Below are 110,332 nucleotides of genomic sequence, written 5' to 3'. Positions count from 1 at the left end.
TGCCGAAATAATACGCGCCGTCGGCGGTGTAGCCATTGAACCAGGTCCGGTCATACACGTTGCGGTCGCTGGTCGCGGGAACCGCGATCGGCTCCGGCGTCTGGTGGATGGGGAAGTCGTCCAGTTTATTGAGCACGCCGATCCCTTTCGATGATCCTCATTCCTGCCAGTATGAAAAACTGCCCTGGTCCAGCGCTTGCGCGCAGGCGCCGCGGGTCATTTTCAGGAACAGTGCATCGCCGCGCTCGGAGCGCTGCACGCTGAGCGCAGAGACGACGCCCATCATGATGCCATGCAGGGTGTAGCGCCGGTAATCCCGCCAGCACTGGTCCCAGCCATAGTCCCGCACGCCGCGGCGGATCAGCTCGGAATGATAGAACCGGACCAGATCGGCTTCATGAAGCCGCCGCTCGATTGGGTCGATTCCGGCCGACAGGAAATAAGCGACGTCGACGAGGCCAGGCCCCACCGTCAGCGTCTGCCAGTCCAGCGTCGCCATCGGGCGGCTGTTGCCGCGCACCTCGAACAGCACGTTGTCGAGCCGGAAGTCTGCATGCTGCAGGGTTCGCGGCACGGATCGATCAGACTGGTAGCGCGGGATCGCGTCCGGAAGCCGGTCGATCAGATCGAGGAATTCCGGCTCGATCACGCCGTGATAGCGCTCCTTGTAGTGATCGATGATGCCGGGCAGCACCGCGCGAAGGTCCTTGCGTCGGCTTGCGGCAACCGTGAAGCAATGCACGGTGTCGAGCGTCGGATCGTTCCATCGCGGTGCATGCAGCGCGGCGGCCTCGCGCATCGCGGTCAGGCAGTCGGTGATCGCGCATCCGGCGAGCTGATCACCCGGGCGTGCGGGTGCCAGATCCTCCAGGATCAGCGTGAAGTCGTCGGTCGCCGGATCGATCTCGGCGAGGATCGGCCGCGGGGTATGAATGGCGACCGTGGCCGCCAGCTCGCGATAGAACGCGACCTCGCGGACATAGAGCGTGTGCGCGGAACCGGAGCGGCGGCTGTCGGGATCCGCTGCGGGGAATTTGCCGACGACGCTCGCGGGTGCGTTCGGTTCATCGCCGTCATAGGTCAGGTGAAATCGATAGCTGTCGCCGACAAGGCCATTGCCGATCGGCTTGCAGACGAGATCGACGACCCTGGCCTGGTCGATCACACCGGCTGCGCGCAGTGCCCGCGTCATCCACTCCGGATCGATCCGCGACGGATCGGCCGTGAGTAAACTCATCGGTTTCCTCCCATCCCCGTGGGCGTCACCACCGTTCCGGCCGCGCGTCTCGCGCGGCCGAATTGAAGACGAGGTGATCGTTGCGCAAATCATACAGGCGATGCCGTGGCTTTGGCAAAGCCATGCATCGGCCAGTGGGGATATCTCGAGAGGTGCGTAGGAAGGTTTAGCTGCTTCTTACCCCGTTGCTGCCGTTTCTTCACAGTTCCTGTGGCGGTAAGCGAATCCAGCCGTCATTGCGAGCGAAGCGAAGCAATCCATCTGCCCGCAAACGCGGTTGGATGGATTGCTTCGTCGCTATCGCTCCTCGCAATGACGACGGAGACAGAACCGTGACGCATTAGGCCCAGTCCCCGCCGCAGTGGAGTTACCAGCCTTCCAGCACGATCTTGCCGCGCGACTTGCCGCTTTCGAGCAGCGCGTGCGCGCGTTTGAGGTTGGCGGCGTTGATGGTGCCGAAGGTCTGGTCGAGCGTGGTGCGCAGCACGCCCTTGTCGATCAGGTCGGCAACGTCATTGAGCAGGTGATGCTGCGCGATCATGTCGGGCGTCTGGAACGAGGAGCGCGTGAACATCGATTCCCAATGCACCGAGACCGCCTTGCCCTTGAACACGGCGACGTTGAATTCGGCGGGATCGTCGATCAGGCCGAACTTGCCCTGCGGCGCGATGAAGTCGGCGATCGACTTGTAGTGCTGGTCGGTAAAGGTGAGGCTGGCGACGAGGCCCACCGGCGGCAGCTTCAATTTCTCGATCTGCTCCTTCATCGGCTGCGAGTGATCGATCACCGCATGCGCGCCGAGATCGCGGCACCACTTCTGGGACTCCGGCCGCGTCGCGGTCGCAACCACCGTCAGCCCGGTGAGGCGGCGCGCCAGCTGGATCAGGATCGAGCCGACGCCGCCGGCGCCGCCGGTGATCAGCAGCGTGCGCGGATCGAGGCTCTTGCCGGGCACCGCGCCGAGCCGATCGAACAGCAGCTCCCAGGCGGTGATCGAGGTCAGGGGCAGGGCGGCGGCCTGCGCAAATGACAGCGAGGTAGGCTTGTTGCCGACGATGCGCTCGTCGACCAGGTGAAATTCCGAATTGGTGCCCTGGCGCTGGATCGAGCCCGCGTAGAACACCTCGTCGCCGGGCTTGAACAGCGAGACGTCGGGCCCGACCGCGTCGACCACGCCGGCCGCGTCGAAGCCGAGGATCTTGTAGCCGCCGTCGGTCGGCGCCGCGCGCTTGCGCACCTTGTAGTCCACCGGGTTGGCCGAGATGGCCTTCACCGCGACTCTGACGTCGCGTCCCTTCGGTTCGGGCTTGGCGATCTCGAAATCGACGAGCGAATCCGCCGCCTCGATCGGCAGCGATTTTTGGTATCCGACGGCCTTCATGCCTGGTCTCCGTGGTGGGCGGTTGCCTGCGGTCTTACCTGTCGCGCTGGCGTCCATTTGGCAAGTACTGTAAAAACAGGGAACTAGTCCCTGTTTGTATACTATTGGGAAAATACCGGATGAAACGGAAGAATTTCGCGCGCCGGCCGGGCTGCGCGGTCGAGGCGGCACTCGACCTGATCGACGGCAAATGGAAGGGCGTGATCCTGTATCACCTGCAAGCCGGCACCCAGCGCTTCGGCGAGCTCAGGCGGCGGATGCCCGGCATCACTCAGCGCATGCTGACCAAGCAACTGCGGGCGCTGGAGGACGACGGCCTCGTGATCCGCAAGGTCTATGCCGAGGTGCCGCCGCGGGTCGAATACACGCTGTCCGAACTCGGCGAGAGCCTGCGTCCGGTGATCGATATTCTGAAAGCCTGGGGCGAGGGCCATCAGGAGCGGCTATCCTGCGCGCCGGCGCCGGACGTCGTGGCGAAGAAGAAGCGCGCGGCCTGATGGGCGTTCGCGCTTCACCTCTCCCGGAGGGAGAGGTCGGATCGCATCGCAAGATGCGATCCGGGTGAGGGATTACGCTCTACCGAGCAAGCGGCACCCCTCACCCGAATTGCTTCGCAATTCGACCTCTCCCCGTTGGGGAGAGGTACATCGCCTCAGAACGCGACCTGCGTGCGCAGCGCGACGGCGTCGAACTTCGAACCGGCATCCACGGGCGAGGTTGCCGAGGCCTGCTTGGCGACGTCGCCGTGCAGGTAGTTCAGCATGAAGCGGACGTTGTTGTTGACGTACCAGTTCAGCGCGGCGGTGTAGACGGTCTGCCGTCCGCCGGCGACGCCGACGGCCTGGCCGACCTGGTCGTTGAGGTTCATCTGGCTGACGCGGCCCGCAATCTCCCACGCGCCCCAGCCGCCGCCGGCGAGCGAGAACGGATCGTGCGGCTTGATACCGCCATAGGAGGCCGTGGCCGGATTGTAGGCGTGGTTCTCGCCGGTCAGCACGTAGCCGACCTGCGCGTATCCGCCGTCGAATTTCAGGCTCGACGCGCCGAACGGCGGCAGCCCGGTATTCGCGGTGCGGTCGACATTGAACCAGTAGTATTCGCCCTGCGCGATGAACGGACCGTAGGTCGCCGCCGCCTCGACGCCGTAGACCTGGGCGCCGGAGACGTTGGCGATCGCACCGGTCGAGATCAGCGTCGTCGGATCGATGCGCAGCTCGGGCCGGTCGCTCAGCGTGAGCGTCTGCGCCTGCGTCAGCTGGTTGCGCGGCGGCTGCACCAGCCATTCGGCATCGGCGCCGATATGCACCGAATAGTCCTTGCCGCTGATCGGATTGCCGGCGACGCGGACCACCGCGCCGTACTGCTCGGATGATCCGGCCGGGGTGACGCTGGAGGCCGAATGAATCTGGCCGGTGGTCGGTCCTGTAGCATAGCCGCCGAGCCAGAGCTGGTCGTTCCACCAGCGGGTGCCGATCGCGGAACGGAAGTCGCCGGCCGCGACGTTCTGCGCGATGATGCCGGCCGAGGCGCGCTCCATGAACAGGATGTCGTTGGAGCTGGTCGATTCGTCCATGGTCCAGAGCAGGTCCATGATGCCGCCTTCGATCGCCATCTTGCCGCCGAACGGCTTCAAGCCGGTGTAGCTCAGATACGCGTTCTCGACGCCCGAGGTGCCGCCGCCCGGAAGCGATCCCGGTGCCGTACCGCCGAAGCCGTCGGACGAGCCGCCGAAGTCATAGATCAGCGCGTAATTCCAGTCGCCGAAGAATTTGCCGACGATGCCGATGCGCGCGCGGCGGAGGTTCTCGCCGCTGTCGAGTTTCTGCGGCGAGGTGGCTGCGGTGTTCGGACGATAGTCGTAGCCGCCGACATCCCAGTGCACGCGGCTCGTGATCGCGACGCAGTTCTGTTCGTCCGCGGTGCAGATCGTCGGCCGGTTGTTCGGCATCGTCACCACGACGCCGGACGGCGCGATCGGTCCCTTGACCGGAATGGCTGCGTTGGCGCTTGCGACGCGGGCGGCCTTGGCGTCCGCCGCCTTCGCGTTCGCATTTGCGCTGGCCGCGGTCGCGGTATTGGCGTTGGTCTGCTTCTGCAGCTTGTCGAGCTTCTGCTCGAGCATCTTCAGCTGCTGCTTCAGCAGCGCGATCTCCGCGTCGCTGCCGCCGCCGGCCGATTGCGAATAGGCCGGCGAGGCGGCGAGTGCCCCCGCAAGCCCGATGGCGATTGCACCAACTCTTGTCGCACCCATTGTCCACCCCGTTGTGTTTGAATTCCCCACTCACTCACTGAAACGTCCTAGGAGCTGATCGTGACTGACGCACGACAGCGCTTCGAGGCATCGCAGTTCCGCTTGTTGTCCGCAGGCAACAGGCGGAGCGGCGCAGTGAGATGACAGTCATCATAGGAGCTCGGCGACGCGGTTCAACGCGGCTGCGGCCGGTTTTGCACCGGTCCGGCGGGGGCCAGTTATCCGCCCCGGCGCCCTTCAATTGCCCGGCGAACACGCCTATATTCCGGCGTTTCCACGAGAGGTGAGAATGCTCCGACCCGTCCGCTGCGCTGCCATATCCGCTCTGTGCACATTGGCTTTCATAGGGAATCTGTCCCCGGCCGCGGCCCAGGACCGCCGCGTGCCGTCCTCGCAGGCCGAGTTGCAGCTGTCCTATGCGCCGATCGTGCAGCGGGTGCAGCCGGCGGTGGTCAATGTCTACGCCGCCAAGGTGGTGCAGAACCGCAATCCGTTCCTGGACGATCCGATCTTCCGCCGCTTCTTCGGCGTCCCGGGACAGCAGCCCGAGCAGATGCAGCGCTCGCTCGGCTCCGGCGTGATGGTCGATGCGTCCGGCCTCGTGGTCACAAACAATCACGTGATCGAGGGCGCCGACCAGGTCAAGGTCTCGCTCGCCGACAAGCGCGAATACGAGGCCGAGATCGTGCTGAAGGACAGTCGCACCGACCTCGCGGTGCTGCGGCTGAAGGGGACCAACAGGGAGAAGTTCGCGACCCTCGACTTCGCCAATTCGGATCAGCTGCAGGTCGGTGACGTCGTGCTCGCGATCGGCAATCCCTTCGGCGTCGGTCAGACCGTGACGCACGGCATCATCTCGGCGCTGGCGCGCACCCAAGTCGGGATCACGGATTATCAATTCTTCATTCAGACCGACGCGGCGATCAATCCGGGCAATTCGGGCGGCGCGCTGGTCGACATGACCGGACGGCTCGCCGGGATCAACACCGCGATCTTCTCGCGCTCCGGCGGCTCGCAAGGCATCGGCTTCGCGATCCCCGCCAACATGGTGCGCGTGGTGGTGGCCTCCGCCAAGAGCGGCGGCAAGGCTGTGAAGCGGCCATGGCTCGGCGCGCGGCTGCAAGCGGTGACGCCGGAGATCGCCGAGACGCTGGGGCTGAAACTGCCGACCGGCGCGCTGGTCGCCAATGTCGCGCCGAACAGCCCGGCGGCGAAGGCCGGGCTCAAATTGTCCGACCTGATCGTCGGGATCGATGGCACGCCGATCGACGATCCCAACGCGTTCGACTACCGCTTCGCGACCCGACCGCTCGGCGGCAACGCCGAGATCGAGGTGCAGCGCGCCGGCAAGCCGGTGAAGCTCACGGTGCCGCTGGAGACCGCGCCCGACACCAACCGCGACGAGATCGTGCTGACCGCGCGTTCGCCGTTCCAGGGTGCCAAGGTCGCCAACATCTCGCCAGCGCTGGCCGATGAGCTGCATCTCGACGCCGGCGCGGAGGGCGTCGTCGTCACCGATCTCGCCGATGACGGCACCGCCGCCAATGTCGGCTTCCAGAAGGGTGACATCATTCTCGCCGTCAACAATGAGAAGATCGTGCGCACGAGCGACCTCGACAAGATATCGAAGGCGGGGTTGCGGGTCTGGCGCATCACGCTGGTGCGCGGCGGCCAGCAGATCAACGTGACACTCGGCGGATGAGTCCCAAGCGACCGCGCGAGGCCAGCAACCTGTTCGCAGCGGCGGGGATGGAGCAGGACGCGCCACACCCGCTGCCGGACCGGCTGCGCCCGCGCACGCTGGCCGATGTCGTCGGCCAGGATCACATCCTCGGCCCCGACGGCGCGCTGACCCGCATGCTGGAGACGCGCACGCTGGGCTCGCTGGTGTTCTGGGGACCGCCCGGCACCGGCAAGACCACGGTGGCGCGGCTGCTCGCCGACGCCACCGAGCTGCATTTCGAGCAGATCTCCGCGGTGTTCTCCGGCGTCGCCGATCTGAAGAAGGCGTTCGATGCCGCGCGGGCCCGGCGCGAGACCGGCAAGGGCACGCTGCTGTTCGTCGACGAGGTGCACAGGTTCAACCGCGCGCAGCAGGATTCCTTCCTGCCCGTGATGGAGGACGGCACGGTGGTGCTGGTCGGCGCCACCACCGAGAACCCGTCGTTCGAGCTCAACGCGGCGCTGCTGTCGCGCGCCCGCGTGCTGGTGTTTCACTCGCTCGATACGGCTGCGATCGAACGGCTGTTTGCCAATGCCGAGAAGATCGAGGGCAGGGCCCTGCCGCTCGATGCCGAGGCGCGCGCCGTGCTGGTGCGGATGGCCGACGGTGACGGCCGCGCCTCGCTGACATTGGCCGAAGAGGTCTGGCGCGCCGCGCGCAAGGGCGAGGTGTTCAACGCCGAGCAGTTGCAGGCCATCCTGCAACGCCGCGCGCCGATCTACGACAAATCGGCCGACGGCCACTACAACCTGATCTCGGCGCTGCATAAATCGGTGCGCGGCTCAGATCCCGATGCTGCGCTGTATTATCTCGCGCGGATGCTCGATGCCGGCGAGGATCCGCTGTTCCTGGCGCGGCGCGTGGTGCGGATGGCGGTCGAGGACATTGGTCTCGCCGATCCGCAGGCACTGGCGGTCTGCAACGCCGCCAAGGATGCCTATGATTTCCTGGGCTCGCCGGAGGGCGAGCTCGCGATCGCGCAAGCCGTGGTCTATCTCGCCACCGCACCGAAATCGAACGCGGTGTACACTGCGTTCGGCGCCGCGATGCAGACCGCAAAGCAGGGCGGCTCGCTGCTGCCGCCGAAGCACATCCTGAATTCGCCGACCAAGCTGATGAAGTCGGAAGGCTATGGCTCCGGCTATCAATACGATCACGACGCGCCCGACGCGTTCTCCGGCCAGGACTATTTCCCGGAAGCGCTGGGACGGCAGACCTTCTACGACCCGCCCGACCGCGGCTTCGAGCGCGAGATCCGCAAGCGGCTGGATTACTGGAACAGGCTGCGCAAGGAGCGCGGCGGGAGCTAGCGCAAGACGAGATCAGCCGTGGCCACAAATAACGCGCGTTGGCGTTCCCGCCTGCGGCGAGGGAAGTTGCAGAAGCCCGCAAATGCCATATGCGATTTGCGTGACTTCGGAATATTAGAAATGTATCCCTGAGTTGCCCGACGTGTCAAGTCGCTTGGTCGAACGCCGACGGCCTCCGGCTACTTTGCATGGGGTTGTTTTCGATATTTTGGCAGCGCCCGCTTGCCGCTTGCGGCCGAACATGGCCGATGTTGCGCCGGATTCGTACCGATTTCGCCGTGACGATTCGCGGCATTTGCGCTACCCACGGGCTTAACTTCGGAGTTGCAACCCCATGAGCCGCCGCGTCAAGAGACCCCTCCGCCCAGCGGGCGACCGCGCCAAAGGCGCGCGTCCCCATCGCGGCCCGGCCGCCGAGCGGGGGCCGGCGCATCGTGCGGGCGGCAAGTCGGCGGCGGTGCGCCTTGGCGACAAGCAGCGGGCGCCCAAGCCATTCGTGCCCGAGCCGGAGGAGCGCGTCGCCGAGCCGCCGGCGCTGCCGACCAAGGTGCAGACCGTGGTGGTGACGGCGGACGAGGACAACATGCGCGTCGACCGCTTCCTCGAGGCGCGTTTCCCCGGCCTGTCGTTTTCCCACATCCAGCGCATCGTTCGGAAGGGCGAGTTGCGCGTCAACGGCAAGCGTGCGGACAGCAAGGACCGGCTCGAAGAAGGGCAGAGCGTCCGCATTCCGCCGCTGCGGCTCGATACGCCGAAGGCGGCCGCGAGCCTCTCCGAAGCCGCCAGGAAGACCCTCCAGGACCTCAAGGACATGACCCTGTTCGAGGACGCCGACGTGATGGTGCTGAACAAGCCCGCAGGCCTGGCGGTTCAGGGCGGCTCCGGCATCACGCGCAATGTCGACGACATGCTGGAGGTGATGCGCGACGCCAAGGGCCAGAAGCCGCGGCTGGTGCACCGGCTCGACCGCGAGACCTCGGGCTGCCTGCTGATCGCCAAGACGCGTTTCGCCGCGACCGCCCTGACCGGCTCGTTCCGGCATCGCTCCGCGCGCAAGATCTATTGGGCGCTGGTCGCCGGCGTGCCGAAGCCGAAGCAGGGCCGGATCTCGACCTATCTCGCCAAGGAGGAGAGCGAAGAGGACAGCATCATGCGGATCGCGGCGCATGGCGACGAGGGCGCCAGCCATGCCGTGACCTACTATGCCGTGGTCGAGGCCTCGGCGACGAAGCTCGCCTGGGTCTCGCTCAAGCCGGTGACCGGCCGCACCCATCAATTGCGCGCCCACATGGCGCATATCGATCACGCCATCGTCGGTGATCCCAAATACTTCAACAAGGAGAACTGGCAGCTGCCGGGCGGCCTGCAGAACCGGCTGCATCTGCTGGCCCGCCGCATCGTGATCCCGCACCCGCGCGGCGGCGTGATCGATGCCACCGCGCCGCTGCCGCCGCACATGCTGCAATCCTGGAATCTGCTCGGGCTCGAGGCCGACCGGTTCGACCCGATCGAGAACGCACCCGAGGAGTGACGGCGGACGCCGCCTCCGAGATCCGTTGCGGACAGCAAGAACGATCAAAGCAGCTCACTCTGCTGCGGCTATGTTGCCGCGCGCCGGGCACCGCCGGCATGCAACCATCAAAGAGGCTGTCCATGACCGGAACCTGGCTACGCGTCGTGCTTTTCCTGATTGGCTCGGCCGTCGCCTCGGCGACCGCACGCGCCGACACCGTGGTGCTGTGGGGCGGCACGCTTTACGCATCGGCTGATGCAGACGCGCTGCCGGATGCGACGATCGTGATCACGGACGGCGTCATCAGCGCAGTCGGCAAGTCCGGCGATGTCACGGTGCCTCCGGATGCGCGCCTGATCGATTGCAGCGGCAAGACCGTCGTTGCCGGGTTCTGGAACAGCCACGTGCATTTCACTGACCATGTCTGGCACCTCGCCGGCGAGGCGCCCGCCGCGCCGCTGACTCAGCACATGCAGGAGATGCTGACCCGCTGGGGCTTCACCACGGTCTGGGATCTCGGCTCCGATCCACGCAACACGCTGCCGCTGCGCAAGCGCATCGCCGCAGGCGAGGTCGCCGGTCCCACCATCCTCCTCGCCGGCAATGTGTTTCCCAAGGGCGGGCATCCCGTCTACCTGCCGCCCGAGATTCAGCTTCCCGAAGCCGCGACCCCGGAGGAGGCGGCGAAGTGGGCGCGCGACTGGCTCGCGATGGGCGAGGACGGCATCAAGCTGTTCACCGGCGCGTTCATGGGCGACAAGCCGGTCATCAACATGGACCCGGCGATTGCCAAGGCAGCCGTCGATGTCGCTCATGCGCAGGGCAGGCCGGTGTTCGCGCATCCGCAGAACAAGATCGGCGTCGAGACGGTGATCGCAGCCGACGTCGACGTGCTCGCGCACACGACGCCCAGCGAGGGCAGCTACACGGATGACCAGCTGGCGCGGTTCAAGGCGCAGGGGACCGCGCTGATCCCGACGCTGTCGTTGTTTACGACGGTGGTTCTCGACCCCAACGTCACCAACCGTCTGGTGGCCGCGACTGTCAACCAGCTCAAGCAGTTCTCCGACAATGGCGGCACCGTGCTGTTCGGCACCGATGTCGGCTTCACCACGCTGTACGACACCACGCAGGAATTCCAGTTGATGCACCGCGCGCTGTCGGAACGCCAGGTGCTGGCCTCGCTGACGACCAATCCGGCGCGGTTCTTCAAGGCCGCGAAGAAGGGCAGGGTGGAGCAGGGCTTCGACGCCGATCTCGTGGTGCTCGACGGCGATCCGCTACGCGACGTCGCGAATCTTGCGAAGGTGAGCACCACGATCCGTGCGGGTCAGGTGATCTATCAGAAGCCGTGAGGGCGTTGACGCATTGGCCCGTCGCTCATGCGGCAACCCCGTGTGGCGATTCCGTCAAAGCATCAGCTTGTAACCGATATGGCTGCCGACGAATCCCAGCCGCTCATAGAAGCGGTGCGCGTCGGGGCGCGCCTTGTCAGTCGTGAGCTGCACGATATCGCAGCCTCTCGCTTTGCATTGCGCGATCGCCCATTCGAACATCTGTTGCCCGACGCCTGAGCTGCGGTGCGTCTCGGCAATCCGGACTGCCTCGATCTGGCCGCGCCAGGCGCCCAGGCGTGCCATTCCGGGAATGAAGCTGAGTTGAAGGGTCCCGATCACCGCCTCGTCCAGGGTTGCCACGGCCAGGAGTTGGTTGCGATCGGCGAGGATGGCATCGAATGCGTCGACATATCGCGGGTTCGGCGGCGAGCTCGGATCCTCGCGCTGCCGCCCCAGGAGGTCGTTGGCAAGCAGGGCGATGATGGCCCGGAGGTCGGCGGGCTGGGCCTGGCGGAAAGTGATCGATGTCATTGAGCGAGATTCCATGGCGGCGAAGTCGACGTCGCCAGACACGTTACAGGTTCGCGCGGGCTATGGACATCCGGGCCGGGTACAGATGAATCCGCCGGCCTTTCGGGCCGGCGGATTGTTGTCTTACAGGGCGCGGTCGTCAGTGGTCCCAGCCACCGTCATGATCCCAGCCGCCGCCATGATGATGGCCGCCGTCGTCGAAGTCGAAGAAATCGAACAGATCGCTGAGCGCCGGGCTGTTGACCGGAACATAGGGATTGCCGGGCGCCGCAACCGGGTTCGGGAAGTTGTCGCGGCTGCGGTTCGTGATCGGCTCCAGGCGCCAGTTCCGCTCGATGAATTTGATGATCGAGACGTGATCGGCATATTCATGCGAGATGTGACCGTGACGCGCGAACGGCGACACCACGATCAGCGGAATGCGGGTGCCGTCGCCGAAATAGTCGAGCGGCTGCACATAGCCGGAGTCGTAGTAGCCGCCGCCTTCGTCGAAGGTGATGAAGATCGCGGTGTCCTTGGCATAGTCCGAGGCCTGGACCTGGTCGACGATCTTCTTGGTGAAGCCTTCGAACAGATTGAGCTTGGAGGATGACGGGTGACCGTCGGTGAAGCCGCTCGGCTTGACGATGGAGACCGCCGGCAGCGTGTGCTTGGAGAGGTCGGCGTAGAGATCAACCGAGTCCTTGATGTGGGCTGCGACCTGGTCCGGGTGCGACATGATCGAGGTGTCGTACTGGAACGGATTGCAGATGTTGCAGTACTCGTCCGCGTTCGGACCGGCCACGCCCCAGTTGAGCTGGTAGGGATCGTTGACGTAGTTGTTCCACTGGTCGCCGTAATACTTCCAGGAGATGTTCCGCTCGTTCAAGCTGTCGCCGATGCTCTTGCGGGTCGACGGCGGGATCGTGAACGGCGTGTTGGACGGATTGGTGTCAGTGTAGGCGTTCTTGCCGTTGCCGAAATAGCCGGGATTGTAGTTGTTCAAGAGATAATAGTGCCCCGGCTCGCAGTTCGGGTTGATGTGGATCCCCTTCAGATAGTCCAGGATCGGCTTGACGCCCGGTTGACCCGGATCCGAGCAGTCGCTGTAGGAGCCGCCGCCGGACACCGGGCTAGTCTGGAAGGGCGGCGGGAAGCCGCCATTGCCGCCGGCGCCGTAGCCGTCCTCGGTGTACCAGTTGTTGGTGCCTGAAGCCGGATTCGGATTCTCGATTTCATGGACGATGCCGGCGTCGGGCGTGCCGCCGAACACCTGCGTGCCGTTCGGCGGCACCGCGGCGTTGCCGTAGGTGTCGCTGAAGTAGAGCATGTCGGCATGACCGAACATGATGTGATTGGCGCCGGTGCCGCCGTTGACGGACTGGTGGAAGTTGTCGCTCATCGCATATTTTTGCGCGAGCGAGGTGAAGTAGGGCACATCACCCTTCTGCACGTTGTAGAAGCCGAGCGCCGTCGAACCTTCGCCCGTGGTCGTCGCCGTCGGCGAGTACTCCGTGGAGAAGTTCGAAGGCTGCGCCGCACCGTTGGCGCCGGCGCCGACGGTGACTTCGACCCAGGCGAACAGATTGCCGCCGCAGCCCGACGGATTGTCGCGGCTGGCCGCCGAATGGTTGCAGTTCAGCTGCTGCCACATCTGGTAGAAGCGATGCACCGGACTTGCCGAATAGGAGTCGTAGGGCATCGCATCGTTGTTGGTGAGCTGGAACGGACCGGCCGGCAGCGCGCTGACATTGCTGATGCGCTGGTCGGGGGTCTGCGAGGTCTGACCGGTGCCGCCGGACAGCAGGAACTGGTAGTACTCGGACGGCAGGCCGGATTCCGACTGCTGCGCCAGCACGAGCGACGCCTCGCAGGTGGTGATCGGCGAGCTGCCGCATTTGTTCGGGATGTAGGAGACCTTGGGGCCGCCGACCAGCGGAGCCGGCAGTTGATCCTTGGGGAAGTTCTGCTTCGGCGGGCTCAGCAGGAACGCATCGTTCAGGCCGGTATCGGTCGCTGCCTGCTGATGCGCCTTCTCGAAATTCGGCCCGGGGACCGCGTTCTTGTTGTGATCGAGCTTGACGATGCCTTGCGAAAGCAGGTTGAACACGCTCTGGTCGCGCCGTTCAGGCACGTAGGTCGCGAACACGTGGTCGAAGCTGCGGTTCTCGCCGATGATGACGATCACGTGCTTGATCGGCGATCGCGTCTCGTGTCCGCCGTGGTGATCCCAGTCCTGTGCAAGCACCGGGCCGGCGGTGAACTGACCCAGCGCAAGCGCGCTGAGGGTGAGGCGGCAACCTTGCAGCCAACGTGACTTGTGCCTGTGGCGCATTAGAGCTCTCCTTTTTGCTGGTTGAGCGGCTTGGTAGAACTTGCGGTGTCGCGCGGCACGACCCTGATGCGTCCCATCATGCCGCCGTCCTCATGCTCGAGGACGTGGCAGTGGTAGACGAAGGTGCCGACGATGTTGGGATCGCGAAAATCCATGCGCAGGCGCACGCTCGGATATTTCAGCATCCGGGTGTTGTAGTAGGGGATGTTGACGGTATCGCGCAGGAACGGCTCGTTGACTGCGACGCCGGACCAGTCGCGGAGCTGGAAGTGAAGCTGATGGATGTGGAAATCATGCAGCTCCATCGAGCGGTTCTCGATGATCCAGTCCTCGACGTCGCCCTGCCTCACGGTGATGTCGGGAATGTCCGATTGCGGGTCGAACGGTTTTGGCGTCTCGCCGTCGAGGGTCATGAAGAACTTGGTCGGGCTGTTCGGATCGTTCGGGTTCTTCGGCTGCTCGGAGAAGAACAGCTTTCTGACGCGCACCGGCGCGACGTTCCCGAGCCACGGCCGCTCCGGTTTCGGAAGCGGTTCGGCGCGAGCGGGCAGCACGGCCTGCGGCTCGCCGGCATCGGCTGAGGCGGTGATGGCGACCAGCACGCGGTTGGGGTCGTTCTCGCCGGCCGGCCCGGTATCGACTGCGCGCGTCACCAGCAAGGCCGAGCTGCCGGCCGGCGGTCCTTCGACAATGAATTCGGCGCGTGAGCCCGGCGGCAGGCCGATATGGTTGACCCATTGCACCGACGGCGATGGGCTGCCCTGGAATTGCAGGGGCACGCCATCGAGCCCGACGATCCCGATCTGCTGTGGCGCACGGCCGACCAGCAGCGCGAGGTTGAGATAGGTGATCGCGGACGCATTCAGCACCCGCCAGAGCTGCCGCTCGCCGGGCTTCATCTTGAGCTGGGCCGGCGGATAGTTGGGATAGGGCACCGGCACGAAGTTGACGGAGAGATCCTTCGACGGCTTGCCGAAGCCGGTGCCGGAGTTGGCGACGTCGCCATCATTGTCGAGCTGGCTCTTGGTCATGACCGGCTCGGATTTCGACGGCGGTGCGTCGGGATTGACGAGGTCCTGGTCGCGGATCACGAGCACGCGCTCGGAGAGGCCGGCGAGCTGTGGATCGGCGCGCTCGATGCCTTCGATGATGATGGCGCCGGACGCGCCGCCGAGCACCTGCGTCTTGCTGAAGCCGTGCAGATGCGGGTGATACCAATAGAGGCCGGGCGGTGCGTCGTCCGGAATGCGCAGGCGGTATTCGAACGGCGCGTCGTCGGGCTGGATCGAGGTCTTCAGCACGTCATCCTGATGGCAGACCGGCGGCACCGTCAGCCCGTGGAAGTGCAGGTTGGTCGAGATCGGCGTCATCGCGCCGCTCGCGCAAACATCGGCCTGCTTTCGCGTCGTGCAGATCGGCGCGCCGGCGAGCGGGCGGTCGATCGCAGGCGTTGCGGTATCGAGGTCGACGAGGTCGTTCTTGAAATGAATGACCAGCTGATCGCCCGGCTTCAGCCGCAAGGTCGGCGACGGCTTGCCGTCCGATGTCCGATAGCAATAACGACTCGTGCCGTCCGGCAGCTTCTGATCGTGGATGCTGAGGTCGGTTTCGAGCACGCCATCGCGGCTGCGCAATTCAGCAGCTTCCTCGATCGCGCTTCCGGGCTCGGGACGCGCACAAACGTCCTGTTGCGCGCGCGGCGCATCCTGCAAGCCGGTTGCGCCGAGCCATGCCGTCATGCCGCTCACGGCAAGCCCGAGGCAGGCCGCGGCAATGACACAACAAACGGTCGACAGTCGTCGTGCCACGCCGCCCCGCTTATGCGCCGCCACGCGCGCGCAAGCGCGCTACCGACGTCACGCGTGACGTCGGTCCACGTCTTGCGACCGCGATGGTCGACAAATGCTTCTGTTTGGTATCGGGACGCTAGCCGCGCGTTGTTGCCGAAATCTGGCAGGTTTTTAACACGTAGATGACGGTGTCTTGCGGCACTTCGACGCGGTGCGCGAGAGAGTTGTTCAAACTTGCTGAACGATCAATCGGATGGAGCATTCCCCGATTGAATTGCGGAGAAAGAAGGACACGCAGGCATCCGTCAGAAATTTTTTGCCGTCGTCACCTTCGGACGATCCGAGATCAGCGCCGGAACTGCGCCAGAAACATCCGCAACGAATCGTGCGGGCTCTCGACGTCCGAGATCACCCAGCCGTCGGGACCGTTGACGACGATGAAGGTGAGCGTGACTGCGCGGCCCTCATTGTCGAATGTCACGGTCACGTCGGTCCGGTCAAACTGCCGCCGCGGAATGGCGATCGAGATCGGGCCGAGCCGCCAGGTCGGGCTCTGCACCAGGAAATCGTAGGGTGCGTCGTGCAGGGCGGTCCAGGCGCCGCGCAGCGGGGAATCAAAGAATTGGCGGGCGGTTGCGTCGTCGCGCGGCAGACCGTTGGAAAACGCCGGGCTGCCTCTTCCGTAGTGGGCGTAGACGTTGCGGATCAGCGATTGCGGCGAGCGGAACCCGGCGTCGGCGCGGGCGGCAGCCAAGACGGCCGCAACAAGCAGAAAACCCGCGAGGATTTGGGCGCGTTCCATCAGCTTTATTTGCCGTTGTCCTTGACATATCTTGCAGGAAATCCTCCCGAACGAAAGCCGGCCGGCGCGATGCGCGAACTCTTTGACGACGTCCCAGACCAATCCCCGCTCGATCCGCAGGAGGCGGTCCGGCGTCACATCCGCACGCCGCAGCGCAAGCGCTTCTACACCAGCGCCGGCGTCGCCGAGGCCGATGGCGGATTTTCGATCTCGCTCGACGGCAAGCAGGTCCGCTCGCCGTCCGGCAAGCCGGTCGTGGTGCCGACCCGCGCCATTGCGGATGCGATCGCGGCGGAATGGAATGCACAGGGCGAGACCATCGATCCCATGACCATGCCGCTGACGCGGCTCGCCAATAGCGTGATCGAAGGGGTGATCGATCGGGTCGACGAGGTGGCCGACGATGCGGCCAAATTCCTCGGCAGCGACCTGCTGTTCTATCGCGCCGGCCACCCCGAGACGCTGGTGGCGCGCGAGGCCCAGCAATGGGACCCGATCCTGTTCTGGGCCGCCGATGCGCTCGGTGCCCATTTCGTGATGGCCGAGGGGGTCATGCATGTCGGCCAGCCTGAGCCGGCGATCAGGGCGGCGCGTGCTGCGTTCCCGACTGACCCGTGGTCGGTCGCGGCGCTCCATGTGGTGACGACCCTGACCGGCTCGGCGCTGCTGGCGCTGGCGCTGGCGCACGGCGTCCGCGACGAGGACCAGGTCTGGGCCGCCGCCCATGTCGACGAGGACTGGAACATCGAGAAATGGGGCGTCGACGAGGAGGTCGCCGCGCGCCGCGCCGCCCGGCAGGCCGATTTCAAGGCCGCCGCCGGCGTTCTCAGGGCGTTCAGGCCGGCGGCCGGTTAACGAGACCTTTACGGCGCCCGGCTAGCCTGCGGCTTGATTCTGCCGTCTGGCCGAGACCTCCGACATGGCTATCGCCGTCAATCCCGTGCTGCCGGTGCTCGCCTCGAAGGAGGCGGACAGCGTTGCACCTGATCTCACGCTGGAGGCCGGCAGTGTCGTCAACGCGCAGGTCTTGAAGGTGCTGTCGGCCGATCTGGTGCGGATCGCGATTGCGAGCCTGTCGATCGACGTCCAGACCGAGGTGCCGCTGCAGCAGGGACAGAACCTGCAGCTCGCGGTCTCGCAGACCAATGACGGCATCCGCTTGAAGCTGGTCGGGCCGGGGGCTGACGCGGGCGATGCCGTGCAATTGTCGCCAGCGGCGGCCAACGTCACCGCTGCTCCCCAACCCGTCGCCGCGGCGCCGAAGGCAGCGCTGTCGCCACTCGAGCGCATCACCATCACCGCAACGGCGCAGCATGCGGCGGCGGTGCAGGGCAGCCAAGCGCCGCTGTTTGCCAATCTCGCCGCGGTCGCTACCGCCAATTTGCCGCCGAAGCTGCAGGCCGCGATCGCGCAGGTGCTGGCGCAGCAGACCGGCCTCGACGAAAATCTGGGCGGCGACGCGGTCAAGGCCGGCTTCCAGAAATCAGGCCTGCTGCTCGAGGCGACGCTCGCAGCGGGCGTTGCGCCGCCGAGCGGCAGCGCGCCCGATCTGAAGGCCGCGCTGATCGTGCTGCGCCAGGCGCTGACCTCGCTCGGCGCCGGCGATGCCGCAAAGCCCGCATCCACGCCGCTGCAGCAGTCTGCGCCGGCGAGTGCAGGCACGGCGCCGAGCCTCGTGCCATCAGGCACACAAGGCCTCGACGTTCAGGAGATCCTGCTGCCGCAGGCCCGCGTGCCGCTCGCCGAAGATATCGCTCGCGGCGGCGCGACCGGGCTCGCCGGCGCACTCGCGGATGCACTCGATGCCGGTCCGTCATCTGGCGGCGCGCTCAATCTCATTCAGGAAGCGCTGCATGAACTCGGCAACCCGGCGCGGCAGGGCGCTGTGCCGCGGGAGATGCTGCCCGGCGATCTGTCCGCGCGCGGCGGCACGCCGCCACCGCCGTTTCACGGCGCGCTGCCGTCGGCGCAGGCCATCGCCGAGCCGTCGATTGCATCAGGCACGCCGCTTCCGACCGCCGCGCATCGCCTGCTGGAAAACACCGACGCGGCACTTTCGCGGCAGACGCTGCTGCAAATCGCTTCGCTGCCGGATCGCGGCGACGGCTCGCGTCCGCAGCTCGACGCCATGGTGCCGCGCTGGAATTTCGAGATTCCGTTCCTGACCCAGCAGGGCACGGCGATGGCGCAGTTCGAGATTTCCCGCGACGGCGGCGGCACCGAGGTCGAGGCCGCCAAGCGGGTGTGGCGGGCGCGCTTCACGCTCGACGTCGAGCCGGCCGGGCCGGTGCATGCGCTGGTCTCACTGAATGGCGAGCGCACCTCGGTGCGGATGTGGGCCGAGCGTCCCTCGACCGCCGCGCAGCTGCGTGCCGGCGCTTCCGAACTGAGCCAGGCGCTGACCCGGGCGGAGCTCGTGCCCGGCGACATCGAGATCCGCGACGGGAGTCCGCCGCAGCCCGCGCCCGCGCGCGCCGGCCATTTTCTGGACCGCGCATCATGAGCGAGCCGCAGAACCAGCTCGCGGTCGCACTGCATTACGACCACGCCGGCGCGCCGCGCGTGGTGGCGAAAGGCAAGGGCGCGATCGGCGCCAAGATCATCGAGGTCGCCAAGGCCAACGACATTCCGATCGAGGAGAACGAGGTGCTGGCCGGCGCGCTCTCCAATGTCGAGCTCGGCGACGAGATTCCGGCCGAGCTCTACAAGGCCGTCGCCGAGGTGCTGGTGTTCGTGCTGCGGATGTCGGGCCGGGCGCGCTAACTCCTGTTGCCATCCTTTCACCACGATGGCATCAACCATCGTGGTCAACCCGAAACAGTTCAGGCCTTTCGTGAGTCACGTCGTGATCCATCGCCGCCATGCGCTCGGTCTGCTTGCTGCCGCCGCCATTGTGCCTTCGCGCAGCTTCGCCAACGTGTCCTACCAGCGCAGCGAGTTTCGCGAGGACCTGCAAAAACGGTTCTTCGATCTCGGCACCGAGGGCACCTTCGTCGGCTACAAGATCGAGGACTACCTGATCATCGCCAGCGACAAGGTTCGCTCCGGCGAGGGTAAATTGCCGGCTTCGACCTTCAAGGTCCCGAACGCGCTGATCGCGCTCGAGACCGGCGTGGTGCAGGACCCCGACAAGGATGTGTTCAAGTGGGACGGCATCACGCGCAGCATCGAGGCCTGGAACAAGGATCACACGCTACGCTCGGCGCTCGCGGTGTCGGCCTTCCCGGTGTTCCAGGAGATCGCCCGCCGGATCGGCGCGGAGCGGATGCAGAAGTATCTCGACATCATCGACTACGGCAATCGCGACATCGGCGGCGGCACCGACCAGTTCTGGGTGACGGGCAATCTGCGGATCGATCCGGTGCAGCAGATCGATTTCCTCGACCGGCTGCGCCGCGGCGTGCTGCCGGTCGGCAAGCGCAGCCAGGAGCTGGTGTGCGATATCCTGCCGGTGACGAAGGTCGGCGACGCCGTCATTCGCGCCAAGACCGGCCTCACCGACAAGGAACACGGCTCGCTCGGCTGGCTGGTCGGCTGGGCCGAGAAGGGCAGCGACGTCACGGTGTTCGCGATGAACATGGATTGCAAGACGCAGGCGCAGATCGACGCGCGGATGAGCGTCACGCAGCAATGCCTCACCGATATCGTCGCGCTGTGACGACCTGACCTGCGTCCGCCACGGCTGGTGAGTGCCGCGCGGCTCGACTAGCATCCTCCGACAAAAGCAGAATCGGAGGAAACCATGCAATCGGCATCCGTCTGGCTGTCGTCGCTCACGCTGGCCGCGGCCGGCGGCTGGGTCGCGGCCACGATGTTCTCGGCGCCGGCCACCAGCAAGGACCCGCGCTTCCCGCAGCTCACGATGGATCAGCTGAGCGACCAGCAGCGGCCGCTCGGCGAGGCGATCATGAAGGTGTCGAGCGTCGGCATCGGCGGGCCGTACAATCCGATGATTCGCAGCCCGGTGCTCGGCCAGCGGCTCTATGATCTGTTCTATTATCTGCGCTGGCAGACCTCGGTGCCAACGAAGCTGAACGAGTTCGCGATCCTGATCATCGGCCGGCAATGGCGCTCGCAGGTCGAATGGTTCGCGCACGCGCCCCTCGCGGCCAAGGCCGGTCTGTCGGCCGACGTCATCGCTGAGCTGAAGGCCGGCAACCGTCCGTCGAAAATGGCCGACGATGAGGCCGTGGTGTACGATTTCGTCACCGAGCTGACCACGACCAAGAAGGTCTCCGACGAGACCTATGCGCGGGCCAAGAAGATCTTCAACGACCAGCAGATCGTCGATCTCACCGCGGTCGCCGGCAATTACGTGATGGTCGCGATGCTGCTGGCGATGGCGGAAGAGACGGTGCCGCCGGGCAAGGAAGAGCCGTTCAAAGTGGGTGAGAAGTAGGGCGCTCTAGCGCCCGATCGCGCGCTGCAGGGCCGGCATCAGTTTCGGGTCGCGGCATTGCGCGACGTTGAAGCGCATGAAGCCGGTCGCTGATTGCGTGGTCGAGAACACGTTGCCCGGCGCCAGCACGATGTTGTCGGCGAGGGCCGCGCGCGCGACTTCGGCGGAGTCGCAGCCGTCGGGCAGGCGGCACCAGAGCTGGAAGCCGCCGCGCGGCATCAGCCACGGCTCGATGCCGATGCGCTGCAGCTTCTCGCCGACGTCGCGGCGGGCGCGTGCCAGCCGCCGGCGCAGTTCCTCGACATGCTTGCGGTAGAAGCCGGTCGCCAGGACGCTCGCGATGATCTCGGTCGCGACCGCGCAGGGGCCGCCGAACCCGGTCGCGACCTGCAGGTCGACCAACTGCTCGATCCAGTCGGCGCGGCCAGCGATGAAGCCGCAGCGCAGCGATGCCGACAGCGTCTTGGAGAAGCTGCCGATCCGGATCACGCGGGTGAGCCCGTCGAGCGCTGCGAGCCGCGCCGACGGCTCGGGCTCGAAATCGGCGAAGATGTCGTCCTCGACGATGGTGAGGTCGAAGGCTGCGGCCGCGTTCAGCACGCGGTGCGCGGTCTGCGGCGACATCGTCGCTCCGGTCGGATTGTGCAGCCCGGAGACCGTGATGTAGAGCCGCGGCCGCTCGGCCTCGAGCACGGCCTCGAAGCTTGCGACATCGGGCCCCGACGGGGTGTAGGGCACGCTGACAAGCTTGACCTGATGGGCGCGCAGCAGCGCGCGGAAATTGAAGTAGCAGGGATCGTCGACCAGCACGGTGTCGCCGGGCCGCAGCAGGAAGCGGCAGATCAGGTCGATCGCCTGGGTGCCGGACATCGTCAGCAGCACCTGCTCGGGCGACACTTCGAGACCCTCGCCGGCGAACCGCGCCATCAGCATGCGGCGCAGCGCCAGCGAGCCGCGCGTCGCACCGTAGTCGGCTAGGACGGCATCGTCGGCCCGCGCCAGGCCGCGGAACGCGCGCCGCAGCGCCTCGGTCGGCATCCAGTCGGCCGGCAGCCAGCCGCAGCCCGGCTTCAGCGCGCCGCTCACCGCGTCGAGGGATTGCCGCGACACCCAGAACGGATCGACGGCGCGGTCGCGCTGCGGCTGGTCCTTGGCCAGCGCGAGCGGCGGCAGCGCCGCGGACGAGACATAGAAGCCCGAGCCCGGCCGCGCCCGGATCAGGCCCTCGGCGGCGAGCCGGTCATAGGCCTCGACCACGGTCGAGGGCGAGACGCCCATGGTCGCAGCGAAACTGCGGATCGAGGGCAGGCGGTCGTCGGCGCCGAGCGCGCGGCTCGCCACCTTGGCGCGGATCGCGTTCATCACGTCGGCGGTGCGGGTCGCCTTCGGCGCATTCGATGGCTGTCGCAAGTGTATGACTACCTTCACCCATACAGTACGGCTATATTGTACTGATCCGTAGCTGCCTTGACCAGCCTGCCGTCGCTATCGTCGCCCGCGAAAGACGAGGTGCGCGATGAGCGATTCGAAGACGTTGTCGGGCAAGTCGTGGTCGGGCGAGGGCAGCAGCGGCAGTGCTTCGCTGGAGGGCTGGGGTAGCGGGCTGCTCGGCGTGATCATCTTCAGCGGCTCGCTGCCGGCGACCCGCGTCGCGGTCGGCGGGTTCACGCCACTGTTCCTGACCTCGGCCCGTGCCGCCATCGCGGCGCTGCTCGGTGCCGCACTGCTTGCGGTGCTGCGGCAGCCCTGGCCGCAGCGCAAGGACCTGGTGTCGCTGACCATCGTCGCGCTCGGCGTCGTGATCGGCTTTCCGCTGCTGACCGCGCTGGCGCTGCAGCACATCACCTCGGCGCATTCGATCGTGTTCATCGGGCTGCTGCCGCTGTCGACAGCGGTGTTCGGCGTGCTGCGCGGCGGCGAGCGGCCGAAGCCGCTGTTCTGGCTGTTCTCCTGCGTCGGCAGCGCGACGGTCGCAGCCTTCGCTCTGTCGGGCGACGGATCGGCGTCGCTGACCGGCGATCTGCTGATGGTCGCCGCCATCATCGTCTGCGGCCTCGGCTATGCCGAGGGTGCGGCGCTGTCGCGGCGGCTCGGCGGCTGGCAGGTGATCTGCTGGGCGCTGGTGCTCTCAGTGCCAGTGGTGCTCGTGATGACCATCATGACATTGCCGCCGAGCTGGCAGGGCATCGGCGCGCCGGCCTGGCTCGGGCTCGCTTACGTCTCTGTTTTCAGCATGCTGGTCGGCTTCGTGTTCTGGTATCGCGGGCTTGCGCTCGGCGGCATCGCCAGCGTCGGCCAGTTGCAGCTGCTGCAGCCGTTCTTCGGCCTCGCGCTGGCCGGGCTGCTGCTGCATGAGCCGGTCGCCTGGTCGATGATCGCCGCGACCATGCTGGTCGTCGCCTGCGTGGTGTTCGCGCGAAGGTTCGCGTAATCTCAATCAGCCCAGCTTGCACAACGTCTGCAGGAAATCGCTGACCGCCTTGCGGGCCTGGCGCGCAGTGGCCGGGTTGCCGCCGACAAGGCGCGCGATATAGGCCTTGCTACTCGCAACCGGGTTATAAATGGCCGAACTGTAAAGCGCGCGCTAACCATGCCAAGTGGTAATTCATCCAGCCGGCCGCGAAGTCCCGCACTGTTACGGATCGGGTTTCAGCGATCATTAAGCAGAGCTGCCCACCTTGCGCGCTGACGCGACGTGAGAGGGGCTGATGACCTTCAGGTTCATGGCGCCTGACACGATCAGGTCGGCAAGCCAGCGCGCATTGTTGGAACAGTGGGATCAGCTGGCCGCCGGCCGGCCCTTTCCCGCATTCGCCGAATTGAAGCCGGATCCGGCGATCCATGATCCGCGGCAACTCGTGGCATGGGCGGTCGAAGGCGAGGGCCGGCTGCGCAAGTTCCGCGCGATGTATCAGGGCGAGAATGTTGCCGAGGCGTTCAATTCCGCCTGGGCCGGCAAGACGATGGAGCAGGTGGTTTCGATGTCGCTCCGGCGCATCACGCTCGGACCGGCCAAGGAATGCGCCGCGAGCGGCTGCGCGGTGTACATGGTGTTCTCCACCATCGATGCCAACGATCAGCAGGTCGATTGCGAGCGGCTGCTGCTGCCGTTCGGCGGCGGCAACAAGGTCGAGCATCTGCTGGCGTCGCTGCAATTGACCGTGGTCGGAAGCAGGCCCCGCATCGTCAAGCATTTCGACATGCAGGCGGACGTGCGATTGCAGGGCAAGATCAGGTCCGGCTTCTCGACCGGCGCGACCAGCGAGGCCGGCGGCGACCAGCGCAGGGCCGCCAGGCGCACTGTCGCGCGGGCCGCGCGGATCAGCTTCGCCCGGCGCAGCATGACCTGCATCGTGCGCAACCTCTCCGCGACCGGCGCCGCGGTCGAGACGACCGATCCTGCCGCGATCCCCGACAGCTTCCGCCTCGTGCTGGAGATGGAGGCGACCGAACGGTGCTGCCGTGTGGTGTGGCGCAGGAAAGGCCGGATCGGCGTCCGGTTCAGCTGAGCTTTCCGATCCGCCCGAGATGGGTGAAGCCAAAGCCGGCCGAATATTTCAGCCCATAGCCGAGTGCGCGGTCGATCCCGATATGGGCAAGCCAGATCATCGCGATCGAGAGCACCAGCGGTCCTTCGCTGGCAAAGCCCAGCGTCATCAGCGCCACCGGCGCCAGATAAGTGTGGGCGGCGTTGTAGGCGATGGCGCCGGCCCGCGGGCTGATCAGGTAAGCGGCAAAGCTGATGTCCGGCACCAGGAACAGCAGGACGTAAACCAGCCAGGAACCCTCCCACTTGTAGTAGAGCACGGTCATCCCGACGAACAGCACCAGTCCCTCCAGCCGGAGCAGGGAGCGCGCCCCGCCGGTGGCGGCGCCGGTCTCGGCCGTGATCGAATCAGTCATCGCTGTCTCCCCAGACGTCGGAAAATCCTACCGTTTTTGCGCCCAAAGCCGGTCACAAGCGCCTTTCCGGTTCCGAAATGGCCGTGCTAAAGCCATTCCGAACGAAGCGGGCTTCAGCCCGCGCCGGGACGCGGACTGTAGCTAACACGGGCGGAAACAAATGAAAGACATCCTCGACACCCTCGAAGAGCGGCGCGCCGGAGCCAAGCTGGGCGGCGGCGAAAAGCGTATCGAGGCGCAGCACGCCCGCGGCAAGCTGACCGCCCGCGAGCGGATCGAGCTCCTGCTGGACAAGGGCTCGTTCGAGGAATTCGACATGTTCGTCGAGCACCGCTCGATCGAGTTCGGCATGGAGAAGACCAGGATCCCCGGCGACGGCGTCGTCACTGGCTGGGGCACGGTCAACGGTCGCAAGACCTTTGTCTTCGCCAAGGACTTCACCGTGTTCGGCGGCTCGCTCTCTGAAACCCATGCGCTGAAGATCACGAAGCTTCAGGACATGGCGATGAAGGCGAGGGCGCCGATCATCGGCCTTTATGACGCCGGCGGCGCGCGCATCCAGGAGGGCGTCGCGGCGCTCGCGGGTTACTCCTACGTGTTCCGCCGCAACGTCATTGCCTCCGGCGTGATCCCGCAGATCTCGGTCATCATGGGCCCCTGCGCCGGCGGCGACGTCTATTCGCCGGCGATGACGGACTTCATCTTCATGGTGAAGAACACCTCTTACATGTTCGTCACCGGCCCCGACGTGGTGAAGACCGTCACCAACGAGGTGGTGACCGCGGAAGAGCTCGGCGGCGCGTCAGTGCACGCCACGCGCTCCTCGATCGCCGACGGCGCGTTCGAGAACGACGTCGACGCACTGTTGCAGATGCGCCGGCTGATCGACTTCCTTCCCAGCAACAACACCGACGGCGTGCCGGAATGGCCGAGCTTCGACGATATCGGCCGGGTCGACATGTCCCTGGACACGCTGATCCCCGACAATCCGAACAAGCCCTACGACATGAAGGAACTGATCCTGAAGGTCGTCGACGAGGGCGACTTCTTCGAGATCTCGGAGACTTTTGCCAAGAACATCGTCACGGGCTTCGGCCGCATCGCCGGCCGCACCGTCGGCTTCGTCGCCAACCAGCCGATGGTGCTGGCTGGTGTGCTCGACAGCGATGCCTCCCGCAAGGCCGCGCGCTTCGTGCGGTTCTGCGATGCCTTCAACATCCCGATCGTCACCTTCGTCGATGTGCCGGGCTTTCTGCCGGGCACCGCGCAGGAATATGGCGGCCTGATCAAGCACGGCGCCAAACTCCTGTTCGCCTATTCGCAGTGCACGGTGCCGCTCGTCACCATCATCACCCGCAAGGCCTATGGCGGTGCGTTCGACGTGATGGCCTCGAAGGAAATCGGCGCCGATATGAACTACGCCTGGCCGACCGCGCAGATCGCCGTGATGGGCGCCAAGGGCGCGGTCGAGATCATCTTCCGCAGTGACATCGGCGATCCCGACAAGATCGCCGCCCGCACCAAGGAATACGAAGACCGCTTCCTGTCACCCTTCATCGCCGCCGAGCGCGGCTACATCGACGACGTCATCATGCCGCATTCGACGCGGCGGCGAATCGCGCGGGCGCTGGCGATGCTCAAGGACAAGAAAGTCGAGATCCCCGCGAAAAAGCACGACAATCTGCCGTTATGATGGAGCGTGGAGTGGGTTGGCCGAAGGCGTAACCCACCGTCTTCGTACCGCGCGGTCCATGGCGGGTTACGGCTACGCCTAACCCGCCTTACAGGTTTCAGTCTGATGACCGAAGACGAGCCGACCGACGAGATTGCCGAGATCGAGGCGCAGATCGAGGAGCTTGCCGAAAGCGCCGAGCGATCCCGGCGGATCATTCTCGGGTCGAAGATCGCGATCGCAGGCGGGTTCGTCTTGCTGGTCGCTGCGCTGCTCGGCCTGCTCAGCTCTGGTGAGACCGCGGCGCTCGGATCGATTGCGCTCGTGCTCGGCGGCATCGTGTCGCTCGGATCGAATGTCAGCACGTTGCGGCAGACCGAGGCCGCCATCAGCACCGCCGAGGCGCGCCGCGCGCGGTTGATCGGCGGCATCGATCTGCGCCTGGTGCACGATGCGCCGCTGAAGCTGATGTGATCGACGTCACGCGTCGTTCGATGCGTATCACTGATGTGAGTGACGTCACTCTCGTTGCGCGCTGTTCATTGCCGCCAACGCACAGGCCTGCAATGTGAACAATGGAGCATTGCAACCGCGGGGTTTGTCCCCATGGAACCACACTTTACGGATTGAAAATCCGGACAACTCCGGTAACTGGGACATTCTGCTTTTTGGAAACGGAGTTGTCCCGTGCTGTCTCGTTTTGCTATTGCCGTGATGTCCGTCACGCTGCTTGCAACATCGCTTCCGGCGAATGCCGCGCCTTTGCTTCCCAGCGATCTGCAGGCTCAGGCACCGTCTGCCACGCACAAGGTCTGGTGCCATCATGGCTATTGCGACGGCGGTGGGGGCGGCGGTGCTGCGGTCGGCGGATTGATCGGCGGCCTGATCGGCGGCGCCATCGTTGCCGGTGCGGCAAACGCTGCTGCCCAGCAGGAGGCTGCTGCTGCCGCTCAGCAGCATGATGCTTACTGCGCGCAGCGCTACAGGTCCTACGATCCCGGTACCGGCACGTTCCAGGGCAAGGACGGCCGCCGCTATCCCTGCCGGTAAGTCGGCAATCGCGAGGGCTTCGCGCCCTCGCATCGCCGCGCTTCGGCAGGTGATGGAATGAGATACTCTGCGCGACATCAGTCGCGCAGCCACTGATTGGGCCGCAGGCAAATCAAATTCGAGCGCGCCGGCTGCGGCATAGTAACCCGACGGGCAACACAGCAAAAACTTGTCAACCGCGGCTCGCGAAAATATTTCGCTTTATCCGAAGTGCGACACAGTGTATGGTCCGCCCGTCTCGCCCGATCGAGGGGCGCTTCGCGGTCGTCACGAACGCGGGTCGAGATGCGGTGGACGCGGATTGCGCGACTGACGAGTGCGCACGAAGCGGACGGTGAAGTCGTGTGGTCCTGACGCCCTGGTGGCAGGTGTCTTTTCCGATTGCGCAGGTTGCGCGTTGCGAAGACGGTGACAAGCAAGCCCAGTCTCGCCGGGGAGAGCACGAAGTAAGCCGTAGCCCATCGCGCAGGGAAAGCCGGGTTGTTTCCGGTTACACCTGTGGTCCTACCCCCCGTGCTTTCTACCTATTGCACGGGGCCCATGGGTGCGATCGGCACCCGGCTTTCCCTGCGCCCTCTGTTCGATGGGAGGGTGACACGAAACGCAAAGCTCGGACGATTCATGTCGCGAGAATGCGAAGCTACATCCCCACCACAACTGTCATCCTCCGGCTGGACCGGGCGATCCAGTACGCCGCGGCCTCTCGGCTCAAGCATCGGCGTCTCTGGAATACTGGATCACCTGCATGCGCGGTGATGACACCGTACAGGCTGTTTGAGACGTGAATCGGTATTGGCACCGCCATCGCGGGGTGCGAGCGGAACGAGCCTCCAAGGATGCACGGCCACCAGCCGGGCCGTCGATCCTTCGAGACGCCGCTTCGCGGCTCCTCCAGCGACAAAGGCCGAGCTCTTGCGCGGGGATGACGGGATTGACAGCAGCGCGCTGCTATCGCGTCGCCGCCAGCGGCACGTAATCATATTCCCCGACGCCCTGCAGAACCAGGAACGTCAGCGACGTCGTGCCGGCGTTGGTGACGAGGTGGGGGCGGGTCGGCCGCACGGCATAGACCTCGCCGGGCTTGAGGTTCACTTCCTCCTTCGGCTCCTGCAGGAACAGCCGCATCTGGCCCTCGAGCACATAGAACGTGTCGGAGATGTTGCTGTGGATGTGCCACGGCACCTTCTGGGTCGGCGACAGCTGCAGCTCCATGATGCGGAAGCCGGGGCGGGCGGCGTGCTGGGCGCGGCGCTCGACTTCGTAGAGATGGCTGGCATCCTTGATCGGTTGTACTGACTTCATGGCGGCCTCCCGGAGATGTTCTTGTGATGCGCGATGCTAGTTCCGTTCGGCCGCGCGCGGAACGGTCGGAACGAGCATGACCGGTGCGCGTGAACGAGGCCGTCGCGTCGTGATGGTTGCGTGACGTCGCAACGTTGCGGACGCAGGGCGTCGAGTTCCATGACAACATGAATGCGAGGTTCAGCGAGCGTTCAGGTCGCGGGGAAAAAACTTGCTGACGCTGTTGATCCCGTTCAGCAACAAAGGGAAACGCTCATGGAACGCCGGAATCTTCTAAAGATGGCCTTTGCCGTCGCTACCTGTGCGGCCGCCTTCACAGCAACCGTGCAGGCAGCGCCGCTCGCACCGCTTCCTCTCAGCCGCGAGGCACAGTCGCCCGTCGATCGCGATGCGCAACCCGCTCTCACCACGGGCGACGAGGCTGGTCGCCTGAAGCCGGAACAGGTGCACTGGCATCACCGCCACTGGGGCTGGCATCATCGGCACTGGCACCACCGCCATTGGGGTTGGCACCACCGGCATTGGCACCACAGGCATTGGGGCTGGCGCCATCATCATTGGCATCATCATCACTGGCGCCGTTGGTAATGTCGACGTCACGACGAAAAAGAAAAACCCCGCGCGAAGCGGGGTTTTGTTTGTTCGGAATGCGCCGCGATCAGATCGGGCGGCAACGGCCGTAGCGCCACATGAATCCGTACGGGCAGGCGCGGACGCGCGGCGCCACCACGACGGGGCGCTCGACCACGACCGGCGGGCGAACGACAACGGCGCCCGGAGCGACGACGACGGGGCCGCGGTTCCTGACGCAGCCGCCGTAGGGGCCGCGGTGCCAGCCGGGGCCGCAGCCACCGGCAGCATCAGCGGCGCTGATGCCGGCGAAAGCGGTCGTCACCAAAACTGCTGCTGCAAAAAGATACTTCATGACTTCTCCTTCTTAATGGGCCGCGCGCGGCGGCACCGCAACAAACTTGAGATTACCGATTCGCCCGGCCGGATCATTGCAGAAGCCTTGCCCGATGTCGCCGACCAATGTTGCGGGCTGAATGCGACATGAATGCTGCGCATCACGCCTGCGTCAGTGCGTCGCAAGCACGCTCAGCATCGTTTCAAAATATTTCGCAAGGCGCGCGTCGGATGAAGCGCACAGCGGCGAGCGCACCAAATGTATCGGAGAGCAAGACAAGCGGGACCGGAGCTTCGCGAATGACCGCGACTTGAACGCGCGATCCTACTCGCCCGCGCCGAACAGCGCGGCGAACCGCTTCTCGCCGTTCCGCGAGAAATTGACGACGCGGCTGCCCGGCGCAGCATCGCGCGCCGCCCATTTCAATTCGGTGAAGCGATCCATCATGGCAGCGCCCAGCGTGCCGGCGAGATGATGGCGCCGCTCGCTCCAATCGAGGCAGGCCTTGCACACCGGCCGACGCGGATGCGTCAGCGCATCGGCGTCGATCTGCAACTCCTCGGCCATGAAGCGCTTGCCTTCGCCGGTCAGCTCGATCGCCTGCTTGCTCTGGCGCACCAGCTTCTGCCGCCGCATGCTGTCGAGCATCTGCACGCCGAGATCGCCGGCGAGATGGTCGTAGCAGATGCGGGCGCGGCGCAGCGCCGGATCCTTCGGTCCGGTGCGCACGCGCATATGGCCGGCGCGGGCGGCGATGCCCTGCAGGCCCTCGAGCACGTCTGCGACGTCGGGGTCGGAGAGGCGGTAGTAGCGGTGGCGGCCTTGCTTCTCGGGCTCGATCAGGCCGCCGGCCTCGAGCTTGGCAAGATGCGAGCTCGCCGTCTGCGGCGTGATCCCGGCCTCCTGCGCCAGCTCGCTGGCGGTCAGCGCGCGGCCGGTCATCAGTGCGGTCAGCATGTTGCAGCGTGCGGGATCGCCGACCAGGGCGGCGATCCGGGAGATGTCGGGTCCTGCTTTCATAGTTCGATGATAGCCGAAGCATCGAGGTCGAGCAAGGCGGTAGTGTGCATCGTGCCGTCGCCCGCAATGACGAAACACCAGGAGGCCCCAATGACCGTCACCGTCTTCATCCGCTACCAGCTCGATCCGTTCAAGCGGGCGATGTTCGAGGAGTATTCGCGGAACTGGCTCTCGATCATCCCGCGCTGCGGCGGCGATCTGCTCGGCTACTGGATGCCGCATGAGGGCACCAACAACATCGCTTTTGCGCTGATCTCGTTCGAGAGCCTTGCCGCCTATGAGGGCTATCGCGCGCGGCTGCGCCAGGACGGCGAGGGCGTGGCGAACTTCAACTTTGCGGAACAAAACCGCTTCATCCTCGCCGAGGAGCGGACATTTCTGCGCAAGGTCGAGCTATAGTGCCTCGATAACAACATCGAGCGGAGGCGCCCATGATCGCCGTGATCTTCGAAGTCTGGCCGAAGCCGGAGCATCGGCAGCAATATTTCGATCTCGCCGCCGAGCTGAAGCCGATCCTGCAGGAGATCGACGGCTTCATCTCGGTCGAGCGGTTCGAGAGCATCACCGAGAAGGGCAAGTTCGTGTCGCTGTCCTTCTTCCGCGACGAGGCCGCGGTAGAAGCCTGGCGCAACACGATCGAGCACCGCCGCACCCAGGCCAAGGGCCGCGCGCGGATCTTCGAGAATTATCGGCTGCGAGTCGCAAACGTGATGCGCGACTACGGCCTGAACGAACGCGATCAGGCGCCGAAGGATAGCCGTGCGGTGCACGAGCCGCACTAGCACCACAGAGCGCGCGTGCCTATTTTTGCGCGGCCAACGACCTCAGGGAGCGACCAATGCCACTGCCAACTGCTGACAAAAGAGCCGCCTTCAAGAAGCTGCACGAGAGCGGATGCTTCATCATTCCGAACCCGTTCGATGTCGGCAGCGCGCGCGCCTTGCAACATCTCGGCTTCAAGGCGCTGGCCTCGACCAGCGCGGGCTTTGCCTGGACCATCGCCAAGGCCGACAACCGCGTCACCGTCGACGACGTCTGCGATCATCTGACTGCGATCTGCGCGGCGGTCGATATCCCGGTCAATGCGGACTTCGAAGGCGGCTTTGCCGTCGAACCGGACAAGGTCGCGGGCAATGTCGCGCGCGGCGTCAAGACCGGCGTCGCCGGGCTGTCGATCGAGGACTCGACCGGTGACACCGCCAACGTGTTGTACGAGCACAAGCTTGCGGTGGAGCGCATCCGGGCGGCGCGCAAGGCGATCGACGCCGATAACAGCGGTGTGCTGCTCACCGGCCGCTGCGAGGCGTTCCTATGGGGCAAGAAGGACCTGAATTTGGTGATCGAGCGGCTGCAGTCGTATTCCGACGCCGGGGCCGACGTTTTGTATGCGCCGGGCATCTCGACCAAGGAGGAAATCACCGCAGTGGTGAAGGCGGTGGCGCCGAAGCCGGTCAATCTGTTGATCGGCGGTGCGTCGGAGCTGACGCTACAGGCGGTCGCCGACCTCGGCGTGCGCCGGATCAGCGTCGGCGGCGCGCTGGCGCGGATGGCCTGGACCGGCGTCATGAAGGCGGCCAAGGAAATGGCCGAGAAGGGCACCTTCACCGAATTCGGCAACGGCTATCCCGGCGGCGAACTGAACAAGATGTTCAAGTAGGCCTCGCGCAAAAAAGCAGCGGGCCTGAGCCCGCTGCTGCACCGCTCACGACACGCGAGCGAGTTACTTGTTCTTGTCGCCGGTCGAATCGGACGGCGCCGCCGAACGGTCGATCTCCTGTCCGCCGGGCTTGGCGGCCGGAGGTGAAGCCGGCTGGGCCGGGGCCGCGCCCGTAGTCATGCCGGGCTGGCTGTTCGGCTTCGGCGTCACGTCGCGCATGCCGGGGGGCGCCCCGGCCGGATTGGCGGGCTGGGTCTGCGCGGTCTGCGCCGACGGCGTCGTGCCGGCCTCGTGCACCGATGTATTGTTCAACCCATAGAACAGCGCGCCGAGCACCACGGCCACCGCAACTGCGAACATCGCGATCTTGGTGCTGCTCGCCGGTCCCTCCTGGAGTTCCGGATCCGGCTGCAATTCGTTGTCCAGGCTGTTGAAGCGCGCCTGACGGCGGATTTCGTCATCGGTCAGGTTGGCGCGATACGGATCGTCAGGGTTGTAAGCCATCGTAAAGTTCCTCCGTTAGCACCTCAAAGCTAAACGCATGGGACAATGGCTGGCACAAGAGGATGTTCCGCGCCAATGTTGCAACCTGTTCATGCGGGAACCACCGATTCCTTGGGTTCCGAACCTGTTCCGTGAGGCCTTTTCAATGTGGACCATGCCGCCCACCGATTCGGTGCTGCACGTGCTCTCGTTCATTGCCGTTGCGGCGCAATCGATGACGGCAGCGTTGGCGGCCGGCAGGCGCAGCATGGATTGGGCTGGCGTCTGCATGTTAGGGGCGATCACCGCGCTCGGCGGTGGCACCATCCGCGACGTGCTGCTCGGGCATTATCCGCTGCTCTGGGTCGCGCAGCCGATTTACCTTGCCATCGCGGCGGCGGGCGCCTTCGCCACCATCCTGCTGGCGCGGCTGGTGCACCGGCTCAATCTAGCCTTCCTGGTGCTCGATGCGATCGGGCTCGTGGTGTTCACCATGGCCGGCTGCGACGTGGCCTGGCAGGTCGACGCCTCGCTGCCGATCGTGATCGTCTCGGGCATGATCACCGGCTGTGCCGGCGGCGTGCTGCGCGACATCCTCTGCAACGAGGTGCCGCTGCTGTTTCGCAGCGAGCTCTACGCCAGCGTCTCGGTGGTGACGGGGCTGTTCTATGCGACCGCATTCGGGCTGAACCTCAACCCGCAGGCCTGGACCGTGCTGACCTTCGTGCTCGGATTGACGTTTCGGATGCTGGCGATCCGCTACAAATGGGAGATGCCGAAATTCGTGTTCAGCGGCGAGGACCGCTGATCAGCTATTTCGCCATCCGCGCCTTCACTTCGCGGTCCGCGCCTTGGCGACCTCGTCGGCCGTCACGGCCGGTGCCGCATTGCCCCAGGAGTTGCGGATATAGGTCGCGACGTCGGCGATCTCCTGGTCGGTCAGCTTCGGATAGGCCGGCATCGAGCCTGCGTTCGGCGCGCGCGGCGTGGTCACGGTCTGCGCGCCGTCGAGGATGACGCGCAGCGTGCTCGCAGGATTAGCCGACTGCAGGTTGGCATTGCCGGGTAGCGGCGGATAAATCCGCGGTGCGCCGGAGCCATCGAGCTCATGGCAGGCGACGCAAGCGCCACGATAGATCCGCTCACCGTCGCTCATCTGCGCCGGCGAGGGCGGGGTGACCTGCGGCTCCGGCGTGCCGGCCGGCAGGCTTTTGAGGTAGACCGCGATCGCGCGCACGTTGGCGTCGCTCATCTTCGAGGTCGAATTGACCACGACCTCCGACATCAGGGGGCCGGCATGGCTGTGCACATTGCGGCCGCTCTGCAGATATTCGGCGATGTCGTCTGCGCTCCATGACTTCAGCCCGCTGCGCGCGGCGCCGTCGAGCCTCGGCGCGAACATGCCCTGGACCATGCTGCCACCGAGCGCCTGGTCGCGCTTGTCGGCGCCGAACGCATTTTTCGGCGTATGGCAGGCGCCGCAATGGGCGAGGGCTTCGACGAGGTAGCGGCCGCGATTCCATTCCGCTGTCTTGCCCTGGTCCGGCTCGATGATGCCCGGCGTGAAGAACAGCGCGTTCCAGACCCGCATCACCACGCGGTAGTTCAACGGCCAGCGCAGCTCCGGCGGCGCCGTCCTGTTGCTGACCGGCGCGAGCGTCGCGAGATAGGCGCGGATCGCCAGGATGTCGTCGCGGATCAGCTTGGTGAAGGACGGGTAGGGGAAGGCGGGGTAATAATGCGCCCCGTTCGGCGCGACACCCATCCGCAGCGCGCGCAGGAAGTCGTCGTCGCTCCAGCCGCCGATGCCGGTGTCGCGATCGGGGGTCAGGTTCGGCGAGAACACGGCGCCGAACGGCGTGTCGATCCGCTTGCCGCCGGCGAACGGCTTTGCCGGGTCGACCGTGTGGCAGCTTGCGCAGTCGCCGGCGATCGTCAGCGCCTTGCCGCGGGCGACGAGGTCGTCAGTTGACGCGGCTGTGCATTCGCGGGCCGCCAACGCACTGCACAACAGCAGGCTGGCCAGAATCGCGCCGGTCGTTCGATGTCGCTGCCGCATCCACTCACCTTCTGAACCTTCCGGTCCACAGGACGCGTTACGCCATTTCGTCGCGGGCCTGTCCAGCGACAGAAACCGAAACAGCGCTGCAATATTCCCGGCACGAAATTGCGATTTTTGAGCGACGGGCCCGGTCGCCCAGAATTGTGCTGCGCGGGCCGGAATATCCGACATAGACTGGTTCTAACAAGTTCGGATGACTAGCTAAAAAGCAGGCGTCGCGACCAGCGCAAAGAGGGCTAAATGGGAATCAACCAAGGGCCTATCAGCCTCGACCAGAAATACACCCAAGGCACCGGCCACGTCTTCATGACCGGCATCCAGGCGCTGGTCCGCCTGCCCATGGCGCAGATCAGACGCGACCGCGCCGCAGGCCTCAATACGGCGGGCTTCATCTCCGGCTATCGCGGTTCCCCCCTTGGCGGCTACGACCAGCAGCTGTTCGCCGCCCGCAAGCATCTCGAGCAGTACAACATCAAATTCCAGCCCGGCGTGAACGAGGACCTCGCGGCCACCGCGATCTGGGGCTCGCAGCAGCTCGGCCTGTCGTCCGGCGCCAAATATGATGGCGCGGTCGGCATCTGGTACGGCAAGGGTCCCGGCGTCGACCGCTGCGGCGACGTCTTCCGCCACGGCAATGCGGCGGGCTCCGCCAAGCATGGCGGCGTGCTCTGCCTTGCCGGCGACGATCATGGCGCAAAATCCTCCACCGTCCCGCATCAGTCCGACCACGCCTTCATCTCCGCGCTGATGCCCTACCTCTACCCCTCCAGCATCCACGAAATGATCGAGATGGGCCTCTTGGGTATCGCGATGTCGCGCTACTCGGGCTGCTGGGTCGGCATGAAGGTGATCACCGAGACGGTCGAGACCACGGCCGAGATCGACCTCACCGACGAGATGACCCCGTTCATCATCCCGAGCGATTTCGAGCTGCCGCCGGGCGGCCTCAACATTCGCTGGCCCGACGACCGCTTCGAGCAGGACCGGCGCTTGCAGGACTACAAGGGCTTTGCTGCGATCGCCTTTGCCCGCGCCAACAAGGTCAACCGCATCACCATGGATTCGCCGAACGCGCGTTACGGCATCATGGCGTCCGGCAAGAGCTATGAGGACATCCGCCAGGCGCTGCGCGAGCTCGGCATCACGCCCGAGATCGCCGCCAAGATCGGCATTCGCCTCTACAAGATCGGCATGCCCTGGCCGCTGGAGCCCGAAGGCGTACGCAACTTCGCCGTCGGCCTCGAGGAGATCTTCATCGTCGAGGAACGCCGCGAGATCGTCGAGAACCAGGTCAAGCAGGAGCTATTCAACTGGCGCGACGACGTGCGCCCGCGCATCGTCGGCAAGATGGACGATCACGACAAGCGCTTCCTGACCTTCGCCGCCGAGCTCAGTGTGGCCTCGCTTGCAAGCTCGCTTACCGAGCGGCTGCTTCGACTTAATCTCAATCCTGAAATCGCCGAGATGCTGCGCGCCAAGGCGGACTGGTTCAACGGCCGCCAGTCGTCGCAGATGCAGGCGACCGCACCCGTCAGCCGCACGCCGTATTTCTGCTCGGGCTGCCCGCACAACACCTCGACCAAGGTGCCGGAAGGCAGCCGCGCGCTCGGCGGGATCGGCTGCCATTTCATGGCGCTGTGGATGAACCGCTCCACCGAGACCTTCACCCATATGGGCGGCGAGGGCGTGCCGTGGGTCGGCATCGCGCCGTTCACCAACGAGAATCACATCTTCGCCAATCTCGGCGACGGCACCTATTTCCACTCCGGCATTCTTGCCATCCGTCAGTCGATCGCCTCCAAGGCCAATATCACCTACAAGATCCTCTACAACGACGCAGTCGCCATGACCGGCGGCCAGCGCCATGACGGCGACCTGTCGCCGCAGCAGATCACCTTCCAGCTGCACGCCGAAGGCATCCGCGAGATCTACCTGGTCTCGGAAAATCCCGACGCCTATCCGGCCGACACCATCGCGCCCGGCGTCAAGCTATTTCATCGCGATGAACTCGAGAACGTCCAGAAGATGTGCCGCGACACCAAGGGCACGTCCGCGATCGTGTTCGTGCAGACCTGCGCCGCGGAAAAGCGCCGCCGCCGCAAGCGCGGCCTGATGGAGGATCCGGCGCGCCGCGTGCTGATCAATCCTGCCGTCTGCGAAGGCTGCGGCGACTGCTCGGTGCAGTCGAACTGCATCTCGGTCGAGCCGCTGGAGACGGAATTGGGGCGCAAGCGCACCATCAACCAGTCGACCTGCAACAAGGACTATTCCTGCGTGAAGGGTTTTTGCCCGTCCTTCGTCACGGTCGACGGCGGCACTCTCAAGCGTCGCGCACCCGCTGAGCTTGGCGACATCGGTGCCTTGCCGGAGCCGGCGTCGAAGCCCGCGCTCGACCGGCCCTATAACATCGCGGTCGGCGGCGTCGGCGGCACCGGCGTGCTGACGATCGGCGCGCTGCTCGGCATGGCCGCGCATATCGAAGGCAAGGCCTCGATGATCCTCGACATGTCCGGTCTCGCGCAGAAGGGCGGCGCGGTGCTGAGCCACGTCCGGCTCTCCGAGCACACCGCCGACGTGACCTGCTCGCGCATCGTCACCGGCACGGCCGATCTCGTGCTCGCGGCCGACGAGGTCGTGGCGGTGTCGAAGGACACCATCACGCTGTGCGAGCCGAGCCGGACCGTCGGCATCATCAACAGCCACATCATCCCGACCGCGGATTTCATCCTCAACCGCGACTTCAATTTCCAGACCCGCAAGGTCAACAGCGTGCTGGAGACCGAACTGCGCAAGGACTCCACCTTCTTCGATTTCACCAAGCCGGCCGAAGCGCTGCTCGGCGATAGCATCGCGACCAACATCATGATGATGGGCTTTGCCTATCAGCGCGGGCTGCTGCCGCTGTCGGCGGAATCGATCCAGCAGGCGATCGAGGTCAACGGCGTCTCGATCAAGATGAACACGCAGGCGTTCCAGCTCGGGCGTCTGGCCGCAGCCGATCCGGCGCGGCTCGCCGCAATGATGAAGGGGCAGGATGACGCCGCCGCGCCGGTCAAGACGCTGGATGCGATGTCGCTCGACGAGGTCATCACCCACCGGATGGCGCTTCTGACCGGCTACCAGAACGCGCGTCTGGCAAAGCGCTACCGCAAGCTGGTCGACCAGGTGCGCGATGCCGCCACCAAGGGCGGCTATGGCGAAGCGCTGCCGCGCGCGGTCGTGATCAACTACGCCAAGCTGCTGGCCTACAAGGACGAGTATGAGGTGGCGCGCCTGTTCACCGACGGCCGCTTCGAGAAGCAACTGCGCGATCAGTTCGAGGGCGACTTCAAGTTCAGCTTCAATCTCGCCCCGCCGATCCTCGGCGGCGGGCTCGACGCGCAGGGCCGTCCGAAGAAGCGCGCCTTCGGGCCGTGGATGATGTCGGTGTTCAAGGTGATGGCACGGTTCCGCTTCCTGCGCGGCACGCCGCTCGACGTCTTCGGCTACAACGCCGACCGCAAGCTCGAGCGCGATCTGATCGCGGGCTACGAGAAGGATGTCGCGACGGTGCTGAGCCTGCTGTCGCCGCTCAACCACGACATCGCGGTCGAACTACTGTCGCTGCCCGACCGCATCCGCGGCTACGGCCCGGTGAAGGAAAAGGCGATCAAGGAGGCAAAAGTTCGCTACGCGCAACTCGCCGCCGACCTCGCCAACCCGCCGCCGGCGCCGCGGCAGATGGCGGCGGAGTAGGGAGCGGCATGTTCGGCGTCGTCCCGGCCTTCGCCGGGACATATCCGTTTTGAGGCGCGCATATTGTGCGCTCGTGACAGTCTCGCCTGACGGAATATTTCCGCGCTTGCCAAGGTCGCCTGGTCGGTTCAGAAAAACGCTGGAGCGAGAAACGCCAGCGGAGAGCGATTTGACCATCAAGGGCAAGGCCTACATTGCCGGGATCTACGAGCATCCCACCCGGCATGCACCCGATAAATCAACAGCACAGCTGCACGCCGAGGTCGCCAAGGGTGCGATCGAGGATGCCGGGCTGACCAAGGACGACATCGACGGCTATTTCTGTGCCGGCGACGCGCCTGGCGGGCTTTGGCCGATGGTCGATTACCTCGGCCTCAACACCAAGAAGCTGCGTCACGTCGACTCCACCGAGACCGGTGGCTGTTCCTATCTGATCCATCTCGGTCATGCTGCCGAGGCGATCGCTGCGGGCAAGTGCTCGGTCGCGCTGGTCACGCTGGCGGGCAAGCCGCGCACCGGTCCGATGCCGCCGCGCGCCTCCGGCGCCGAGGCCGATTTCGAACTGGCCTACGGGGCTACCACGCACAATGCCTATGGCATGTGTGCCATGCGCCATATGCACGACTACGGCACCACCTCCGAGCAGCTCGCCTGGATCAAGGTCGCGGCCTCGCATCACGCGCAATACAATCCGCATGCGATGCTGAAGGAGGTCGTCACCGTCGAGGACGTCTTGAACTCGCCGATGATCTCAGACCCGCTGCACCGGATGGATTGCTGCGTCGTCACCGACGGCGGCGGCGCGATGATCGTCACCACGCCGGAGATCGCCAAGAGCCTGAAGAAGCCGCTGGTGCGCCTGATCGGCCATGGCGAGGCGATGAAGGGCCCGCGCGGCGGCAAGGATCTCGACCTGACTTACTCCGCCGGCGTGTGGTCCGGCCCGCGCGCCTTCGAGGAAGCCGGCGTGACGCCGAAGGACATCAAATACGCCTCGATCTATGACAGCTTCACCATCACCGTGCTGATGCAGCTGGAGGACCTCGGCTTCTGCAAGAAGGGCGAGGGCGGCAAGTTCGTCGCCGACGGCAATCTGATCTCCGGTGTCGGCAAGCTGCCGTTCAACACCGACGGCGGCGGCCTGTGCAGCAACCATCCTGTCAACCGCGGCGGCATGACGAAGATCCTCGAGGCGGTGCGCCAGTTGCGCGGCGAGGCGCATCCGAAGGTGCAGGTGCAGAACTGCGACCTCGCGATCGCCCACGGCACCGGCGGTCTGCTCGGCGTTCGCCACGCCGCCTCAACCTGCATTCTGGAGCGTGCGTGATGTCTGAAGCCAAGAAGTACAATGCCCCGGTCACCAATCCGGAGACTGCGCCGTTCTGGGAAGCGGCGAAGGCGGGTAAGTTCATGATCAAGCGCTGCACCACCTGCGGCGAAGCGCATTACTTCCCGCGCGCGATCTGCCCGTTCTGCTTCTCCGACAAGACGGTGTGGGAAGAGTCGAGCGGCGAGGCGACGGTTTACACCTACAGCCTGATGCGGAAGTCGCCGACCGGTCCCTATGCAATCGCCTATGTGACGCTGAAGGAAGGTCCGTCGCTGCAGACCAACATCGTCGATTGCGATCTGGAGACGGTGAAGATCGGCCAGAAGGTCAAGGTGGTGTGGAAGCCGACCGACGGCGCGCCGCTGCCGTTCTTCACGCCGGCCTGATTTTACCCTCTCCCTTGTGGGAGAGGGGGCCCTCGCTGAAAGCGAAGGCGGGTGAGGGGTTTCCCTCCGCGCGAAGAGTCTCTTTGCGGCGCGAACCCCTCACCGAAGTGAGATTGTGACGACTGCCGGTGCAGCCCTCTCCCACAAGGGGAGAGGGCGCATCAATGCGCAGAGCGAGAAACGAGTTCGGGGAGAAAACAACAATGCCAATCGTGTACGAACAGCTGATGGCCCTGAAGAACCTCGGCCAGAAATACAGCTACAGCGATCGCGACGTGATGCTCTATGCCTACGGCATCGGCCTCGGCGCCGATCCAATGGACGAGAAGGAGCTTGCCTTCGTCAATGAGGGCGTGCTGACGCCGCGCCCGCTCAAGGTGGTGCCGACATTCGCGTCGGTCGCGGCCTGGGGCGCCGGTCCCGGCGAGATGAATCTCAACCGCGTCATGGTGGTCGACGGCGAGCGCGACATCACCTTCCACAAGCCGTTCGCGACCGCGGCCCATATCACGGCCGACTCGACCGTGCTCGACGTGTTCGACAAGGGCAAGGACAAGGGCGCGGTGATCCGCCACCAGACCGTGCTGAAGGATGAAAAGGGCGAGAAGCTGGCCACGCTGGTGGCTTCGCGCTTCGCCCGCGGCGATGGCGGCTTCGGCGGCCCGTCAGACGGCCAGCCCGAGCCGCACAAGGTGCCGGAGCGTGCGCCGGACAAGGTGGTCGATATCACGACGCGGCCCGACCAGGCGCTGATCTACCGGCTCTGCGGCGACCGCAACCCGCTGCACTCCGATCCCGAATTTGCGAAGAAGGCTGGCTTCCCGCGGCCGATCCTGCACGGCATGTGCACCTACGGCATCACCTGCCGCGGCGTGTTGCAGACTTATGCCGATTACGATCCGTCCGCCTTCAAGCAGCACGCGGCGCGGTTCTCCTCGCCGGTGTTCCCCGGCGAGACCGTGACCATGGAGCTGTGGAAGGACGGCAACGTGGTGTCGTTCGAAGCCAAGGTGAAGTCGCGCGGCGTCACCGTGATCAAGAGCGGCAAGACGGTGCTGGCGTAAGCGGTGAGGGCGGTGCGCTCCCTGGCCCCGCGTTTGCGGGGAGAGTTGAAGAAGAAACAACAACGGAGAGACGACCATGGGATTACTCGACGGCAAGGTGGCGCTGATCACGGGCGCCGGCGGCGGACTTGGTGAGGCCTACGCGAAGCTGTTTGCGCGCGAGGGCGCGGCCGTGGTGGTCAACGACCTCGGGGGGCCGCGCGACGGTTCGGGCTCCGACAAGTCGATGGCCGACAAGGTGGTCGACGCGATCAAGGCCGAGGGCGGCCGTGCGGTCGCCAACGGCGCCGACATCTCGACCCTGGCCGGCGGCCAGTCGGTGTTCGACGATGCCATCAAGCATTTCGGCCGCGCCGACATCCTGGTCAACAACGCCGGCATCCTGCTCGACGAGACCTTCCACAAGGCCAAGGAAGCCAACTGGGACAAGGTGATGAAGGTGCATCTCAAAGGCACCTTTTGCTGCACCCAGCCGGTGTTCAAATGGATGCGCGACAATGGCGGCGGCGTCATCGTCAACACCTCCTCGACCTCGGGCCTGATCGGCAATTTCGGCCAGAGCAATTACGGCGCAGCCAAGGGCGGCATCTGGGGCCTCTCCAACGTGCTGGCGATCGAGGGCCGCAAGTACAACATCCGGGTCTGGACGTTGGCGCCGGGCGCGCTGACCCGCATGACCGCGGACCTGCCGCGCTACAAGGAGAACCCGGGTGCGGCGCTCGGTCCGGACGGCATCGCGCCGGCGGTGCTCTACATGGTCAGCGACCTGTCGGGCGACCAGACCGGCAAGGTGCTCGGCGTCTCGGGCCCGCGCGGCGTCCGCGAGATGCGGATGATGGAAATGGAGGGCTGGAAGCCGCCCTTTACCGGCTGGAAGGCCGAGGACATCGTCGCCCACGCCAAGGACATCTTCTTCTCCGAGGAGCAGATCAAGATGGGTGCGCGGCGGTTCTGACCTGACGGCATTCCGGGTCTGCGCCAAGTGGCGCGGCCCGGAATGACACTGTATAGAGGCGGAAACAGACGAGGCACCCATGACCAAACTCACCGCCCAGGCCGCCGGAACTTTTGCGATTGCGCCGACCCCGTTCCATGACGACGGCCGTATCGACGAGGCATCGATCGACCGGCTGACCGATTTCTACACCGAGGTCGGCTGCGACGGCGTCACTGTGCTGGGCATTTTGGGCGAGGCGCCGAAGCTCGATGCGGCCGAGGCGGAGCAGGTCGCGCTGCGCTTCGTCAAGCGCGCCAGGAAGCTGCAGGTGATCGTCGGCGTCTCGGCACCGGGCTTCGCCACGATGCGCTCGCTGGCGAAGAAGTCGATGGATGCCGGCGCCGCCGGCGTCATGATCGCGCCGCCGCCGCATCTGCGCACCGACGACCAGATCATCGGGTATTTCAAGCAGGCGCAGGAAGCGATCGGCGACGATATTCCGTGGGTGCTGCAGGACTATCCGCTGACGCTGACCGTCCAATTCACGCCCGCGGTGATCCGTAAGATCGTGATGGATTCGCCGTCCTGCGTGATGCTCAAGCACGAGGACTGGCCGGGCCTCGAGAAGATCTCGGCACTGCGCAACTTCCAGAAGGACGGCTCGCTGCGGCCGCTGTCGATCCTGGTCGGCAATGGCGGCCTGTTCCTCGATTTCGAGATGGAGCGCGGTGCCGACGGTGCGATGACGGGCTATGCTTTCCCCGAACTCCTGATCGACGTCGTCAATCTGTCGAAAGCGGGCAAGCGCGATGCCGCGCATGATCTGTTCGACGCCCATCTGCCGCTGATCCGCTACGAGCAGCAGCCCGGCGTCGGCCTCACCGTGCGCAAATACGTGCTGCAGAAGCGCGGCATCATCTCCTCCAGCGCCCAGCGTAAGCCCGGTGCTGTCATCACGCCGCAGACGAGGGCGGAGGTCGATTATCTGCTCTCGCGCGTCGCGCGCGTCGATCGTCGCGCCAATCTGCAACCGCAATCCAGTGCAGCAGGATAATCATGATCGAGATCGTTGCCCCGCGCCTTGCGTCGACCGTGCTGCTGCTGCGTGACGGAACATCGTCCGATGTCGACGGCAAGAGCCGCGACGAAATCGAAGTCTTCATGATGGTTCGCCATCACCAGATCGAGTTCAACTCGGGTGCGCTGGTGTTTCCGGGCGGCAGCGTCGACAAGAACGACAAGGAGATCGCCGCCGATCCCGCGCTCTATTCGGGCGGGGAAGGCCTCGATACGGATGCGCTCGGCTTCCGCATCGCGGCGATCCGCGAGACCTTCGAGGAGAGCGGCATCCTGCTGGCGCGGCCGCTTGGATCGAAGGATCTGGTCGACGCCGGGCGTGCGAACGACATCGCGACCGCGCATCGTGCGGCGTTGAACGAAGGCAAGATCAGCTTCCTCAAGGTGCTCACGGACAACGGCATGGTGCTCGCGCTCGACGAGCTCGTGCCGTATGCGCACTGGATCACGCCGGAAGGCATGCCGAAGCGTTTCGACACCTGGTTCTTCCTGGCCGCAGCGCCGCCCGAACAGCTCGGCGCCCATGACGGCAAGGAATCGACCGATTCGATCTGGGTGTCGACACGGGAGGCGCTGGAGGGCGGCGAGACCGGCCGCTTCAAGCTGCCGTTCCCGACCACGCGCAATCTGATCAGGCTCGGCAAGCAGCCGAACGTCGGCGCCGCGCTCGCCGACAGCAAGGGCAAGCCGATCGTCACGGTGATGCCCGTGATGACCAAGACCGCCGGCGGCCGCCAACTCCGCATCCCCAAGGAAGCGGGTTACGACGGCGAGGTGTTCGACGTCGGCGCGCTGGGGTAGTTCCCGTCATCTCCCGCGATGGCGTGTTCACGACTCGCAGGCGGCGCAACAGGCTCGATGTCGTCCTGGCGAAAGCCAAGTCTACGATGGCTGGAGCATCGCTTCTCTCCACACTTCGGCCTATAGCGAACTATCATCGCCTCCCGCCGATGTAGCTTCCGTCCGATCCTCGAGACGGAATCCCACCCATGACCACCACCAAGCCCCGCCAGCCCAGCATGGCCTTCGAGCTGGCGTTGCTGCTCGCGCTTGCCACCCTATGGGGCGGCTCCTACACCTTCATCAAGCTCGGCGTTGCGACCATCCCGCCGATCACGTTGATCGCAGCGCGCACCGCAATCGGAGGGCTCCTGCTGCTCGTCATCATGCGGATGCGCGGCGTATCGATGCCGACGGACGGCGCGACCTGGCGCCGCTTCATCTTCCAGGCCTGCCTCAACAGCGTGATCCCGTGGACGCTGATCGCCTGGGGCGAGCGCTTCGTCGATGCCGGCCTTGCCACCATCCTCAATTCAGCCTCGCCGATCTTCACCTTCCTGTTCACGGCCGCGATCACCCGCCACGAGGCCGCGAGCCCGCGAAAACTGTTCGGGGTGATCGCCGGCATGGCCGGCATCTGCCTGATCGTCGGCGTCGATGCGTTCCGCGATCTCGGGGAGGGCATCGTGGCCGAGGTCGCGATCGTCGCCGCCACGATCTGCTACGCCTGCGCCGCGATCTTCAGCCGCGGCTTCAAGGGGCTCGATCCGATGGCGCCGGCCGCGGGCTCGCTAATGGCGGGCGCCGCGATCCTGATTCCACTCAGCCTCGTCGTCGAGCGGCCCTGGACGCTGACGCCGTCGACCAGCTCGCTTGCCGCATTGCTGGCGCTCGCGGTGTTCTCGACCGCGATCGCCTTCGTGATCTACTTTCGCCTGATCCAGACCCTCGGCTCGGTTGGCACCACCGCGCAGGCCTATCTGCGGGTGCCGATCGGCGTTGCGCTCAGCGTCGTTTTTCTGGGCGAGCGGCTGAGCCCGACGGTGTGGCTCGGGCTTGCCTGCGTCGTGATCGGTGTCGCCGCGATGACAATTCCTGAGCGTAGGATCGCTGCGGCCTAAGGTCATTGCCGCCATGACGATCCCGGCGCGGACGACCGCGGGCGCCTGACGTTCTGCCTTCCGGCCGGGTGTCCCCGGATGCGTCAAGGAAGCCGGCATCCCCGCTGGAGCAGCCCGAACGCTGCCCTGTGCCGGAATCGGCCACCAGCGGCCCCGGGTGACAGAGGTCACACCGATCGGCCCGGCCTTTCAGCATGTTTCCCCAAAGCCCGTAATTTCCCGTATATTGGGGCGCATTGGACCCCGGCCTTGATGACATGACCGCTGAATTGCCGCCGAATTCGCAAGCGCCGCGTGCGTTCTCCCTCTCGATTGGCCAGCTCACGTTCGGCAGCTTCCTGCTGGTGCTGGCTGTGATCATCATCACGTCCACGGCCAGCGTGATCGCGATCCGGCACATCGACACGACCTTCGCCGAGCTGCAGCGGCTGCAAAGCGTCGGCGACATCGCCGAGGATATCGACCGGCGCACCAACGAGCTGCGGCTGGCGGCGCGGGACTTCGTCACCGAGCCCGGCAATCAGTCGGCCCAGGTCGCAGAGGCGGCCCAGTCGCTGAGCGAGATCCTGAAGAAGACCCGGATCGAGCTGGCGCCCGAGCAGCAGGACATGATCGACGGCGTCACCCAGCGGCTGGCGACTTATCGCAGCGGGATCGAACGCATCTCGGCGTTGCTTAGCCGCCGCGCCGAGATCGTCGCCGGGCTGCCGCCGCTGCGCGACGCGTTCGACAAAGCGGTCGCCGCGAGCAATGATGCGGCGCTGGCCAACACGCTGTCGCAGGCCCAGAGCCGTATCGCCACCGCGCTCCTGGCGCACAACACGTCGGCCGCCGAGCAGGCTGCGCAGAGCATGCGGGCGATGACCATCGCCGATCCCACACTACGCGGCGCGGTCGACAACTATGCCGAAGCGATCAGCGCGATTTCAGTGCGCGAGGGCCAGATCGCCGACATCGACCGCGAGGTGCTCGGCGCCGAAGGCCGCCTGATCCAAAAGGTCACCGAGCTGTTGCGCGAGCTCAGCTCCCGTCGCGGCCATGTGCTGTCGCGCGATTTTGCGCGCACGCTGGCGGAGGCAAAATGGCAGAGCATCGTGCTCGGCACCGCGGGGGTGCTGATCGGCCTGTTCGCTTCGGTGCTGGTGGTTCGCCGCACCGTTCGCCCGCTCGCCAGGATCGCCGGATCGATCCGCAAGGTCGCGGGCGGCGAGAAGAGCGCGTTCATTCCGGGTGCCGACCTCGACAACGAGATCGGCGATATCGCGCGCGCCGCCGAAGTGTTCCGTCAGACCCTCGTCGACGCCGACAGCGCGCGCGAGGCCGCGCTGCGCGCGCTTGCCGAGCAGCGGCTCGCCGAGGAGAGCTACCACAAGCTGTTCGAGGCGTCGGTCGACGGCATCTACGTCACGACGCCGGGCGGCGCGCTGCTCAACGCCAATCCGGCGCTGGCGCGGATGATGGGCTATGCCACGCCGCAGGACCTGATCAATGGGATCGGCGACATCGCCTCCACCGTCTACGTCGATCCGGCGGCGCGCCAGCAGTACCAGCAGCTGATGCTGCGCGACGGCACGGTGCGCGACTACGAATATCAGGTGCGCTCGCGCGACGGCACCGTGCTGTGGCTGTCCGATTCCGCGACCGTTGTGCGCAACGACGAGGGCGAAGTGATCCGCTACGAGGGCACGGTGCGCGACATCACCGACCAGAAGCGCGCCGAGGATGCCATCGCCGAAGGCCGCCGGCTGTTGCAGATGGTGATCGACACGGTGCCCGCAGTCATCAATGTCAAGGATCGCGACCTGCGCTACGTGCTGATGAACCGCTACATGGCGGGCATCTTCGGCATCGAGCCGCAGGACGCGATCGGCCAGACCACCGCCGAGCTGATGGCGCGCTATGGCGCAGCCAAGACCGACGAGAACGACAAGCGTGTGCTGTCGGTGCGCCGCGAGCTCGGGTTCTATGAGGAAGAGTACAAGGACGCAGCCGGCAACATGCGGCAATGGCTCGTCAACAAGCTGCCGATCGTCGATGCGCAGGGCGACATCGAGAACATCGTCACGGTCGCGCTCGACATCGGCGAGCGCAAGCGGTCCGAACAGGAGATGCGCAAGGCGAGGGATTCCGCGGAGGCGGCGCTGCGCAATTTGCGGGAAACCCAGAATTCGCTGATCGAGGCCGAGAAGCTCGCCGCGCTCGGCCGCCTCGTGGCCGGCGTCGCTCATGAGGTCAACAATCCCGTCGGCATCAGCCTCACGGTGGCCTCCGCGCTGGAGCGCAAGACCGCGAACTTCGCGACCCAGGTCGAGCGCGGCGACCTGCGCCGCTCGAGCCTCAACGATTTCCTGAACACGGCGCGGGACGCCTCCTCGCAGCTCGTCGCCAATCTGAACCGTGCCGCGGAGCTGATCCAGTCGTTCAAGCAGGTCGCCGCCGACCGTAACTATTCGGACCAACGCAGCTTCGATCTCGGCGACCTCACCGAGCAGGTGGTGATGAGTCTGCGGCCCGGCCTGCGCAAGCACAATCTGACGCTCAACGTCGATTGCGAGCCGAACCTGATCATGAATTCCTATCCCGGACCGTATGGCCAGGTGCTGACTAATCTGTTCCTCAACGCGGTCGCGCATGCGTTCCCGGACGGCAAGGCCGGCGAAGTCGAGATCCAGGTGCACGCCTCCGGCAACGACTATGTCGAGGTGATTTTCGCCGACAATGGCTGCGGCATGAGCCTCGACGTGCGCCGTCGCGCCTTCGATCCGTTCTTCACGACGCGGCGCGACCAGGGCGGCACCGGCCTCGGGCTGCACATCGTCTACAGCATCGTCACCAACCGCCTCGGCGGCCGCCTCTCGCTGGATTCCGCGCCGGGCAACGGCACCCGCATCCAGATGATCCTGCCGCGCGTCGCGCCGCTGGAGCAGGCCGCGGAGTAGGGCGCTTTCGGCCGACGTTTGCCGGCTGGCCCGCTGCGCGCTTGTCAGGGTGACGGTCGGAGTATCCATATTCGATCAGTATCAACCGATGCCTGAACGGCATTGGACCACCTGCGACAAGACCCCTACGGCTCGCTCAGCGGATCCGGGAATCGACGGACGGCAGCGGCAGGGAGGACGATATGATCTCACGGCGCAATCTGGTGGCCGGCATCGGCGTGGGCTTAGCGAGCGCGGCGACGGGCCGGGCCATGGCGCAGTCGTTCCCGTTCAGGCCCAGTCAGCGCTATCCGGATCCGGCTGTCGAAATCCTCGATCCGGCGTTCGCCAAGTACCGGCTCTACAGCTCTACGCTGGAGCAGGTCGCGACCGGCCTGCGCTGGGCGGAGGGGCCTGTGTACTTCCCCGAAGGCGGTTATCTGCTGTTCAGCGACATCCCCAACAACCGCATCATGAAGTATCGCGAGAAGGACGGCAGCCTCAGCGTCTTTCGCAGCCCCGCCAACTTCGCCAACGGCAACACCCGCGATCGGCAGGGGCGGCTCGTCACCTGCGAGCATTCGGTGACGCGGCGGATTACGCGCACCGAGAAGAGCGGCAAGATCACCGTGCTGGCCGACAGCTTCGAGGGCAAGCGCCTCAACGCGCCGAACGACATCGTGGTGAAGTCGGACGACACCATCTGGTTCACCGATCCTGTGTTCGGCATCGCCGGCGAGTGGGAAGGCTTCAAGGCCAAGCGCGAGCAGGACAACACCAACGTGTTCAGGATCGGCTCCGACGGAAAGTTGACGGCGGTGATCACCGATCTGGTCAATCCCAACGGGCTCGCGTTCTCGCCGGATGAGACGAAGCTCTACGTCGTCGAGTGGAAGGGCACGCCGAATCGCAGCATCTGGAGCTACGACGTCAATGCCGACGGCACCGTCTCCAACAAGACCAAGCTGATCGACGCCGTCGATCAGGGATCGCTCGACGGCTTCCGCGTCGATCGCGACGGCAACCTGTGGTGCGGCTGGGGCAGCAACGGCGCGCTGCAGTCGGAGCCTGTCGAGGCCGGCGGCCGCAAGGTCTATCAGCTCAAGGGCAGGCCTGAGGATCTCGACGGCGTGATGGTGTTCGACCCGCAGGGCAAGCCGCTCGGCTTCATCCGCCTGCCGGAGCGCTGCGAGAACCTGACCTTCGGCGGACCCAAGAACAACCGCCTGTACATGGCCTCGTGCCATTCGATCTACGCGCTCCATGTCGAAGCACACGGCGCGACGTGAGAGATATCGTGAATAGGGAAAGCAGCTGCAAGCTCAGCCCGTTCTCGTCACCCTGAGACGCGGCGAAGCCGCGTCTCGAGGATGCTCGGGCCCCGCTAGTGGCCGTCGACCCGGGGTTACGGATCTAGCAGCGAGCCTCGAAAAGCTAATTGATATCCGCGAGCTTGTGCAGCGTGGCGCCGAAGATCAGGCTTGCCTTGCCGACCAGCGCGGTTCCGCTCATGGTGCCGCGGGTATCGGTGAAGGTGCCGGAGAGGCCGATGCCGACCGGCGCGGGCCCGCCGAACAGCGGGTTGTCGGTCTCGCGTGGCGTGGTGTGGCGCTGCACAAGGATCTCGCCCTTGAACGCATCACCCTTCACCGTGTAGCTGCCCGTGTAATAGAGATAGGCATCGCCGCCGAGAATTTGCCCGTCGCGGAAGAGAATCACTCCGCTGCCCTTGCCGACGCGTCCGTCCAGCAGGGTGACGTGGATTGAGTACAGCCCGTTCTTCATAACGTCCCATTTACCGGCTGCCGCGCCCGCAGCAATCCGGATTGGTTTTTTATGCCAAAGCGAGCAACCTCGTGCAATGCGGCAGGTTGATTCCGGGGCCCGGAGCGGACGTGAACCCTCGGTTCCTGCCAGGCGGTGTGACGGCGCGATGACAGCGGACCATGCGCGCGAATCGAACTGGCCCGCGAAATGCATAGCTCTGGTTGCACTGGCCGGTGAGTGCTGGAGCGAACACATGTCAGACTGGATTGAATCGGGCCGTCGCTTGGCGCGCCCTCGCAATGCCAATGGAACTTGGCCTCGTCGTGGGGGCCGCGTGATGGTGTCTCTCGGGCTGATGATGCTGGTGCTGGCCGCGGCCGTGCAAATCGCGCGGGCGCGCGATCCCGATGGCCGCTACGCCAATTCGCCACTCAAGGAATGGTTCGACGGTTTGCGCAGCGGCAAGGGGCCATGCTGCTCGGATGCCGACGGCAGCGCGGTTAGCGACGTCGATTGGGAATCGAAGGACGGACACTACCGCGTGCGTCTAGACGGAGCCTGGGTCGACGTCCCCGACGAGGCCGTAGTCACCGAGCCCAACCGGGTCGGCCGCGCCATGGTCTGGCCGATCAAGAGCTACATGGGCGTAACGATCCGCTGCTTCATGCCCGGCAGCATGACGTAGCGGACCGGGATCGCTCACGCGTATTTCCTGTCGCGCTCGAGCAGCTCGATCGAGATGCCCTGCGGCCCGCGGATGAAGCAGATCCGCACACCGGGGCGGATCGTGGTCGGTTCCTTGGTGAACTCGACGCCCTTGGCCTTGATCTCGGCAGCGACCGCGTCGATGTCCTTCACGGTCAGCCCGAAATGATCGAGCCCCTGATACGGCGTCACCGGCGGGGCGTTGACGCCGTCGCCTTGCGACACCTCGGCGATGAACACCTTGGCGCCGCCGAGCTGGACGTCGATGCGGCCGGGGCCGCGGATGATCTCGCCGCCGAGAATGTCGCGCAGCCAGGTCGCGGTGGCCTCCGGATCGGGGCTGCGCAGATGGACGTGGTCCCAGGTGACGACGGGCATTGCGGTCTCCTTGTTATTCTCGCGCCACTTGGGTGCGCGGCACTCGCTCTTGGGCGGCGCGAATGTAGCGAGCGGCCGACCGTGATGCCATCCCGTCCAGCCTGTCGCAAGATTGTCGTCCCGGAATGAAACCATTCCGGCCGCCGGTGATTGTTCTCGCGTGGCCGCTCGACCTGCGGCCGTCCCGGGATGCCGCATGAAGCGATGCTCGCGGTGACCGCAGCGGGGTGGCGGCTTGATCGGGCGAGGGTGAGGGCACGACGATGCGGATCGGCCTGGCGTCGTTTCGAAGGTTTGCCGCCGGACGTCTTGGTGAGGGCGGCTTCTACGCGAGCCTGCTGCTGTCGGTAATCGCGGTCGCTGGGATTGCGGCCTGGTTCATGCTCCCGGAGCCGAGTGATGCCGGAGACCAGGATGTCTGGCCGGTGTCTTCCACCGTGGTTCGCAGCGCGCAGGATGCATCGACCCGGGCGCCACAGGCCGCAAAGGATATCGCGGGAGATGAGCCGGCCACGGTCGGGGCGGCGATCACTCCGTCGACCGCAGAGGAGGCGAGGCGGCCCGAGCCCGGCGAAAGATCGCCGCTGGATCGGCTGCGGATCGCCTCGCAGTCCTGGCAGCGCGGCGGGCTGGGTTCCAAGGTGCTCGTTACCCTGACACTGCGCAATGCCAACGATTTCGCGGTGAAGGATATCGAGATCGCCTGCGCCTTCATCCGTAGCGACGGCAGCCCCGTGACCGAACGCAAGCGGTTGATCCCGGACACCATCGCCATGAAGAGCCGCAAGACCTACCCGCGGATGCTGATCGGGTTCGTCAACGTTAACGCAAACAAGGCGAAATGCTCGGTCGTGACCGCCAGCCGGGTCTAAACCACGTATCCCGAAAAAGTGACCGGGAATTGAATTGCCGGGTGAACCGTAACGGCCGGGCAGGAACTAACTAATAGGCCGACCGTTAGAGAACGATCCGGAAGCGCTGGATGGCGACCGTCCGGGTGATCATGCGCAGACGATGAGTTCGTTGCGCGATGACCGACGTCATCGCGTCGAGTTGAGCCGCGCCGTGGCGCGGGGGGAGCACCCAAAATGCCTGTGGCGCGTTATTTCCTGTTCGTTGGTGGCGTGCTGCTTGCGCTGCTCTTCGTTGTCAATGCCATCGTGCCGCAGGAGGCCGTGGTCGCCGGCCAGAACCAGGGCCTGTCGTCGTCCGGCGTAGACAACAAGACCATGGTACGCATCAAGTCGAGCCAGAAACTGCCCGAGCGGGTGGTGTACGACACCAACCTGCCGACCATCGTTCCTGCGCAGGTGAACGCAGTCGCCGCGGCGACCCCGCCGGCCGCCGGCGATGCCTCGGCGCAGGCCCGCGTTCGCAACACGTTCGCCCAGTTCATTCCGCCGGAGAAGGCTGACGCGCAGAAGGGCGCGGTCGTGGCCGAGGCGAAGCTGGCCGAGCAGCCGGCTCAAGCTCAGGCACCGAAGAAGCGCAAGGTCGCGCGCTACCACGCCCATCCCCAGCAGCCGATGCGGCTGGCCCAGCCCGGCATGTACCAGCCTTACCGCGTCGCGCAGCAGCAGCCGCGGATGGGCTTCTTTGGCGGGTTCGGAACCTGGTAAGCAAGGACACGCCGCAACCGGCAATGAATACGCCGCCGCAAACACTTGCGGCGGCGTTTTCATGTCCGCCACACCAAGCGGCCACCAATTGCGGACTGGCGCTTGGGTGGCCTGAAGTGGCTAGCGCGGCAGGCGCGGAATCTTGTCGGCGAAGCCATTGTAGCAGGTCAGCCGCTCGTCCTCTTCCTTGACGAACCGGCATTCGGCGACGCCCTTGGCAGGGGCGGCCTTCGGCTTGGGCTGCGGCTTGAAGATCTCGTCGTAGCACATCAGCCGCTCCTTGGTGGCGTCGTCGATGTCCTGGCAGGCCTGGAGCTTCTGCGCGACCGATTGCGGCTTGCCGGGTGCAGCCTTCTCGCCCTTCGTGACCGCCGATTTCTTGCCGACCTGGACCAGCGGCTTGTCGCCCACCATCGGCTGCGGGGTCGCCGCAGGTCTGTCGGCGGCTGGGGGTGGCGTGGTGACCGGAGTGGTGCCTTGGGCAAGCGCGGCAGCCGGGCAGAAGAGCGCCAGCGCGAGGATGATATATCTCATGGTGAAAATATCCGAAGTGGCGTGATGACCGGAAGGATGGCGCCGGGGATCGGAAAAGCCCGGCAAGCGCCGACACTTATCGCAAGTTTTGTCCGAATCCTACCCCCGGAAGAGGCCCGCCCGGCACCGATCCACCGGCAAAAAAAGGGGGCAATTCGTCGCCGGTTGGGCCGCAAGCGAGCGTCATTTGCGTTTGCCGGGCCGGGCGGCTATGACGCCGCCATCTGCGCGACTGGCGCTTGGATGGACCACCATCGGGGAGCGCAGAGACTGAACGCCGCGCGCCTGGGCACCGCTTCGAAACGGAGGTGCCATGACGGCGAACATTCTTGACGGGCATCCACATGCCCAAATTGTAATCGACAAGGTTGCGAGCGAACTGGACCGGCTGCCCCGCGCGCCCGGGCTCACCGTCGTGCTGGTTGGCTGTGACCCGGCGAGCCAGATCTACGTGCAAAGCAAGGTCAGGATGGCCGAGCGGCTTGGCCTGCGCGGCGAGGTCGAACGCCTGCCGGATGAAGCCAGCGAGGCCGATCTGCTGGCCAGGATCGACGCGCTCAACGCACGCGACGATGTCGACGGCATCCTGATCCAGCTGCCGCTGCCGGCGCATATCGACGCCTTGCGCGTGATGGCGGCGGTCGATCCCGCGAAGGATGTCGATGGCCTGCACGCGCTGAACGCGGGCCGGCTGTTTCACGGCAACGATGCGCTGGTGCCGTGCACGCCGCTCGGCTGTCTCCGCCTGATCAAATCGATCCGGCCCGATCTCACCGGCGCTCATGCCGTGGTGATCGGCAGCTCCAACATCGTCGGCAAGCCAATGGCCGCGCTGCTGCTGCAGGAGCGGGCGACCGTGACGCAGACCCACATCCACACCCGCGGCATCAGCAAGATTTGCCGTCAGGCCGATATCCTGGTCAGCGCGGTGGGGAAGGCGGGTCTCGTGCGTGGTGACTGGATCAAGCCGCAATCCATCGTCATCGACGTCGGCACTACGCGCGTTGCGAAGCCGGACGGCGGCTACGCGGTGTGCGGCGACGTCTCCTTCGACGAGGCGGTGCAGGTCGCCGGCGCGATCACGCCGGTGCCGCGCGGCGTCGGCCCGATGACCATCGCCTGCCTGATGGAGAACACGGTGAAGGCCGCCAAGGCGAGGGCGGCGCGGCTGCAGTAGCGCTGCTTGCTCAGGCGAGGCGCGCGCAGCTGGTGCCGCTCGCGTCCGCTGCGCGTGAAGTTACGACTTCAGAGGTCATGGAAAGCCCGCAGCGTTGGTCTATCGTCGTGCAACAGACGGAGGCGCGCGATGGAAAATCTCACCGAAGGCCAGACATTCCAGCTCGGCAGCTATACGATCGGCGAGGCCGAGATCCTGGAGTTCGCCGCTCGACGCTCTGATCCACATGCGACCGGCGGAACAGGGGCGCACCTAGCTTCGCCTGGAATGATCTGGCCGCCCAGCAATGCTGCGGCTACTGTGGCAAGCCAGCGGCCGAACTGCAGCCCATCTTTGATGCGGCCGGGCGGGCCTGGTTGACCGGGCATTTGGTTCGACGTGCGATGCGGTGTGCGGACGTGAAAAGCAACAGGCAGAAGCGTGGGAAGATCGATGCGAAGCGGCGCAATGCCGACGGCTCCGCCTGCAGGCGCAAAAAGCCGCTGAACACCGTCGCCTGCGCGACTACGGGGTTGCGCGGGCGCGCGCTGAGGTTGCCGTCGTGACGAGCGCGCTTGCGCCCTCGAACAGCTATTCGATCCCCGATTTCGTCGAACGCGGCACTTATCGACCCGAGCCCTTTGTTTGCAAGGACTGCGGTGTGGCCGAGGTCTGGACGCCGTTGCAGCAGAAGTGGTGGTACGAGACTGCCAAGGGCGACGTGTTCACCAAGGCCGCGCGCTGCCGGGCCTGCCGCACCAGGGAGCGCACACGCAAGTCCGCCGCGCGCCGCGTGCATCTGGAAGGGCTCGCGAGGAAGAAGCCTTCCGCCACATGAGTGGCGGTCGGCGTGACGCGGCGCCATGCCTCATGCATCGATCGATCGGGAACCCCGTGCACACCGCGGTCAATGCGTTGCGGGTGCGGAACGTTTCATGGCCTGATCGGTTCGAGACTTCGAAGCCCCGGTGAAGGGTGCGGGCGGGGGAGGAACCAGCCAAGGATACCAGGCGGCCGGAACCAACAAGAAGGAGCAGCGGATGAAGCTTAATGCTACGCAAGTCAAACAGACCATGACGCAGCTGAACGCGCAGGTGCTTCCGGATGATCATCCGGCGGTGGCGCAACTGAACAGCGTGTTCGGCGAGCACACATTCTTCGTCGACACCAGTGGCCTCAAGGTGCTCGAACCCGCCCAGAGTTCCGACATGCCGGGGCAGACCGGCGAGGTGGTGAGCCTTGCCGAGTGGAGCGATCCGGAGCTGACGTCGCTGCGGCCGCACGAACCCGAGCCGACCGGCGTGCTCATCACGCTTGAACCCAGCAGGCACTGAGTGCGGCATCGTGCTTCTTGATGGTGACAGTCTCCAACGTCACATCAAGAGGGTGCCGAAAGTCACATGGCAAATCAGCACCGTCTGCGTATGCATCGGTTCGAGATGGGTACCCAGGCGGTGAGGGGCAGATGGGGATCGTGCGACGCTGGAGCTCTGACGAGGACGAGAAGCTCAGAGACCTCGCCAGGGCCGGCAAGAACGCGCTCGAGATCAGCAACGAACTGACCCGCAGCGCGTCGGCGGTGCGCCGGCGCGCCGAGGTGCTGTCGATCCTCATCATGGCGAAGGCGTTTCGCGCGCGCCCCTCGCATGTCGCCACCCATCTCGAAAGGGTCGCGATCGACGCGATCCGAACGCGCCGTTCGTTTCCCGCAGGCGTCGGCCCGAGCACCATTGCCGGAATGATCGAGAAGGGCTGGATCGTCCCGGAGATGGGGCGCAGATATCGCGTCACCGAGGAGGGCGTCGAGGCGGTGCGGCGGAAGATACCGAGCGGCTGAAGGCGCTGGGTGGCAACTCGCCGGCGCGATTCGCATTGGTGCCAGGCGCGTTTCCCGGAGGCGAGGCGGAATATCTGGGCCGGATGCCAGATTCTGCGCCCGAGACGGACGTGCGCCGCGTTCAACCATCAGGACAAAAAACGTCTGCGCGTGCCCTCCCGTCCGATCCGATGGTGCCAATGCTCAACATATTCGCGATCTCAAGCCGACCGATACCAGCGTTTCGCCGGCCTTTCGGATACCGTGAGTGAGGCCGTCGTCGCGATCGCCGGACTGAGTGCAGCTCAGCGCGCCGACGTGGATTTCCTCGAGCGGGAGTTCATCCCAGCGCTCGGTCTGAACGACGAGTCGCTTCGCGAGCAGCCGTCCGAACTGTCGGCGAGCTTCGGCAAAGGTCTGCCCCTCTGGCAGTATCCGAGCCAGCTTGCGCCGTACCTGGCCTGGCTCTCGCGCAACGCGTCCGGCATTTCGTCCTTCATGGAATCGGCTGCCGCTGGGGCGGCATGTTCATCCTGGTTTCGGAGTGGCTGAGGAACAGCGGCGCGGAGTTCAGGACCATCGTCGCGCTCGATCCGATCGATCCGACGCCATTCATCACGACCTACTGCGATCTCTTGCGCGAGCGGGCGGAGATCGAACCGGTCTATCTTCAGGCCTACTCAAATGCGCCTGATGTCAGCGCCTATGTCGATCGCGTGAAGCCCGACTTCGTCTATATCGACGGGGATCACAGCCTGCGCGGTGCAATGCTCGACCATCTCATGGTGCGCTCACATGCCAGGATCATCGTGCATCACGATATCCACTCGCAGGCCTGTCCGGACACGACGCTGCTCTGGACGGCGCTGAAGCAGTTCGAAGCGCCGAGCTTCGATACGTTCGAATTCACCAGCCAATATCCGTCGGTCAACGGCTCGTTCCTCGGCATCGGCGCCATGAAGCGGCGCTCAATGCAGACGTAGGACCATCAACAGCCGACCAACGCGAGTGGATCACGAACTCGCCGGTCGTTCGCCCAGATTGAGCTTGCCCTTGTCGCCACCGGCCCAGGCCAGCGTCTTCGGGTCCATCACGCGGAACCAGAGCGGTGGGATCGCAGCCAGGCCGAACATGCCGGTGTAGCCGTTCGGCAGTCGCGGGATATCATCGAAATCGCGCAGCGACTGGTAGGGGCGCATCGGGTTGGCGTGGTGGTCGGAATGACGTTGCAAATGGAACGTCATCAGGTTCGAGACGATGTGGTTGGTGTTCCAGGAGTGGCGCGGCTCGACCGCCTGGTAGCGGCCGTTCGGCAGCTTCTCGCGCAGCAGCCCGTAGTGCTCGACATAATTAGCCTGGGTCAGCGCGTACCAGCCGAGGAAATGGTGCGCGACGATGAACGGCGCGACCTTCCAGCCGAACAGCGCAATCAGGATGGCCGCGACGACGAGCGTCAGCGCAAAGCCTTGCAGGATCTCGTTATTGACCGACCAGACCGGCTCGCCGCGCCGGGTTAGCCGTTCGGCCTCGTTGCGCCAACCGCGCTTGAAGGCGCCCGGCAGCTCGCGGGTAGCGAATGCATAGATCGATTCACCGAACCGCGCGCTGGCGGGATCTTCCGGCGTCGCGACCCAGGTGTGATGGCCGCGATTGTGCTCGACACGGAAATGGGCGTAACCGACCGCGCAGTTGGCGAGCATGCCGAACAAGATGTTGAGCCGGTCAGCCTTGTGGCCGAGCTCGTGCCCGATCAGCAGCGCGCCGCCATTGATGGTGCCGACGCCGAGCAATAAGGCGACATAGGACCACCACGGCAGCTCCTGCGTGCCGAAGAAGGCGATCAGGGCGACGTAGTTGATCCAAGGAAATACCACGGTGATGCGCGCCAGCCGCAGATAGTAAGGATCGGCCTCCATCGCGGCGACCACTTCCGCCGGCGGATTGTGCGTGTCCTCGCCGATCAGGACATCGAGCAACGGGATCAGGATGAAGATGAAGACGAATGGAATCAGCGTCACCAGCGGATTGTGTGTCCGCAGGAAGAGCCAGTAGGACAACAGCGGGATCAGCGGCGGGATGAATGAGAGCATCCACAGATAGCGCTTGCCGTCCCGGTAGGTGATGGTTTCGCCAGCGGCATTGGTGCCCGTAAAGATCATCGCATTCCCTCCAGCTCTCTTGTCGACGCGGCATTCGCCGTTGTTTCCGCTGAGGATGCAGCGAGGCGGGCCTGCGCCGCCAGTTCCCAACAGGCCAATTTTGTGGCATTTTGCGCCAGACCTGTTCGGCTGGACGTTCGTGAGGGAGGCCGCCAACGCAATGCAGGGAACGGAGGCTGATGCCCTTCGCATGCCGGTGTCCGTGGCCTATGCGCGGGCGCTGGCGCGTGCGTTCGGCAAGACGCGCGGCGAGCGCGACGAGCTGCTGAAGGGTACCGCAATCGAGCAGGATGTGCTCGAGCAGCCCGGCGCGCATATGCCGGTGTCGTCGCTGGTGATCCTGGCCGCCAACATCACCCGCCGGCATGGCGAGTTGTGGCCGCTGTCGGCCGCGGCGGTCTGGTCGACATCACTGCAGGGGGCGCTCGACGTCGCGACCAGGACGGCGCCGACCATCGCGGATGCGCTCAGCACCGGCGCGCGCTTCGGGTCGACCCGCGCGCCCTTCATCCGCAACCAGCTGCGCACGACGCCGCGCTCGATCCAGATTGAAATCTCTCCTGCGGTCGCCATGGACGGCGCGTTGTGGCGCGCCGTGGCGCTGGCGGTCAGCCTCAACGTGCACGCGGTCTACGCGCAGCTGCTCGAGGATGCGATCGACCAGGCGACCTTGCAGTTTCCCTGGCCGCCGCCCGCGGGCGCGGAGCGGCTGATGCAGCATTATTCCTGCGCCGTGAAGTTCAACGCGCCCGCCTTCATCTTCGACGTGCCGAAGACGCTATGCGCGCGGCCTTCGCCGTTCGCCGATCCTGAACTGCACGCCAAGGCGATCGAAGCGCTCGAGGAGATCGAGAAGCCGCGCTCGGACACCGCGGCGCTGGCGCGGACGGTCGAGAGCCTGATTGCGGCGCGGCTGCCGCAGCGGCTCGGCGAGGAGGAGGCCGCGCGCCTCGTCGGCATCTCGCGGCGGACGCTGGTGCGGCGGCTGGCGGAGGCCGGCTGCGCCTTCCGACCGTTGCTCGACGGCGTGCTGCGCGAGCGCGCCCGGACAATGCTCGCGGCCGATACTCAGTCGCGCGACGAGATGGCGGCCGCGCTCGGCTATACCGACGCGACGAGCTTCAGCCGCGCCTGCCGGCGCTGGTTCGGCGAGAAGAGTTTGCGCGGTTAGCTCAGCGGCGCGCTCTGGCGCGGACGTGCAGGCTCTCCACCCTTCGACATCGGTTGTACCTCTGACGGATCGTCGCGCTTGCGCTTCGCGGTCCACGCGACAAACGGGTAGGCCAGCAGCGCCAGATAGCCGGAGGGCATTGGATGATCGACGCCGAATGCCTTCGGATCCTGCCCCTTCGGAAGGTAGGCGCTCCCGAACAGCACATCGTAGAACGAGAACATCCCGGCGAAGTTCTTGTCTCTGGCTGCGGTCTCGCTGCTGTGGTGCCAGTGATGAAATTCCGGCGACACCAGGACGTGGCGCAGAGGTCCATAGTTCAGGCGGACATTGGCGTGAACCAGCCAGGCTTGCCAGTAGTAGACGAGCAGGTAAGTCCCGATCGCTTCCGTGGAGAAGCCGAGCGCATAAAGCGGAAACAACGCGCCAGCCTTCATGAACATCACGTCGAGCGGGTGCTGGTGTATAGCGGCGAGCCAATCCAGTTCCTCGACCGCGTGATGAACGGAATGGATCTGCCACATGGCGGGCACGACGTGCAGGATGCGGTGTGTCCAGTAGACGCCGAGGTCGGCGATCAGGATCACGACGGGCACTTGCACCAGATACGGAAGATCGCCGATCGTCTGCGTCACTGCCGCAGGCAGGACCGATTGGTTGACCAGAATGGCTGCCGTCATGATCGCGATCACGCCGGCCAGCACCAGCCCGGCGTTGATGAACAGGAAGGCCATGTCGGTCAGCAGGCCACGCCTGAAAATCTTCTGGGGCCTCGCAGCGAACAGTCGCTCGAGAGGCACGAAGATCAAAACCGCCAGCAAAAACTGAGTCAGTCCAAATAAATCGCGCATTCAAAATAGCCGCCTGAAATGGCGGTAGCCTATCATCTCGGCTCCCAACAGCGTCAATAGGAAGGAAAGCCCAAGCCCAGGAAGCGTTAAGCGGCCGATTCCAGTTTGCCGGTGGCGGCAGGAAACCAGCCAGGTCCAACATCGCGGATCTGCGCGGCCGGGGAGATGGCCTGCGCGCTAGACCATGGCGGTGTCGACGAGCCACGCCTCGGCGTCAATCTTGCGCTCAAACACCTGGTGCGGCGCTTGCAGCCCGCGTGGATGTCGGACGGAAGAGACCTGCCAGCGGATCAGGCCGGAGGGACGTTTGCGCTTACGAATGGCGGCAACAGCGCCACCCTTGGCTGGCCCTTGGCGCTAGGCCAGATCTCGATCGGCAGGTGCCCCAGTTTGGGGACGTGCAAGGGGGCTCGGCTCTTTTGTGTGGCTCGCCCCAGACTCCGCCAGATGCTTGCGGCGGATCAGAAGTCCCATGCAGCCGACGACCACTAACAGTGCTCCGGCGATCATGAGCCAATGCGGCAATTGCAATGACAGCAAAACGTCCATTGTTATGGTTACTCCAGGACATCGTACTCAAATGCAACGCCCTCAGGGTCGTTTTCCTCTAGCCATTCTTCAGCGACCTCGATTGTTGCGAAGACCTTGATGTGGTTCTCGTCGCCGACCTTTTTCGCTGCGTCCATGTAGATCCAGACAGTTTTCATCGCATCAACTCAAGAAAGTCTGACCGAGCTCAACCGCAACTCGGTGCCGGCAGTGGGCTGCGGCAGCGCATGTCGGCTGCCAACTGTGATCCGGTTTCGTTGGATGTCGTCCTGCGCGAAGTGGTAGGCCTGCATGTCGGCCGCGAACTGGCGGGCGACCTCCGGCGGAACTTCGATCGGCTTTCGGGGAGTGAACATGCCAGAGAGTAGGGATCCTGGCTCTCGTCGATAGTCGCGCGTGAGGGTGAAAGTTGTTGTGGCTCGCCGCATACCAATCGTGCCAGCCCTATCTGCCGGTCAATGCATGAAAGCCGCCATCAGCGCAATCGTGACCAAGAGGTATGTGCTGGTAACGGTGATGCCCAGGTATAAGCGCTCCATAACGGCCTCGCTGCCTTTCAAGGTGAGGTGCCGCCCCCTCGTTGTTCATCGTAGCGCTTGCGGCGCGCCGCGAAGTTGGAATTTCGACTTACGGCGGCTGTACGAGAGGCACCATCGGGATTAGTCCTTGTGGGCCACCCCGGTTCGCGCCGATCCCGCCTGTCGCGCACGCGCGCGATGGGCTAATTCAGCGACGGTGCATCCAGGGCACCACGACTTGGAAACCGTTGCTTGCTTGCATCAAGGATCAGGGCGTTCGGAATGGTCATTGGCTGGCTAGCGCTGGCCTCTATTGCGTTTGCCACGCTGTCTCCGATCCGGGACCGGCCCTCGTTTGTTGCTGATCCGCACGTCGAGCATTTCGCCGCGTTCGCGGTGATGGCATTGGCCTTTATGGTAGGCTATCCCCGGCGCGCTACGCTGGTCGTGCTCTTGGTCGTTTTCAGTGCGTTCACGCTCGAAGCAATGCAGTTGCTGACCCCTGACCGGCACGGCCACCTGGCCGACGCAATCTTCAAGGTCGCGGGAGGCCTCGCCGGAATCGGAGCGGGCCAGCTACTAATGCTGCTCGTTCTGCGCAACCAGTCCGGCCGGTGACTTCAACCGTTGAATTCGCGAACGGGCAAGCAGCTTCTCGAGAGGGCGAGAAAGGTCGCCATGCTGAAGCGAGCACGACAGTCGGACGCTGACGGTCTCCGTGCGGCGTTGTCATAGTGCTAGCTTCGCTGCAGGCGAGCGATCCTTTTGTAGTCGATCCACAGCTCGACGAATTCGTGCTCGTCCAAAAAACTCTCAGCTCGGCGCTTTGCCTCTTCGTCGTCACTGCAACGAAGTTCATACGTTGCGCGGGCGACGCCGGCCGGATCTACGCCAAATGCCACGTAAGGTTTGCGTTCTTCAATCATTTTGTCCCCACGACTTAATGGCAGTCCGATTGACGCAACTCGACGTCGGAAGATGTCATTGCAAATCGATGAATTTCAAATAACGAAAGAGGCCGCCGGCCGCTGAACAGCGGCCTCCTGGACCCGGATTTCAATTGAACGTCTTGGCAATAAAATCGCCGCCGAAGGTCCGATATGAGTAGAGGGCAAATGCGCTACGCAGTGAAGTCCAAACACGCCTATCCACACAGGGAACTGTTGTGACGTTGCGAGCGCGACACACTTCTGTGACCTGTCGCCCGCGACCCGCGGAACCATGTTTGATGCAGTGGGTGATCTGCGAGTTGAATATATTTTCACGAGCCTGCGCCGATGACGATTGGAGCGAGGCGGAAAGCCTCATGTCGGGCTGCGCGGCGCGAGATAATAGTCCAATTCGACGGCGATGATGACGACGCGCCGCACGACGTTGATCGGACGCTGGTCTTTGTGCAGAAGCGTGGTGCGGATTTCGTGAAACCGTTCGGCTTTCGCAGCGGCCTTAGGGCCGTACTGTTTCCGACCCTTTGCTGACCCCGCAGATGCTCTATTGGGGTTGATCGGATCGGGTTCGGCGTATCAGCAGCGAACTTGCGCTGCGAACCTCGGGCAGGATCTCGAGCGCATTTCGGGTAGGGGGCATCGGTGGAATGATCGACTTATGGCGTTCGGCAAGGTGTGTGCAAGTTCACAGAAGTATCGAAAACCAGGTGCTATATTTCAGGACATATTGCAGTCGTTCATATTGCTGACGGAGTCTACGATGAATTGCACGGCACCGATACAGGCAAGGTTCCTCGTTCGAAAAGGAAGCACCGACTGGATGGTCTACGATCGACAACGGAAGGGGGCGGCCCAATTGAACGATTACAGTTTGGCTGAGAAACTGACGAAGGAGCAGGCCGAGCAGATCAAGCAGAGGCTGGCGACCTGGAACCCTCAGCCTGCTTGAACTAGCCCGAAGCGCCCTTCGCGAAGTTTGATTGCCTCGCCTCGTGACTGTTGCGGTGCATAGAACTGATTTTAAGAAAGAGGAGCCGGCGCCAGGGCCTGTACGCCAGCTCCTCCGAAACGGAGACCGTAAGACGTTCCCCAAACCGGTCCCGTCCCTCTGAGAAGCCTGCGCCGACCTCCTTGCTGATTTGCTAACAGCCTCCTCGGCTCGCCTTCGACCGGCGGCGAATGGATATCGTTTTCCGGCAGGGTGAGCGGGAGTAACCCTTAATGGCGTTGCTAAGGGGCGGAACGAGCGGCGGTATCAGAGGTAGTCTGTCGGCTCCCGGCCCTTACACCCCCCACCCGGTCGGGAGTTGACAGAATGGCGACCTCGGCGCGCCGTCCGCGTCGGGGTCGTTCCTCATTGTGCACATCGGATTCAAAACAAACGCCAAACCGCCCTGTTACGCGGAGTGATTTGAAGCGGTTGGTAATGTCTCGATTTTGTTGGCGGCGCGTTGAGCTCGGAACACGAAACGATCATCCCGATCGAAATCGGTCCGTCCTAAGCCATTGTACGATCGATGAAAACGATGGCGCGCTCGGAGAGATTCGAACTCCCGACCCTCGGAATCGAAATCCGATGCTCTATCCAGCTGAGCTACGAGCGCGTTGCGGGTCGATTATCAGACTTGGGCTGTCGGGGCCAGCAGGGACCGCGCGGCGTCCGGGCGTCCCTCCGGCCTTACTTTGAGCTCAGAAGCAGGGGTGCCGGCGACGATCCTGGCCGATATAGGCCGCCGAACTCTGGTAGCACTTGTTGGTCGACGGGCCGTCGTAATAGGCGAACCTGCCGGCGGCCAGGCCGGGGCCGTAATTGTGCAGATAGCTGATGTGATAGGGTAGGCCCCAATGCGCGTGGTGGTAATGCCGGTAGTGGCGCGGGGTGGCCGAGAGGTCGGCCGCGGCAGCCGGGGTGGCCAGGCAAACGGTCACGGCGAGGGCGGCGAAAAGCTTGGTCGTGGTCATTGGCGGGCTCCTGGCATTCTCGCTGGAATCGGCCTCTGCAGCCGGTCCAAGCTCCTCTGGCGCTCCATTTAACCCGGAATTCGGCCAAAAAGCTGCGGGAAATCAGTCACAGCGCGCCAATTTTTGCCTTTTTGCGGATGCTTAACGGATTGCCAACACAGTCCGGCCAGAGTCTTGCGGTCAGGTCCGGCCGGGCCGTCTTTCCCTCGGTTTCGAAGATTCCATGCGCATCACGCCCCTTGTCGCTTTGCTGCTCTCGGTTCTGGCGGTCACGCCAGCGCGAGCCGTTCTGCACATCACGCGCGACCATGGCGGCTATGTCGAGGAGTACAAGGCCAAGTACAAACAAATCCGCGACCGCCGCGAGCGGGTCGTGATCGACGGCATCTGCAATTCGGCCTGCACGCTGGTGTTCGGCATCGTGCCGCTGAACAAGATCTGCGTGACGCCGAAGGCCAGCATCGGTTTCCACCAGGCCTATTACGACAAGGCCTTCACCTTCGGCATCAAGGTCACCAGCCTCGAGGGCACTTCCGACCTGATGTCCTACTATCCCGATACGGTGAAGGACTGGATCCGCCGCAATGGCGGGCTCACCACCGAGATGAAGAAGATCAAGAACGGCGTCGATCTCTGGAAGATCGTCGATCCCTGCCCGGAAGAGTGGTAGGCGCGGGCGCTCGCGCGCTCCGGACCTTGTTCGTCAGGTCTTGGTTTTCAGTCCTTGGTCCTGACGACGCCATCCGACACCAGCAGCACTGACGCCTTCGACTTGCCGAGCACGGTGGCTGCGACGCTGCCGAAATTCAACCTGTCGCCCTGGATGCGGTCGACGCCGATGACGACGAGGTCGGCCCGGCTTGCCGCGATCTCCTGCAGGATCGCAACCTCGGGCGCGGTATTGGCGCGCAGCCGTGTGGTGACATTGATGTCATAGCGCGCCGCGGTCGCGGCGACCTCCTTCAGGATCGCTTCTTCAGGCGCCAGCGACATGCTCGGGCTGGTGCGGCGGGCGCCCTTGTCGCGTGTGGTCGAGACATAGACCACCTGCAGCGGTTCTCTGGAGAGCCGCGCCAGCGCGATCGCGACCTCGGCGCCGCGTCGCGAGACATTGCTGCCTGACACGGGCACCAGGATCTTCCACGCATTCGCGGTCGGCTCGCTCTCGTGCACGCCTTTGGCGGCTGCGATTGCTAGCGGGCCGTCGAAGCCAGAGGTGAGGTCGTCGATCCGGCGGTCGAAGCCGCCGTCGGGGCCCGCGACCTCCTTCATGCCGATCACGAGCAGGTCAAAACCCTTCCTGGCTTCCTCCGCGATCGCTTCCGGCGGGGTCTTTTCGCTGATGCGGCTGATGATGTCGACATTGCCGCCGCCGTCGGCGTCGGCCTCGGCACTGGCTTTGGCCGCGTTGATCACCGCAGCCTCGCGGCGCTCCTGATCGGCGCGGTTCTGCTCGTGCAGCTTGGCGTTGGCGCTGACATGCAGCACCGTGATCGGCAGGCCGCGGCCGCCGGCGAGCAGGCCGGCGAGATGGGCCGCGAATTTCGCGTTGCTGCTCTCGTCGACCGCGAGCAGCAACCGCTCGAGATTGGCGACGAAGCCGCGCTGCTCGATCTCCTCGCGCTCAAGCCGCTCCTTTTCCACCCTGCCGAGCGGCAGCCGCGCCAGCGCGCTGCGCAGCATCGGCGGCATCGCCATCGTGGTCAGGATCGCCATCGTCACGATCATCGAGAACATGGTCGGGCTCAGCACACCCATCGAGAGGCCGATGGTGGCGATGATCACCTCGGTCGAGCCGCGCGCGTTCATGCCGCTCGCCAGCGCATAGGACTCCTGCCGTGTCAGCCCGCCCAGCGCGCCGCCGACAAAAGCGCCGCCGAACTTGCCGATGCTCGCGATCAGGACCAGCGCGGCGGTGAGCCCCAGCACCGCCGGATCCTTCAGCACGGTGAGGTCGGCGCTGAGGCCGGCAAGCCCGAAAAATACCGGCATGAACAGGCTGGAGATCAGCCCGCGCAGCCGCTCGTCGATCTGTCGGGTCAGGATGGGGGATTCCCCGACCAGCACGCCGGCGATGAAGGCGCCGAGCACGGTGTGGACGCCGATCAGATGTGTGATCATCGCCATCACGCTCATCAGGAGCAGGATCACCGTGATGACCGCCGCCGAACTCACCAGATTGTCGTTGGCCCAGCGGATCAGCCGGAACACCAACCGGCGGCCGACCGTGAAACTGACCGCGAGGAAGGCCAGCGTCCCGAACAGCGCCTGCGTGACCGAAAGCAGATCGAGGGTGCCGCGCGAGGCGAGGCTGACGATGACAGCGATGATGATCCAGCCGATAGTGTCATCGATGATCGCGGAGGCGACGATGATCTGGCCGGCATTGCGGCGCATGAAATTCATCTCGCGCACCACGACGGCGACGATCTTCACCGACGAGATCGACAGCGCGGTGCCGAGGAACAGGGATGCAATCAGCCGCTGTTCGGGGTGCGGCAACAGGCTCTGGGGCAGGAATTCGCCGAGTGCAAAGCCGCAGACGAACGGCACCGCGATGCCCGCGACCGAGATCGTCATGGCAGCGCGGCCGACCTTGCGCACCAGCCTGAGGTCGGTCTCCATGCCCGTCAGCAGCAACAGCAGCAGGATGCCGAACTGCGCGATGCCGTCGAGCAGCGCCTTCTGCTCGCCAGACGGCGGAAAGACGACGTCGTGCGCAGACGGCCACAGCCAGCCGAACAGCGACGGGCCGAGCAGCAGGCCGCCAAGCAGTTCGCCGATCACGGAGGGTTGGCCGATCCGCTGCATCAGTTCGCCGAGGCCGCGGCCGACCGCGATCAGGAGTGCGATCTGGACGAGCATCATGAACTCGGAGGGCTTGCTCGCTCTATCGCTTTCGGCGCCGGCCGCCGTGGCGGTCGCAACCAGGAACATGACCGCCCAGATCGTCGGTTGAAGCCGCCCCCAGCGGATCGCCATTGCGTCTCCGATTGCCAAATTCCAGCGCGGCTTTGCCCGTTTGCCGCATGCGGTCAACGCCCCCGTTCCGAAAGCGATCCACCACGGTCAGAATTTGGAACCGGGACACCGGCCATTCGTTTTGCTCATGATGCGTTCATCCTCATGATGCGACGGTGGTCCCAGGAGCGAGAGCGGGCCGCACCGCCACAGCGGACCGGCCTCAGCTCGCACGCACAGGAGTTTGTGATGGCAACCAGGTCCAATCTATCGAAGGCTGAACTTGCGCGCAGCGTCGTCGGCGCGACGTCAGCCTTGGTGCTGAGCGCGCTCGTCCTGTTCGCCGCCGCACATCACCTGAGCGGCTAGGACCGGCGGCGTGTGTCCGCCTATGCAAACATCAAAGCAAAGGCAAACATCAAAGCAGGAAGGTCCCGATCAGGAGACCGGCCGCAAACGCCCATAGTCCGAGCGTGCAGGCCGATATGACCCGGACGAGATTGCGCAGATCGACGTCCTGCCAGCTGCTGTGGGACCGATAGGTCAATTGGAGGCACCCCCTGCGGCGGCCGCCTTTGTTTCTTGCCGGGCAAGCGTGTTCCCGATAGGTGCCCAAATGAAGGCAACCGGTGGCGGCGCCCAATCACGCATTTGCGAGGTGACGCCTCCAATGCCCGGTACTGCCTTCCCGCTGGGGAGGTGATGCCGGTGCGGATCAGGCCGCCCGCCGCCTGCGCGTCCGCGCGGCCTTCTTGGCCGAGCGCGATCGCGCCGCCGCCGGACGTTTAGCGGCCGCCTTGCCTCCGAGCTTGCCGCCCTTGCGCGACGGCGAGTGATCTTCGCGCGTGCCGCGGCCGGAGCCGCTCTTCTTGCCCCCGTGGGTCTCCTTGTTGACGGTAGCCCACGCGCGCCGCTCGGCCTCGCGGTCCGGTACGCCGCGCTTTTCATAGCCTTCCTCGATGTGCTCGGCCTGCCGCTTCTGCTTGTCGGTGTAGCTTGACTTGTCGCCTCTGGGCATCGCGCTCTCCTGTCGATTTTGATTGAGACGTCGGCCGGACTTCGACCTAGTCGTCATTCGGCTCCACAACCTCGAATCTGGATCGGCTGAAGCGGCCCAATCCGCCGAGCTCGTAATAGCCGTCACGTTCGATATCCCGTGTCACCTCATAGATGCGACCAAGCGAGAGCGTGTCCCGCTGCAACGTGTTGTCGACGCAGCGAACGTGAAAATACTTGCCGGTGTCGACCATGCGCTCATCCTGAATTGTTTGTTTGGTCCGGCGTTACGTATCGCGCAACACCGCGATCGCAACCGTTGTCCCTGCCGCGGACCGATCACGAAATTTCGTTCGGCAATTTCCACTCGGGCGCCGGCTCGCAGACTTCACCGTCGCCGGGAATCTGTTTCATGTGATAGCCGGCCGGAATCACCTGACCCGGCGCCTCGTCCGCGACCGGAACATCGAAGATCAGCCCGGAGATCAGTGCGTGTTCCCAGGCCTGCTTTTCGGTCGGAAAGGCCTGGTCGATTTGTTTGTCATGATCGAACAGTGCGTAAGGCATCTCGATCCTTGGGCGGGCGGCTCATGCCCGGCTCGCCAGATAGATGGAAAACGCCGGTGCCTGGCGGGCGTTCCTCACTTCGGATACGCCGGCCACGCCCTTCATGCCCATACGGCCCGTCGAACCGGGTTCCGCATCGGCCGCGACGGCGGTGGCGGACGTCCATCGGTTGTATGCGATGAAGTCGCGCGCTACAGAGGCACGTGGCAAGTAAGCGCCTGGAGAAAATGCCGTTGAAGATATACGCCAATACGCGCATCGTGATCGGATCAACGCTGTTTGCCCTCGCGTCGAGTGCATTGCTTTCTCTGATTCCACCGAGCCCGATCGACAGACAACTGTTGCGCGGCACCTTTCACTTTTTTCAGGGGCACGCGTTTCTCGTTCCCGTCATATACGTGGATGGCGATATCAAGACAGCCCGACTTTACGAAGACGACAGGCTGCTCGGCCCGGCGAACAGCACCGAGCAAGAGATCATCGACACGGGCGCCGGCCGGTTTGGAATTTACCGGGGTCGTTGGGGCTATTTCGGTCTGGCCTTGATGTTCTCGACAAGCGACAATTCCGACCCGAACACCAACGGCAGGAAGTATCACCTCAGGTGACGATCACGTTCAGTGTCGTCCCTGCGAAACTTTCGCAGAGACGACACTCTGGGCGAGGCCGCCACCTGCTTGCAGCGGCCGGCTCGCCCGCCGTCCTCCGCAAAAATTCGCGATTGCCGGTTGCCTCATCTTCAGGCAATGACGGCCTGCAATGAACAAGAGCTTAGAGGAAACTGCCGCTCGCCTGGCGCCGGCGATTTTTGTCGTGCTGTGGAGCACGGGATTCATCGGCACCAAATACGTCATCAACAATGCGGAGCCGCTGACCTATCTGGCGATCCGGATGGCGTTCGTGGTGGTGGTGATGGCGATCATCGCTGCGGTCGCTCGGCCGAAATGGCCGGACCGGACAGGCGTTTTCCACAGTGCGGTCGCCGGCATCCTGGTGCACGGCTTCTATCTCGGCGGCACCGCGATTGCGATCGCGCATTCGATTCCGGCAGGCCTGTCGGCGTTGATCCCGGGCCTGCAGCCGATCCTGACCTCGACCATCGCCAACCGCTGGCTCGGCGAGCGCGTCACGCCACTGCAATGGGGCGGGCTCGTGCTCGGCCTCGCCGGCGTCGTGCTGATCCTGCACAACCGGCCGATGACGGGCGATGCAGGGTGGGGCTGGCTTGCCTCCGGCGTCTCGCTGATCAGCATCACGCTAGGGACGCTGTACCAGCGCCGCTACTGCAATCAGATTGACTGGCGCGCCGGCAATCTCGTGCAGTACGTCGTGGTGACGATCTTCTTCGGCATCGGCGCCCGGCTGTTCGAGACCAACATCGTGCATTGGACCAGCGAGTTTGTGCTGGCGATCGCCTGGCTGGTGTTTGCGCTGTCGATCGGCTCGATCGGGCTGCTGTACTGGCTGATCCGTCACCATGCCGCGACCTCGGTCGCGAGCCTGTTCTATCTGGTGCCGGCGGTGACCGCGCTGATGGCCTATGTGCTGTTCGGCGAGCGGCTGGATTACGTCGCCATGGCCGGCATGGGCGCCTGCGCCGCCGCGGTGCTGGTGGTCAACCGCCGCGCCTAATCCTTGCCGCGGATCGTGGCGTAGGCGGCGAGCGCCCGTTCGCGACCTCGTTTGTGATCGACGATCGGCGGCGGATAGGTCTTGCCGAGCTCAATGCCGGCGCTCGCCAGCTCGATCGGCGTCGCTGTCCACGGTTGATGGATCAGGTCGTTGGGGAGCTGTGCGAGCTCCGGCACCCAGCGCCTGACATAGGCGCCGTCTGGATCGAACTTCTCGCCCTGCAGAATCGGATTGAAGACGCGGAAATAGGGCGCGGCATCTGCGCCGGAGCCGGCGACCCATTGCCAGTTCGCGGGGTTGGAGCCGGCATCGGCGTCGACCAACGTGTCCCAGAACCATGCTTCGCCGGCGCGCCAGTCGATCAGAAGGTGCTTCACCAGGAACGAGGCGACCACCATCCGCACCCGGTTGTGCATCACGCCGGTGTGCCAGAGCTCGCGCATCCCGGCGTCCACGATAGGATAACCCGTCAGGCCGCGCTGCCACGCCTTCAGCGCATGGGCGTCGCGTTTCCACGGAAAGGCGTCGAACTGCTCCTGCAAATTCCGATCCGCCATATCAGGCGCATCGAACAGCAGGTGACGGCAGAACTCGCGCCAGCCAAGCTCGCTGAGGAACTTGTCTATATCGCCGGCAAGGCGCGGATGCTCGGCGGCGACGAAGCGGGCGGCATGCCAGACCTGGCGCGGGCTGATCTCGCCGAAGCGCAGATGCGGCGAGAGCCGCGAGGTGCCGTCGCGGTCGGGCCGGTCGCGGTTGCCGGCGTAGCCGCTGATGCTGTCGTCGAGGAACGCCTTCAGCTGCGCCTGGGCGGCGGCTTCGCCGGGGGTCCAGCTTTCGCGCAGGCCGCCGGCCCAATCGGGGCGGGTTGGCTCGAGGCCCCAGTCGTCGAGGGCCTCGCTCACGACGCCGCTGATCGATTTGAGCTTCCTCGGTGGCGGCAGCGGCTCTGGCGGATCGCCGAGGCCCTGCACGCGCCGCCAGAACGGTGTGAACACGCGCAAGGCCCGGTTGTCCTTGTTGCGGATGACCTTGGGGTCGACGAGCAGGTCGCCGGCAAAAATTTGCGAGTCGATGCCGTCAGTTGCGAGCGCAGCTTCGACATCTCTGCCAACGGCTTGATGCGGCGCCTGCGCGACGTCGTTCCAGAGCACCGCGCGCGCATCGGTCTCGCGGGCCAGCGTGGCGATCACGGACGCGGCCGGTCCGGTGCGCAGCACCAGCGTTCCGCCGATCGCCTCAAGGCTCTTGCGAAGCGCGCGCAGCGACTGCGCCAGCCACCATCGCGTCGCTCCCCCGAGGCGGCGCACCGCCGGCGGCATCAAAGCGCGGCTTTCTTCGTCGCGGACATAGAGACCAACCACGGGCACGCCGCGGCTGGCCGCTTCATGCAGGGCCGGGTGATCCGACAGCCGCAGATCGTCGCGGAACCAGACGATGACAGGCTGTGCGCGGGCCACCCGGATGCTGCTTACCAGCCGCTACTTCGGCTGCGGCACGATGCGGATGTAGGGCTTCGGTTCTTTCCAGCCCTGCGGATAGATTGTCTTGGCCTCGTCGTTGCTGACCGAGCCCGCGATGATCACGTCTTCGCCCTGCTTCCAGTCGGCGGGGGTGGCCACGCGGTGAGTGGCGGTGAGCTGCAGCGAGTCGATGACGCGCAGGATCTCCTGGAAGTTCCGGCCCGTGGTCATCGGATAGACCAGCACCAGCTTGATCTTCTTGTCGGGGCCGATAATGAAGACGTTGCGGACCGTCTGATTGTCCGCCGGCGTGCGGGTGAGGGGATCGCCCGACGTCGAGGCCGGCAGCATGTCGTAGAGCTTGGACACGTTGTAATCGGTGTCGCCGATCATCGGGTAGTTCGGCGCGGCACCCTGGGTCTCCTTGATGTCCTCGGACCATTTGGCGTGGCGGTCGACCGGATCGACCGACAAGCCCATCAGCTTGACGCCGCGCTTGTCGAATTCGGGCTTCAGGCGGGCGAGTGTGCCGAGCTCGGTGGTGCAGACCGGGGTGAAGTCCTTGGGATGAGAGAACAAAAGCACCCAGCTGTTGCCAATCCAGTCGTGGAACTTGATTTTCCCTTCGGTGGTCTCAGCTTCGAAGTCGGGGGCGACGGCGCCGATCTGAAGTGCCATGATTTTACCTCATCGCTTTGATGTTGCTGTTAAAATTGTGTTTGAGGTCGTCGGTTCCAGTATAGGACGCGACACGGCTTAAGTGAACGGCTTCTGAAAGAAGATGAAACATTTCTCCTTGAGGGTGGAATTCCAAGCAACTTGTTTTGATCCTGACCTCTACGACGAAATATCAGATGCGGCACAAAAGCTCGGAAATGCCTAGATAAAGCCGCTTATCGCCGTCATCACGCGGGCCCGGGCTGCTATAGGACTGAACCCTGACGGCGTTTAAAGCGACCCAATAGCAACCATATAAAGATCTCGGAATCCAAGTTCCGAATCATTAACCACTCGTTTACGCCCGCATGGAAAAGCTGGCCTGAGATAGGAATTGAAAGCTCCCACAATGTCTACCCCAAGTACCAAGACCGCTGAGGCTCTCAGCGGTGCGTTGCATCCGTCCTGCCGCAAGACCGCCGCCCATGCGCTGACCATCGTGCGCGACGGGGTGATCACCGGCGAAGGCCCGACCACCAAGGGCCGCATCCATTTCTCCCGGTCGCTCGATGCCGATGACGCTGCCTGGTGCGCGCGCATCCTGACGGCGGCCGCGGTCGAACATCAGCCGGTCAGCCGGGCCGAGATCGAGGCGCTGTTCGCGATCGCTGAGGCCGCTGCCGAGCGCAGCGATGGCGGCCGGTTCGACGACCTGCTCGCCAAGGCCATCGCCCATCACGCTGCGTCCGAGTCCGGCCTGCCGGTACCGCCGCGCACGGTGGCGCTGTCGCCGGATACCGCGATCGATCGCTGGGCGCCGACGCAGGGCACCAAAATGGACACCAAGGTTCTGGAATGGATCGCGGGCCGGATGCGCGGTCAGCGCCGCACCGGCCGTGCGCTTGCTGGGATGGTGGCGACGCTGGTCGGCGCGACCGCGCTGCCGCTCGCGGCGCAACTGCCCAACGTGTTCGACATCGGGATGATGTGATCATCCGGGATGATGCCTGCATCATCCCGGACCAACGACTTCAAGCGAGAGCGGCGGGGATCATTTCCCCGCCGTTTTCTGTTTGCCGTCGCTCTCCTCGAGCCCGAGCGTCCGCCCCGGAAACCCGGCGACGTCGAAGTAGCGGGTCGAGAGCACGCGCTGAAATTTCAGCACGGTGCGCAGCCCGTTGGCCGAAGGCTTCTTCGACATGATGGTGCCCTCGGCCATCTTCGGCACGATGCCGTTCGGCAGCGCCTCCGACATCACCCGGCCGATCAAGCCGCCGTTGTTCGGCGCGCGGAGGCCGAGCAATTGCGCCGCGGTCATGCCGACATCGGCGTTGCTGACCGGCAGCGGATCGACGTAGCCGGCCTTGAAGTCGGGGCCGATCGCCGCGGTGAAGTTGTAGGTGTCGCCGCGGCTGAAGCTGCCATGCATGCCCTGGCCCTGGCGCAGCACGGTGTCGGCGATCTGCACCGAGCAGTTGGTCGGGATTTCGCAGCCGCTCGACCAGGAGCGGAAGTTGACCACGATCGACGGATTCGGCGTCACCGCCTTGCCCTTCAGATTGAGGTTCGACATCGGCAGCGTGCCGGGGAAGGTGCCGAGCTTGTCGTCGACGAACAGGCCGCTGACATAGTCCTGCGCCAGCAGCGCCTTGATGACGCGGTCGGCGAGCTTCTTGTCGCGGTTCGGCAGGTAGATCAGGTCCGAGCCGCCATTGGTGGCGATCACGACGTCGGGCTTGGTCGGGTCCTGGCCGAGCACGCCGTTGCCGGCCTTCGGGTGGGCGTTGTCGGCGACCTTGGCGTTCTTGTCGTTGGGGTCGAACAGCGGCAGGTTCAGCGCCTTGGCGAGATCGATCGCCAGGAAGCCCATCGGCAGGAAATCCTTCGGCGTGTCGTCATAGGCGATCTTGGCCGAGGGGCTGGTCTTGCTCTCCTTCGAGATGGTCGAGAAGCCGTGGTCGGAGGAGACCATGATGTTGGTGTTGGCCGAGAGCCCGAGCTCGTCGAGCGCCTTGCGGAGCTGGGCGAGGTTGTTGTCGGCATTCTTGATGCCGGCCATCGAGGTCGGGCCGTTGATGCCGGGGGTGATGGTGTTGAGGCTGTCGCCGGTGTTGTGCTGGCTGCCGTCCGGATCGCGCGACCAGAACACCAGCACGAACGGCTTGTTGCGCGCCTTGAACATCGGCAGCACGACCTTGGTCGCGACGTCGGCCATGTAGGCCTGCTGCGCGACGTTGGCGACGGTGGTGCCGGGTGTCTTGGCGTCGCCCGCCTTGGCATTGTCGCCGCGGCTCGGCGTGGCGAGCGGCAGGCCGGCCTTGGTCAGCGCGTCCTTCATCTCGTCGGAGAGCGGCACGCCGGTCTTGCCGCCGGTGGAATCGTCGACCACGATCGTGTTCTTGCCGCGATCGGTGTGGTCGAACAGCAGGGTCGGGCCAACCTTGCCGATGGCTGCGGTGCTGAAACCCTGGCCGCGCGCCATCTTGAGCAGCGTCTCCTCATTGAGGTAGTCGCCATTGAAGTGATCGTCGATGTCGGCGAGCACGGCGTCGTTTTCGATGAAGGGCACCACGGTGTCGCCGGCGGGCACTGAGGTGTAGCCGGTGAAGATCGTGTTGGAGAACGTGCCGGTGTCGCCGAGATAATGGCCGGTAGACAGCGCCGAGCTGTTCGCCATCGTGAACGTCGGGAACAGCGAGTGCGAATTCTTGAAATGGACGCCCTTGTCGCGGATCTCGGCCATCGCGGGCGCCGTCTGCGGCGTCACGATGCCGCCGCGCAGGCCGTCCGGAACGAACAGGATCAGGTTACGTGGTTTTGCATTTTGCGCGGAAGCGGCACCGGCGGAAAGCGCGATAATGCTCGCGGACAGCAATGTAATGGCACGGCGCATTTTGTTATCCCCCTGATGACGCCCCGCGGCAGCCCGCCGCCGTCTTCGTTTAGTTTTGTCATATGACAGAAATGTTACAGCGCCTGTTCGGCGCGGCAACTGCCTGATTTATCCTGCGGACTTGCGGGTCAACACAGCGTCATTCCGCCGGCTGAATCGCGGTTCTCTCATTGCGCGCAGCGCTGCCGGCATACCCGTACCGTGCATAGAGCGCGGGCAGGACGGCAAGCGTGAGCAGGGTCGCGCTGATCAGTCCGCCGATCACGACGGTGGCGAGCGGCTTCTGCACCTCGGCGCCGGTACCGGTGGCGAAGGCCATCGGCACAAAACCGAGCGAGGCGACCAGCGCGGTCATCACCACGGGCCGGAAGCGGGTGAGGGCGCCTTGCTCGATGGCCTCCCGCATCGGCACGCCGCGCTCGCGCAATTGCCGGACGAAACTCAGCATCACGAGCCCGTTCAGCACCGCAACGCCCGACAGCGCGATGAAGCCGACCGCGGCCGAAATCGAGAACGGCATGCCGCGCAGCCACAGCGCCGCGATGCCGCCGGTGAGCGCCAGCGGCACCGCGCTGAATACCAGCAGCGCATCGCGCGCCGAGCCCATCGCCGCCAGCAGCAACAGGAAGATCATCGCAAAACAGGCAGGTACCACGACGACAAGGCGCTGGCGCGCCGCGGCGAGATGTTCCGACTGGCCGCCCCAGGTCATCCAGTAGCCGGGCGGCAGCTTCACCGATTGCGCGACCTTTGCTTGAGCTTCTTCGACCACCGAGCCAAGATCGCGGCCGCGGACATTGGCGGTCACCACGATGCGGCGCTTGCCGTTCTCGCGGCTGATCTGGTTCGGTCCATCGGCGAAGGAGAACTGCGCAACGCGGTTGAGCGGCAGGCTCTGCACCGGCGAACTCGGCGTTGCCTTCGGCAAGGCGACCGGCAAATTGCTCAACGCCTCGAGGTCGGAGCGCACGCTCTCCGGCAACCGCACCACGATGTCGAAGCTGCGATCACCCTCGTAGACCACGCCGGCATCCTGGCCGCCGACCGCGGCGCCGATCACGTCCTGGACCTCGGAGACGCTCAGGCCACGCCGGGCGATCGCCGCCTTGTCGACCTTGATCTCCAGCACGGGCAGGCCACCGGCCTGCTCGACCTTGACGTCGGTCGCGCCGCGCACGCCGCGCAGCGCGGCGGCGATCTGGTTGGCGGCCTTCTGCATCGGCTCGAACTCGTCACCGAACACCTTGACCGCGATGTCGCCGCGAACGCCTGCGAGAAGTTCGTTGAAGCGCATCTGGATCGGCTGGGTGAATTCATAGACGTTGCCGGGCAGCCGGCCGACCGCCTTCGAGATCTCCTCGATCAACTGCTCCTTGGTCAGCGATGGATCCGGCCACTGCGCCCGCGGCTTCAGGATGATGAAGGTGTCGGACGCGTTCGGCGGCATCGGGTCGCTCGCCACCTCCGCGGTGCCGGTCTTGGAGAAGACGAACGACACCTGCGGGAAGCGGCTGACGGCCTTCTCGACCGAGAGCTGCATCGCCTGCGACTGCGACAGCGCCGTGCTCGGAATCCTGAGCGCGTGCATGGCGATGTTCTTCTCGTCGAGCGAGGGGATGAATTCCTGGCCGAGGCGGAAGAACCCGAACAGGGCGGTCGCGAACAACAGGACCGCCACGGCGATGACGGGCAGCGGCGTCGCAACCGCGCGCCGCAGAAGCGGGCTGTACCAGCGCTTCAATGCGGCAACGAGCCAGTTTTCCTTCTCCTGCACGCGGCCGGTGATGCCGATCACGATCAGCGCGGGTACCAGCGTCAGCGACAGTACGAAGGCGGCGGCGAGCGCCAGGATCACGGTCAGCGCCATCGGCTCGAACATCTTGCCTTCGACGCCGGTGAAGGTCAGCAGCGGAACATAGACCAGGAGAATGATGGCCTGGCCGTAAAGGCTCGGCTGCACCATTTCCACAGCGGACGCCTGCACCGTCGCCAGCCGTTCGTCGCGCGTCAGCACGCGGCCGAGCGCGTGCTGCTTCTCGGCGAGGTGACGCAGGCTGTTCTCGGTGATGATGACGGCACCATCGACGATCAGGCCGAAATCCAGTGCGCCGAGGCTCATCAGATTGGCGCTGATGCGCCCCTGCCACATGCCGATCGCCGTCATCAGCATGGCGATCGGGATCACCAGTGCCGTGATCAACGCGGCGCGAAAATTGCCGAGCAGCACGAACAGCACCGCGATCACCAGCAGCGCGCCTTCGCTCAGATTGCGCGCCACGGTTCCGATCGTCGCATCGACCAGCTGGGTGCGGTCGAGCATGGTCTCGACCGCGACGCCCGCCGGCAAGGACGGCGTGATCGCGCGCAGCTTGGCGTCGACCGCGGCCGACACCGTGCGGCTGTTGGCGCCGATCAGCATCAACGCGGTGCCGACCACGACCTCGCGGCCGTTCTCGCTGGCGCTGCCGGTGCGGGTCTCGCCGCCAATCGAAAGCGTCGCGAGGTCGCGGATCCGGACCGGAACGCCGCCCCGGGTGGTGACGACGACGCCGCCGAGGTCCTCGATATTCTCGAGGCGGCCGCCGGACCGCACCACGAATCCTTCGCCGTTGCGCTCGATATAGCGCGCTCCGCGGCTGACATTGTTGGTCTCGATCGCCTTGGCAACGTCGGCGAAGGTCAGCCCGAGCGCGATCAGCTTCGCCGCATCGGGATGGACCTGGTACTGCTTGAGATAGCCGCCGATCGAATCGACGCCGGCGACGCCAGGCACCATCTTGATCTGCGGCTTGATGATCCAGTCCTGTACCGTGCGCAGATAGGCGTCCTTTTCGACCTCGCTTTGCAGCGCCTGGCCGTCCGCCGTCAGGAAGCGGCCGTCGCTCTGCAGGCCGGGCGCACCGTCGGTCTGCACCTTCTGGCCTGAGTAGTGCACGGTCCACATGTAGATTTCGCCAAGGCCGGTCGAGGTCGGGCCAATTCGCGGCTCGATACCCTGGGGCAGCCGCGCGCGAACCTCGGTCAGACGCTCGCCGACCTGCTGCCGGGCGAAATAGATATCGGTGGCTTCGCTGAATACCGCCGTGATCTGCGAGAAGCCGTTGCGGGAGAGCGACCGTGTGCTCTCCAGCCCCGGCGCGCCCGCCAGCGCCGTCTCGATCGGGAAGGTGATCTGCTTCTCGATTTCTGCTGGCGAAAGCGCCGGGGCCACGGTGTTGATCTGGACCTGCTTGTTGGTGATGTCGGGCACCGCGTCGATCGGCAGCCTGGTCAACGCGAGGCCGCCGAGGAACATCAGGACCGCCGCCAGGGCGACGACGACCCAGCGCCGCTGGATCGCAAGACCGATGATGCGCTCAATCATGGTCGTGCTCCGCCTCGTCCTTCCCGACTTCAGCCTTCAATGTGAAGGTGTTTTGCACCGCAATGGTCTCACCGGCGGCAAGACCTGACAGGATTTCGATGTCGTCATCGTCCTCGCGGCCGGTTCGCACGGACCGCGCCTCGAAGCCGTCGGGATCGCGCACGAATACGGTCGGCGTCCCCTTGATGGTTTGAATGGCTTTCTTCGAGATCATCACGGTCGATGGCGCGCCTGACAGCGGGACCTCCGCGGTTACGAAGGTGCCCGGTTTCCAGCGGTGATCCTTGTTGGGCATGGTCGCGATCACGCGTGCGTTGCGCGTCTCGCGGTCGAGCAGGGGGCTGACGAAAATCACGCCGGCACTCGCTTCATTCTCGGTGCCGATGGCGCGTATCTTGACCGAAACGCCTTCGCGGACCGCGCCGATGTCTTCGGGCGAAACCGCCAGATCGACCCAGATGTCGTCGAGGTTGACGATAACGTAGAGCTCGCTTTCCTGGCCCTCGCGCCCGATCAGCCCGCCGAGATCGACACGTCGTTCGGACACCCGGCCGCTGATCGGCGCGCGCAAAAATTGCGTCCGCAGGCTTTCCGGCGGCTGGTTGGGCAGATCGGCGATCTCGCTCTCCGAAAGGCCGAGCGCAAACAGCTTTTGCCGCGCGCCGTCGAGCTTGATCTGGGCGTCGTTCGCAGTCAGCCGCGTGCGCAGGAACTCGTTCTCCGAGACGATGCGGGTCTCGACCAGCGTCTTCTGCCTGGCGTAGAGCGTCTGCTGCAGGTCGTTGGTGAGCCGCGCGGCGAGGTATTCGCTCTTGGCGTCGGCCACCTCGCGGCTTTCGATTGCAGCGACGATCTCGCCTTTCTCGACCACGTCGCCGAGACGCTTGCGCAGTTCGGTGACCGTCGCGAGCACGCGCACCGAGACGCGGCCGATGTGGTCGGCGTCGGGGATCAGCGATCCCGGCGCGAGGAAATGCCGTTTCAGCATGCCGCCACTGGCCGGTGCGAGCGTGATGCCGGCTTCACGAATCTGGTCCTCGCTGAGCTCGATATGCCCGGGGGCCTCGTGCGTGGCCTCAGCCTTCGGTACGGCGGTGACCGCGGTCTCTTGCGTCGTGGAGGGGAACTTGACCGGCCAGCCGATCCATCCGGCCGCCAGAATGATCAGTGCAATACCGGCAGCCACGCCGGCGAAAAATAGAACAACCCGTTTCATATGCGCCTCTCCGCAGCGCATGCTGATGGCCATGCGCTGTCGCGACATCGATCTGTGCGGAAGCGTGCGCGCTACCGGATGCCGGCGGCGCACGGCCGGTTATGCCGACCGGATCAGGCGCGGGGTGGTTTGAAGGGAGAGAGGCGATCGGCCGACGCCGGCAGCTCGATGCTGCTGTGGCCATAGCTGTGCGGCGCATAAGCGATCGGGAATGCCGTCTCCTGCGACGCCACCGAGGCGACGTGGGTCAGGCAGTGATCGCCATGCAGTGAGGCCGGATGCGCGGGAGCCTTGCCGCCGGTGTCGTTGATCGACTGCGCGATCGAGAAGCTCGGAGCTGCATCGTCATCGCCGTCAAAGGCCCAGCCGTGGAAGAACGATAGCACCAGCGCAAGCGAAATCAGCCCCGCAAGCAGGCTGCGCCAGCGGCGCGATCCTGTTGCATGAGCGGAAGGCTGAATCATGGTGCGCGAGGCGTCCATGGGCCCTAATTAGCGCCGCGACCGCGCGCATTCAAGTTCGACGCCGCGACAGATTGGCCGTGGATACTATAACGTTACACGCTCCGAGGTTCGGCGCATCAGCCAGCGGCGCATTGCCACGACGGCCCAGATCGCTTCGACCAGCCCGAACGGCCATGCGCCCTGCAGGAAACCGTAGGCCGAGCCGAGCGCGCAGGAGACCGCGAAGGCCAGGATGAACCACGGGCTGCGATCCTCGGCTGCGTAGCAGACGAGCATCATGGTTACGGCGAACAAACCGAACAGCGTGAGCGCATCCATTCCGCAGCAGGACCCCTGTTGTAACGCCGTTGATATCTGAGCATGCTTGGGTTGGAATATCCATCCAGCGCCGTCGCCCGAAGGGATTGCCCCATGAAGCGCATGCATGTTCACGTCGCCGTCAAGGACATCCAACAATCGGTCGGCTTCTACTCGGCGTTGTTCGGCGCCGAGCCGACGGTCGTGAAATCCGATTACGCCAAATGGATGCTCGATGATCCCCGCGTCAACTTCGCGATCTCGACCCGCGGCCGCGAGCCGGGGCTCGATCACCTCGGCATTCAGGTAGAGAGCGCCGAGGAGCTCGGTGAGGTCTATGCCCGGCTGCGCAAGGCGGGCGGCGAGGTGATCGAGCAGGGCCAGACGGTGTGCTGCTATGCCAGGTCCGAGAAGTCGTGGATCGACGATCCCGCGGGGATTGCGTGGGAGACCTTCCATACGACAGGTGAGAGCATCGTCTATGGCGACGGCAGCGGTGAGCGGAACGCACGCGTCGCGCACGAGAAGCAGGACGCCAAGCAGAGCGCTGGTTGCGCGCCGGAGCCTCACGCCCTGCCGCCTGAGGCTTCAGTCTGCTGCAGATCGTGAGCTGAGGCACGGTCACGCATACCAACGTCAAGAGGTCGCCGGGGCAGCCCTCACGTCGACGCAGCCGGCTACCGCTGTAAGCAAAGGCTTAATGCCTGCGACATATTATCTCAGCGAAGACTCCCCTCCGTGCTAACAGCCCCTTAACCATGCGGCTTTTGCCAATCAAGGATCCCGAGCGGTCCTGGCGTCTCATCAAGGCACAATGGAAGAAGGACGCTGAAGGCGTCGGAGAGGATTTTGCCACCTTTGGCGGCATCGGAGCCTTTGACGCGCTGACCGCCAGGGAAGGCGACAGTCAGGGGCTGTATCACCTGACCGACGGCGAACGGGTCCACGCGGTCTGCCAGGTCAGGCGTCTGCTGATGAGCCGATACACGTCGCCGGCTCTCAGCGCGCGGTTCATCAATGTCTCTCCGATCTACGATCTCGGCCTCGCCGATGTCAGCGATTACGCACAGATGCTCGTGGCGCTGTTCTCCGGCGTCGTCTGGCTGTCGCGTGATGCTCTGGCGGCCGGCCACATCCGTTTTCTCCTCAAGAGTCCGGGCGATTCGCAATTTTTCGCCGCTCTCAAGGCCGCGACGCCCTTCTCTCCATTCTCGAAATTCAGCATCGAGGGTGCGTTGATCGAATGCACCCTGAAGGAGGCGACCGGGGCCGGCTGATGCGGCCGCGTCCGGAGGAATCCCGTGCCGATCGCGCTCAGCTACTCATCCGCCTTAACAGTCCGATAACTGATTTTCCTAACGACCCCTTGGGTTGTGTTCCCGTAGAAGAGCCCCCGCAGGGGCAGGAAAATGTCGGTTGTGTCAACGAACAGCGTGAAGCCGGAGCACCGGCGGCTGTCGATCAAGCGCATGCTGCGCGCCACCAGGATGGGCGCCATTCAATGGCTCGTTCTGAGCGCCGCGCTGCTGGTGCTCGCCATCACGCTCGGCACCGGGTATCTCGCGTTGCAGTTTCGCGAGCGTGCGCTGGAGATGTCCGAGCGCGAGCTCAACAACACCGCGCTGCTGCTGTCGCGGCATTTCGACCAGCAGCTCAGCGACCTTCAGCATGTCCACGACGACATCGTGAACTATCTGCGGTCGGAACAGGTCGAGACCGCCGATCAGTTCGAGAAGAACATGTCGCTCCTGAGTGTGCACGAGATGCTGCGCACGCGGCTGGCGGCGCTGCCGCATGTCGGCGGGCTCAATCTGTTCAACGCCAAGGGATGGTTGATCAACTCGTCCGAGATGTGGCCGGTGCCCGACATCAGCATTGCGGATCGGCGTTATTTCCAGGAGTTCACCTCGGGGCGGCCCACGTCGCCGGTGATCGTCGAGCCTGCGATGAGCAAGGTGACCGGCAAGTGGACCACGATCTTTGCGCGCAAGATCACCGGGCGCAACGGCGAGATCATCGGCTTCGCGAGCCGAGGCGTCGAGCCCAGCCATTTCGAGGATTTCGTGGCCTCGCTGGCGCTGAACGGCGACACCGTGATTTCGATGATCCATCGCGACGGCACGATCGTCGCGCGCTATCCGCAGGATGCCGGCATCGTGGGAAGCAACATCACCGACCAGCCCTTGTTCCGGAAGATCATTGGTCTTGGCGGTAACACGTCAGGGCGGTTCGTCGGCGCCGCGGGCGAGGAGAATGTCGGCGCGGTCAGGTCACTGTCGCATTTTCCGATCCTGATCCTTGCAACCACACGGACCTCCAGCGCGCTGGAGGATTGGCGCGCCCAGACCAAGTTGCAGTTCTGCGCCGCCGTGCTCGCGGTGCTCATTGTCGTCATGACGATCTTCCTGATCGTCCGCCAGTTGCGGAGGCAGCATGATGCGGCACAGCGCCGGCTGTCCGAGAAGAGCCAGCATCTCGACACCGCCATCAACACCATGACGCAGGGGCTCCTGCTGTTCGACGCCTCGGCGCGGCTCGTGATCTGCAACCAGCGATACATCGACATGTTCGGCCTGTCGCCCGATGTCGCCAAGCCCGGGTGCCATCTGCGCGACCTGATCCTGCATCGACAGGCGCTCGGCTCTTTCGTCGGCGATGTCGATGAGTACTGTGCGCGGTTCACCAATCCCAAGGGTGATGAAATCCGGGACTCGGTGATCATGACGCCTGACGGCCGCAGCATCCGCCTGATCTACAAGCGCGCTCCTGACGGCGGCTGGGCCACCACGCTCGAGGACGTCACCGACGGGCGGCGCGCGCAGGCGCAGATCGAGTATCTCGCGCATTACGATGCCCTGACCAATCTGCCGAACCGGACGCTGTTCCAGCGTCACGCAGAAGAATTGTTGCGCGAGGCTGTCGTCCGCGAGTTCGCGATCCATTACATCGATATCGACGAGTTCAAGCGGATCAACGACACGCTGGGTCATCCGATCGGCGATGAGTTCCTGAGACGGGTCGCCGAGAAGCTGCGCCAATCAGTCGGATCGAACGACTTCATCGCGCGCCTCGGCGGCGATGAATTCGCGATCGTCCAGCATGACATCATATCGGACGACGATGTCAGCGATCTGGTCGCGCGTGTCTATCAGTCGCTGCGTACCCCCTTCGATTGCCTTGGCCATTGGCTGGCGAGCGACGCCAGCATCGGGATTGCGATCGCCCCTCGTCACGGCTCCGACCTGTTCGGCTTGCTCAAATGCGCCGATCTCGCCATGTACGCGGCCAAGGCCGCCGGCCGCAGGACGTATCGGTTCTTCGATCCGGCGATGGAGAAGCAGGCCAATCTGCGCCGCGCGCTGGAGGCCGATCTGCGAAGTGCGTTGGCGCAGGATCGGTTCGAGCTGCACTATCAGCCCCTGGTCGACCTGCGCAGCGACGAGGTCACCGGCTGCGAGGCATTGCTGCGCTGGCGCCATCCGGTGCGCGGCATGGTCTCGCCGGCGGAGTTCATACCTGTCGCCGAAGAGACCGGGTTGATCGAAGAGATCGGGCAGTGGGTGCTGCGCACCGCCTGCATTGAGGCGGCGGCCTGGCCGGCGCATGTGCACCTTGCGGTCAACGTGTCGCCGATCCAGTTCAAGTCGGAGACGCTGGCGCTGAAGGTCGCGAGCGCGCTAGCCGAGAGCGGGCTCGACCCGCGCAGGCTCGAGCTCGAGATTACCGAGGCGGTGCTGATTGCCGATGACGATGCGGCGCTGGTCACGCTCGGCCAGCTGCGCGCACTCGGCGTCCACATCGCGCTCGACGATTTCGGCACCGGCTACTCGTCGCTGCAATATCTGCAGCGCTTCCCGTTCGACAAGATCAAGATCGACCGCAGCTTCGTCAAGGAAGTGACCCGCAACAGCGGATCGGCCTCGATCATTCGCGCGGTGGTCTCGATCGCCGCCGATCGCAACATGATCACGACAGCCGAAGGCGTCGAGACCGATCAGCAGCGCGACACCGTGCAGATGCTCGGCTGCACGCAGATGCAGGGCTACCTGTTCAGCAAGCCAGTGCCGGCGCAGGACCTCCGGACGCTGCTGACCGCCGGTGTCGAGAATGCGGCGTAATTGCCGCGCAACAGCCATATTTCTGGGGTCCGTTCTACCCGCACCGCGCTTCCTCGCTGGTCTCGAAGGGCAGGCAATCAATGAAAACCGCAGCAACGTCCGCGGCCATGCTGCTGTTTGCTTCGTGCGTGGCAAACGCAGAAAGTGGCCTTGCGTCCTACTATCATGGCATCGGCAGAATTGGTGAAATGACCTGCGCGCATCGCAAGCGGCCGTTCGGCAGCATGGTCACGGTGTCCTACCGCGGGAAATCGATCCGGTGCCGGGTCAACGACCGGGGACCGTTCGTTCGCGGACGGATCATCGATGTCTCGACCACGGCGGCCCGCGCGCTCGGCATCCTTCAACTCGGCGTCGCGCACGTGGAGATCGAGTAGCGCACCGCCTGCGGCGGGATCAGGGTTTTGAGGCGGTCGCCCGCTGCTCGGCGATCGCCTTGCGGAGCGTGCGCGACAGCGCCTCGACCGAATAGGGCTTCTGGATCAGCTCGAAGCCGCTATGCGCGTTCTCGGCGAGCACATTGCTGTAGCCGCTGGTCAGCACCACGGGCAGGCCGGGAAACCGGTCGCGGATCACACCGGCGAGCTCGACGCCATTCATGCCGGGCATGATCACGTCAGAGAACACGAGGTCGGCGGCGAACTCGTTCTCGGAAAGGATCGACAGCGCGGCGTTGGCGTTCGCCGCACGCTTGACCGAATAGCCGAGATCCTCGAGCAGCTCGGTGGAGAACTGGCCGACATCGTCATTGTCCTCGACCACAAGCACGCGATAGCCGCGGCCGATCGAGGCCTGCTCGATGCCGGCGCTGGCCGCGACCTTGGCGTCCGCCGGGCGCATCGCTTGCGGCAGATAGATGGTGAATGTCGCGCCGTGTCCCGGCGTAGAGGTGACCTCGATATCGCCATCGGATTGCTTGACGAAGCCGAAGGCCTGGCTCAGCCCAAGGCCCGTTCCCTTGCCGACCTCCTTGGTGGTGAAGAACGGTTCGAAGATCGCGTCGAGATTTTCCGGCGAGATGCCGGTGCCGGTATCCTGGATCGAGACGGTCACGAAATCGCCGCTGCGCGAGGCCTGGGCGCGCAGGGCAGGGATGTGCTTGACCTTCCTGACGCCGATCGTCAGCTGGCCTTCGCCGTTCATGGCGTCGCGGCCATTGACCGCAAGATTGATCAGCGCGGTCTCGAACTGGCCGATATCGGCGATCGCGAAGCAGTCGGGGTCCTCGATCCTGACCTCGATGTGAATCCGCGCGCCGACCAGCGGGCGGATCAGCTGCGTCACGCTGTCGACCTGCGTTCCGACATTGAACACTTCGGGATTGAGCGGTTGCCGGCGCGCGAACGCCAACAGCTGCGCGGTGAGCTTGGAGGCCCGCTCCACGGTCTCGGAGATCGCGTCGATATAGCGGCGGCGCCGCTCGTCCGGCAGCTCGCGGCGGCGCAGGAAATCGGTCGCGGAGCGGATGATGGTGAGCAGATTGTTGAAGTCGTGCGCGACGCCGCCGGTGAGCTGGCCGACGGCTTCCATCTTCTGCGATTGCCGTAGCGCTTCCTCGCCGCGGCGCCGCTCGGTGATGTCGACAGCCTCGGGCACCGCGCCGACGATCGCGCCGTGCTGGTCGCGCAGCGGCCGCATCTCGAAGTCGAAATGGCGGTCGCCGATCGGCAGCCGCAGCGGCAGTTCGGACTTGACATCCTCACCGCGCATCGCCGTGGCGAAAGCATTCCTGATCGTTTCCGGCGCGCCTTCGGTCGCGCTGAACCAGGGCGTCTCCCAGAACAGCTTGCCGACGACATCGGCTGCGTCGGCGCGAATGCCGGCCAGCGCCGTCCGGTTGGCGTAGAGTAACTCGCCGTCCTGGTTGAGCAGCCCCTGATGTTGGTGGCTGGTCTCCAGGATCGCGCGCATCTGCGCCTCGCTCGACTCGAGCTGCGCGGTCCGTTCGATGATGCGTCGCTCCAGTGACTCGTTGAGCTTGCGCAGCTCGATCTCGGCTTCCTTGGCCGCCGTGATGTCGTGGGCGACGCCGATGAAGCCGATATGCTTGCCGTTCGGGTCCCAGCGCGGTTGCGATTCCGAGCGCAGCCAGCGCCAATCGCCCGCGGCATTGCGATAGCGAGCCTCGAGCACGAACGGCTTGAGCGACAATTCGCCGGTGATCTGCTCCTGCAGGATGTTCGGCAGATCGTCCGGATGCAGCGCCTTGCGCCAGTCGAACACGACCGCTTCCTCGAACGGCAGGCCGAGGAAATCCAGATAGGCCTGGTTGGCGAAGGAGCGGGTACGGTCGAGCTTGGTGACCCAGATCGGCACCGGCGCGCTGTTGGCGATCAGGCGGAAGCGTTCCTCGCTCTCGCGCAGGGTTTCCTGCGCCAGCATCTGGTCGGTGACGTCGAGATCGGCGCCGACCAGCCGCAGCGCGCGGCCGCTGTGGTCGCGCTCGATCTTGGCGACGACACGGATCCAGCGGCTCTCGCCGTCGTTGGGGCGGATGATGCGGTACTCGGCGGTGTAATCCTCGCCGCCGGCCTTGAGCACGCCGAACAGGTGGCTGGTGGTTCGTTCGCGATCGTCGGGGTGGATGCGCGCGACCCAGTTCTCGTAGGTCTCGTTGACCTCCTCGGGCGGCAGGCCGTGGACCAGCAGATATTCGGGGGAGCGGCGGTTGCGCACGCCGTCGCGAAAATCGATCTCGAGCCCGCCGACCCGCGCGATGCGCTGGATCCGCGCCAGCTCGGCCTCGCGCTCCTGAAGCTCGCGATGGGCCCGATCGCGTTCGCGCGCGATCTTCTCAAGGTGCCGCCGCAGCCGTTCGGCTGCCGCAGCTTCGGGAAGCACATCAGAGGGATCGGGTGGGGTCATTCGCGCCGGCAGCCTCTGGGTGTAGTTTCACACAGGAGGAGGCGGCTTTGCCAGCGTGATTTAGCGCGATCACTTGCTCTTCACTTGCCCTTCACTTGCTTTGGGCGGACGGCAATTATAGGCCCGGCGGAACCCGGCGGCCTGCGCATCCTCCTCGGAGCAAAACCAGCGATCCGGATTGCTGAGGCCCGGGTAACTGCGGCACGCCTGCAAATGATAGATGCCGACATTGCCGGTGACGCGGGCGCGCACGGCGTACTTGCCCTTGATGTTGCAGCTTGCCGGCATCGGCAGGTCGTCCGGGAAGAGCGCAGTACGGATCTGCGTATCACGGTCGGTGGGGCAGGCGTTGCCGAGCAGGGCGCCGTCCTTCTTGCCGAGACGAAAATCGCGCGGCGCCACGAAGCAGCCCTTCCACAGCCCGGCACGACTGTCGTTGGCGGTGGCTTGATCCGGCTTGAATCGGCCAGTGGCCGACGTCTCGACGTTGAGGGCATAGCCCTTCTGTACCATCACTTGGCTGAGGCTGGTTGGGTCGCCCTCGAGCTTGCAGACGCCGAGACGGCGCTTCTTGAAGGTCGGATCGACGCCGATGTCGTCGCAATGAATCGGCTTGCCGCCGATCAGCTTGGTCAGCTGGTCGCGCGCCTCTATCCCGCAGGTCCAGACGTCGGCGTGCTCGTCGATGCAGAGCTGGTCGGCCGCCGGCGCGTCGATGCCGTCGAGCCGGTAAACCGTGTTGCCGAGCTGAACCGTGCCGGCATCCTTGACGATCGCCGTGGTGGAGGGGCTACCGGTCGCAGACAAGGCAGCCGTCGCAGACAGGACGGGGCTCGTGGACAGGCAGGTCAGGAGAAGCGTCGTGATGACCGGATTGCGAAACCGCATTTTCTCACTTCAGATCTTTGGCGGGCAGCCGGACTTCTAGCACACGCAGGTACGATCCAACCAAGTCCCGTTCGCGAGATGATGCGTGCGCGCGGTCACATCCCGATCGGCATTCCGCGGCGTAGAACGGCCCGACATTGCCATCGAAGGGATGCTGGTATGGCCGAGTTCATCATCACCATCATTGCCGATGTCGTCACCGAAATCTCGACCCTGCAATGTCTCGCGCGCTGGCGGCGGAAGAGACAGGCGCCTCAACAGACAGCCTCCGATCAAAGATCCGATTGACTTGATGGGAACAAAATAGGAACATGATGTGCCACCTGAATCCCGGATGCCCCATGATGTCTGCACGGCCCGAATCTGATGACGATGACGGGCTGGAAGCGGCTGTCGATCAGGCCATTTCCGCCTGCGGCGGCAATCTGCGCGCGACCATCCGGGCGCTGATCGTGGCCAATGAATTCCTGGAGAACGAGGTCAGCGAGCTGATGAAAGCCGTCGCGAAGGCGCATTCGCGGCCGCTTCAGGACCTATACGGGCTGAAATACCCCTCGGGCTACCGCCAAGGACCGGCCAGGCACAGGCCGAGCATCGGGCCCGGTCAGCATTAGACCGTTGCCTCCGGGGCATTTTGCTGTACCAACGGAGTGGCCCGTGCCGGATTGCGCGGGGAGGAATCCTGCCAAAGCCCACTCAGAAGCCAAGTCCCAAGAAGCCCAAGCAAGAAGAGCATGTTCAAACGAATCCTGATCGCCAACCGCGGCGAGATCGCCTGCCGGGTCATCAAGACCGCGCGCCGTATGGGGATTGAGACGGTTGCCGTCTACTCCGAGGCCGACCGCGATGCGCTGCATGTCGAGATGGCCGACGAGGCCGTGTTGATCGGCCCGCCGGCCGCGGCCGAGAGCTATCTTCTGATCGACAAGATCGTCGAGGCCTGCCGCAAGACCGGCGCGCAGGCGGTTCATCCCGGCTACGGCTTCCTGTCCGAACGCGAGGCGTTTCCGCGCGCGCTGGAGGCGGCCGGCATTGTCTTCATCGGCCCGAACCCCGGCGCCATCGCCGCGATGGGCGACAAGATCGAATCCAAGAAGGCCGCTGCGAAGGCGAAAGTCTCGACCGTGCCGGGCCATCTCGGCGTCATCGAGGACGACAAGCACGCCGTCCAGATCGCCGACGAGATCGGCTATCCCGTGATGATCAAGGCCTCCGCCGGCGGCGGCGGCAAGGGCATGCGCATCGCGCATTCGAAGGCGGAGGTGGCCGAAGGCTTCAACCTCGCCAAGGCCGAGGCGAAGTCGTCGTTCGGCGACGACCGCGTCTTCATCGAGAAATTCATCGTCGATCCCCGGCACATCGAGATCCAGGTGCTCGGCGACAAGCACGGCAACGTGATCTATCTCGGCGAGCGCGAGTGCTCGATCCAGCGCCGCAACCAGAAGGTCATCGAGGAAGCACCGTCGCCGCTGCTCGACGAGCAGACCCGCCGCAAAATGGGCGAGCAGGCGGTCGCGCTGGCCAAGGCCGTGAACTACGATTCGGCCGGCACAGTGGAATTCGTCGCCGGCCAGGACAAGAGCTTCTACTTCCTGGAGATGAACACCCGCCTGCAGGTCGAGCATCCCGTCACCGAGCTGATCACCGGCATCGACCTCGTCGAGCAGATGATCCGCGTCGCGTCCGGCGAAAGGCTCGCGATCGCGCAGAAGGACGTCACGCTGACCGGCTGGGCGGTCGAGTCCCGCGTCTATGCCGAGGATCCGTTCCGCAACTTCCTGCCCTCGATCGGCCGGCTGGTGAAGTACCGTCCGCCGGCCGAGGCCAGCCATGACGGCATCACGATCCGCAACGACACCGGCGTGCAGGAGGGCGGCGAAATATCGATCCATTACGATCCGATGATCGCCAAGCTCGTCACCCATGCCCCGTCGCGCGCCGCCGCAATCGAGGCGCAGGCGACCGCGCTCGACGCCTTCTATGTCGACGGCATCAGGCACAACATTCCGTTCCTGTCGGCCTTGATGAACCATCCGCGCTGGCGCGAGGGCCGGCTCTCGACCGGCTTCATCGCGGAAGAATTCCCGAAGGGGTTTTCCGCGCGTGCGCCCGAAGGCGAGATCGCGCGGCGCCTTGCGGCAGTGGGTGCTGCGATCGATCACGTGCTGGGCGAGCGCAAGCGGCAGATTTCGGGCCAGATGGGCGGCCGCGTCGTGCTGCGCGAGCGCCGCCGCGCGGTGTGGCTCGAGCGCGCCGAAGTCGCGCTCGATGTCGCGCGCGAGGGCGATGCCATCACCGTGCGCTTCATTGGCGCCGACGGGCTGCCCGGCAATCCGCACAATCTGGTGTCGAGCTGGGTGCCGGGCGAGCCGGTCTGGCAGGGCACCATCGACGGCAACTTCGTCGCCGTGCAGGTGCGGGCGATCAATAACGGCTTCCGCCTGGCGCATCAGGGTTTTGAGGTCCCGGTCTATGTCTTCACCGAGACCGAAGCGACCTCGGCGCGGCTGATGCCGGTGGTCTCGGCCGCCGACACCGGCAAGAAGTTGCTGTGCCCGATGCCCGGTCTTGTGGTGTCGATCGCGGTGACCGAGGGGCAGGAGGTCAAGGCCGGCGAGACGCTCGCGGTGGTGGAAGCCATGAAGATGCAGAACGTGCTGCGCGCCGAGCGCGATGGCACGGTCAAGAAGATCCACGCGGCCGCCGGCGCCACGCTCGCGGTCGACGCGCTGATCCTGGAGTTCGCTTAAGACTCGTCATTGCAAGCGAACCGCAGCAATCCATATCTCCTCAAGCCGTGGATTGCTTCGTCGCTTCGCTCCTCGCAATGACGCGGATGGAGACTGCACCATGGCCTTTCGCAAGCGCCGCGAAGCACTGCGATCGATCCTCAACGGATCAACCTGCATCCGCCCGGGTTCGGTCTATGATGCGACCTCGATCCGGATCGCGGAGGATCTCGGCTTCGAGCTCGGCATGTTCGGCGGCTCGGTGGCCTCGCTCGCCGTGCTCGGCGATCCCGATATTGCGCTGATCACGCTGACCGAGTTCGCCGAGCAGATCCGCCGCATGTCGCGGGCCTCGACCCTCCCGGTGCTGGTCGATGCCGACCACGGTTACGGCAACGCCCTCAATGTCCGCCGCACCGTCCAGGAAGTGGAAGCCGCCGGTGCGGCCGGTCTCACTATCGAGGACACGCTGCTGCCGCAGGCGTTCGGCGAGGCCAAGCCGCAGCTGATCTCGCGCGAGGAAGGCGTCGGCAAGATGAAGGCCGCGCTTGACGGCCGCAGCGATCCGTCGCTCGTCATCCTGGGCCGCACCGGCGCCGCGTCGATCACCGATCTCGACGACGCGATCGCGCGTGCCAGGGCCTATGAGGCGGTCGGTGTCGACGGGCTGTTCTTCACCGGCGTCAAGTCGCGCGGCGAGCTCGAGGCGCTCTCGGCCGCGACGATGCTGCCGATCGTGCTCGGCGGCGCGCCGGAAGAGATGACCGCGCTGGATTATCTGGCGAGCCAGCGGGTCAGGATCGCGCTGCAGGGCCACGCGCCGTTCGCGGCCGCAACCCAGGCCGTCTATGAGACGCTAAAGGCGCTGCGCGATGGCACTTCGCCGAAGCACCTCAAGGGCATCGCCTCGTCCGAACTGACCGGCCGCGTCATGCGCGAGGCGGAGACCAAGGCGCGCAGCGGTGAGTTCCTCGGCCTGAAGAAATGAGCGACGTCATCCGCCACGTCACCATCAGCGGGCGCGTACAGGGCGTCGGCTATCGCGCCTGGGTCGACGAGCAGGCAAGCGTGCGCGGCCTCGAAGGCTGGGTCCGCAACCGCCGCGATGGCAGCGTCGAGGCGGTGTTCGCAGGTCCCGATGACGTTGTGGCCGACATGATCGCGGCCTGCCGGCGCGGGCCGTCATCGGCGCGCGTCGCCAATGTGCAGGCAAATCCGGGCACATCAGACCTTTTGAACCTGCGTGGAGCAGGCGAGCGGTTCGCGTTCCTGCCGACGGTGTGACGCGCGGCTTACGCTGCCGAGATCACCAGCGCCTGAATCTTCCCTTCGATAGGACCGTTGCCGAAGCGCTGTGCCAACGCTTCTGCCACACGCTCTGTTGCAGCCTCGAGTCCCGGCTGGCCCCGGCCCTCGATCTCTCCGCGCATCGGCGTGCCCTGGCAGTAGGCCAGGGCGGCATCCTGCGCCGAGCCGGCTGGACTGCGATGGGTGACCAGCTCGATGGCAATGTCGCGGAAGCCGGCAGCGGTCAGGTCGGCGCGGATCCGCTCGGGATCGTGATAGCCATGCGGCGTTCGCGCCATGAACTGCGGCGGATTGCTCGGAAACACCTGGAACATCGTCTGCTGCATGACGTCGGCGAAATCGTTCTCCTCGATCCTGTCCCAGACATTGAAGAAGAAGCGTCCGCCCGATCTGATCACGCGCCGAGCTTCGGCGTAGCCCTTGACGCGGTCGGGGAAGAACATCGCGCCGAACTGGCAGGCGACGATGTCGAAACTCGCATCGCCAAACGGCAGCGACAGCGCGTCGGCCTGCTGCCAGCGGATGTTCGCGTTGCCTGCGAGGTGCGTCTTCGCCTGCGCCAGCATCGGCTCGTTGAGGTCGGTCGCGGTGATCGTCGTATCGGGCAATTCCCCAGCCAGGACCGTCGTGACGGCACCGGTGCCCGCCGCGATCTCCAGCAGGTCGCGCGGCCGGTGGCCCTTGATGCGCTGCGCGAGGTCGCGGGCATAGGGCGCAAAGATCATCGGCACCATGAGCTGGTCGTAGAGCTGTGGAACCGATCCGGCGAAGACCTTGTCGGAAAGGGGGGCTGTCATATGCGTTCCCTCGGAAAGGCGAGTGGCCGGGCCATCACGGGCGGAAGCCGCGACCGAAATATGGACCAGCGAGCCGCTCCGGCCAATGGCTCGAATGGTGTGCCCCGACGCCTGTTCTGCAGCCGGCCGGAGCTCTTGACTTCTGCTCCGAATTGTCTGATATTTCTGTTATGACAGAAATAACCGCCAAGAAGAAACTTCCTGCCGCTGTCGAGCGCTTCATCCTGCATTGGGGCGACATGGGCGACGAATGGGGCGTCAACCGCTCGGTCAGCCAGATCCACGGGCTGCTCTATCTCGCCGAGGCGCCGATGACCGCCGAGGACATCGCCGACACGCTCGGCATGGCGCGCTCGAACGTCTCAAACTCGATCAAGGAGCTGTTGTCCTGGGGCCTGATCCGGCGGGTGCCGATCCTCGGCGATCGCCGCGACCATTTCGAGGCCGAGACCGATATCTGGGAGGTCGCAGCCAAGATCGCCGCCGGCCGCAAGGAGCGCGAGATCGATCCGGCGCTGGTGGCGCTGCGCGCCTGCGTCTCCGACGCGGCCGACGATCCCGCCATCAGCCCGCTCGCCAGCAAGCGGCTGAAGGAGATGCTGACATTCACCGAGCTGGTCGACCGCTGGTACACGCAGATGCTGAACGTGCCGCGGCCGCGTCTGGTCGCCCTGGTCAAGCTCGGCGAGAAGATCGTGAGTTTCCTGCCCACAGGCAGAGCCAAATAGGGGCGACGGCGTAACGGGAGTGTGCGATGACGTCAGCAAGGATATCCACCTTAAAGACAGCGCCGGCTTCCGATACGAAACTGCTCGACGATCATCGCTTCCGCGCATTGCTGTCCGACGAGGATTGGGGCCGCCTGCCGGTCGCGATCTGGCGGCGCTTCTCGAAGCGGTTCGAGGACGGCAACACCGTCGTCTATGTTGGTGAGGTCGAGGAGGCCTCGAGCAGCCGCGCCGGCTGGTGGCTGGCACAGGCCGCGCGGCTGATCGGCGGCCCGCTTCCGACCGGTACCCAGACCCGTGTGCCCGTGATCGTCACGGTCACCGAGGACGCCGCGAGCGGCGGCCAGATCTGGACCCGCATCTGCGCGCGCCGCGACGGCTTTCCGCAGGTGATCCATTCCGCCAAGCGCTTTGCCGGGCCGACCGGGCTCGAGGAGTATGTCGGCTTCGGCGTCAGCATGGCGCTGCGGATCGCGGTCGAGCACGAGGCGCTGGTATTTCACAGCGTCGGCTATTCGTTGCAGTTCGATCCGTTTCGCTTGCCGCTGCCCGATTGGCTCACGCCCGGCGATCTTACCGTGACCCATTCCGATCTCGGCTGCGGCGACTTCCGCTTCACGCTGGAGATCATCCACCCGCGTTTCGGCCGGCTGATCCGTCAGTCCGCCGTGTTCAGGGAGGCTTCGTCATGACGCCGCTGCTTTGGACCCTGGTCGCCATCCAGATCGCGATGGGCGCCTTCGACACCTTCTATCACCACGAATTCACCGAGCGGCTGGCGTGGCGGGCGTCGCAGCGCCATGAGCTGCAGCTGCACAGCGTGCGCAACATGCTCTATGCGCTCCTGTTCCTGGTGCTCGGTTGGCTCGAGGTGCACGGCATTCTCGCGCTGGCCATTATGGCCGTGCTGGTCATCGAGGTTGTCATCACGCTGATGGATTTCGTGGAAGAGGATTTGAGCCGAAAGCTACCGCCGAGCGAGCGGATCAATCACACGCTGCTCGCGATCAACTACGGCGCCATCCTCGTGCTGCTGGTGCCGGTCCTGATCGGCTGGGCGATGCTGCCGACGGCTGTGACGCCGGCTTATGCGGGTCTGCTTAGCCTGTTCGCAACCGCCGCAGCCTTCGGCGCGGCGCTGTTCGCTGTGCGTGACTTCGCCGCCGCCAGGCGGCTGGGACGGATGTCCAGCGGGCCGGCCGCCGCCCTGGTCGAGAAACTCCCGGCGCGGCAGACCGTGCTCGTCACCGGCGCGACCGGTTTCATCGGCAGCCGTCTCGTCGCAAGTCTCGCTGTGTCGGGTCATCAGGTCATCGCGCTGATCCGCAATCCGGCAAAGGCCGAGATGCTGCCGCCGCCGGTGACGTTGATTACGAGCCTCGACCAGTTGCCTGCCGGCACAGGGATCGACGCCGTCGTCAATCTCGCAGGCGAACCGATCGGCAACGGTCTGTGGACCGAGGCCAAGCGGCGCAGGATCATCGCCTCGCGGATAGACATGACGGCCGACGTCGTCAGGCTGATCGCGCGGCTCGAACGCAAGCCGTCGGTGCTGGTGAGCGGCTCCGCGATCGGTTGGTACGGTCTCTGGCAGGACCAGGTGCTGACGGAGTCGGCGAAATCCCACGCCTGCTTCAGCCACGAACTGTGCGAGGCCTGGGAGAACGCGGCGAAGCCGGCCGCCGATCACGGCGTGCGCGTGGCGTATTTGCGGATCGGTCTCGTGGTCGGCACCGATGGCGGGTTCATCACGCGGATGCTGACGCCGTTCGAGTTCGGTCTCGGCGGACCGCTCGGTTCGGGCAAGCAGTGGATGTCATGGATCGAGCGCGACGATCTGGTGCGCCTGATCGCACATGTGATCGCGAAGCCGGAGCTCTCAGGGCCGATCAACGCGACGGCGCCGATCCCGGTGACCAACACGAAATTCACCGAAGAGCTGGGGCGGCGCCTGCACCGGCCTGCGATCTTCCGCGTGCCCGCCGCGCTGCTCCGTGCCGTCGGTGGCGACTTTGCCAACGAGCTGTTGCTCGGCGGTCAGCGCGTGCTGCCGAACAAGGCGCTGAGCAACGGCTTCGTGTTCCGGCACGAAACCTTGCGTAGCGCATTCGAGGCGATCTTGTGAGGAGGGCGAGATGTCGAGCACTTGTTCCCGCGCATTCGGAAGTTGGCTCGCTGGATGTGGAGCCGCGACGGCGGTTCTCTCCGGCGTTGCTCAGACGCTCCTGATCGTCGCATCCGGCGGCGACATCATGAGGCTGCTGGGAGGCGCCATCGCGCTTCTGCTTCCCTCGTTTCTGGTCTTTGTTACCACATGTCTGCTGACCGCGGTTCCCGCAGCTATCGCGATCTGGCTAAGTGAGCAGTTCCAGATCCGAGGCGCCGGGTTCTTTGCCGGCACAGGCGCTACGATCGGTGCGTTTTGTATCACGGTGCTGCTGCGGTCTCCAGTCGTCTGGACATCCGGACTTGTCTGTCTGTTTGCGGCCGCCGGATTTGTCGCGGGCCTGACTTACTGGTTTGTCTTGAGACAGCTCGAAGCCGCCGAGCATTCGTTGTGATGCCGGGGAGCTGTGCCGCACTACGCCGCAGACGCCACGCTCCGGAACGTTGCAGCCAGCGTCCGCAACGCCGCGAGCTTCGCGGGATCGCTGACCTTCGAATGCAGCACCACCTTTGAGGCGCCGAGCCGCGGCAGCTTGTGCGCGGGTCCGATGTCGATCAAGCCCGGCGGCGCAATGCGGCGGACGAGGGGAGCAACCGCAAGGTCCGCGAGCGCGGCAGCCGCTACCGCCGTAACGCCGCCGCCGACGAAGCTTTCGGTCCATTCGATGCCGGCCTTGTCGAGCGAGCGCACGGCGAGCGCACGCACGCCGCAGGGCGGCGCCAGTGTAGCGAGCGGCAGCGCATCGCCGCGCGGCCAGACGAAGCGCCTGGCGGCGAACCAACCGAATTCGTCTTCGGCCAATTTCTCGCCGCCGCGACGGCTGCCTTCCTGACGGACGATCACGGCGTCGAGCTCGCCGGCATCGTAGGCGTCGAGCATCTCGCGCGAGAAGCCAATCGTCACGGCGAGTGCAAGCTGTGAGGCCATCGCGTGCAGCCGCTCCAGCAGCGGCACCAGCTCCGCGCCCGCAGCGTGATCGCTGATCCCGAGTGTGAGCTGTTGCCGCGCCGGCTTCTCGCCGGACAACGCGCGGTCATGCACCTCGATCAACGCGCGGGCGTGATGCAGGAACGCCGCGCCGTCGGCGGTCAGCCGCACCGCGCGCGGCGAGCGCTCGACCAGCCGCTTGCCGAGCACGGTCTCGAGCCGCTGCAATTTCATGCTGATCGCCGCCTGCGTGGTGCCGTGCGCTTCGGCGGCACGGGTGAAGCCCTGCAGCTCAGCGACCAGGAGGAAGGCCTGCACGGTGTCGATATCGAGCGTCGCGGTCATGATCAAAGATCGTTATCATTGCTATACATATAGATAAGATACCAAGATGATGCGAAAAGGTCTAGCTAAAGACGGCGCGATTGACCGCGCCGACCGATTCAAGGAGACCGATCATGCCGCTCATCACCGTCACCTACGCGACCTCCCGCGAGAGGCCGTCGCTGAAGTCCGAGATCGCCGCCGCCGTGTCGGATCTGACCGCAGGGATTCTGCACAAGGATCCCAAGGTCACCGCCATCATCGTGAAGTCCGCCGATGCCGCCGACTGGTTCGCAGGCGGCAAGTCGCTCGCCGAGCAGGGGCTCGCGAGCTACTGGCTCGACGTCCATGTCAGCGAAGGCACCAACACCAAGGACGAGAAGGCGGCCTATCTCGCCGCGCTGTTCAAGCGGATGGGCGAGCTGCTCGGGCCGCTCCACACCGAGAGCTACGCCCATGTCGACGAGGTAAAGGGCGATGCCTACGGTTTCGGCGGTCTGACCCAGGAACGCCGCTACATCGCCGGCAAGCTTGAGGTCGCGCCGCAGAAGGCGGCGTGAGCCTCAGGCTGTCGCTTCCGGCAGGCGCGCTGCGGTGTCGCCGAACACCTCGGCAAATGCCTGCCGGAGCGCGATGTCGACATCGGCCATCGTGACCGGCAGTCCAAGATCGACCAGCGAGGTCACGCCATAGCGCGGATCGACGACGCCGCATGGCACGATGGCCTGGAAGTGCGAGAGGTCGGGCTCGACATTGATCGCGATGCCGTGGAACGAGACCCAGCGGCGCAGCCTGACGCCGATCGCAGCGATCTTGTCCTCATGTCCCGGGCCTTTATCCGGGCGTTTCACCCAGACCCCGACGCGGTCCTCGCGGCGTTCGCCGCGGATGTTAAAGGCGGCGAGCGTGCGGATGATCCATTCCTCCAGCGAGGCGACGTAGGCGCGCACGTCCGGCCTGCGCCGCTTGAGGTCGAGCATCACATAGGCAACGCGCTGGCCCGGGCCGTGATAGGTGACCTGGCCGCCGCGGCCGCTCTGGAAGGTCGGAAAGCGCGGGGCAAGCAAATCGTCCGGCTTGCCACTGGTACCGGATGTGTAGAGCGGCGGATGCTCAAGCAGCCACACCAGTTCAGGTGCCGAGCCGGCGGCGATCGCCGCCACCCTTGCGTCCATTGCGGCGAGAGAATCGGGGTAGGGCACCGGACCGTCCGCGATCAGCCACTCGACCGCTTGGCCGCCCACAGGGTGCGCAAAGGTCGTCAAATCGAGGCGTTGGCGGTCGTTAACCATTAGCTAACCCTAACGTGGTCAGGTGAAACCACAATTTAGTTCCGGTTCGGCGGTTCAGAAGTGCCCACGCTCGATAAAGTCAGCGTCGATCTCATGGTGGTTCTCGGTACCACCACCATGCCGATTCACCAGGTCATGCGGCTGTCCCGTGGCGCCATCATCGAACTGGATGCCACCGAGGCCGACGAGGTCAAGATCCTCGCCAACAACCTGCCGGTGGCCAGCGGCGTCGTCCTGGTCGATCGCAACCGGATTGCGGTCGAGGTCAAGCAAATGCTGCCGAAATCTCCCGGGGTTCGCAGTTAATTTCACGCATCAAGCGCCTTGTCCCTGCATCCGTGATTTGTTACATGGCCCCCTCGATGCGGCGGCGCCTTAGGGTTCCATCCGACATCCTTAGCGCTCGTGGCGGAATTGGTAGACGCGCTGCCTTGAGGTGGCAGTGGGTAACACCGTGGGGGTTCGAGTCCCTCCGAGCGCACCACACTTGGAATTTCCAATTGAAATTGTTGCGGTTTTAGCGCCCATGCTCCCGGTTCGGGATGTGGGGCAACGTCGAACGGTGGAGTTCAGGTCCGCTTCCGTCCTGCGCGGAAGCCCACCATAACGACGCCCGCCCAGGTGAATCACCCCCGGCGATTCTCCCCCTGGACTCGCTATCTTCCGTCCTTCGTCGGCTGGTCGAAGATCGACGCGACGGGGCGGTCGTTCACCGTTTCCACCAACGGCTGAAGTAAAGAAACAGCATCGCGCCGGCGATTGCGGGGCCGCCAGGGAACGGCAGGACGGCGAGTGCCGCGACGATGACCAGTGCCGTAATGAACCATGGCTGCTTTCTCCCGCTTGGTGCCGACGGGGCCGCAGCCTGCACCGCGCGCGTCACGCTCGCTGGCGGTGGCGGAACATTGGGAATGCGCGGGGGGGCCGGCGCTGCGGTGCGCGCTTGCGCCGTCCGCTTCTTTTCGTCCTGTCGTGCCAGCGCGACCAGCACCGGGTCCGGCGGTGGCGGCGGCCGCTCGGCGGGACTCCATTGCCGGCCCGGCGGCGCCTGGCCGGCGGCTGCGGCCTTGCGGAATGCGGTGCGCGTCGGGCGCCGCGCAGAAGGGACGGATCGATATTGCGCGGCGAGGCGCTGTGCTCGTTGCAATAACGGCGTGCCGCTTTCCGGATCTACCATCGCGGCGAAATGGCCGAAGCCGAGCAGCGACCGGATCACGTCCTTGCCGGGCCCGAAGTGCTTGCCGGCCGGTCCGTGGCGCTCGACCTGCTGCAGCACGGCGCGGTAACGGCGCAGCAGCTCGCGCGGCACGGCTACCGCCTCGTTGACGGTGAGGCCGGTGACCTCCTGGCGCGTCGAGCGGCGCATCACGCGCGTCTTGTCGGGATGGACCTTGAACCCTTCGGCCTCGACGATGCCGTGCACGGCCTTGAGCAAGGTGCCGATCTTCTTCAAGGCTTCGCCCGAGCCGGAGAAGGTCAGATCGTCGGCGTAGCGGCTGTAGGCGAAGCCAAGTGTGCGCGCGAGCCCGACAAGACGTCGGTCGAGCTTGCGGCAGATCAGGTTGGTGATCGCCGGGCTGCTCGGCGCGCCCTGCGGCAGCAGCCGGGGGCCGTCGGCGACGAAGTGGCGTTCACCGTCGAGCGTCACTTCGTCGACCATTGGCTCGGTACACAACAGCGCGAGCGGAATCGCGACAGCTTCAGCATAGCCGAGCGCCTCGAACAGGCCCTTGACCCGCGCGTAGGTCAGGGTCGGGAAGAAATCCTTGAGATCGAGATTGATCACCACGTCGCGGCCGACATGGTTGCGTGCATTGGTCAGGATGGAGCGCTGCGCTGCAAAGCCGTGCGCGGCATCATGGAGCGGCACCCGCGCGAGGATATTGTCCAGCACCCAATATTGCGCGCGCTTGAGACGCGGCATCGGCGCCGAGATCAACCGCTCGCCGCCGCTCTTCTTGGGGATCGTGAAGCGCTGATAGTGGTTGACCGACGCCACTTTTCTGTTGAAGGCGAGGAAGCGCAATTCGCCCAGCGCATGCCCATCGCGTCAGCCAGTGCCTTGGCATCGGCGAGCGGAGGCAGGCCGTCATGCAACGGCGTGGTGGTCGTACGGTTATGCAGGCCGGGCGAGACGTCCTCGCCGAGATAGAGCACGTCGCGCTTGCGCCGATCATACCAGGCAAAGGCCCGGCTTTGACGTGCCTCCGCGTTGCGACGCTTGGTCTCCTGCCGCCGCGCCATCGCTTCGGCCTTGCGGCGCTTGTGCATCTCCTTCAGCGCCCGCTCGGGATCTCCGAGCATGGCGTTCTGACGCTGCAACTCGGTGAGTTCGCGCATTGCGTCTGCGCGGGCGCGGATCACGTCCGCGGCCGGCGCAGGCGCGTCTTCGCCGTCGGGCCAGAAACCGAGCCGGATCATCTCTTCGAGGATGACCTCGTCCTTCGACGACTGGCGGATGCGGTCGTAGAGTTCCTGACGCGTCAGCGTGCCGGGAGCAACGGTCTCGTTCATGCGGCGAGCCCTCCGCTCAGGAGGGCGGCGGCGGTCTTGCGGAGGGGGATCGGAAAGGGCGCAGGCCGGGTTGCCTTCGTCTCTTCTAAGAACTGGATCGATCCACTCGACGCCGGGGCGTCCACCCGTACGCAATTGGGTTCAAGGAACCCATTCTGCGATTGCGTACGGGTGGACTGCCCCGGCCCAGTGAAGATCGGGCCAGTGACGCGTGCGCGGTCATGATGCAAGGACGGCGATACGCCGCCCGGATTGCAAGGTCCTGACCGGCCTGCGCCCTTCCGAATGCAGTGATACGCGAATTGTCGTGGCCGGTTCAAGCCGGCTCTGCGGATGGCAGCTCTCATGTCACTCATGCGATGGCGGGCCCGTCCTGGGCGACGCCCTCGACTTGCGAATGGAATATCCGTCGCAATGCGAGCATGTGTTCGCAAGGGCCGCGCATCATCTTGTTGTGCCCGTAGAAATGACAGCTGCACCGCGCCTCGACGAGACGGTCGTCATCGTCGATGACGAGATTCACCTGCTCGGTGCGGGCGTTGTCGAGCACGCTGCCGTTGATCGCGCGAACGCCATGGTTGCGATCGATATTGCCGATCGTCACGAGGTTGGCGTTGATCAGGCGATCGGCTTTCTCCTCCTGCGCGCTGGCGAAGCGCAACTGGGCGGGCGACAGCGGCTCGCGCGTCAGCTCGCGCAGGCGGTACAGCGACTTGTCGAGGTCGAACATCACGCGTCCGGCCTGGGTGTAGGCCGTCAGTGCCGCATGCACGAGCGCCTGGTCGACGCCGGTGTGCTGAGCCAGCTCAGCGGCGGTCGCCGTATGCGACTTGCCGAGCGCTGCGAAAACGCGTTGGGCGGTGTCGTTGTCGATCCTGTGGCGTGGCGCGAGCAGGTCGAATTGTCCGGCGGAGGACCAGTCGTTCGCGGTCCAGCCGGACAGGCCGAGCGTGAAGCGCAGACCGCCGAAGTCGACCACGAAGAACGATGGCAGGCCGGTCCCGGTCAAATGCACCTGCACCGACCGCGCCAGCGGCAGCGCCCGTCCGAGGATCGCAAGCCGCCGGCGGCCCCAGATGCGGACCTCGGCGGGTGACTTGCCGCGATAGATCGAGCGGCGGAAGGTGAGCCGGTCGTGCCACGGCTCGATGACCACCTCCACCGGCGCATCCGGCTTCAGCACGAAGCGCAGCGAGCGCGGGCCGGCTTGTTCCTTCCTCTGCGCGAGGCGGGTGAGGATATTGGCCATGTCCACCGGATGCAGGTCGAACACATGCGCCGGCAAGGTCATGGCGCTCGACACTTGCAGGAAGCCGCGCACCCAGCTGTCCGGCAGATCGATCTTTTCCTCGCGGAAGTCGAGGTCGTCGCCGGTTTGCACCTCGAATCCGGACGGGTCGATGGTGAGCGTGGTGTCGCGATAGGAGCGGATCTTCTGGAATTCGTCGTAGAGGGCGTGGCTGTAGTCGATATTGGTGGTGCCGAACGCCATCTCGCCGAGGCTCTCGAACACGTCGTGGTCGCACGACAGCCGCCCGTAGCTGGATTCGTCGAGGCTGAAGCACTCGAAGAAGATCTCGTCGGGATGCACCGTGATCACCGGGTCGAGCACGATCCAGGCATCGCGGTTCTGCTTGTAGAGGTAGTTGAAATAGGATTGCCGCGCGGCCCAGAACGGCTTCATCAGCCGATCGCGCTCGCGGTCGAAGCCGCGGATGCGGTCCTGCAATTCCGCGATGCGCGGCTTGAGCGCCGCGGACTGCGCCGTCGCCTCGGCGAGGAAATTGGCCTCGTTCTGCTTCAGCCACTCGAAATAGGCGGTACGGTCGCGCGGCTTGAAGCGCAAGTCCGACACGACGACATGATGCAGTGCAGAGATCGCCTCGCGGAACGCAAGATGGCGTGCGACCTTGCCGGTGAAGAATGTCGGCTGGCGCAGCGTGTCCGGCGCGAAGGCGAACGACGACGAGGCGGCATCGGACGAGGCGCTGGTGCTGCCGAGAAACCGATATGCGAAATTCATGCGGCGTTTCCGCTGGTTTGCGAGCCGCCGCCCGGCAACGTCCGGCCGGCGCGCGCCACGGTGACGGGGAGCGTGAGATCCGGCCAGGCATGCGCGATGTCGCGCAGGATGATCAGCGCCGGCGCCTTGTCGCGCAGAGTCACGCTGAGCGTGAAGTCGTGCAGCAGCTGCGCGATCGCGGCGGCGCGGTCCCGGTGCGCCAGCGCCTCGTTGCGCAGCGCCGTGAAGATCCGGTCCTTGGCGATGCGCCCGCGGTTGATCTGCATCAGGATGATGCGGGCCTGCGTGAGGAATTTGGCGAAGATCGCTGCATCCGCCAGCGAATCGCCTGTGATCAGCTCGGTGACGAAGAGATGGAAGCTGCCGGAGGGGTGCTCCAATACGCGCCCCAGCACCTCGGCGACATCGCCGTCAGCGAGGCTGCGCCGCAGCAGCAGGCGAGCGCCGTCCTGCACCGCAGGCACGGTCGAGTCCGCCATCACTGCCAGCGCCGCCGCCGGCAGCGCGTTGCTGGGCCATGCCGTGAGGCGGTTCACTGCGACGGTTCGTACATCGTCCCATTCGCTCTCGACCAGCAGCACGGCATTTTGTGGGTCGGCGCGGAAGCGGGGCTCGTCGGTCGCAAACGCGTGCAGCGCGAAGCGGCGCACGGTGGCGAACGAATGGTTGCCGAGGCGGGCGAGCTGACGGACCGAGAAGCGCGACGCGTCGCGGCTCTCCAGCAGCTTTGCGCCCAGCATGCGGGCGCCGGCCGCGCGCGCCTGCAGCAGGCGCCACAGCGTGCCGTCGTCGATTGCAGCCGCTGCCTGCGGCAAGGCCTCGACGAAGAGGGTGACCATGTCGGCGGCATGGCCTTCGACCGGCTCAGTGCGGAAGAAGCCGGCCATCAACGCATCGTGCAACCGGATGGCGAAGGCCTCATCGGTCGCCGCGAGGCGCGCAACGAGCGGCCGCGCGGCCGCTCGCAGCCCTGTGTGAGCGCCGGTGGCCGCCAATGCGATGCCATCGCGATGTTGCGCGAGCGCGGCGTCGTCGAGCCGTGCCAGAAGACTCATCGAGGCAATACGAATTTCCGGCGCGTCGGCCTGCAGGATCGCCTGCCAGAACGCTGTCGGCAGGTCGTCAGGCCGCGTCGGTGTCACCGCGATCAGCTGGATGCTGGCCGCCTGCACGTCAGGGCTGGCGTGGCCGGTCAGACTTTCGATCACCTCCGGCTGCAGCGGGCAGTCGCGATCAGGCCAGAGCTGTGGCAGCAGCGCGAGAGCCGCGGCGAGGCCGGCGCGCAGCGTGTCGTCGAGTTCGGCCGGCAATTGTGCGAGCCAGGCAGCGAACGCTTCCGTCGCACGAGCGCGTTGGTCCCGTGAAGGCGCTCGGTCGCGCAGCCAGCCGCGCGTACGGCCTTGCACGTGCTCGTCCGGACTCGTCAGCGCGGCGCGTGCGAGGGCGGCATCGGCAAACGGCCAGTCGGGGCGGTCGTCAATGGCACGGATGGCCAGGTCGCGCATGTCAGGTGCGGGCGCCTGGAGCAGGGCGGCGATCAATGCCGCATCGGCCTTGCCTGCATCGATCAGGCGCCGCGCGATCGTGGCCGCGAGCGCACTGACCTCGGGATAGGGCGAGGCCAGCAGGCCGCCGATCGCAGCCACATCCATCGCATCGGGCCGCGGCGGGCCCTGCCGCAGCGCCCCTGCCGCGAAGCGCGCGGCCGCATGATTCCGCGCCAGCGTCGCGATCCGCAGCAGCCGCTGCGGCTGCGCATCCCATAGCGCGGGGAAGGCTTCCTCGCGCTGCACGGGCGTGCGCGTGCCGACATGGCGATGGGTGAGAGCCTTGTCATTGAAGCGGCTGGTCTGGCTCCCGGCATAGAGCAGGTGGCTGACGCTCCAGACACGGCTCAGCGCCTCGGCGGAATGGGGAACGGAACGAAAGCTGCCGTCGATGCGGACATGCTCGGTCCACGTCGCCGGCTTGATGGTCGGCGTCGGTGAAGGCGAGCAGGAGTTCGCTCGCCATCGCCGTGAAGGCGTCCTGTCCGAGCTCGGCGCGCTTGCGCAGCATGCGCCAGGCGCGCCGCTTGAAGTAGAACAGGGTCTGGTCGGACAGCGCGATGCGCGGAGCCGCGCTGTGCTGTTCCTCGCTGAGCTTCATCGCCTGGCGCGAACCGGGTACCCAGACGCGGTCGTTGTGGACCCGGCCGCGATAATACATCGGCGTAGCCAGCTCGAACTGCCGTGCAGTCGCGGCGAACAGCGGGCCGTCGTCGGTGAGATCGGCATACTTGAACAGGCGCCGCAGCACCTGCACGTAGGGCGGCTGTGGGCTCATCGCATGCACGGCCGCGAGCAGCGTCTTGCGCGCAGCGTCGTCCGCGAGCGCGTGGTGGGCGAGGGCAATGAGGAACTGATTGGCGAAGCCCGGTTGCGCCGAGTTCGCCGCGAGCAGGGCCTGCGTCAGGCCCGCGCCATTGCCGTTCGCCAGCGCCGTCTCGATATCGCGTGTCGCTGCTGCATCGGTGGTTCGCGGCAGCGACAGCCGCGGCGACGATTGCCGCGCGCCCATCAGATCGCTTGCGACGGCATAGGCGGCGTAGTCGCGCGTCACCGGGCTGGCGTTGTGGTCAGCGCAGCTGCGCAACAGATCGGCGGCGTCCGCACCGCCACAGCGCGCCAGTGCATACACGAGGCTGTAACTCGCGTTGGTCGCGCCGATCTTCTCGGCGAAGGCGGCGAGTTGGGGATAGGTGGCGGTCAGCCGGATCACGCCGAGGCGCCAGAACAGGCGGTCGCGCTCCTTCTCCGGCCAGGAGCTGCGCGCGCAGATCGCGAGCTTCCTGAGCAGTTCCGTGTCGCCACCGGTAGAATCGACGTCGGCGTCGGGAACGGTCAGCGCTGGAGCGTCGCCGTCGATGCGGCGATAACCATCGTTGATCTTGGATACGACGACACTGTCGAACAGCTTCTCGGCGTTCGGGCGGGTAACCGGCGACGGAGTCTTCGTTCCATCCCTCAACGAGGTGCCGCGGCGGCCATATCTAAAATTGACGAGATATCGTGCGTCGCTGTCGGCGCGTTCCAGATCGACCAAATCTACTTCATAGAGCTTGTCAGATCTGCCTTCCTTCATCCAGAGGCGAACGGAACGAACGATTTGCATTGACCACCCTGGGATGTCCGGGGCCGCCTACATCGCAAGCCGGCCGCGCCGCGTCAATGGGCCGACGACCCGCGCGCCAGCCATGCTGGTCGAGCCGGCTGGTGACGTGAAGCTGTGGTCGATGCCGTCCTGTAACACCGATCGGGTAGAGTAGCGGATGCATGGCCTTGCTGGTATGTCGCTGCCGACCACAGGCTGCCTCTTCCGATCGCGCGGCCCACCCGGAGTGCCTGATGATCTTTGCCAGCTACGCCTACCGTATCCTCTCCAACTTCGTGTTCCTGGGACTGGTCTATTTCACGCTCAACCTGTTGGAGAAATATGAGCAGCGCGCGACGGTCGCGATCCTGGTCCTGGTCTATGCAACGATGCATGCCCTCTCGGGCCTGCGCTCGTTCTATTTCTTCCAGCGGATCGAGCGCCTCGAAGGCGAGACGCGGCGGCTCGCGGCTGCGGCCGGTGAGGGGCCCAATGCGGTGGCCTCGCGCAAGCAGATCGTCGCCGATGTCACCGAGCTCAGGCATGCCGGCGAGATCAAATCCTATATCGACATCTTCTTCCTGGCGCTGGTGATCCTGCTCTGCGTCGCCAAGATCGTGGTCAGCTAGGTCGTGCGCTAATTTAGTCCGGCATGCGCTTGCTGGCCGCCGAGGCCTCGGCGCGCGGGGTGCGCTTGGCGACATGGAGCGACGCATTGCTTGCGGCCAACGGTGCAACCCGCAAGGGCGCGCCGTGAAGCTGGCCCGGAGCCGCAGCGGGGATCTGATGCGCAGCCTGCATCGGATGCCTCGTCTGACCCGTGGAGATCGCCTGCGCGCGCGGTGCGCCGGCCACGGGGGCGGTTGCCGCGCGCCGTGCGAGGCGGCGATCGGCCGCGGTGCGGGCCGCGAGCAGGGTCAGGTCCAGCGCTTCGGGAACGCGAAACACGTCCGCCGCGGGGGTGGGCAGCGTGGAGACCGGCGCGGGCTGCGAAAGCTGTGGCTGCGGCCACTGCGTGCGCACGGATGCGCCGACGCGCGCGCGCTGCGCGTGATCGAGGATTTCGGCGTCGCGCCAATCCATGTCGGCAAGCACCGGGGCCGGCAGCGTCCGCGTTGCGGTGAACACGAAGTTGGGAATTTGGGGCCAGCGCGTGATCGCGACCGTCTCGGTCGGGGGACGCATGAACCATTGCTGCGGCTCGGTCGGCGTCGCCGGGCGGTCAGCCGTTGCCGGCACGACATGGACGATGCGGTAGCCGCGCTCCTTCAGCGTGTTGAGGATGCGCGGCAGGGCCGCGACGGTGCGCGGCTGGATGTCGTGCAGCAGCAGGATGCCCTTGTGCTTGGCCTCGATCCGCTGGATCGCAAGATCGTAGACCCGCTGCGGCGAGATGTGGCGCCAGTCGTCGGCCGGGAAATCGGCGCTCCAGACCTGGATGCCCTGTGACGCAAGATAGGCTTCGGGGATCTCGGCGCGCATCAGGCCGGGGATCCGGAAGAACGGCGCCAGCTTGCTCTTGTCGCCGTTAAGCGCCGCGAGCGTCGAGGCGATGCCGTCGTCGACCTCCTGCCGCACCTTCTCCAGCGGCATCTTGTTCATCGTCAACGGATGGTTCTGGCTGTGCGTGCCGACGGTATGCCCGGCGGCGATCAGCTTGCGCACGCCCTCCGGATTGAACCGGGCCTGGGAGCCGATGGTGAAGAAGGTCGCCTTGACGCACTGGCTGGCGAGGATGGCCAGCACCTGATTGCTGTATTTCGGCAGGGGGCCGTCGTCGAAGGTCAGCACCACCTCGTGGTCGGCGAGCGGCAGCGTCTCCGGATACTGCATGGTGCCGATCCGCGGATGCTCCCTGGGGTCGACGACAATGGTCCGCGAGGTGCCGAGTGCGTTGGGGTTACCCGGGCAATCCGCGGCGAGACCGGCCTGCGGCGTCATGAAGCAGCAGCCCAGCAGCGCCGCGCCCATCACGGTCCGCGACCGCTTCCGGATCATCACCACAGCGTTTGCAATCATCAATCTCGGCCGTATTCCGAACGCACTGACGAATCCTTAAGGACGGCCCCATGAATGCCACCTTAACGGTCTGTAATCCACCTTGGGTGCCGGGTTCAACGTGTCCGGTCGGACACGGTCTTCATCGCGGCCGGCACGATGTGGACGACGCGATAATTATGCTCCTGCAGGTATCTTAGGAAAGCAGGGAGCATCTCGGCGGTCCGCATTTGCGGGTCATGCAGCAGGATAATGCCCTTGCGGTGGCCTTCGAGCCGCCCGGTGAGCAGCTTGAGTTCCTCCTCGGGGGTCATCTTGTTCCAATCGCTGGCCCAGAAATCGGCTCCGAACACCGCGATACGGCGTTTTTCCAGGCGCTCGAGCAGGGCGGGCGTCGACTCGAAATAGGGGAACCGGAAGAACGGCGTGCTCGGGACCGTGCTCGCGGTGCCGCGCAGGGCGATTTGGACCGCTTCGATCCCTCGATTGATGTTCGCCTCGGCCTGGTCCGTCGGCATCTTGTTGAGATGCGGGTGGTCCCAGCTGTGATAGCCGATGCTGTGGCCGAGCCGTGCGATCTTCCGGACCATGTCGGGATGATCGGCTGCATTGCGGCCGACCATGAAGAAGGTGGCCTGCACGCATTCGGTTGCCAGCGCCGACAGCACCTTGTCGGTGACGCCAGGTGTTGGTCCGTCGTCGAAGGTCAGCACGACCTCGCCATCCCGTAGCGGCAGGGTCTGCGGAAAGCTCTTCAGCCCGACGCGCGGATAGGTCGCAGGGTCGACCTCGAGCACACGCGAGGTGCCGAGCGCGTCCTTGCGTGGGCATTCGGCGGCCTGCGCCAAGCTGAACATTGCAACAGGTGCGAGCGCCATCAGCGCCGCGACAATGTTGAGGATCGGTCGCGGTGCGCTCGACATCTTTCTCATTGCACTGGCCCCCACCGATTAGGTAATCCGTTCCGCACTCATCCAACCAGTTTTTCTCCTCCTGTCAAACCGGCGAAACACGGCATGGCCGAGAATATCGACGTTGCCGAACCCGCCGAGGCCGACCCGCTCGCCGGGATGCCGATGCGGGACGAGGAAGGCCAGCTCCGCCCAGAATTCGTCGCTGGGATCACCCGGGCGATCCATGCCGCCGACCGACCGCTGCTGTGCGAGGTGGTGGCGGAACTGCATGAGGCGGATCTCGGCGACCTGATCGCGGCGCTGGAGCCGGACGACCGCGTCACCTTGGTCGAGATCACCGGCGCGGATTTCGACTTCTCGGCCCTCAACGAGGTCGACGAGACGGTCCGCGAGGAGATCCTCGAGGAACTCGAGCCGGAGACCGTTGCCGAGGGCGTCCGCGAGCTCGAATCCGACGACGCCGTCGAGTTGCTGGAGAGCCTCGACGAGGAGGACCAGGAAGAGATCCTGGAGAAGCTGCCGGCGGCCGAACGCGAGGACATCGAGCGCAGCCTGCTGTATCCGGAGAATTCCGCCGGCCGGCGGATGCAGACCGAGTTCATCGCGGTGCCGCCGGACTGGAATGTCGGGCAGACCATCGACTACATGCGCGACACGCCCGATCTGCCGGAGCGCTTCTACGAGATCTATGTGGTCGACGCCGACAGGCACTTGCTGGGCGCGATGGCGCTCGACGTGCTGCTGCGCGCGCGCCGCCCGGTTCCGGTCAAGGACCTGATCGACGAGGACCGCCGCCGGGTCTCTGCGCTGGAGGACCAGGAAGAGGTCGCGCGGATGTTCGGCAAGTACAATCTGGTCGCAGCTCCGGTGGTCGACACCACCGATCGGCTGGTCGGCGTGATCACCATCGACGACGTCGTCGACGTGATCGAGGAGGAGGCCGACGAGGACCTCAAGGCGCTCGGCGGCGTCAC

At 65.1% G+C, this 110,332-nt stretch carries 109 protein-coding genes, 2 tRNA genes, 1 pseudogene and 1 riboswitch (2 of these 113 running past the window's edge); of the genes and pseudogenes, 64 read left to right on the top strand and 48 right to left on the bottom strand.

Going from position 1 to position 110,332, the window contains the following annotated elements; genetic code table 11:
• The 3 genes from AKN83_RS22070 to AKN83_RS22060 all read right to left on the bottom strand — a co-directional run.
• On the bottom strand, nucleotides 1-136 hold the beginning of the coding sequence (locus AKN83_RS22070; RefSeq protein ID WP_050402263.1) for an Rv3169 family protein. It extends 992 nt beyond the left edge of the window; the window shows 136 of its 1,128 coding nt (coding positions 1-136); its start codon is at nucleotides 134-136; its stop codon lies beyond the left edge, outside the window.
• A 21-nt stretch (nucleotides 137-157) separates the two neighbouring features.
• Nucleotides 158-1,237, bottom strand: coding sequence for a phosphotransferase family protein (locus AKN83_RS22065; RefSeq protein ID WP_050402264.1), 1,080 nt, complete (start codon nucleotides 1,235-1,237; stop codon nucleotides 158-160).
• Between the two features lie 367 nt (nucleotides 1,238-1,604).
• Entirely contained in the window at nucleotides 1,605-2,618 is a 1,014-nt protein-coding gene (locus tag AKN83_RS22060; RefSeq protein ID WP_050402265.1) for a zinc-binding alcohol dehydrogenase family protein, read from the bottom strand.
• Between the two features lie 119 nt (nucleotides 2,619-2,737).
• Between AKN83_RS22060 and AKN83_RS22055 the strand changes: the two genes are divergently transcribed.
• On the top strand, nucleotides 2,738-3,115 hold the full coding sequence (locus AKN83_RS22055) for a winged helix-turn-helix transcriptional regulator (RefSeq protein WP_050402266.1): 378 nt from the start codon (nucleotides 2,738-2,740) through the stop codon (nucleotides 3,113-3,115).
• 155 nt (nucleotides 3,116-3,270) lie between these two features.
• Here AKN83_RS22055 and AKN83_RS22050 read toward each other — a convergent pair whose 3' ends face one another.
• Nucleotides 3,271-4,869: an OprO/OprP family phosphate-selective porin gene (locus AKN83_RS22050; protein WP_050402267.1), complete on the bottom strand. Its 1,599-nt coding sequence runs from the start codon at nucleotides 4,867-4,869 to the stop codon at nucleotides 3,271-3,273.
• 289 nt (nucleotides 4,870-5,158) lie between these two features.
• Between AKN83_RS22050 and AKN83_RS22045 the strand changes: the two genes are divergently transcribed.
• The 4 genes from AKN83_RS22045 to AKN83_RS22030 all read left to right on the top strand — a co-directional run bounded on the left by AKN83_RS22045 (nucleotide 5,159) and on the right by AKN83_RS22030 (nucleotide 10,770).
• Nucleotides 5,159-6,571, top strand: a complete 1,413-nt coding sequence (locus AKN83_RS22045; protein WP_050402268.1) for a DegQ family serine endoprotease — start codon at nucleotides 5,159-5,161, stop codon at nucleotides 6,569-6,571.
• The gene (locus AKN83_RS22040; protein ID WP_050402269.1) at nucleotides 6,568-7,902 is read left to right on the top strand and encodes a replication-associated recombination protein A; all 1,335 of its coding nucleotides are present in this window, start codon (nucleotides 6,568-6,570) and stop codon (nucleotides 7,900-7,902) included. Before AKN83_RS22045 ends, AKN83_RS22040 begins: the two co-directional genes overlap by 4 nt.
• 334 nt (nucleotides 7,903-8,236) lie before the next feature.
• Entirely contained in the window at nucleotides 8,237-9,433 is a 1,197-nt protein-coding gene (locus tag AKN83_RS22035; RefSeq protein WP_050402270.1) for an RluA family pseudouridine synthase, read from the top strand.
• A 122-nt stretch (nucleotides 9,434-9,555) separates the two neighbouring features.
• Complete coding sequence (locus tag AKN83_RS22030; protein WP_050402271.1) at nucleotides 9,556-10,770, top strand: amidohydrolase family protein; 1,215 nt, start codon at nucleotides 9,556-9,558, stop codon at nucleotides 10,768-10,770.
• A 54-nt stretch (nucleotides 10,771-10,824) separates the two neighbouring features.
• Here the strand turns inward: AKN83_RS22030 and AKN83_RS22025 are convergent, their stop codons facing one another.
• From AKN83_RS22025 to AKN83_RS22010, 4 genes are all read right to left on the bottom strand, one after another.
• A complete protein-coding gene (locus AKN83_RS22025) occupies nucleotides 10,825-11,283 on the bottom strand; it encodes a GNAT family N-acetyltransferase (protein WP_050402272.1) in 459 nt (152 codons plus the stop codon).
• Between the two features lie 139 nt (nucleotides 11,284-11,422).
• A complete protein-coding gene (locus AKN83_RS22020) occupies nucleotides 11,423-13,597 on the bottom strand; it encodes an alkaline phosphatase family protein (RefSeq protein ID WP_050402273.1) in 2,175 nt (724 codons plus the stop codon).
• On the bottom strand, nucleotides 13,597-15,405 hold the full coding sequence (locus tag AKN83_RS22015; protein ID WP_206600800.1) for a multicopper oxidase family protein: 1,809 nt from the start codon (nucleotides 15,403-15,405) through the stop codon (nucleotides 13,597-13,599). Before AKN83_RS22015 ends, AKN83_RS22020 begins: the two co-directional genes overlap by 1 nt.
• Nucleotides 15,406-15,733: 328 nt before the next feature.
• Nucleotides 15,734-16,189: a hypothetical protein gene (locus AKN83_RS22010; RefSeq protein ID WP_050402275.1), complete on the bottom strand. Its 456-nt coding sequence runs from the start codon at nucleotides 16,187-16,189 to the stop codon at nucleotides 15,734-15,736.
• A 69-nt stretch (nucleotides 16,190-16,258) separates the two neighbouring features.
• Here AKN83_RS22010 and AKN83_RS22005 point away from each other — a divergent pair, with 69 nt between their 5' ends.
• From AKN83_RS22005 to AKN83_RS21985, 5 genes are all read left to right on the top strand, one after another.
• Nucleotides 16,259-17,044 (top strand): ATP12 family chaperone protein, encoded by a 786-nt coding sequence (locus AKN83_RS22005; RefSeq protein ID WP_050402276.1) that lies wholly within the window; start codon nucleotides 16,259-16,261, stop codon nucleotides 17,042-17,044.
• A 64-nt stretch (nucleotides 17,045-17,108) separates the two neighbouring features.
• Complete coding sequence (gene fliK / locus AKN83_RS22000) at nucleotides 17,109-18,692, top strand: flagellar hook-length control protein FliK (RefSeq protein WP_063695461.1); 1,584 nt, start codon at nucleotides 17,109-17,111, stop codon at nucleotides 18,690-18,692.
• The gene (locus tag AKN83_RS21995; protein ID WP_050402277.1) at nucleotides 18,689-18,952 is read left to right on the top strand and encodes an EscU/YscU/HrcU family type III secretion system export apparatus switch protein; all 264 of its coding nucleotides are present in this window, start codon (nucleotides 18,689-18,691) and stop codon (nucleotides 18,950-18,952) included. Before fliK ends, AKN83_RS21995 begins: the two co-directional genes overlap by 4 nt.
• Nucleotides 18,953-19,034: 82 nt before the next feature.
• Nucleotides 19,035-19,847, top strand: coding sequence for a penicillin-binding transpeptidase domain-containing protein (locus AKN83_RS21990; RefSeq protein WP_050402296.1), 813 nt, complete (start codon nucleotides 19,035-19,037; stop codon nucleotides 19,845-19,847).
• A gap of 84 nt (nucleotides 19,848-19,931) precedes the next feature.
• Nucleotides 19,932-20,588, top strand: coding sequence for a carboxymuconolactone decarboxylase family protein (locus tag AKN83_RS21985; RefSeq protein ID WP_050402278.1), 657 nt, complete (start codon nucleotides 19,932-19,934; stop codon nucleotides 20,586-20,588).
• Nucleotides 20,589-20,594: 6 nt separating this feature from the next.
• On the opposite strand, the gene AKN83_RS21980 is transcribed toward AKN83_RS21985, so the two are convergent.
• Nucleotides 20,595-21,950 carry an aminotransferase-like domain-containing protein gene (locus AKN83_RS21980; RefSeq protein ID WP_050402297.1) on the bottom strand — a complete coding sequence of 452 codons (1,356 nt, stop codon included), beginning with the start codon at nucleotides 21,948-21,950 and terminating at the stop codon, nucleotides 20,595-20,597.
• Nucleotides 21,951-22,104: 154 nt separating this feature from the next.
• On the opposite strand from AKN83_RS21980, the gene AKN83_RS21975 reads away from it, so the two are divergent.
• On the top strand, nucleotides 22,105-23,019 hold the full coding sequence (locus AKN83_RS21975; RefSeq protein WP_050402279.1) for a DMT family transporter: 915 nt from the start codon (nucleotides 22,105-22,107) through the stop codon (nucleotides 23,017-23,019).
• A gap of 277 nt (nucleotides 23,020-23,296) precedes the next feature.
• On the top strand, nucleotides 23,297-24,097 hold the full coding sequence (locus AKN83_RS38440) for a PilZ domain-containing protein (RefSeq protein WP_083992158.1): 801 nt from the start codon (nucleotides 23,297-23,299) through the stop codon (nucleotides 24,095-24,097).
• Here the strand turns inward: AKN83_RS38440 and AKN83_RS21965 are convergent.
• Nucleotides 24,090-24,491, bottom strand: coding sequence for a DUF4260 domain-containing protein (locus AKN83_RS21965; RefSeq protein ID WP_050402280.1), 402 nt, complete (start codon nucleotides 24,489-24,491; stop codon nucleotides 24,090-24,092). The genes AKN83_RS38440 and AKN83_RS21965 overlap by 8 nt on opposite strands.
• A 160-nt stretch (nucleotides 24,492-24,651) precedes the next feature.
• On the opposite strand from AKN83_RS21965, the gene AKN83_RS21960 reads away from it, so the two are divergent.
• The 3 genes from AKN83_RS21960 to AKN83_RS21950 all read left to right on the top strand — a co-directional run bounded on the left by AKN83_RS21960 (nucleotide 24,652) and on the right by AKN83_RS21950 (nucleotide 27,213).
• Nucleotides 24,652-26,184, top strand: coding sequence for an acyl-CoA carboxylase subunit beta (locus tag AKN83_RS21960; RefSeq protein ID WP_063695460.1), 1,533 nt, complete (start codon nucleotides 24,652-24,654; stop codon nucleotides 26,182-26,184).
• A 105-nt stretch (nucleotides 26,185-26,289) separates the two neighbouring features.
• Nucleotides 26,290-26,637 (top strand): hypothetical protein, encoded by a 348-nt coding sequence (locus AKN83_RS21955; RefSeq protein WP_050402281.1) that lies wholly within the window; start codon nucleotides 26,290-26,292, stop codon nucleotides 26,635-26,637.
• A 213-nt stretch (nucleotides 26,638-26,850) separates the two neighbouring features.
• Complete coding sequence (locus tag AKN83_RS21950) at nucleotides 26,851-27,213, top strand: BA14K family protein (protein WP_347336835.1); 363 nt, start codon at nucleotides 26,851-26,853, stop codon at nucleotides 27,211-27,213.
• A 948-nt stretch (nucleotides 27,214-28,161) separates the two neighbouring features.
• Here the strand turns inward: AKN83_RS21950 and AKN83_RS21945 are convergent.
• Nucleotides 28,162-28,515: a cupin domain-containing protein gene (locus AKN83_RS21945; RefSeq protein ID WP_050402283.1), complete on the bottom strand. Its 354-nt coding sequence runs from the start codon at nucleotides 28,513-28,515 to the stop codon at nucleotides 28,162-28,164.
• Between the two features lie 255 nt (nucleotides 28,516-28,770).
• On the opposite strand from AKN83_RS21945, the gene AKN83_RS38435 reads away from it, so the two are divergent.
• Entirely contained in the window at nucleotides 28,771-29,103 is a 333-nt protein-coding gene (locus AKN83_RS38435; RefSeq protein WP_083992157.1) for a twin-arginine translocation signal domain-containing protein, read from the top strand.
• Between the two features lie 70 nt (nucleotides 29,104-29,173).
• Here the strand turns inward: AKN83_RS38435 and AKN83_RS21935 are convergent, their stop codons facing one another.
• Nucleotides 29,174-29,440 (bottom strand): GCG_CRPN prefix-to-repeats domain-containing protein, encoded by a 267-nt coding sequence (locus AKN83_RS21935; RefSeq protein WP_050402285.1) that lies wholly within the window; start codon nucleotides 29,438-29,440, stop codon nucleotides 29,174-29,176.
• A 306-nt stretch (nucleotides 29,441-29,746) separates the two neighbouring features.
• Complete coding sequence (locus AKN83_RS21930) at nucleotides 29,747-30,442, bottom strand: ArsR/SmtB family transcription factor (RefSeq protein WP_050402286.1); 696 nt, start codon at nucleotides 30,440-30,442, stop codon at nucleotides 29,747-29,749.
• A 90-nt stretch (nucleotides 30,443-30,532) separates the two neighbouring features.
• On the opposite strand from AKN83_RS21930, the gene AKN83_RS21925 reads away from it, so the two are divergent.
• The 3 genes from AKN83_RS21925 to AKN83_RS21915 are packed head-to-tail and all read left to right on the top strand — an operon-like array spanning nucleotide 30,533 to nucleotide 32,099.
• Nucleotides 30,533-30,841, top strand: coding sequence for an NIPSNAP family protein (locus AKN83_RS21925; RefSeq protein ID WP_050402287.1), 309 nt, complete (start codon nucleotides 30,533-30,535; stop codon nucleotides 30,839-30,841).
• A gap of 32 nt (nucleotides 30,842-30,873) precedes the next feature.
• A complete protein-coding gene (locus AKN83_RS21920) occupies nucleotides 30,874-31,224 on the top strand; it encodes an antibiotic biosynthesis monooxygenase family protein (protein WP_050402288.1) in 351 nt (116 codons plus the stop codon).
• A gap of 56 nt (nucleotides 31,225-31,280) precedes the next feature.
• Nucleotides 31,281-32,099: an isocitrate lyase/PEP mutase family protein gene (locus AKN83_RS21915; protein WP_050402289.1), complete on the top strand. Its 819-nt coding sequence runs from the start codon at nucleotides 31,281-31,283 to the stop codon at nucleotides 32,097-32,099.
• Between the two features lie 63 nt (nucleotides 32,100-32,162).
• Here the strand turns inward: AKN83_RS21915 and AKN83_RS21910 are convergent, their stop codons facing one another.
• On the bottom strand, nucleotides 32,163-32,603 hold the full coding sequence (locus AKN83_RS21910; protein WP_050402290.1) for a hypothetical protein: 441 nt from the start codon (nucleotides 32,601-32,603) through the stop codon (nucleotides 32,163-32,165).
• Between the two features lie 145 nt (nucleotides 32,604-32,748).
• Between AKN83_RS21910 and AKN83_RS21905 the strand changes: the two genes are divergently transcribed.
• Nucleotides 32,749-33,390 (top strand): trimeric intracellular cation channel family protein, encoded by a 642-nt coding sequence (locus tag AKN83_RS21905; RefSeq protein WP_050402291.1) that lies wholly within the window; start codon nucleotides 32,749-32,751, stop codon nucleotides 33,388-33,390.
• A 24-nt stretch (nucleotides 33,391-33,414) separates the two neighbouring features.
• On the opposite strand, the gene AKN83_RS21900 is transcribed toward AKN83_RS21905, so the two are convergent.
• Entirely contained in the window at nucleotides 33,415-34,641 is a 1,227-nt protein-coding gene (locus AKN83_RS21900) for a cytochrome c (RefSeq protein WP_050402292.1), read from the bottom strand.
• A 243-nt stretch (nucleotides 34,642-34,884) separates the two neighbouring features.
• On the opposite strand from AKN83_RS21900, the gene AKN83_RS21895 reads away from it, so the two are divergent.
• The 10 genes from AKN83_RS21895 (at nucleotide 34,885) to AKN83_RS21850 (ending at nucleotide 49,281) form a co-directional block, all read left to right on the top strand.
• On the top strand, nucleotides 34,885-38,379 hold the full coding sequence (locus AKN83_RS21895) for an indolepyruvate ferredoxin oxidoreductase family protein (protein ID WP_063695458.1): 3,495 nt from the start codon (nucleotides 34,885-34,887) through the stop codon (nucleotides 38,377-38,379).
• A gap of 169 nt (nucleotides 38,380-38,548) precedes the next feature.
• A complete protein-coding gene (locus tag AKN83_RS21890; protein ID WP_050405615.1) occupies nucleotides 38,549-39,706 on the top strand; it encodes a thiolase domain-containing protein in 1,158 nt (385 codons plus the stop codon).
• Nucleotides 39,706-40,095 (top strand): Zn-ribbon domain-containing OB-fold protein, encoded by a 390-nt coding sequence (locus tag AKN83_RS21885; protein WP_021080623.1) that lies wholly within the window; start codon nucleotides 39,706-39,708, stop codon nucleotides 40,093-40,095. Before AKN83_RS21890 ends, AKN83_RS21885 begins: the two co-directional genes overlap by 1 nt.
• Before the next feature lie 203 nt (nucleotides 40,096-40,298).
• On the top strand, nucleotides 40,299-41,159 hold the full coding sequence (locus AKN83_RS21880; protein ID WP_050405614.1) for a MaoC family dehydratase: 861 nt from the start codon (nucleotides 40,299-40,301) through the stop codon (nucleotides 41,157-41,159).
• Between the two features lie 76 nt (nucleotides 41,160-41,235).
• A complete protein-coding gene (locus tag AKN83_RS21875; RefSeq protein WP_050405613.1) occupies nucleotides 41,236-42,114 on the top strand; it encodes an SDR family oxidoreductase in 879 nt (292 codons plus the stop codon).
• A 79-nt stretch (nucleotides 42,115-42,193) separates the two neighbouring features.
• Nucleotides 42,194-43,150, top strand: a complete 957-nt coding sequence (locus tag AKN83_RS21870; RefSeq protein WP_050405612.1) for a dihydrodipicolinate synthase family protein — start codon at nucleotides 42,194-42,196, stop codon at nucleotides 43,148-43,150.
• A 2-nt stretch (nucleotides 43,151-43,152) separates the two neighbouring features.
• Nucleotides 43,153-43,974 carry an NUDIX hydrolase gene (locus AKN83_RS21865; protein ID WP_050405611.1) on the top strand — a complete coding sequence of 274 codons (822 nt, stop codon included), beginning with the start codon at nucleotides 43,153-43,155 and terminating at the stop codon, nucleotides 43,972-43,974.
• Between the two features lie 188 nt (nucleotides 43,975-44,162).
• Nucleotides 44,163-45,074, top strand: coding sequence for a DMT family transporter (locus tag AKN83_RS21860; protein WP_050405610.1), 912 nt, complete (start codon nucleotides 44,163-44,165; stop codon nucleotides 45,072-45,074).
• A 257-nt stretch (nucleotides 45,075-45,331) separates the two neighbouring features.
• Nucleotides 45,332-48,013, top strand: a complete 2,682-nt coding sequence (locus tag AKN83_RS21855) for a PAS domain S-box protein (protein ID WP_050405609.1) — start codon at nucleotides 45,332-45,334, stop codon at nucleotides 48,011-48,013.
• A 182-nt stretch (nucleotides 48,014-48,195) separates the two neighbouring features.
• Complete coding sequence (locus AKN83_RS21850) at nucleotides 48,196-49,281, top strand: SMP-30/gluconolactonase/LRE family protein (RefSeq protein WP_050405608.1); 1,086 nt, start codon at nucleotides 48,196-48,198, stop codon at nucleotides 49,279-49,281.
• Between the two features lie 145 nt (nucleotides 49,282-49,426).
• Here the strand turns inward: AKN83_RS21850 and AKN83_RS21845 are convergent, their stop codons facing one another.
• Nucleotides 49,427-49,777 (bottom strand): GrlR family regulatory protein, encoded by a 351-nt coding sequence (locus AKN83_RS21845; RefSeq protein ID WP_050405607.1) that lies wholly within the window; start codon nucleotides 49,775-49,777, stop codon nucleotides 49,427-49,429.
• Between the two features lie 235 nt (nucleotides 49,778-50,012).
• Here AKN83_RS21845 and AKN83_RS21840 point away from each other — a divergent pair, with 235 nt between their 5' ends.
• Nucleotides 50,013-50,444, top strand: coding sequence for a hypothetical protein (locus tag AKN83_RS21840; protein WP_083992156.1), 432 nt, complete (start codon nucleotides 50,013-50,015; stop codon nucleotides 50,442-50,444).
• A gap of 14 nt (nucleotides 50,445-50,458) precedes the next feature.
• On the opposite strand, the gene AKN83_RS21835 is transcribed toward AKN83_RS21840, so the two are convergent.
• The gene (locus AKN83_RS21835) at nucleotides 50,459-50,842 is read right to left on the bottom strand and encodes a VOC family protein (RefSeq protein WP_050405620.1); all 384 of its coding nucleotides are present in this window, start codon (nucleotides 50,840-50,842) and stop codon (nucleotides 50,459-50,461) included.
• 263 nt (nucleotides 50,843-51,105) lie between these two features.
• Here AKN83_RS21835 and AKN83_RS21830 point away from each other — a divergent pair, with 263 nt between their 5' ends.
• Together AKN83_RS21830 and AKN83_RS21825 are read left to right on the top strand one after the other, a co-directional pair.
• A complete protein-coding gene (locus AKN83_RS21830; protein ID WP_050405606.1) occupies nucleotides 51,106-51,714 on the top strand; it encodes a hypothetical protein in 609 nt (202 codons plus the stop codon).
• Nucleotides 51,715-51,930: 216 nt separating this feature from the next.
• Complete coding sequence (locus AKN83_RS21825; RefSeq protein WP_063695457.1) at nucleotides 51,931-52,461, top strand: hypothetical protein; 531 nt, start codon at nucleotides 51,931-51,933, stop codon at nucleotides 52,459-52,461.
• 120 nt (nucleotides 52,462-52,581) lie between these two features.
• Here AKN83_RS21825 and AKN83_RS21820 read toward each other — a convergent pair whose 3' ends face one another.
• A complete protein-coding gene (locus AKN83_RS21820) occupies nucleotides 52,582-52,995 on the bottom strand; it encodes a hypothetical protein (protein WP_050405604.1) in 414 nt (137 codons plus the stop codon).
• Nucleotides 52,996-53,213: 218 nt separating this feature from the next.
• A riboswitch (ZMP/ZTP riboswitch) is annotated at nucleotides 53,214-53,293 on the top strand.
• A gap of 15 nt (nucleotides 53,294-53,308) precedes the next feature.
• On the opposite strand from AKN83_RS21820, the gene AKN83_RS21815 reads away from it, so the two are divergent.
• From AKN83_RS21815 to AKN83_RS21790, 7 genes are all read left to right on the top strand, one after another.
• Nucleotides 53,309-54,172: a bifunctional 5,10-methylenetetrahydrofolate dehydrogenase/5,10-methenyltetrahydrofolate cyclohydrolase gene (locus AKN83_RS21815; protein ID WP_050405603.1), complete on the top strand. Its 864-nt coding sequence runs from the start codon at nucleotides 53,309-53,311 to the stop codon at nucleotides 54,170-54,172.
• 129 nt (nucleotides 54,173-54,301) lie between these two features.
• The gene (locus AKN83_RS39820; protein WP_157113499.1) at nucleotides 54,302-54,532 is read left to right on the top strand and encodes a hotdog family protein; all 231 of its coding nucleotides are present in this window, start codon (nucleotides 54,302-54,304) and stop codon (nucleotides 54,530-54,532) included.
• Between the two features lie 28 nt (nucleotides 54,533-54,560).
• Nucleotides 54,561-54,989 carry a zinc-ribbon domain containing protein gene (locus AKN83_RS21810; RefSeq protein WP_206600799.1) on the top strand — a complete coding sequence of 143 codons (429 nt, stop codon included), beginning with the start codon at nucleotides 54,561-54,563 and terminating at the stop codon, nucleotides 54,987-54,989.
• Nucleotides 54,990-55,191: 202 nt separating this feature from the next.
• Entirely contained in the window at nucleotides 55,192-55,485 is a 294-nt protein-coding gene (locus tag AKN83_RS21805) for a hypothetical protein (RefSeq protein WP_050405601.1), read from the top strand.
• A gap of 131 nt (nucleotides 55,486-55,616) precedes the next feature.
• Entirely contained in the window at nucleotides 55,617-55,988 is a 372-nt protein-coding gene (locus AKN83_RS21800; protein WP_050405600.1) for a hypothetical protein, read from the top strand.
• Between the two features lie 243 nt (nucleotides 55,989-56,231).
• Nucleotides 56,232-56,519: a hypothetical protein gene (locus AKN83_RS21795; RefSeq protein WP_050405599.1), complete on the top strand. Its 288-nt coding sequence runs from the start codon at nucleotides 56,232-56,234 to the stop codon at nucleotides 56,517-56,519.
• Nucleotides 56,492-56,950, top strand: a complete 459-nt coding sequence (locus tag AKN83_RS21790) for a class I SAM-dependent methyltransferase (protein ID WP_050405598.1) — start codon at nucleotides 56,492-56,494, stop codon at nucleotides 56,948-56,950. Before AKN83_RS21795 ends, AKN83_RS21790 begins: the two co-directional genes overlap by 28 nt.
• Before the next feature lie 30 nt (nucleotides 56,951-56,980).
• On the opposite strand, the gene AKN83_RS21785 is transcribed toward AKN83_RS21790, so the two are convergent.
• The gene (locus AKN83_RS21785) at nucleotides 56,981-58,126 is read right to left on the bottom strand and encodes an alkane 1-monooxygenase (RefSeq protein WP_050405597.1); all 1,146 of its coding nucleotides are present in this window, start codon (nucleotides 58,124-58,126) and stop codon (nucleotides 56,981-56,983) included.
• A gap of 190 nt (nucleotides 58,127-58,316) precedes the next feature.
• Between AKN83_RS21785 and AKN83_RS21780 the strand changes: the two genes are divergently transcribed.
• Complete coding sequence (locus AKN83_RS21780; RefSeq protein WP_172803589.1) at nucleotides 58,317-59,297, top strand: helix-turn-helix domain-containing protein; 981 nt, start codon at nucleotides 58,317-58,319, stop codon at nucleotides 59,295-59,297.
• On the opposite strand, the gene AKN83_RS21775 is transcribed toward AKN83_RS21780, so the two are convergent.
• Together AKN83_RS21775 and AKN83_RS40630 are read right to left on the bottom strand one after the other, a co-directional pair.
• Nucleotides 59,294-60,148 carry a sterol desaturase family protein gene (locus tag AKN83_RS21775; RefSeq protein WP_050405595.1) on the bottom strand — a complete coding sequence of 285 codons (855 nt, stop codon included), beginning with the start codon at nucleotides 60,146-60,148 and terminating at the stop codon, nucleotides 59,294-59,296. The two genes, AKN83_RS21780 and AKN83_RS21775, sit on opposite strands and share 4 nt — an antisense overlap.
• A gap of 557 nt (nucleotides 60,149-60,705) precedes the next feature.
• Nucleotides 60,706-60,855: a hypothetical protein gene (locus AKN83_RS40630; RefSeq protein WP_172803588.1), complete on the bottom strand. Its 150-nt coding sequence runs from the start codon at nucleotides 60,853-60,855 to the stop codon at nucleotides 60,706-60,708.
• 642 nt (nucleotides 60,856-61,497) lie between these two features.
• Between AKN83_RS40630 and AKN83_RS21760 the strand changes: the two genes are divergently transcribed.
• Nucleotides 61,498-61,833 (top strand): VanZ family protein, encoded by a 336-nt coding sequence (locus AKN83_RS21760; protein WP_050405592.1) that lies wholly within the window; start codon nucleotides 61,498-61,500, stop codon nucleotides 61,831-61,833.
• A 119-nt stretch (nucleotides 61,834-61,952) separates the two neighbouring features.
• Here the strand turns inward: AKN83_RS21760 and AKN83_RS21755 are convergent, their stop codons facing one another.
• From AKN83_RS21755 to AKN83_RS21735, 3 genes are all read right to left on the bottom strand, one after another.
• A complete protein-coding gene (locus AKN83_RS21755; protein WP_050405591.1) occupies nucleotides 61,953-62,141 on the bottom strand; it encodes a hypothetical protein in 189 nt (62 codons plus the stop codon).
• Nucleotides 62,142-63,689: 1,548 nt separating this feature from the next.
• Nucleotides 63,690-63,766, bottom strand: a tRNA-Arg gene (locus AKN83_RS21740).
• 85 nt (nucleotides 63,767-63,851) lie between these two features.
• Entirely contained in the window at nucleotides 63,852-64,124 is a 273-nt protein-coding gene (locus AKN83_RS21735; RefSeq protein ID WP_050405589.1) for a hypothetical protein, read from the bottom strand.
• 223 nt (nucleotides 64,125-64,347) lie between these two features.
• On the opposite strand from AKN83_RS21735, the gene AKN83_RS21730 reads away from it, so the two are divergent.
• Nucleotides 64,348-64,794: a hypothetical protein gene (locus AKN83_RS21730; RefSeq protein WP_021080599.1), complete on the top strand. Its 447-nt coding sequence runs from the start codon at nucleotides 64,348-64,350 to the stop codon at nucleotides 64,792-64,794.
• Between the two features lie 47 nt (nucleotides 64,795-64,841).
• On the opposite strand, the gene AKN83_RS21725 is transcribed toward AKN83_RS21730, so the two are convergent.
• From AKN83_RS21725 to AKN83_RS21710, 5 genes are all read right to left on the bottom strand, one after another.
• Nucleotides 64,842-67,106: a cation:proton antiporter domain-containing protein gene (locus AKN83_RS21725; RefSeq protein WP_157113497.1), complete on the bottom strand. Its 2,265-nt coding sequence runs from the start codon at nucleotides 67,104-67,106 to the stop codon at nucleotides 64,842-64,844.
• A gap of 397 nt (nucleotides 67,107-67,503) precedes the next feature.
• The gene (locus AKN83_RS41755) at nucleotides 67,504-67,632 is read right to left on the bottom strand and encodes a hypothetical protein (protein WP_283807391.1); all 129 of its coding nucleotides are present in this window, start codon (nucleotides 67,630-67,632) and stop codon (nucleotides 67,504-67,506) included.
• 168 nt (nucleotides 67,633-67,800) lie between these two features.
• A complete protein-coding gene (locus tag AKN83_RS21720) occupies nucleotides 67,801-68,103 on the bottom strand; it encodes a hypothetical protein (RefSeq protein WP_050405588.1) in 303 nt (100 codons plus the stop codon).
• Nucleotides 68,104-68,149: 46 nt separating this feature from the next.
• Nucleotides 68,150-68,335 (bottom strand): hypothetical protein, encoded by a 186-nt coding sequence (locus tag AKN83_RS21715; RefSeq protein WP_050405587.1) that lies wholly within the window; start codon nucleotides 68,333-68,335, stop codon nucleotides 68,150-68,152.
• Nucleotides 68,336-68,420: 85 nt separating this feature from the next.
• Complete coding sequence (locus AKN83_RS21710; protein WP_050405586.1) at nucleotides 68,421-68,648, bottom strand: hypothetical protein; 228 nt, start codon at nucleotides 68,646-68,648, stop codon at nucleotides 68,421-68,423.
• A gap of 233 nt (nucleotides 68,649-68,881) precedes the next feature.
• Between AKN83_RS21710 and AKN83_RS21705 the strand changes: the two genes are divergently transcribed.
• On the top strand, nucleotides 68,882-69,256 hold the full coding sequence (locus AKN83_RS21705; RefSeq protein WP_244522041.1) for a hypothetical protein: 375 nt from the start codon (nucleotides 68,882-68,884) through the stop codon (nucleotides 69,254-69,256).
• A gap of 151 nt (nucleotides 69,257-69,407) precedes the next feature.
• A complete protein-coding gene (locus AKN83_RS21700; RefSeq protein ID WP_050405585.1) occupies nucleotides 69,408-70,280 on the top strand; it encodes a DMT family transporter in 873 nt (290 codons plus the stop codon).
• Here the strand turns inward: AKN83_RS21700 and AKN83_RS21695 are convergent.
• Nucleotides 70,277-71,740: a cryptochrome/photolyase family protein gene (locus AKN83_RS21695; RefSeq protein WP_083992154.1), complete on the bottom strand. Its 1,464-nt coding sequence runs from the start codon at nucleotides 71,738-71,740 to the stop codon at nucleotides 70,277-70,279. The two genes, AKN83_RS21700 and AKN83_RS21695, sit on opposite strands and share 4 nt — an antisense overlap.
• 21 nt (nucleotides 71,741-71,761) lie before the next feature.
• Nucleotides 71,762-72,421 (bottom strand): peroxiredoxin, encoded by a 660-nt coding sequence (locus AKN83_RS21690; protein WP_050405583.1) that lies wholly within the window; start codon nucleotides 72,419-72,421, stop codon nucleotides 71,762-71,764.
• A gap of 388 nt (nucleotides 72,422-72,809) precedes the next feature.
• On the opposite strand from AKN83_RS21690, the gene AKN83_RS21685 reads away from it, so the two are divergent.
• Entirely contained in the window at nucleotides 72,810-73,391 is a 582-nt protein-coding gene (locus tag AKN83_RS21685; protein ID WP_050405582.1) for a hypothetical protein, read from the top strand.
• A gap of 60 nt (nucleotides 73,392-73,451) precedes the next feature.
• On the opposite strand, the gene AKN83_RS21680 is transcribed toward AKN83_RS21685, so the two are convergent.
• The 5 genes from AKN83_RS21680 to AKN83_RS21660 all read right to left on the bottom strand — a co-directional run bounded on the left by AKN83_RS21680 (nucleotide 73,452) and on the right by AKN83_RS21660 (nucleotide 80,655).
• On the bottom strand, nucleotides 73,452-75,293 hold the full coding sequence (locus AKN83_RS21680) for an alkaline phosphatase family protein (RefSeq protein WP_050405581.1): 1,842 nt from the start codon (nucleotides 75,291-75,293) through the stop codon (nucleotides 73,452-73,454).
• A 139-nt stretch (nucleotides 75,294-75,432) separates the two neighbouring features.
• Nucleotides 75,433-78,657 (bottom strand): efflux RND transporter permease subunit, encoded by a 3,225-nt coding sequence (locus AKN83_RS21675; protein ID WP_050405580.1) that lies wholly within the window; start codon nucleotides 78,655-78,657, stop codon nucleotides 75,433-75,435.
• The gene (locus AKN83_RS21670) at nucleotides 78,650-79,873 is read right to left on the bottom strand and encodes an efflux RND transporter periplasmic adaptor subunit (protein ID WP_050405616.1); all 1,224 of its coding nucleotides are present in this window, start codon (nucleotides 79,871-79,873) and stop codon (nucleotides 78,650-78,652) included. The genes AKN83_RS21675 and AKN83_RS21670 overlap by 8 nt, the downstream gene beginning before the upstream one ends.
• Before the next feature lie 113 nt (nucleotides 79,874-79,986).
• Complete coding sequence (locus AKN83_RS21665) at nucleotides 79,987-80,337, bottom strand: hypothetical protein (protein WP_157113496.1); 351 nt, start codon at nucleotides 80,335-80,337, stop codon at nucleotides 79,987-79,989.
• 84 nt (nucleotides 80,338-80,421) lie between these two features.
• A complete protein-coding gene (locus AKN83_RS21660; RefSeq protein WP_050405578.1) occupies nucleotides 80,422-80,655 on the bottom strand; it encodes a hypothetical protein in 234 nt (77 codons plus the stop codon).
• 93 nt (nucleotides 80,656-80,748) lie between these two features.
• On the opposite strand from AKN83_RS21660, the gene AKN83_RS21655 reads away from it, so the two are divergent.
• The 4 genes from AKN83_RS21655 (at nucleotide 80,749) to AKN83_RS21640 (ending at nucleotide 85,129) form a co-directional block, all read left to right on the top strand.
• A complete protein-coding gene (locus AKN83_RS21655; RefSeq protein WP_050405577.1) occupies nucleotides 80,749-81,243 on the top strand; it encodes an ArsI/CadI family heavy metal resistance metalloenzyme in 495 nt (164 codons plus the stop codon).
• 158 nt (nucleotides 81,244-81,401) lie between these two features.
• Nucleotides 81,402-81,911 (top strand): hypothetical protein, encoded by a 510-nt coding sequence (locus AKN83_RS21650; protein ID WP_157113495.1) that lies wholly within the window; start codon nucleotides 81,402-81,404, stop codon nucleotides 81,909-81,911.
• Between the two features lie 132 nt (nucleotides 81,912-82,043).
• Nucleotides 82,044-84,752 carry a bifunctional diguanylate cyclase/phosphodiesterase gene (locus tag AKN83_RS21645; protein WP_063695456.1) on the top strand — a complete coding sequence of 903 codons (2,709 nt, stop codon included), beginning with the start codon at nucleotides 82,044-82,046 and terminating at the stop codon, nucleotides 84,750-84,752.
• Between the two features lie 107 nt (nucleotides 84,753-84,859).
• Nucleotides 84,860-85,129, top strand: a complete 270-nt coding sequence (locus tag AKN83_RS21640) for a septal ring lytic transglycosylase RlpA family protein (protein ID WP_083992153.1) — start codon at nucleotides 84,860-84,862, stop codon at nucleotides 85,127-85,129.
• Between the two features lie 19 nt (nucleotides 85,130-85,148).
• Here AKN83_RS21640 and AKN83_RS21635 read toward each other — a convergent pair whose 3' ends face one another.
• Together AKN83_RS21635 and AKN83_RS21630 are read right to left on the bottom strand one after the other, a co-directional pair.
• Nucleotides 85,149-87,617, bottom strand: a complete 2,469-nt coding sequence (locus AKN83_RS21635) for a PAS domain-containing hybrid sensor histidine kinase/response regulator (RefSeq protein ID WP_050405574.1) — start codon at nucleotides 87,615-87,617, stop codon at nucleotides 85,149-85,151.
• Nucleotides 87,618-87,686: 69 nt separating this feature from the next.
• Nucleotides 87,687-88,505, bottom strand: a complete 819-nt coding sequence (locus AKN83_RS21630) for a thermonuclease family protein (RefSeq protein ID WP_050405573.1) — start codon at nucleotides 88,503-88,505, stop codon at nucleotides 87,687-87,689.
• Nucleotides 88,506-88,664: 159 nt separating this feature from the next.
• Between AKN83_RS21630 and AKN83_RS41750 the strand changes: the two genes are divergently transcribed.
• From AKN83_RS41750 to AKN83_RS21610, 5 genes and pseudogenes are all read left to right on the top strand, one after another.
• Nucleotides 88,665-88,793 (top strand): hypothetical protein, encoded by a 129-nt coding sequence (locus AKN83_RS41750; protein WP_283807390.1) that lies wholly within the window; start codon nucleotides 88,665-88,667, stop codon nucleotides 88,791-88,793.
• A 53-nt stretch (nucleotides 88,794-88,846) separates the two neighbouring features.
• A pseudogene (locus AKN83_RS21625) lies at nucleotides 88,847-89,051 on the top strand (hypothetical protein).
• 188 nt (nucleotides 89,052-89,239) lie between these two features.
• Nucleotides 89,240-91,255 carry an acetyl-CoA carboxylase biotin carboxylase subunit gene (locus tag AKN83_RS21620; protein ID WP_063695455.1) on the top strand — a complete coding sequence of 672 codons (2,016 nt, stop codon included), beginning with the start codon at nucleotides 89,240-89,242 and terminating at the stop codon, nucleotides 91,253-91,255.
• A 100-nt stretch (nucleotides 91,256-91,355) separates the two neighbouring features.
• A complete protein-coding gene (locus tag AKN83_RS21615) occupies nucleotides 91,356-92,222 on the top strand; it encodes an isocitrate lyase/PEP mutase family protein (RefSeq protein ID WP_050399820.1) in 867 nt (288 codons plus the stop codon).
• On the top strand, nucleotides 92,219-92,518 hold the full coding sequence (locus AKN83_RS21610; RefSeq protein ID WP_050399819.1) for an acylphosphatase: 300 nt from the start codon (nucleotides 92,219-92,221) through the stop codon (nucleotides 92,516-92,518). Before AKN83_RS21615 ends, AKN83_RS21610 begins: the two co-directional genes overlap by 4 nt.
• A gap of 8 nt (nucleotides 92,519-92,526) precedes the next feature.
• Here AKN83_RS21610 and AKN83_RS21605 read toward each other — a convergent pair whose 3' ends face one another.
• The gene (locus AKN83_RS21605; RefSeq protein WP_050399818.1) at nucleotides 92,527-93,339 is read right to left on the bottom strand and encodes a class I SAM-dependent methyltransferase; all 813 of its coding nucleotides are present in this window, start codon (nucleotides 93,337-93,339) and stop codon (nucleotides 92,527-92,529) included.
• Nucleotides 93,340-93,509: 170 nt separating this feature from the next.
• Between AKN83_RS21605 and AKN83_RS21600 the strand changes: the two genes are divergently transcribed.
• The 4 genes from AKN83_RS21600 to AKN83_RS21585 are packed head-to-tail and all read left to right on the top strand — an operon-like array spanning nucleotide 93,510 to nucleotide 96,628.
• Nucleotides 93,510-94,067, top strand: a complete 558-nt coding sequence (locus AKN83_RS21600; protein WP_050399817.1) for a GbsR/MarR family transcriptional regulator — start codon at nucleotides 93,510-93,512, stop codon at nucleotides 94,065-94,067.
• 26 nt (nucleotides 94,068-94,093) lie between these two features.
• The gene (locus AKN83_RS21595; RefSeq protein WP_050399816.1) at nucleotides 94,094-94,759 is read left to right on the top strand and encodes a DUF4166 domain-containing protein; all 666 of its coding nucleotides are present in this window, start codon (nucleotides 94,094-94,096) and stop codon (nucleotides 94,757-94,759) included.
• On the top strand, nucleotides 94,756-96,192 hold the full coding sequence (locus AKN83_RS21590; protein WP_050399815.1) for a TIGR01777 family oxidoreductase: 1,437 nt from the start codon (nucleotides 94,756-94,758) through the stop codon (nucleotides 96,190-96,192). The genes AKN83_RS21595 and AKN83_RS21590 overlap by 4 nt, the downstream gene beginning before the upstream one ends.
• 10 nt (nucleotides 96,193-96,202) lie before the next feature.
• Nucleotides 96,203-96,628 (top strand): hypothetical protein, encoded by a 426-nt coding sequence (locus AKN83_RS21585; protein WP_050399814.1) that lies wholly within the window; start codon nucleotides 96,203-96,205, stop codon nucleotides 96,626-96,628.
• Nucleotides 96,629-96,648: 20 nt separating this feature from the next.
• Here AKN83_RS21585 and AKN83_RS21580 read toward each other — a convergent pair whose 3' ends face one another.
• A complete protein-coding gene (locus tag AKN83_RS21580) occupies nucleotides 96,649-97,506 on the bottom strand; it encodes a LysR family transcriptional regulator (RefSeq protein WP_050399813.1) in 858 nt (285 codons plus the stop codon).
• 113 nt (nucleotides 97,507-97,619) lie between these two features.
• Here AKN83_RS21580 and AKN83_RS21575 point away from each other — a divergent pair, with 113 nt between their 5' ends.
• Nucleotides 97,620-98,045 (top strand): tautomerase family protein, encoded by a 426-nt coding sequence (locus tag AKN83_RS21575; RefSeq protein WP_050399812.1) that lies wholly within the window; start codon nucleotides 97,620-97,622, stop codon nucleotides 98,043-98,045.
• Between the two features lie 3 nt (nucleotides 98,046-98,048).
• Here AKN83_RS21575 and lipB read toward each other — a convergent pair whose 3' ends face one another.
• Nucleotides 98,049-98,777 (bottom strand): lipoyl(octanoyl) transferase LipB, encoded by a 729-nt coding sequence (gene lipB, locus AKN83_RS21570; RefSeq protein WP_050399811.1) that lies wholly within the window; start codon nucleotides 98,775-98,777, stop codon nucleotides 98,049-98,051.
• A gap of 60 nt (nucleotides 98,778-98,837) precedes the next feature.
• On the opposite strand from lipB, the gene AKN83_RS21565 reads away from it, so the two are divergent.
• Nucleotides 98,838-99,083: a FliM/FliN family flagellar motor switch protein gene (locus tag AKN83_RS21565; RefSeq protein WP_021080574.1), complete on the top strand. Its 246-nt coding sequence runs from the start codon at nucleotides 98,838-98,840 to the stop codon at nucleotides 99,081-99,083.
• Between the two features lie 93 nt (nucleotides 99,084-99,176).
• Nucleotides 99,177-99,261: transfer RNA gene (locus AKN83_RS21560), tRNA-Leu, on the top strand.
• Nucleotides 99,262-99,486: 225 nt separating this feature from the next.
• Here AKN83_RS21560 and AKN83_RS21555 read toward each other — a convergent pair.
• From AKN83_RS21555 to AKN83_RS41280, 5 genes are all read right to left on the bottom strand, one after another.
• Nucleotides 99,487-100,776 carry a reverse transcriptase family protein gene (locus AKN83_RS21555; protein ID WP_063695454.1) on the bottom strand — a complete coding sequence of 430 codons (1,290 nt, stop codon included), beginning with the start codon at nucleotides 100,774-100,776 and terminating at the stop codon, nucleotides 99,487-99,489.
• On the bottom strand, nucleotides 100,713-101,291 hold the full coding sequence (locus AKN83_RS41290) for a hypothetical protein (protein ID WP_063695453.1): 579 nt from the start codon (nucleotides 101,289-101,291) through the stop codon (nucleotides 100,713-100,715). Before AKN83_RS41290 ends, AKN83_RS21555 begins: the two co-directional genes overlap by 64 nt.
• 352 nt (nucleotides 101,292-101,643) lie before the next feature.
• Nucleotides 101,644-103,314, bottom strand: a complete 1,671-nt coding sequence (locus AKN83_RS21545; RefSeq protein ID WP_050399810.1) for an SWIM zinc finger family protein — start codon at nucleotides 103,312-103,314, stop codon at nucleotides 101,644-101,646.
• Nucleotides 103,311-105,107, bottom strand: coding sequence for a hypothetical protein (locus AKN83_RS41285; protein ID WP_244522040.1), 1,797 nt, complete (start codon nucleotides 105,105-105,107; stop codon nucleotides 103,311-103,313). The genes AKN83_RS21545 and AKN83_RS41285 overlap by 4 nt, the downstream gene beginning before the upstream one ends.
• A 40-nt stretch (nucleotides 105,108-105,147) precedes the next feature.
• Nucleotides 105,148-106,467, bottom strand: coding sequence for a hypothetical protein (locus AKN83_RS41280; protein ID WP_244522039.1), 1,320 nt, complete (start codon nucleotides 106,465-106,467; stop codon nucleotides 105,148-105,150).
• Between the two features lie 233 nt (nucleotides 106,468-106,700).
• Between AKN83_RS41280 and AKN83_RS21535 the strand changes: the two genes are divergently transcribed.
• On the top strand, nucleotides 106,701-107,075 hold the full coding sequence (locus AKN83_RS21535) for a hypothetical protein (protein WP_050399809.1): 375 nt from the start codon (nucleotides 106,701-106,703) through the stop codon (nucleotides 107,073-107,075).
• 13 nt (nucleotides 107,076-107,088) lie between these two features.
• Here AKN83_RS21535 and AKN83_RS21530 read toward each other — a convergent pair whose 3' ends face one another.
• Together AKN83_RS21530 and AKN83_RS21525 are read right to left on the bottom strand one after the other, a co-directional pair.
• Nucleotides 107,089-108,465 (bottom strand): polysaccharide deacetylase family protein, encoded by a 1,377-nt coding sequence (locus tag AKN83_RS21530; RefSeq protein WP_050399808.1) that lies wholly within the window; start codon nucleotides 108,463-108,465, stop codon nucleotides 107,089-107,091.
• A gap of 95 nt (nucleotides 108,466-108,560) precedes the next feature.
• A complete protein-coding gene (locus AKN83_RS21525; RefSeq protein ID WP_050399807.1) occupies nucleotides 108,561-109,376 on the bottom strand; it encodes a polysaccharide deacetylase family protein in 816 nt (271 codons plus the stop codon).
• Nucleotides 109,377-109,460: 84 nt separating this feature from the next.
• On the opposite strand from AKN83_RS21525, the gene mgtE reads away from it, so the two are divergent.
• On the top strand, nucleotides 109,461-110,332 hold the 5' portion of the coding sequence (mgtE, locus tag AKN83_RS21520) for a magnesium transporter (RefSeq protein WP_050399806.1). It continues 550 nt past the right edge of the window; the window shows 872 of its 1,422 coding nt (coding positions 1-872); its start codon is at nucleotides 109,461-109,463; the stop codon falls past the right edge of the window.

It is taken from the genome of Bradyrhizobium embrapense, assembly GCF_001189235.2.
Classification (GTDB): Bacteria; Pseudomonadota; Alphaproteobacteria; order Rhizobiales; family Xanthobacteraceae; genus Bradyrhizobium; species Bradyrhizobium embrapense.
The sequence above is the reverse complement of the archived record's forward strand: the minus strand, read 5'-3'. Positions and strand labels throughout refer to the sequence as shown.

Bases quoted from the DNA above. Each gene is read 5' to 3' on its own strand.
- AKN83_RS22065 (WP_050402264.1), bottom strand. From the start codon at position 1,237: ATGAGTTTACTCACGGCCGATCCGTCGCGGATCGATCCGGAGTGGATG.
- AKN83_RS22060 (WP_050402265.1), bottom strand. From the start codon at position 2,618: ATGAAGGCCGTCGGATACCAAAAATCGCTGCCGATCGAGGCGGCGGAT.
- AKN83_RS22055 (WP_050402266.1), top strand. From the start codon at position 2,738: ATGAAACGGAAGAATTTCGCGCGCCGGCCGGGCTGCGCGGTCGAGGCG.
- AKN83_RS22050 (WP_050402267.1), bottom strand. From the start codon at position 4,869: ATGGGTGCGACAAGAGTTGGTGCAATCGCCATCGGGCTTGCGGGGGCA.
- AKN83_RS22045 (WP_050402268.1), top strand. From the start codon at position 5,159: ATGCTCCGACCCGTCCGCTGCGCTGCCATATCCGCTCTGTGCACATTG.
- AKN83_RS22040 (WP_050402269.1), top strand. From the start codon at position 6,568: ATGAGTCCCAAGCGACCGCGCGAGGCCAGCAACCTGTTCGCAGCGGCG.
- AKN83_RS22035 (WP_050402270.1), top strand. From the start codon at position 8,237: ATGAGCCGCCGCGTCAAGAGACCCCTCCGCCCAGCGGGCGACCGCGCC.
- AKN83_RS22030 (WP_050402271.1), top strand. From the start codon at position 9,556: ATGACCGGAACCTGGCTACGCGTCGTGCTTTTCCTGATTGGCTCGGCC.
- AKN83_RS22025 (WP_050402272.1), bottom strand. From the start codon at position 11,283: ATGACATCGATCACTTTCCGCCAGGCCCAGCCCGCCGACCTCCGGGCC.
- AKN83_RS22020 (WP_050402273.1), bottom strand. From the start codon at position 13,597: ATGCGCCACAGGCACAAGTCACGTTGGCTGCAAGGTTGCCGCCTCACC.
- AKN83_RS22010 (WP_050402275.1), bottom strand. From the start codon at position 16,189: ATGGAACGCGCCCAAATCCTCGCGGGTTTTCTGCTTGTTGCGGCCGTC.
- AKN83_RS22005 (WP_050402276.1), top strand. From the start codon at position 16,259: ATGCGCGAACTCTTTGACGACGTCCCAGACCAATCCCCGCTCGATCCG.
- fliK (WP_063695461.1), top strand. From the start codon at position 17,109: ATGGCTATCGCCGTCAATCCCGTGCTGCCGGTGCTCGCCTCGAAGGAG.
- AKN83_RS21995 (WP_050402277.1), top strand. From the start codon at position 18,689: ATGAGCGAGCCGCAGAACCAGCTCGCGGTCGCACTGCATTACGACCAC.
- AKN83_RS21985 (WP_050402278.1), top strand. From the start codon at position 19,932: ATGCAATCGGCATCCGTCTGGCTGTCGTCGCTCACGCTGGCCGCGGCC.
- AKN83_RS21980 (WP_050402297.1), bottom strand. From the start codon at position 21,950: ATGAACGCGATCCGCGCCAAGGTGGCGAGCCGCGCGCTCGGCGCCGAC.
- AKN83_RS21975 (WP_050402279.1), top strand. From the start codon at position 22,105: ATGAGCGATTCGAAGACGTTGTCGGGCAAGTCGTGGTCGGGCGAGGGC.
- AKN83_RS38440 (WP_083992158.1), top strand. From the start codon at position 23,297: ATGACCTTCAGGTTCATGGCGCCTGACACGATCAGGTCGGCAAGCCAG.
- AKN83_RS21965 (WP_050402280.1), bottom strand. From the start codon at position 24,491: ATGACTGATTCGATCACGGCCGAGACCGGCGCCGCCACCGGCGGGGCG.
- AKN83_RS21960 (WP_063695460.1), top strand. From the start codon at position 24,652: ATGAAAGACATCCTCGACACCCTCGAAGAGCGGCGCGCCGGAGCCAAG.
- AKN83_RS21955 (WP_050402281.1), top strand. From the start codon at position 26,290: ATGACCGAAGACGAGCCGACCGACGAGATTGCCGAGATCGAGGCGCAG.
- AKN83_RS21945 (WP_050402283.1), bottom strand. From the start codon at position 28,515: ATGAAGTCAGTACAACCGATCAAGGATGCCAGCCATCTCTACGAAGTC.
- AKN83_RS38435 (WP_083992157.1), top strand. From the start codon at position 28,771: ATGGAACGCCGGAATCTTCTAAAGATGGCCTTTGCCGTCGCTACCTGT.
- AKN83_RS21935 (WP_050402285.1), bottom strand. From the start codon at position 29,440: ATGAAGTATCTTTTTGCAGCAGCAGTTTTGGTGACGACCGCTTTCGCC.
- AKN83_RS21930 (WP_050402286.1), bottom strand. From the start codon at position 30,442: ATGAAAGCAGGACCCGACATCTCCCGGATCGCCGCCCTGGTCGGCGAT.
- AKN83_RS21925 (WP_050402287.1), top strand. From the start codon at position 30,533: ATGACCGTCACCGTCTTCATCCGCTACCAGCTCGATCCGTTCAAGCGG.
- AKN83_RS21920 (WP_050402288.1), top strand. From the start codon at position 30,874: ATGATCGCCGTGATCTTCGAAGTCTGGCCGAAGCCGGAGCATCGGCAG.
- AKN83_RS21915 (WP_050402289.1), top strand. From the start codon at position 31,281: ATGCCACTGCCAACTGCTGACAAAAGAGCCGCCTTCAAGAAGCTGCAC.
- AKN83_RS21910 (WP_050402290.1), bottom strand. From the start codon at position 32,603: ATGGCTTACAACCCTGACGATCCGTATCGCGCCAACCTGACCGATGAC.
- AKN83_RS21905 (WP_050402291.1), top strand. From the start codon at position 32,749: ATGTGGACCATGCCGCCCACCGATTCGGTGCTGCACGTGCTCTCGTTC.
- AKN83_RS21900 (WP_050402292.1), bottom strand. From the start codon at position 34,641: ATGCGGCAGCGACATCGAACGACCGGCGCGATTCTGGCCAGCCTGCTG.
- AKN83_RS21895 (WP_063695458.1), top strand. From the start codon at position 34,885: ATGGGAATCAACCAAGGGCCTATCAGCCTCGACCAGAAATACACCCAA.
- AKN83_RS21885 (WP_021080623.1), top strand. From the start codon at position 39,706: ATGTCTGAAGCCAAGAAGTACAATGCCCCGGTCACCAATCCGGAGACT.
- AKN83_RS21880 (WP_050405614.1), top strand. From the start codon at position 40,299: ATGCCAATCGTGTACGAACAGCTGATGGCCCTGAAGAACCTCGGCCAG.
- AKN83_RS21875 (WP_050405613.1), top strand. From the start codon at position 41,236: ATGGGATTACTCGACGGCAAGGTGGCGCTGATCACGGGCGCCGGCGGC.
- AKN83_RS21870 (WP_050405612.1), top strand. From the start codon at position 42,194: ATGACCAAACTCACCGCCCAGGCCGCCGGAACTTTTGCGATTGCGCCG.
- AKN83_RS21865 (WP_050405611.1), top strand. From the start codon at position 43,153: ATGATCGAGATCGTTGCCCCGCGCCTTGCGTCGACCGTGCTGCTGCTG.
- AKN83_RS21860 (WP_050405610.1), top strand. From the start codon at position 44,163: ATGACCACCACCAAGCCCCGCCAGCCCAGCATGGCCTTCGAGCTGGCG.
- AKN83_RS21855 (WP_050405609.1), top strand. From the start codon at position 45,332: ATGACCGCTGAATTGCCGCCGAATTCGCAAGCGCCGCGTGCGTTCTCC.
- AKN83_RS21850 (WP_050405608.1), top strand. From the start codon at position 48,196: ATGATCTCACGGCGCAATCTGGTGGCCGGCATCGGCGTGGGCTTAGCG.
- AKN83_RS21845 (WP_050405607.1), bottom strand. From the start codon at position 49,777: ATGAAGAACGGGCTGTACTCAATCCACGTCACCCTGCTGGACGGACGC.
- AKN83_RS21840 (WP_083992156.1), top strand. From the start codon at position 50,013: ATGTCAGACTGGATTGAATCGGGCCGTCGCTTGGCGCGCCCTCGCAAT.
- AKN83_RS21835 (WP_050405620.1), bottom strand. From the start codon at position 50,842: ATGCCCGTCGTCACCTGGGACCACGTCCATCTGCGCAGCCCCGATCCG.
- AKN83_RS21830 (WP_050405606.1), top strand. From the start codon at position 51,106: ATGCGGATCGGCCTGGCGTCGTTTCGAAGGTTTGCCGCCGGACGTCTT.
- AKN83_RS21825 (WP_063695457.1), top strand. From the start codon at position 51,931: ATGCCTGTGGCGCGTTATTTCCTGTTCGTTGGTGGCGTGCTGCTTGCG.
- AKN83_RS21820 (WP_050405604.1), bottom strand. From the start codon at position 52,995: ATGAGATATATCATCCTCGCGCTGGCGCTCTTCTGCCCGGCTGCCGCG.
- AKN83_RS21815 (WP_050405603.1), top strand. From the start codon at position 53,309: ATGACGGCGAACATTCTTGACGGGCATCCACATGCCCAAATTGTAATC.
- AKN83_RS39820 (WP_157113499.1), top strand. From the start codon at position 54,302: ATGGAAAATCTCACCGAAGGCCAGACATTCCAGCTCGGCAGCTATACG.
- AKN83_RS21805 (WP_050405601.1), top strand. From the start codon at position 55,192: ATGAAGCTTAATGCTACGCAAGTCAAACAGACCATGACGCAGCTGAAC.
- AKN83_RS21800 (WP_050405600.1), top strand. From the start codon at position 55,617: ATGGGGATCGTGCGACGCTGGAGCTCTGACGAGGACGAGAAGCTCAGA.
- AKN83_RS21790 (WP_050405598.1), top strand. From the start codon at position 56,492: ATGTTCATCCTGGTTTCGGAGTGGCTGAGGAACAGCGGCGCGGAGTTC.
- AKN83_RS21785 (WP_050405597.1), bottom strand. From the start codon at position 58,126: ATGATCTTTACGGGCACCAATGCCGCTGGCGAAACCATCACCTACCGG.
- AKN83_RS21780 (WP_172803589.1), top strand. From the start codon at position 58,317: ATGCCGGTGTCCGTGGCCTATGCGCGGGCGCTGGCGCGTGCGTTCGGC.
- AKN83_RS21775 (WP_050405595.1), bottom strand. From the start codon at position 60,148: ATGCGCGATTTATTTGGACTGACTCAGTTTTTGCTGGCGGTTTTGATC.
- AKN83_RS40630 (WP_172803588.1), bottom strand. From the start codon at position 60,855: ATGAAAACTGTCTGGATCTACATGGACGCAGCGAAAAAGGTCGGCGAC.
- AKN83_RS21760 (WP_050405592.1), top strand. From the start codon at position 61,498: ATGGTCATTGGCTGGCTAGCGCTGGCCTCTATTGCGTTTGCCACGCTG.
- AKN83_RS21755 (WP_050405591.1), bottom strand. From the start codon at position 62,141: ATGATTGAAGAACGCAAACCTTACGTGGCATTTGGCGTAGATCCGGCC.
- AKN83_RS21735 (WP_050405589.1), bottom strand. From the start codon at position 64,124: ATGACCACGACCAAGCTTTTCGCCGCCCTCGCCGTGACCGTTTGCCTG.
- AKN83_RS21730 (WP_021080599.1), top strand. From the start codon at position 64,348: ATGCGCATCACGCCCCTTGTCGCTTTGCTGCTCTCGGTTCTGGCGGTC.
- AKN83_RS21725 (WP_157113497.1), bottom strand. From the start codon at position 67,106: ATGGCGATCCGCTGGGGGCGGCTTCAACCGACGATCTGGGCGGTCATG.
- AKN83_RS21720 (WP_050405588.1), bottom strand. From the start codon at position 68,103: ATGCCCAGAGGCGACAAGTCAAGCTACACCGACAAGCAGAAGCGGCAG.
- AKN83_RS21715 (WP_050405587.1), bottom strand. From the start codon at position 68,335: ATGGTCGACACCGGCAAGTATTTTCACGTTCGCTGCGTCGACAACACG.
- AKN83_RS21710 (WP_050405586.1), bottom strand. From the start codon at position 68,648: ATGCCTTACGCACTGTTCGATCATGACAAACAAATCGACCAGGCCTTT.
- AKN83_RS21700 (WP_050405585.1), top strand. From the start codon at position 69,408: ATGAACAAGAGCTTAGAGGAAACTGCCGCTCGCCTGGCGCCGGCGATT.
- AKN83_RS21690 (WP_050405583.1), bottom strand. From the start codon at position 72,421: ATGGCACTTCAGATCGGCGCCGTCGCCCCCGACTTCGAAGCTGAGACC.
- AKN83_RS21685 (WP_050405582.1), top strand. From the start codon at position 72,810: ATGTCTACCCCAAGTACCAAGACCGCTGAGGCTCTCAGCGGTGCGTTG.
- AKN83_RS21680 (WP_050405581.1), bottom strand. From the start codon at position 75,293: ATGCGCCGTGCCATTACATTGCTGTCCGCGAGCATTATCGCGCTTTCC.
- AKN83_RS21675 (WP_050405580.1), bottom strand. From the start codon at position 78,657: ATGATTGAGCGCATCATCGGTCTTGCGATCCAGCGGCGCTGGGTCGTC.
- AKN83_RS21670 (WP_050405616.1), bottom strand. From the start codon at position 79,873: ATGAAACGGGTTGTTCTATTTTTCGCCGGCGTGGCTGCCGGTATTGCA.
- AKN83_RS21665 (WP_157113496.1), bottom strand. From the start codon at position 80,337: ATGATTCAGCCTTCCGCTCATGCAACAGGATCGCGCCGCTGGCGCAGC.
- AKN83_RS21660 (WP_050405578.1), bottom strand. From the start codon at position 80,655: ATGGATGCGCTCACGCTGTTCGGTTTGTTCGCCGTAACCATGATGCTC.
- AKN83_RS21655 (WP_050405577.1), top strand. From the start codon at position 80,749: ATGAAGCGCATGCATGTTCACGTCGCCGTCAAGGACATCCAACAATCG.
- AKN83_RS21645 (WP_063695456.1), top strand. From the start codon at position 82,044: ATGTCGGTTGTGTCAACGAACAGCGTGAAGCCGGAGCACCGGCGGCTG.
- AKN83_RS21640 (WP_083992153.1), top strand. From the start codon at position 84,860: ATGCTGCTGTTTGCTTCGTGCGTGGCAAACGCAGAAAGTGGCCTTGCG.
- AKN83_RS21635 (WP_050405574.1), bottom strand. From the start codon at position 87,617: ATGACCCCACCCGATCCCTCTGATGTGCTTCCCGAAGCTGCGGCAGCC.
- AKN83_RS21630 (WP_050405573.1), bottom strand. From the start codon at position 88,505: ATGCGGTTTCGCAATCCGGTCATCACGACGCTTCTCCTGACCTGCCTG.
- AKN83_RS41750 (WP_283807390.1), top strand. From the start codon at position 88,665: ATGGCCGAGTTCATCATCACCATCATTGCCGATGTCGTCACCGAAATC.
- AKN83_RS21620 (WP_063695455.1), top strand. From the start codon at position 89,240: ATGTTCAAACGAATCCTGATCGCCAACCGCGGCGAGATCGCCTGCCGG.
- AKN83_RS21615 (WP_050399820.1), top strand. From the start codon at position 91,356: ATGGCCTTTCGCAAGCGCCGCGAAGCACTGCGATCGATCCTCAACGGA.
- AKN83_RS21610 (WP_050399819.1), top strand. From the start codon at position 92,219: ATGAGCGACGTCATCCGCCACGTCACCATCAGCGGGCGCGTACAGGGC.
- AKN83_RS21605 (WP_050399818.1), bottom strand. From the start codon at position 93,339: ATGACAGCCCCCCTTTCCGACAAGGTCTTCGCCGGATCGGTTCCACAG.
- AKN83_RS21600 (WP_050399817.1), top strand. From the start codon at position 93,510: ATGACAGAAATAACCGCCAAGAAGAAACTTCCTGCCGCTGTCGAGCGC.
- AKN83_RS21595 (WP_050399816.1), top strand. From the start codon at position 94,094: ATGACGTCAGCAAGGATATCCACCTTAAAGACAGCGCCGGCTTCCGAT.
- AKN83_RS21590 (WP_050399815.1), top strand. From the start codon at position 94,756: ATGACGCCGCTGCTTTGGACCCTGGTCGCCATCCAGATCGCGATGGGC.
- AKN83_RS21585 (WP_050399814.1), top strand. From the start codon at position 96,203: ATGTCGAGCACTTGTTCCCGCGCATTCGGAAGTTGGCTCGCTGGATGT.
- AKN83_RS21580 (WP_050399813.1), bottom strand. From the start codon at position 97,506: ATGACCGCGACGCTCGATATCGACACCGTGCAGGCCTTCCTCCTGGTC.
- AKN83_RS21575 (WP_050399812.1), top strand. From the start codon at position 97,620: ATGCCGCTCATCACCGTCACCTACGCGACCTCCCGCGAGAGGCCGTCG.
- lipB (WP_050399811.1), bottom strand. From the start codon at position 98,777: ATGGTTAACGACCGCCAACGCCTCGATTTGACGACCTTTGCGCACCCT.
- AKN83_RS41290 (WP_063695453.1), bottom strand. From the start codon at position 101,291: ATGAACGAGACCGTTGCTCCCGGCACGCTGACGCGTCAGGAACTCTAC.
- AKN83_RS21545 (WP_050399810.1), bottom strand. From the start codon at position 103,314: ATGAATTTCGCATATCGGTTTCTCGGCAGCACCAGCGCCTCGTCCGAT.
- AKN83_RS41280 (WP_244522039.1), bottom strand. From the start codon at position 106,467: ATGCAAATCGTTCGTTCCGTTCGCCTCTGGATGAAGGAAGGCAGATCT.
- AKN83_RS21535 (WP_050399809.1), top strand. From the start codon at position 106,701: ATGATCTTTGCCAGCTACGCCTACCGTATCCTCTCCAACTTCGTGTTC.
- AKN83_RS21530 (WP_050399808.1), bottom strand. From the start codon at position 108,465: ATGATTGCAAACGCTGTGGTGATGATCCGGAAGCGGTCGCGGACCGTG.
- AKN83_RS21525 (WP_050399807.1), bottom strand. From the start codon at position 109,376: ATGAGAAAGATGTCGAGCGCACCGCGACCGATCCTCAACATTGTCGCG.